Below are 92,588 nucleotides of genomic sequence, written 5' to 3' on the forward strand. Positions count from 1 at the left end.
GTCGGCACCCGCCCTCCCGGTTTCCACTCGATGTCACACGTCTGAGGTAGCGGAAGTCTATGGGCACAGCCTGTGAGGCCCCCGTACAGGGGCCGCTAGGCTTACTTGATCGTGATCAGGGCCATCCTGTCACCTGTTCGGCGGAAGATACGAGGAGGCGTTTCGTGCTGGTTGTCGGGTTTCCGGCAGGCCCCCTCGAAGCGAACTGCTATCTGCTCGCTCCGGCCGACGGTGGGGAGTGCGTGATCGTCGATCCCGGCGAGGACGTTCTCGAACCGCTTGAGGCCGCGCTGGCGGCCCATGGGCTGACGCCGGTCGCGATGCTCGCGACGCACGGACACCCGGATCACGTCGCTTCGGCGGCCGAGGTCGGTGCCCGACACGGAATACCTCTCTATCTGGACGAGGCGGACCGGCCACTGGTGGCCGGGGACGCCGGAGAATGGAAGGACGGGATCGTGCCACTCGTCGATGGCCCGCTCAGGCTGGCCGGACTGGAGATCACGGTGTCCCGCACACCGGGTCACACCGCCGGTTCGGTGGTCTTCGGGCTGACCTCCGCCGAGGGCGGCCGGATCGCGCTCACCGGGGACAGCCTGTTCGCCGGTTCGATCGGCCGGTCTTCCGGTGAAGACGGCGAACTCGTACGGTCCCTCGGTACCAAGGTGATGACGCTGCCCGACGACACCGTCGTCCTGCCGGGCCACGGCCCGGCCACCACGATCGGCCAGGAGCGCGCGGGCAACCCGTTCCTGGCCGGGACGGGCGTGTGATGGCAGAGCCGACCGGGACGCCGGAGACCCCTGAGCGTCTCCCGCTGTTCCACGACGACCCCAAGCTCCGCCGCAGGCGCGGCTGTTCCGGTATCGCCGGTGTCGTCATCTTCGCCGCCGCGTTCGGCGGGATCGCCGGGCTGATCGGTGGTGAGATCGCCGGGCTCGTCGTCGCCGGGGTGATCGCGCTGCCGTTGCTCTACATCATGTTGTACAACCTGCGCCGCCGAGTCTGGCTCGAAGGCGACACGCTCATCGTGCGGACCTGGGGTCTGCGGCGGATCGGCCTGACCGAGGCCGAGCGCATCGACCTCGTGATCAGCGACGTGCGCGGCACCCGGACGGTCAGCCTGCTGGTCAACGCGGGCAAACGCCGCAAGGTGGCGAAGGTCGACCTCGCCGTCTACTCGGGCGCGGGCGGCCGGGAACTCGGCATCCTGCAGCTGCGCAAGCTGGCGAACGCGCTGCTGAACAACACCGAGGCGAACGGCCTGGTGTTCTCGGAACTGCTGGTGGCGCAGCTGAAGTCGGAGGCACGCGGGGACGCGGCGGCGGAGCGGCCGCTGTACCGGCTGGCTTCGGCGGCGCCGTCGGGGAAGTACATCCAGCGGTTCACGATGGAAGCGGTCAGCCGGTTCGTGGCGACGTTGGACGGTTAGGCCGTCGTCCGGGGTGTCGCGAAAGCCACTTTCGCGACGTCTGATGTCCCGAAAGTGGCTTTCGCGACACAGCCACCGGCCTTACCACTCACGAGACCTCGGTGCGGGTCTCCAGCTTCTCCAGCCGCGCCTTGATCTCCTCCAGCTGGTAGACGATCTCCGGCAACTCGCCCGCGGCGAAGGTCGCCAGCCGTTCAGAGTGCTTGAGGGTCGCCCGAACGTCGTCGAGGGCGGCAGCGATCTTGGGGACCGCCTCGACGGCTTCCAGCGTCGAGACGAGCACGCGCCGCGCGACGGCGGTCAGCTGTCTCGGGACGGCGAACACGGCGTCGAACATGGCCCCTCCGATCACGCGGCGAACCTCGGGTGCGGCCTCTTCGTACCCGACTTCGGCCCGTGATCGCGCGGTGGGCTCGTGCTTTGGGGTGCTTGTGACTACAGGGACTCTTGAGGCTCCCGCGAGGCGATCAGCGCGGCCAGGACGGTGGTGACCGGGACCGCCGCGACGATGCCGACGCTTCCGGCCAGTGTCCGCACGATCTCCTGCGCGATCTCTTCCGCGCCGAGGATCGAGCCGAGTCCGACGCCCGAAAGCGACGTGTACAGCAGCACCGGCAACGCCGCGCCCGCGTACGCCATCACGAGTGTGTTGACCGCCGAACCGACGTGGTCACGCCCGATCCGCAGGCCCGCGCCGTACAGCTCACGCCAGCCGAGCGACGGGTTCGCCCGCCGCAGTTCCCAGACCGCGCTCGTCTGCGTCACCGTGACGTCGTCCAGCACGCCGAGCGCGCCGATCACCACGCCTGCCAGCAGCAGCCCCCGCGCGTCGATGCCGTGCCCGAGCGAGCCGATCAGCTGCGAGGTGCTGTCGTCCAGCCCGGTCAGTGACGACGCGGCCGAGAAGATCGCCGACAGGACGCCGATCAGGATCAGACTCACCAAAGTGCCCAGCACCGCAACCGAGGTTCTCGCGGACAGCCCGTGCGTCAGGTACAGCGCGACGAACATGATCGCGCCCGCCCCCGCGATCGCCACCAGGAGCGGACTTTCCCCGGCGAGGATCGACGGCAGCACGAACAGCGCCAGTACCAGGAAGCTCAGTCCGAGCGCGACCAGCGCGGCGAGACCCCGCCAGCGGCCCAGCACGATCACCGCGAGCGCGAACAGCCCGGCCAGCAGCAGCAACGGCGTGCCGCGCTGGAAGTCGACGATCTGGAACGACGCGGGGTTCGTGACGTCGCCACCGTTGTAGGACAGCACCACCTCGTCGCCTGAGGTGAACCGTGGCGTACTCGGCTCGATCGGGAGGGTCAGCTTCAGCGGTTTGCCGACGCCGGGACCGTCGGTCATGGTCAGTTCGCTGGTGAGACACGGTTTCGCGTCCGGTGACGGCTCACCGACCTGGACCTGGCCCTCGGCGAGGCACGGCCCGGTGATCGTCGCCTTGATCGTGGCGCTCACCGGGGTCCCTTGGGGGAAGACGCTTTTCGCCGGGTCCTTGCCCCACGGGTAGAGCAGGACCATGCCGGCGACGGTCGCGACGGCGAGCGGGATCAGCAGCCACATCAGCAGCTGCCGGACGCGGCGCGACGCGGGCGCCGCCGGACCGTGGCCGTGCGAGTGCCCGTGACCGGCCGGCTTGGGCTCGGGTTCGGGCTTAGATTCGGGGGCGCGACGCCTGCCCGGCTCGGCCGGACGCGGCCGTTTGACCGGGGGACGAGTGCCTTCCGACGGGGGCCGGCGCGGCGTACGGGACGTTCCGGGCGAACGATCGGACGGAGTGTCCGTAACCCGGCGAATCGGGCCGGTGTCGTCGTCGGAGATGTCGCGGCGGTTCACCCGCATATCCTCCACAGCCCCGATCGGGGCCCGCATTCGGCCTAGGCTAGATCTCTCAAAGCGCGCTTTCGGCTTTCCGCAGCCGGGCCGCGGCATCGGCTGTTCACTCACCCGGCCGTGTCAGCGGCCCGCCTCCGCAAAGCCGAGGCCTCCGGCCGAAATGAAACGCGCGCGTGTGTCCTCACCCAATCTGCCAAGTTCAGTTTGGGAGGCACCCTCTAGCCGAACGCCTGCCGCAGATGCACCCGGCGATACGCCGACGGCGGTGTGTCGAAGTGGTCGAGGAAGGCCTGGCGCAGTGTCTCGGTCGAGCCGAAACCGCACCGCCTCGCGATCGACGTCAGCGGGAGTTCGGTGCCGCACAGCAGTTTCGCCGCGTTCTCGGTCCTCGCCGCCCGGACGTACCGGCTGGGCGTGGTGCTCAGGTGCGCGTCGAACAGCCTGGTCAGCTGCCGGGTGCTGATCCCCGCGCGCTCGGCGAGCACGGTGGTGCCGAGATCACCGGCGAGGTGCTCGGCGACGTACGCGGTGATATCGCGGACCAGTCGGTTCTCCGGCGGCGGCCCGGACAGGAACATGCTCACCTGCGCCTGGTTCCCCGGCCGTTGCAGGTAGGTCACCAGCATGCGGGCGACCTCCCTGGCGACGCTCGGGCCGAGGTCCTCCTCGACGAACGCGAGAGTGAGGTCGATCCCGCTGGTCACCCCGGCGGCCGTGTAGACGTTGCCGTCGCGCACGTACAGCGGCACCGGGTCCACGTTCACCTGCGGGTAGTTCACCGCGAGCCGGTTCGCGAACCGCCAGTGGGTGGTGGCGCGGCGCCCGTTGAGCAGCCCGCACGCGGCGAGGACGGTCGCGCCGGTGCACACCGAGGCGACGCGGTGGGTGTCCTGCGCGAGCCTGCGGATGTGGGAGACCATCCTCGGATCCGCGGCGGCGGTCTCGTGCCCGGTGCCGCCCGCGACGATCAGTGTGTCCAGTTCACCGGTCACCTGGTCGAGCCGGTGCTGTGCCTGCAACGTCAGCCCGGACTCACAGCGGATGCCGCGGCCGTCGACGCTGGCGAGCATGATCTCGTATCCCGGCTTGCCGCCGAGTTTGGTCGCGGCGTCCAGAACATCCGCCGGACCGGCGATGTCGAGCATCTCCGCATTGCTGTAGCCGACGATCAACACTCGTCTGGGTGAACCCGGCATGATCGAACGCTAGCAGTAACGCCCGGCCGTCGGACGTAGTTCGCAGGAATCCGGACATCCGGCGCACCGCGGTTCCGCCCTTGCGACACGGTTGGCCCATGACTGACGACAGGAAGACCATCGCGTTCGTGGTGTACCCGGGGATGACCCCGCTCGACATGGTCGGACCGCTGACCGTGCTGGACGGTATGGCGAGCACGGTGGAGGAGTACCGGACGGTCGTGGTCGGCGAGACGAAGGACCCGATCGTCACCGACAACCCGTTGAAGCTCGTGGCGACACATACCTACGACGAGGTTCTGTCGCCGTACGCGTTGCTCGTGCCCGGCGGCGGCACACCGACGCTGAAGGCACTCGCCGACGAAAAGCTGATCGGTTACCTGCGGACCGCCGCGGCGAACGCGGAACTCGTGACGTCGGTGTGCACGGGATCGCTGCTGCTGGGGCAGGCCGGTGTGCTGGAGGGCCGCCAGGCCACGACGCACTGGATGTTCCGCGAGCTCCTGCGCGCGTTCGGCGCGGAACCGGTCGCCGAGCGCTGGGTCGAGGACGGGAACCTGATCACCGCCGCCGGGGTGTCGGCGGGGATCGACCTCGCGCTGCACCTGGTCGAGTGGCTCGTCGGCACCGAGATCGCGCGGACGATCCAGTTCGTCATCGAGTACGACCCGGAGCCGCCGCTCGGCGCGCTCGATTGGTCGAAGCGGCCGTACGGGGACCTCAAGCCGTTGCTGGAACACAGCCTGAACGACGCACTCGCGAACGAGCCCGCCCTGCGGGACAAACTGCTCGCGCACACTGGGTGATAAGGGGGCGGCCATCCGGGTGAGAAGCGCTAACTCGGGGACTGCGCCGGGTTAGATTCGGGTCATCCGTCCAGGTGATAGGTGGTTCGTGGAGTTCAAGGTGCTCGGCCCACTCCGGGCCTCGGTTCCGCTTCCGTCGGCGGCCCAGCCCCGTCGGGTACTCGCGGTGCTCTTGACCCGGCCGAACGAGTTCGTCCACCGGGACGTACTCGTGGACGAACTCTGGCCGCAGGAGCCGCCGTCGAGTGCCGCGGCGGTCGTGCAGATGGCGGTTTCCAAGCTGCGCAAGGCGTTGTCGCCTGGATTGCCGGTGGACGACGCCCGGCAGCGGCTGCGATCCGGCACCGGTGGCTACCGGCTGACCGTGTCGGAAGGGGAACTGGACGCCTCCGGTTTCTCCAGCCTGGCAGCGGCGGCCGCGACGGCGACCGGCGGTGAGCGCCGGGCGCTGCTCGCCCGGGCACTGGGGTTGTGGCGCGGTGCGGCGTTCGCCGACGTTCCGGCCGGGCCGCTGGTGGAGGCGCACAAACTGTGGCTCGAGGACCAGCGGTGCGCGGTACTGGGCAAACTCGTGGAGCTGGATCTCGCGGCCGGTGACCACAAGGCGGTCGCCGACCGGTTGGGACCCGAACTGGCCACCCGGCCGGGCGACGAACGTCTCGCCGGATGGCTGGCCGAGGCACTGAACGGGCTCGGGCGGCGCGACGCCGCACTGGCCGTCCTCGACCGCTGCCGTCACGCGCTTTGGGAGCACGCCGGTGTTTCACCGGGGGAGGACCTGCTCGCCGTCCACCGCCGGATCGCCGGAACCGGCTGGTCGGCGGGCGGCCCGCCCAGCCGTCTTCCGCAGGCGACGCCGGATTTCTCCGGCAGGGCGGCGGAGCTGGCGGAAGTGGCGCGGGCGTTGCGGAGTCCCGCGCCGGTCGTGCTGCACGGCACGGCGGGGGCGGGGAAGAGTGCGCTGGCCGTGCAGGCCGCTTGGCGGGTACGCAAGCGGTTCCCGGACGGTCAGCTCGTCGCCGACCTGCGTGAGACCGGCGACGTGCTCGCCGGGTTCCTCCGCGCGCTCGGCTTTGCGGAAGCGGAACTCCCCACCGACCGGGCCGGGCTGGTTTCGTTGTGGCAGAGCCACACCGCGGACCGGCGGCTGCTGGTGATCCTCGAGAACGGCCGGTCCGAGGCCGAGGTGCGGCCGTTGCTGCCGAGCGGCCCCGGCTGCGCGACGATCGTCACGACGAGACGACGGCTGGCCGGGCTCGTCGGAGCCAGACCGGTCGAGGTCGGTGAACTGTCCTACCCGGAATCGCGAGTGCTGCTCGGCGCGATCGTCGGAGAGGCCAGGTTGTCCGCCGAAACCGACGCCGTCCGCCGCGTGCTGGCCTGCTGCGACGGGCTCGCGCTGGCGGTGCGGGTGGCGGGCGTGAAACTACTCCAGCGGCCAAGGCTGAGCATCGCCGACTTCGCGACCCGCCTGGAGAACGAGCGCCTGCGGCTCGACGAACTGGCCGCCGGCGACCTCGCCGTCCGCCCGGCGCTCGCCGAAGTCCTCGCCGAGCTGTCGCCGAGGCAGCGGAATTCCTTGCGGTTGCTCGGTTCCCCCGGTGCCACCGAGATGGCGGACTGGTTCGCGACGGCCCTGCTGGGCTGTTCGTCGCGCGAGGCGGCCGGACTGCTCGACGAACTGGTGGACGATCACCTGCTCCACGCCGAGCCGGATCGGTCCGGTTGCCTCCGGTACCGGCTGCCCGGCCTGATCCGCCTCGCGCTCCGGGAACCGCCGGATCCCGCCGCCGTCAGACGCGCGCTGACGCTCATGGCTGCTTTGGCCGAACACGCCTCCGCCGCACTCGGCCCCGAGTACCCGCCGGCTCGCCGGGCGGCCGCCCCGACGGAGGCCCTGGCCCGGGTCGCGGCCGATCCGATCGGGTGGCGCACCGCGGAAACCGCGAACCTCGCGCTCGCCGTCCGGACCGCGCGCGCCCACGGCTGGGCCGCGCTGACCGAGCGGCTGGCCGACGCCTACAGCGATCTCGTCGGCCCCCGGCATGGCGGTTCGCTGGCCTTGCTCGGGTTCGAGATCGTGCGCGACCGGTTCGACCGCCCGGCGGAGGCGGCGAAATTGCTGAAGCTCGGTCATTCCCACGCCGACTCGGGGGATTTGGCGCGAGCGAGGACGTGTTTCTCGCTGGCCGAGGCACGGTTCCGCTCCGCAGGCGATCAGCGGGGCACCGGGGCCGCGCTCGTCGCGCTCGCCGACGTCGACGCGGACTCCGGCCGGACCCACTCGGCGGTCGACGCGCTGCGGGAGTCTTTGGACCTGTTGCGGGACTGTGGTGACCTCGCCGGGCAGGCGATGGCTTCGGCCCAGTTCGGCTCGCTCTGGGACGACCTCGGCGACTTCCGGCGGGCGAAGGAATGCTTCGACGCGAGCCTGCTGCTTTCGCTCCATTGCGAGGACGGGTGGCAACACGACCGGTCCGCCAAGCGGTATGCCGACGTCCTGCGACGGTACGGCCGCGTCGACGAGGCCGGTGAACTGCTGACGAGCGCGCTGACCGGCACCCGGAGTTCGCATGAACGCCACTGGGAGGCGCACGTCCTCCGCAGTCTCGGCGATCTCCACGCGAAAGCGGGCGACGCGCGGGAGAGCGAACGCTGTCATTCGCGATCACTGCAACTGTTCGAGCACGTCGGGCACCGGCACGCCGCCGCTTACACCCACCGGAGCTTCGGCGAGTCCTTGCGTCTTGCGGGTGAGCACGGCCGGGCCGCGGAGCACCTGGGACTCGCGATGAGCACGTTCCGCGCGCTCGGTGACCGGCGGGGCGGCGGATACGCCTTGCTCAGCTTCGGACGTCTACGGGCGGACCAAGGCGTCGCCACCGAAGCCGCCGACGGGCTCCGCACTGCGGCGGGACTGTTCCGGGAGCTGGGCTTCCCGGTGTGGGAACTGCGTGCGCTCCAGGACCTGTCCGCCGTCGACAGTGGCGGACGACAGCGGGACCGGACTCGTGAAGCCTTGACGAAGATCCGCTCCGGGGCGGCTCAGGGCTAGTCCGGCGGTGGCGCACCGGCCGCGGAGTTTGGCGAAGTTATGGCGACGGCGTGTTGACTCGTCCCTGAGTCAACCGGACTTCGCGCCGTCCCGGAACTGTGCGGGACTGGGGGTGACGGCGCGTGCCCGTGGCCGGGTGACGCCTTCCGAGGGCAGGAGGCGTCACCCGGTTCGCAGTCATCCGCCGACGTGCAGGACCGCCTCGGCGTCGTCGAGGATCACCTGGTCGAGCGGGAAGTAGCCCTGCCGCGGAGTGGGGTCGGTCCGGACCCGGGCGGGCGGGATCTCGGACGCGGGGAGCAAACCCCAGGCCGTGGTGACGTGCTTCTGCAAGAACCCTTCGTAGGTGTCGGCGTCGGGCTCTTGAAGCGCCATGGCCTCGCTGCGCCCGAGGCTGGTCGCGACGAAGGTGTAGCGATCGCCGAGCAGCGGCCCCACCAGCGCGCCGGCGGGGAACATTTGGATCTCCTTCCCAGCCACCCGCATCGTGTCCGCCTGGCGGCGCAGGTGGAGATTGTGGGCGAAGACCAGCGTCGCACCGCGACCGGCTTCGGCGGCGCGGATGTCGAGCAGATTCCGCGCCATGATGGCATCTCTGACGGCGCTCAGCGGCGCGTACCGCTCGTGCGGTTCAAGAGGCTCGGCGCATTGCCGGTGGTAGCGCAGCAGATCGATACCCGCCATGAGCTGGATCTCCGCCCTCGACCATGCGTCCGTGACCGGTTCCGGTTTCCGGGAGCGGAGCGCGGTGAGCAGATCGCTCGCGATCGCGCGCAGCCGGTAGGCGTCGGCCGTGGCGCCGATCGACGATGCCGCGTCCATGACCGCTTCCGTGCGGTTCCAGCGTTCGTCGTCACCCGCCGGGCCCGCGATGTCGACGTCGAGTCCCAGGAAATCGCGGGCGTACTCGAGATAGCGTCGCGGGCTGGGCGCGGAGGCATACTCGGTCTGGGTGTCGAAGCCGTGGAACGAAAGGCGTTCCCCGGGTTGGCGAGCCTCGTTGTACTCGCGCATCCACGCGATCAGCCGCCGGTTCGCGTCCATGGCGCCGAAGGTGTGTGTGAAGCCTTCACTCATGGCCAGGTCGAGGGTGCCGGTGCCGCCTTGGACGAAGTCGTTCGCGACGAGCGCGGCCACGCGATCGGCTTCGAGGGCGATCGAGCGGAAGCCGCGATCGACCAGCTGGGCGAACAGTTCGTTGCGGACCTCCGCGAAGACGGGGGTCGCGTGCGTCGGCTCGCCTAGGGCGAGCAGGTCGCACGAGGGGGTCACGAAGTCTCGAATGTCTTGACTCATGGGGTTCAAGCGTATCGTTGATAGCTCGGTTGAGACTTTGGCCGACTGTGCCTGTGGTGGGCGTGGTAAAGCTTCAAAGCGGTGTCAGCCGTCGGCGCCCCAGTCACAATGAACCGCGTGAAGGCCTCCTTCCCTCGGCTCAGCCGAGGGAAGGAGGCCTTCACGCGGTTCAGCGCTGAGTACCGCAGGTCGTGAAGGTCCCCTTTCCTACGCTCAAGGTAGGGAAGGGGACCTTCACGACCCACCGTCGCAAGGTGCGCGGCGGTGGGCAGTCGCCGATCGGCGTCGGTACATGAAGGACCCCTTCCTTGCGCCTAGGTACAGGAAGGACCCCTTCCTTGCGCCTAGGTACAGGAAGGGGTCCTTCATGTACTCGTCCGATCGGGTGCGCGGCGGCGGGCGGGCGGACGGTCGTCGCGCCCTGCCGTCTCCGCAACAATTCCACTTCCGAATTACTCGACTCCATTCCTTTATTGCGATATAAAGTTAAAGAACCCTTCGCGTGCGAAGGTGCTTCGCTCGCGAAGCAGGCCTTCGCAGGAATGCGCGAGCGCAAGTTATCAGCAGTTGAGGTGAATTCCCGCGTGGCAATCACTGCGCGGCCGGAGTTCGGCCCTACTTTGGCCCGCATGGTTGAGAAGGATTCGACGGCGCGGACCCGGGAACTGGGCCACCGCATGAAGGCGTTCCGGCAGCGCAGGCACTTCAGCGGAGCCGACGTCAGCCGCCGTAACGGCTGGTTGCAGAGCAAGGTCACGCGGTGGGAACAAGGGTTGCGTGAGCTGTCCGTCGTGGACGCGGCGCTGTATCTCGCGACCTGTGGCGAGGCGGAGCCCGAGCGTGACCTGCTGCTGGAACTCACGCAGCCCGGCAGCGACCTGTACTGGGTGCGGCCGTACTTCGACGAACTCGTCGATCCGATGAAATCCCTGGCGATCCAAGAGAATCTCGCGCACACCGTGGTGCGCTACGAGTCGTTGACGCTGCCAGGACTGTTGCAGACCGAACCGTACGCCCGCACCACCTACGAACTGATCGGCAACCGCGGCCAGGCTCAGCTGGACCAGGCCGTCAACGCCCGGATGGACCGGCAGAAGCTGCTGCGACGGGACCGCCCGCCGCGATGCCGGTTCTACGTCCACGAGCGTGCGCTGCGTTCGGTCGTCGGCGGTCCGCGCATCATGCACGAGCAACTGCTCCACCTCGTCCTGTCGGCGAATCTCCCTTATTGCTCCATCCGTATCGTCCCCGAAAGCAACGAAGTGAGCAGGGCGATCGAGAATGCGTTCACCATCATGGAATTCACGGAGCATCCCGCGGTGGTGTACACGGATTCCTATGCGGCCGGAGTGTTCATCGACGATCGAGTGGCGGTCGAGGCGTACTATTCGCTCATCGCGCGACTGGAAAGCGATACCCTGACCGAGGAGAGGTCACGCCAAATGCTCGCCGAATGGGCGGACCGGTACGACCGGATGGGGGAGTGACCCGATCGGGGTTTCCCGGGGCCTCTTCCTGGGGTATCCCTTCCGGGTAGCCGAGGAGAAGGAGTTCGTGGTGACGAAGACGCAGGGCGGTGCCCCGGTCGCCGAGGCGGAGATCGAGCGGAAGTACGACCTGGCGGCCGACAAGCCCATCCCGGCCCTGGTCCCGGCCGGTCCCGTGACGAACCAGGCCGAGCCGAGGGTCGACGTCCTCGACGCCACGTACTTCGACACGCCGGACTTCCGGCTCGCGCAGGCGGGCATCACACTGCGGCGGAGGCTCGGCGGAAGCGACGAGGGCTGGCATCTCAAACTTCCGGTCAGTGAGGACAAGCGTGAGGAACTCCGCCTCCCGCTGTCGGGTAAGCCGGAGAAGGTGCCTGGCGCGCTGGCGAAACTGGTCCGCGCGCGCACCCTCGGCGCCAAACTCGTCCAGGCCGCGCACCTGCGCACCGAGCGCACTTCGTACGCCCTGCTCGACGCGGAGGGTCGCGAGCTCGCGACGCTGACGGACGACGTCGTCACCGGCGAGGCGGGTGGGGAGAAGGCGCACCTCGACCGCTGGCGGGAGATCGAGATCGAACTCTCGCCCGGCACCGATCCCGAAGTGCTCGACAGCCTGGACAGGGCCGTCGTGAACGCGGGGGCGGAGCGGTCGAGGTGGCCGTCGAAGCTCCGGCGGCTGACCGACGAGCTCGTGCCGTCGGCGGGTGGCGCGTCCGGTTCGGTGCTGGCGGACTACTTCGCCGAGCAGCTGGACGCGTTGCGCCGCAACGACATCGGCGTTCGCCGGGACGTCGATGACTCGGTGCACCAGATGCGGGTCGCCAGCAGGCGGCTGCGGAGCGGCTTGAAAACTTTTCGTCGCTCCCTCGACGCCGACGTCGCGAACGGGCTGGCCGCCGAACTTCGCTGGCTGGGTGGCGAACTCGGTCCGGCGAGGGACAACGAGGTGCTGGACGAGCGGCTGCACCACGAGGTCAAGGCGCTTCCCGTCGAACTGGTACTGGGCAACGTCGAGCAGCTGATGACACGGCACTTCGCGCGTGAGGCCGAAGAGGCCAAGGCGCGGGCGATCCAGGCGCTCGACAGCAAGCGGTACACGGATCTGTTGCGGGCACTGGAAAATCTCGTAGGCAAACCCCGGAAGATCAAGGATGACAAGAAGGAGCTCCGCAAGGCGGTCGCGCGGTCGGATCGGAAGCTGCGCAAGGCCGTGGCGGTCGCGAGTGATCTCGAACCCGGTCCGGAACAGGATGCCGCGCTGCACGAAGTGCGCAAGAAGGCCAAGCGTGCCCGATACGCCGCGGACACGGTCCGGCCGGTGACCGGCAAGAAGCTTCGAAAATGGCGAAAGAACGTCAAGGCGGTGCAAACCACGCTCGGCACGCACCACGACGTCGTGGTCACCCGGGAGGTCTTGCGGCTTCTCGGTCTCCGCGCCTACGCCGAAAGCGAAAACGCTTTCACTTACGGCCTCCTGCACGGACGTTCCGTTGCCTCCGCCGAGGCCGCACACCGGCGCTTCGCCGGAGAATGGCAAGAGTTGAGTAAAGGTTCTCGCCCGAAATGGCTCAAATGAGGTAGCCCGGGTTGACCTCTCGCCCTCGCTGAGTACGGTCGAGGGGACTTGGTGGTCTGGAGAGAGGCGCCCCCAATGTTGCCTGGCCAGCGCGTACCCGGCGAACCGCCGCCCCTGGCCGTGACAAGCAGCCGCCGCAAGGACGGCGTCATCGTCCTCACCGCCGTGGGTGAGATCGACGCGGCGACCGTCGGACGGTTTCGCACCGAACTCAGCGGTGCGTGTGTCACGGGAAAACGAGTGATCCTCGACCTCTCCGGCGTTGGTTTCCTCAGTTGCGCCGGATTGCACGCCCTCGAGGAGGCCAATGCCGCGGCGCCCCGGTTCTCGGTGATCGTGAAGACCACGCTGGTGTCACGGATTCTGGACGTCAGCGGTGTCGGAGCCGATCTCGATGTGTGGCGTGACGTCGAGGACGTACTTCTCTAGCCATCCAGTTCGACCTCGTCGACGGTGACGTCCGGCAGCAGGCCGCGCCAGCGCGGGTTGCGCAGGCAGCCCCCGTCGGTCCAGCCGCCGAAGACGACCTCGCCGACGATAGTCGGCCGCGACCAGCGCGCGTCCCGTGCTTGCTTGTCCGGTACGGAGCGGAACGGGGATGTCTTGCGCTCCAAGCGAAACAGCCGCCGGGACAGCTCTTCGAGTTCGTCGCCCGCGAAGCCGACACCGACGTTTCCGATGTACCGCAAGCCGTCCTCGTGCGGGACGCCGAGCAGCAACGAACTGAACGTGCCCGCGCGGCTCCCGCCACCCGGCCGCCAGCCGCCCAGTACCACTTGCTGGACCCTGGTCCCGGTGATGGAAAGCCATTCCCCGGTACGCCTTCCCGGGTGGTACGCGGAGCAGGCACGTTTCGCGACGATCCCGGCGAGCCCGTGTTCACGGGCCGCACGCGCGACCGCGCCGCCGTCCCCGAGGTAGTACCGGGGGACCTGCCAATGCGGTCCGGCTAGGCCGAGACCGTCGAGGAGGTCTCGCCGTTCGACGTAAGGCGTGTCGAGACAGGAACGGCCGTCCAGATGCAGGAGATCGTTCACCAGGTAGAAGGCCGGAAACCGCGAGGTGAGCCGTTTCGCGGAGTTCTTCGTGGCCCGCGCGCGGTGGCCGAGTCCTTCCGCACTCGGCTTCCCGCCGTCGAAGACGACGATTTCCCCGTCGAGAAAGGTTTCCGCGGCACCCAGTTGCTCGCCGAGCCCGCGGAATTCGGGGTACAGCCCGGTCACGTCGTCGCCCGAATCGTCGTAGGCGGTGATCCGGCCGCCGGATACCCGGATCAGGGTGCGGCGCCCCGACCAGTCGAATTCGTAGGCCCATTCCGCGTCTTCGCCGGTCGAGGGGAGACGCCCCGGCTTGAACAGCATCGGGGCGAGGAAGGGGGGAAGTTCCGTTCGGCCGGGATCGGCGGGGTCGAGCCGTTTGAGTAACCAGCCGCGGTCGTTCCCGTCCTTCTTCACATTGAGGAACAGGTATTTCCCGCGTGCCCGCTTCCCGTGGAAGACGATCTCGACCTTGTGATCGTTGAAGTGCAGCGTTTCGTACCGGCCGGTGTCCCAGATCGTCATCGTGCCGCCGCCGTATTCGCCGGCGGGGATCTCACCTTCGAAGGTGAGGTATTCCATCGGATGGTCTTCGGTGTGCACGGCGAGGCGTTCGAGGTCGGGCGACATCGGCAGGCCCTTCGGCACCGCCCAGGAGACCAGCACCCCGTCCCGTTCGAGGCGGATGTCCCAGTGCAGGCTGCTCGCGTGATGTTCCTGGATGACGAAAAGATCGTCGGACCCGGCTGTCCCCTCGCGGTCCGGAATGGGTTCGGGGGTCCGCCCCGGTCTGCGCTTACGGCGGTAGTCGCCGAGTTTCTCCGCCATGGTCGGCCAGCGCACCCCTCTTCGGATCCGGATACGCAAGCCTAGCGCCGTTCACCACCCGTACGCGTGGTGAAGGCCCCTTTTCCCACTGTGAGAGTAGGGAAAGGGGCCTTCACTTCAAGCGGTTCAGTCGGTTTCGGCCAGTGCCTCGGCGAACTGGGCGGCGTAGAGCCGCGAGTACGCACCGCCGGTGAGCAGCAGCGTTTCGTGGTCGCCCTGTTCGACGATCGAGCCGTTTTCCATCACGAGGATGACGTCCGCGTCCCGGATGGTGGAAAGCCGGTGTGCGATGACGAAACTCGTCCGCCCCTCGCGCAGCGAATTCATCGCCCGCTGGATCAGGACCTCGGTCCGGGTGTCGACCGAACTGGTCGCCTCGTCGAGGATCAGGATCGCGGGCTTCGCCAGGAACGCCCTCGCGACGGTGATCAGCTGTTTCTCACCGGTGCTGACCGTGCCACCCTCGTCGTCGATGATCGTGTCGTAGCCCTCCGGCAGGGTGCGGACGAACCGGTCGACGTGGGTGGCCTTGGCCGCCGCGACGATCTCCTCGTGCGTGGCGTCGGCGGAACCATAGGCGATGTTCTCCGCGATCGTGCCGCCGAACAGCCAGGCGTCCTGCAACACCATGCCGGTCTTGGACCGCAGGTCCTCGCGGTCCATCTCGGCGATGTCGACGCCGTCGAGGGTGATCCGGCCGCCGTCGAGTTCGTAGAACCGCATGAGCAGGTTGACCAGCGTGGTCTTCCCCGCCCCGGTCGGGCCGACGATGGCGACGGTGTGCCCCGGCTCGACGATGAGCGACAGGTCCTCGATGAGCGGGGTGTCCTGCGTGTACCGGAACGACACGTGTTCGAATTCGACCTGGCCGCGCACGTTCTCGACCCGCGCGGGCTCGGCGGGCTCGGGCTCCTGCTCGTCCGCGTCGAGCAACGCGAAGACCCGCTCCGCGGACGCGATCCCGGACTGAAGCAGGTTCGCCATGCTGGCGATCTGTGTGACCGGCTGGCTGAACTGCCGCGAGTACTGGATGGACGCCTGGACGTCGCCGAGCGACAGCGTCCCGGAGGCCACCCGCAGCGCGCCGATCACGGCCACCAGCACGTAGCTCAGGTTGCCGATGAACATCATCGCGGGCTGGATGGTGCCCGAGATGAACTGCGCCTTGAAACTCGCGCCGTACAGGGTGTCGTTGTGCTCGCGGAAGACCTCCTCGGCCTCTTCCCGGCGGCCGAACACCTTGACCAGCGAGTGCCCGGTGTACATCTCCTCGATATGCGCGTTGAGCCGCCCGGTGGTGGACCACTGCTTGATGAACTGCGGCTGCGCCTTCTTGCCGATCTTGGCCGCGACGAACACCGAAGCCGGCACCGAAAGCAGCGCGACCAGTGCCAGCAGCGGCGAGATGACGAACATCATCGCGAGCACGCCGACGACCATCAGCAGCGACGACACGATCTGCGCGAGGGTCTGCTGCAAGGACAGCGCGAGGTTGTCGATGTCGTTCGTGGCCCGGCTCAGCACCTCGCCGCGTGGCTGGCGGTCGAAGTAGCTCAGCGGGAGCTTCGCGAACTTCTCCTCGATCTTCTCCCGCAGCTCGAACACCGCCCGCTGGACCAGGTTCGTGGTCAGCCGGGTCTGCAAGAGAGCGAAGAACGACGCGACGATGTAGAGCAGCAGCACCCACATCAGCACCTGGCCGACGGCGTCGAGATCGATCCGCTGACCCGGGACGAAGTCGATCCCCGAGAACATGTCGGCGAGGGTGTTGTCGCCTTCCGCTCGCAGCCCGGCGATGACCTGGTCCTTGCTCACCCCCGGTGGCATGTCCTTCGCGACGACGCCCGCGAAGATCAGGTCTGTCGCCATCCCGAGGATCTTCGGGCCGATGACGCTCAGCGCGACGCTGACGACACCGAACGCCAGGATGCCGTACAGCAGGGCACGCTGCGGTTGCAGCAGACGCAGCAGGCGTTTCAGTGACCCCTTGAAGTCCAAGGCTTTCTCGGCGGGCTGGCCGCCCATGAAGGCGCCGGGACCGCGGCCGAAGCCGCCTCCGCCGGGGCCGGGTCCTCGCGCCGCGCTCGCGCGCTCGCCGACGGGTTTGGCCGGGGCGCTCGATTCGGTGGTGGATTCGGGCGCGCTCATCAGGCGGCCTCCTGCTCGGTCAGCTGGGACAGCACGATCTCCCGGTAGGTTTCGTTGCCGTCCATGAGTTCGGTATGCGTGCCGGTGCCGACGACGCGGCCTTCGTCGAGCACGACGATGCGGTCGGCTTGGCGGATCGTGCTGACCCGTTGCGCGACGATCACCACGGTCGCCTCGGCGGTCTCGGCCGTGAGAGCCCGCCGCAGCGCGGCGTCGGTGGCGTAGTCGAGCGCGGAAAAGGAGTCGTCGAAGAGGTAGATCTCGGGGCGCCGCACCAGCATCCGCGCGATCGCGAGCCGTTGCCGCTGGCCGCCCGAGACGTTGGTCCCGCCCTGGGCGATGGGGGAGTTCAGTCCTTCGGACATCCGCTCGACGAAGTCCTTGCCCTGCGCCACCTCCAGCGCGTGCCACAGTTCCTCGTCGGTGGCGTCGGACTTGCCGTAGCGAAGGTTGCTCGCGACCGTCCCCGCGAACAGGTACGGCTTCTGCGGCACCAGCCCGACGGCGTCGGACAGCACGGTCTGATCCAGTTCGCGGACGTCGACGCCGTCGACGCGCACGGAGCCGTCGGTGGCGTCCATCAGCCGCGGGATCAGGTTGAGCAGTGTGGTCTTCCCGCTGCCCGTGCTGCCGATGATGGCGGTGGTCTCGCCGGGCCTCGCCAGCAGCGAGATCTCTTGCAGTACCGGCTTTTCCGCGCCGGGGTAGCGGAATTCCACATCGGACAGTTCGAGTCGCCCGTGCACTTCACCGGGGCTGATCGGGTTCGACGGCAGGACGACGCTGGTGTGCGTGTCGAGCACCTCGGTGATGCGCTCGGCGCTGACCTCGGCGCGCGGGATCATCATGAACATGAAGGTGGCCATCATGACCGCCATCAGGATCTGCATCAGGTAGGACAGGAACGCGGTCAGCGCGCCGATCTCCATGCTGCCGTCGTCGATGCGCAGCCCGCCGAACCACAGCACGGCGACGCTGGAGGCGTTCATCACCAGCATGACGATGGGGAACATCAGCGCCATCAGCCTGCCGACGATCAGCGAGACGTCCAGAAGTTCGGTGTTGGCCTTGGTGAACCGCCGTCGCTCGTGGGTGTCCTTGACGAAGGCCCGGATCACGCGGATGCCCATGATCTGCTCGCGCAGGATCTGGTTGATCTTGTCGATGCGTACCTGCATCAGCCGGAACGCCGGGCGCATCTTCGCGATGATGATCCCGACCGCGACACCGAGGATGGGCACCACGACCACGAGCAGCCACGAGAGCGTGACGTCCTGGTTCAGCGCCATGATGATGCCGCCGAAGCACATGATCGGCGCGGACACCATCAGGGTGAACGCCATCAACGTCAGCATCTGCACCTGCTGGACGTCGTTGGTGGTGCGGGTGATCAGCGACGGCGTCCCGAACTGGCCGACTTCGCGGGCGGAGAAATCCTGGACCCGGTGGAAGATCGCGCCGCGGACGTCACGGCCGACCGACATCGCGGTGCGGGCACCGTAGTAGACGGCGCCGATCGAGCAGACGATCTGCACCAGCGACACCACCAGCATCACGCCGCCGACGCCGAGGATGTAGTCGATGTCGCCCTTGACCACGCCGTCGTCGATGATGTCGGCGTTCAGCGTCGGCAGGTAGAGCCCGGCGAGGGTCTGGACGAACTGCAGCAGCACGATCAGCCACAGGTCTCGCCGGTACGGGCGCAGGTGAGTGCGCAACAGCTTCGTCAGCACAACGGTTTCTCCCCCAGTGGTGGGTAGGGTGTTACTTCTTCTTCGGTTTCTTCACCGGTTCGGGTCCGGATCCGGTGAGCGAGGGAATGCCCGCGGAGGCTTCGCGCAGGAGAACGGCGAGTGTCTCCAGGAAGGGTCCGGCGCCCTCGTAGATCAGCCAGCTGAAGAACGCGGTCTTCACCGCGGACTCCACGATCGCCGCCATGAGCCGCGCGTTCAACGCGTTTTCCGCGCCCGCGCCCGCACGTTCCAGAATGGCGTCGGCAAGCACCTGCTCGACCTTGGCGTGCGCCTTGAGGAACTCGCCCTGCACCGCCGGGTGCAGGAGCAGTGACCGCGCCAGCGTCACCGAGTCGCGGTTCGGTTCTCCCAAGGCGCTGTAGGCCTCCACCGTCGCGGCGCTGACCGCCTCCCACAGTGTCTCTTCCGCCGGCCGTTCGCGGAGCGCCTCCCGCAGCCGTTCCTGCCGTTCGACGATGAACGAGCAGATCGCCTCCTCCTTGCTGGAGAAGTAGTTGTTGAACGTGCGCGGCGAGACTCCGACGGCGGTGGCGATGTCCTCGACGCGGACCTGTTCGACGCCTTTCTCGACGGCGAGTCTGAGCGCTGCCTCGCTTATCGCGCGCCGGGCCGCGCGCTTCTTGCGTTCACGCAGTCCGAGTGGGGCGGCAGGGTCGAGTGTCACGACGGCAAGAGTAGGCAAAAGTTGCGGGGCACGCAAATTTATGCGCACTCCGCACTTTTCGGGCATCCCCCGTGTCGCGGAACACTCAAGATGAGCCGAATGGCCTAGTGCGCACCGCTCACCAGCCGCAACGCTTTCGTGACCACGTCACTGCCAGCGGTTGAACGGGAACCGACTGTGGACACGGATAGTGACTTCTGCTTGCATGGCCGTCGTTGTGCTGGGGAGTGCGACACGGGTCCGGGTAGGCGAAGAGAAAGAAGTGGAAGCACATGGTGACGCGGGCTCGAGGCTTGCTTGACCGCTCACGGGTTCTTCTGGACCGTTCCAGGGTCGCCGCGGCGCAGTTCCTCGCCGCCCCGCCCCGGCACGCTCCGTCGGCTCCGCCCGCCGAACCGGCGGTGGAACAGCGGCCTGCCGTCGAAGCACCGGACGCCGGTGCGCTCGCCGGTGTCTGTTCCAATGTCGCGCTGCGCGACCTCAATCTGCTCGACCAGTTGCTCGCACAGCTGGAGACGATGGAGGCGGGGGAGGAGAACTCCGACCGTCTTGCCGAGCTCTACCGGCTCGACCACCTCGCGACCCGCTTGCGGCGCAACGCCGAGAACCTGCGCGTTCTCGCCGGCCGCGACGCCGATGACACCGCTGCCGGGATCTCGTCCGTGCTCGACGTGATGCGGGCAGCGATGTCGTCGATCGACCACTACTCGCGGATCACTATCGGCCGGGTCGTTTCGCTCGGCGTCGTCGGGTTCGCCGCCGAGGACGTCAGCCGGATCCTCGCGGAACTGTTCGACAACGCGGCGAACCAGTCGTCGCCGAGTTCTCCGGTCAGTGTCAGCGCGCACCTCACCGAGCAGGGGAGTGTGCTGATCCGCATCGAGGACGAGGGCATCGGCATGCCGCCGGAACGTCTCGCGGTGCTGAACGAGCGACTGGCCGCCGGTCCCGTGCTCGACGACGATTCGGTGCGGCATATGGGACTCGCCGTCGTCGGCAGGCTCGCCGACCGGCACGAGATCACCGTCAAACTCGACCGCCGTACCCCGCACGGCACGGTCGCCACCGTGCTGCTGCCGGTCCCGGTGGTCTCGGAACTGGCCGAGAAACAGTGGTCCGGCAGCCAGACCGTGGTGCTGCCGCAGACGAGGATCACCAACGGAGCGCCCGCGGGCAGCCCCGTGGCGACGCCTTCCGGGCTGCCGAGGCGCCGCCCGGCCACACCGCCAGGACCGGAGCCGGAACGGAAACCCAGCCCGCGTCCGCGCACGGCCGTCCCGCCGCCCGCCGACGGCGGCACCACGGCGAGCGGCCTGCCGCGCCGGGTTTCCCGCAGTATCAGGACTTTGCCCGACGAACCGGCCCCGCCGACCACCTCGCCCGCCGACGCGGCGGACGGGCACGAGGCGCTGCTGGCCGACCTCGATGCCTTCAGCGACGGCGAGCGCGCCGCTCTCGATGACCGGCACGAGCGTGAGACCGGAGGAAACACTCAGTGACCGCCCAGGACGCGACCACGGATTTCACGTGGCTGCTCGACGATTTCGTGCGCAAGGTGCACGGCGCCAGCCACGCGCTGATCATGTCGGTCGACGGTTTCCCTTTGACCGCGTCGGAATCGGTGTCCAGCGACGATGCAGAGCAACTCGCCGCGATCGCGAGCGGCCTGCTCAGCCTCGCGGGCAACAGCGCCGCGCTGTTCGGCAAGGGCAACTGCGAGCAGATCATCATCCGGCTCACCCGCGGGTACTTCCTGTTCATGGGGATCGGCGCCGAGGCCGGGCTCGCCGTGCTGACCGAGCCCGACTGTGACATGAAGGTCGTCGCCTACGAGATGACCCAGTTCATCACGAACGCCGGTCACGCCCTCACCCCCGAGGTGCGAGCGGGACTCCGGCAGGTCCTGACCGCCCGACGGCCGCAGGCCTGAAAATCCGGAGAAGGAAGGGATGACCGTGTCCAGCGACCAAGCTCCGGACCGGCCGGTCAAGATGCGCAGCCGCAGAATCCGGCCGTACGCGCTGACCGGCGGCCGCACCAAGAGCAGCCACCTGTTGCTGGTGGAGACCCTGATCTCGGTTCCGCGCTACGACCCGGCGCTGTCCGAGGCACTGATGCCCGAATCGCGTTCGCTGTACGAGCGCGCCCGTGAGCGTGCGTCGATCGCCGAACTGTCGGTGGGGCTCGACCTGCCGCTGGGCGTGGTCCGCGTGCTCATCGGCGACCTCGCCACCCAGGGCGCCGTCTTCGTGCACCCGACGGCCCACGCCTACAACCACGATACGAACGTGCTCGAGAGGATCCTCGATGGACTCAAGCGCCTCCCGGTCTGACGCCGATCTTCTCGCCATCTCCGCCAAGATCGTGGTCGCCGGTGGATTCGGCGTTGGCAAGACGACGTTCGTCGGCTCCGTCTCCGAGGTCCCGCCACTGAGCAACGAGGCCTGGATGACCGAGGCCGGTGCCGGCGTCGACGAGCTGGTGCCCCCGGGAACCAAGTCCACCACCACGGTCGCGATGGATTTCGGCCGGATCACCCTGCGTGAGGACCTGCTCCTGTACCTGTTCGGCACCCCCGGCCAGGCCCGGTTCTGGTTCCTCTGGGACGACCTGTCGCGTGGGGCGCTCGGCGCCGTCGTCCTGGTCGACACCAGCCGGATCGACCAGTCGTTCGCGGCGATCAACTACTTCGAGAACGACTCCGAGCTGCCGTTCATCGTCGCGGTCAACCAGTTCGAGGGGATGCCGGTGCACGACCTCGACGAGGTCCGCGACGCGCTGGCGCTGTCCCCGGACATCCCGCTGGTCACCTGCGACGCGCGCGACCCGAAGTCGGCGGTCGCGACCCTGCAGGAACTGGTGACGCACACGTTGTCCCTCGCGGTGGTCTCCGGGCCGGGCCGCGAGTTCGCACTCAGCTGACGGTTCTCTGGGAGGAATGTCGAGGATGCGCAAGGTTCTGATCGTCGGTGCCGGGCAGTCGGGGCTCCAGCTGGCCTTGAGCCTGCTGGGCCACGACTACGACGTCACGGTGATGTCGGCGCGGACACCGGACGAGATCCGGTCCGGCAAGGTGATGTCGACCCAGTGCATGTTCCACTCCGCCCTGCAACACGAGCGGGACCACAAGCTGAACCTGTGGGAGGACGAGACGGTCCGGGTCGAGGGGCTCGGGGTTTCGATCGCGGGCCCCGACTCCAGCCGGGTGCTGGACTGGTTCGGGCCGCTGGAGCATTTCGCGCAGTCGGTGGACCAGCGGGTGAAGATGGCGAGCTGGCTCGAACTGGTCGAGGAGCGCGGCGGCAAGGTCGTCATCCACGGGGTGACCACTTCGGACCTCGCGCCGCTGGCGAAGCTCTACGACCTCGTGGTCGTCGCGGCGGGCAAGGGCGAGCTGGTGCAGTTGTTCGACCGCATCCCCGAGCTGTCGCCCTACACCGAGCCGCAGCGGGCGCTCTCGCTGGCCTACGTGCACGGCATGGAGCCCCGTCCGGAGCACCCGGACAAGGCCGCGGTGCGGTTCAACATCATCCCCGGTGTCGGTGAGCTGTTCATGATCCCCGCGTACACACTGAGCGGGAACTGCGACATCCTCTTCTTCGAGGGGGTGCCCGGTGGGCCGCTGGACTGCTGGGGCGACCGGCCGTCGCCGCAGGCGCATCTCGACCGGATCCTCTCGCTGATGAAGCAGTTCCTCCCATGGGAGTACGAGCGCTCGCGCAACGCCGTGCTGACCGACGAGAAGGCCACGCTCGCCGGCGGGTACACCCCGGTCGTGCGGAACGCGGTCGGCAAGCTGGACTCGGGCACCGTGGTGCTGGGCATGGCCGACGTCATCGTCGCCAACGACCCGATCACCGGCCAGGGCTCCAACAACGCGAGCCACTGCGCGGCGTCCTATCTGGACTCCATCCTCGACCGCGGGGACAAGCCGTTCGACGAGGCGTGGATGACGGCGGCGTTCGACAAGTACTGGGAGTACGCCCAGCACGTGACGACCTGGACCAACGCGATGCTGCAACCGCCGCCCCCGCACGTGCTCCAGATCATCGGCGCGGCGGGGGAGAAGCCCGCCGTGGCGAAGCGGTTCGCGAACGGTTTCTCCGATCCGACCGATTTCCAGCACTGGTTCCTCGACCCCGCGAAGGCGGAGAAGTACCTGGCCGAAGCGTGATTCCCGGGCCGTGAGGGTCCCGCGATCGGGTTCGCGGGACTGTCGCGGTGCGCCGTTTCGGGCTACCGTTGTTACCGAGCGTGAGTACGGTCGGTGACGGCGGTGGAGGTGCGACGCGATGCGTTCGATGTGGAAGGGCTCGGTGTCCTTCGGGCTGGTTAGCATCCCGATCCAGCTCTATGCGGCCACCGAGAACAAGAACGTCTCGCTGCGCCAGGTGCACGAGGCCGACGGCGGCCGGATCCAGTACAAGCGGTTCTGCACGATCGACGGCGAGGAAGTGCCCTACGCCGAGATCGCCAAAGGCTACGAACTGCCCGACGGCGAGATGGTCGTGCTCACCGACGAGGACATGTCCGAACTGCCGCTGGCGTCGTCACGGGCGATCGACGTACTCGAGTTCGTGCCGCTGGAGTCCATCGACCCGATCCACTTCGACAAGACCTACTACCTCGAACCGCAGAAGAACGCCGTCAAGCCGTACGTGGTCCTGCGTGACGCGTTGCAGAAGGCGAGCCACGTGGCGATCGCGAAGGTCGCCATCCGGCAGCGGGAGACGCTCGCGATCCTGCGGGTGCACAGCGACGTCCTGATGATGACGACGATGCTGTGGCCCGATGAGGTCCGCGTCCCGGACTTCGGCTTCCTGCACGACGATCCGCCGCAGGTGCGGCCGCAGGAACTGACGATGGCGGGTTCGCTGATCGACTCGCTCTCGGAGCCGGTGTTCGAGCACGAGAAGTACACCGACTCCTATCGCGAAGCGCTGGAAGCGATGATCGAGGCCAAGGCCGCGGGGAACGAGACGGCGAAACCGAAGGCCGTGGGTGCGAAGGCCGACGTCGTCGATCTCATGGAGGCGTTGCAGGCCAGCGTCAGCGAGGCGAAGAAGAGCCGGAAACCGTCGACGGCCAAGAAGGCCACCGCGGCGAAGAAACCCGCTTCCGGCAAGCGAGCCCCGAAGAGCGCTTGACCGTCCCTTGTGGACTTGTGCCCGGCGTCACTCCGCCGGGTCCGGCGACACGCCGTCTGCTTGCCAGGTTCTGTCGTCCCTCGGTGGTAGTAAGGCAATCGAGGAGAACTTTTCCGAAGCGATCTTCGATCTGATCGCGGGAGGCGGCATGAGCATGGAGTGCGCGTTCTGCGCCGGCGGACTCGACCACTGCCACGGAAGCCTGGTGGTCCACCTCGAGGGTGGTTTCACCGAATGCAGCGAGGATGGCTGCGTCGATCTCGACTTCGCCCGGCACACGCTGACGATCGACTGCTTCGACGTCGACGGCGGTTGCTCGTGCGCGGCGGTGGAGGCCCGGGAGCTGCTGCGGGCTTCTTGACCGGCGGCCAATACACCAGTCCGGCTCGATCCGGGTGATCGAAACCGATTGCCACCCGAAGGTGTATGCATTCGTGTACATCGTCGCCGGAAATGTGTTAACTATGACGGGGTCCTCCGGCTCTCCCTCCCCCTCGGAGCCGGGGGGCCCCTTCATGTCACGAAGTTTCCTTCGCGTCCGCACGGATGGTTCGCCTGGCGGACACAGACCGAGCACCCGGCGTGAGGGGAACGCCGGGTGCTCGGTCATTTCATGGCTGGTACCGGGGGCTCAGTACCAGAAGGTCCGGAGTTGCTCAGAACCAGTGGGCGCGACCGCCGATGGCCTTCCCGGTGTTGCCGAGAACGGCCAGGATGATGCCGATGACCGCAAGCGCGATCCCGATCGAGTACAGAACGGGGATGCTGGCGATGACACCGATGACAATCAGGATGACGCCGAGAATGATCACGGGGGCACCTTCTCCTTCGTAGTCGCCCGGCGAAAGGAGCCGCCGGGATGGGGCTACTGAAGGAGTTCCCGGTTCACCCGAAAGAAAACATGGCATCCAGCGGTAGTTTTCACGCATTTGGTCTAGCGGGGAGAGTGAAGGACCACCTACCCCGAGTACATGAAGGCCCCCTTCCTTGCGCTAGGCGCAAGGAAGGGGGCCTTCATGTACTTCAGGCGAGCAAACGTGCTGTCGCGAACGTGCCCAGCCTCAGTACCGGTAGTGGTCCAGTTTGTACGGTCCCTCGACGTCCACGCCGATGTACTCGGCTTGGCGCTTGGTCAGCTTCGTCAGCCGGACGCCCAGCGCGTCGAGGTGCAGGCGCGCCACCCTCTCGTCGAGGTGCTTCGGCAGCACGTGGACGTCGGTGGCGTACTCGCCCTGCTTCGTGAACAGCTCGATCTGCGCGATCGTCTGGTTGGTGAAGGAGTTCGACATCACGAAGCTCGGGTGGCCGGTGGCGTTCCCGAGGTTCATCAGCCTGCCTTCGGACAGCACGATGATCGAGTGCTTCTCACGGCCGTCGGTCGCAGGGAAGACCCACTCGTGCACCTGCGGCTTGATCTCGATCTTCTCGATGCCCGGGATCTTCGCGAGCCCGGCCATGTCGATCTCGTTGTCGAAGTGGCCGACGTTCGCGACGATCGCGTTGTGCTTCATCTTGGCCATCTGGTCGGCCATGATGATGTCGAAGTTGCCGGTGGTGGTGATGAAGATGTCGCCGCGCTCGACGACGTCGTCGAGTTCCACGACGTCGAGGCCTTCCATCGCTGCCTGAAGCGCGCAGATCGGGTCGATCTCGGTGACGACCACACGGGCACCCTGGCCGCGCAGCGATTCCACCGCGCCCTTGCCGACATCGCCGTAGCCGCAGATGACCGCGACCTTGCCCGCGATCATCACGTCGGTACCGCGGTTGAGACCGTCGATGAGCGAGTGACGGATGCCGTACTTGTTGTCGAACTTCGACTTCGTCACCGAGTCGTTCACGTTCATCGCAGGGAAGAGCAGTTCGCCTTCCTTGGCGAGCTTGTAGAGCCGCTTGACGCCGTTGGTGGTCTCCTCGGTGACCCCGCGGACCTCCTTGGCGATACGGGTGAACCGGCTGGTGTCGCGCGCGAGGCTCTCGCTCAGCGTGCGCAGCACGGAGTGGTATTCCTCGGGGTCTTCGTCGGTCGCCGGCGGAACGGCACCGGCGGCCTCGAACTCGACGCCCTTGTGGATCAGCATGGTCGCGTCGCCACCGTCGTCGAGGATCATGTTCGGGACACGGCCGTCGCCGAAGTCGAAGAGCTGGTCGGTGCACCACCAGTACTCGGCGAGCGTCTCGCCCTTCCACGCGAACACCGCGGAGCCCGAAGGCGCGTCGACGGTGCCGTTCGGGCCGACGACGACGGCCGCGGCCGCCTCGTCCTGCGTCGAGAAGATGTTGCAGGACACCCAGCGCACCTCGGCGCCGAGCGCGACGAGCGTCTCGATCAGCACAGCGGTCTGGACGGTCATGTGCAGCGACCCCGCGACCCGCGCGCCCTTCAGCGGCTGGGAGGCGGCGTATTCACGGCGCAGCGCCATCAAGCCGGGCATCTCGACCTCGGCGAGGCGCAGCTGCTTGCGGCCGGCCTCGGCGAGGGAAAGGTCGGCGACGGCGAATTCGATCCCGTTGACCTTGGACAGGGTGGGGCTCACAGGTTCTCCAATCGAGAGGAAGGCAAGGTGAAGCGGTCCTTCTCGCCGGTGGCGGGAAGGACAGGGGTCAAGTGCGGGGGTTCAGCGCTCGGCCTCGACCAAGAAGGCCGGAAAAGGGTTCTGACGCAAGAAAGGCACCTCCGCGGTGGGAGGCGCCCTTACGTCTGTCCGATGGGCCGAGCGTGGCGGAAGAATTCCGTCGCAGCGCCTCTCGGCCCGCGACCAGGATGGCAAAGCGCCGCGAGGGCTGTCAAGGCGACGCGGATCCCGCCGCCGTCGAGGAGAATTCGGCGCGGACACCCAGCAGGCGGACCGGTCTGCCGAGGTCGAACATGTCGAGCACGGCCAGCGCCGCCTGCTCGATCTCGGCCGGGTCCGCGGTCGGTGCGGGCAGGGTCACGCTGTGGGTGTGGGTCAGGAACGGCGCGAACCGGACCTTGACCGCGACCCGCGCGGCGGGCCTGCCTTCCTCGTCGACGTCCTGGGAAACGCGCTTCGCCAGCGCGACGACCTCGGCGGCCATGGCATCGGGGTCGGTCAGGTTCCGCTGGAACGTCGTCTCCCGGCTGCGGGATCGCGCGACGTACGGTGTCGCGGTGACCTCGGCGTCGCCGATTCCCCCGGCGAGGATCCGGTACCACGGGCCGAGTTTCGGGCCGAACCGCGCGGCGAGATCCGCCGGGTCGGCGCCCGCCAGGTCCAGCACGGTGCGATAGCCGGCTTCGGTGAGCTTCTTGGTGGTCTTGGCGCCGATGCCCCAAAGCGCGTCCGTCGGCTTCTCGGCCATGACGTCCCACCAGTTCTCCTGGACGAGACGGAAGATCCCGGCCGGTTTGGCGAATCCGGTGGCGAGTTTGGCGCGCAGCTTGTTGTCCCCGATCCCGACCGAGCAGGACAGCCCGGTCTCCTCGGCCACCACTCGCCGGATGTCGGCGGCGAGAGCTTCGGGATCGTCGGTGGTGACGCCGAGGAATGCCTCGTCCCAGCCGAGCACCTCGACGACGACGGGTAACTCCCGCAGCGTCGCCATCACCCGATCGGACACTTCTTGGTACGCGGGCGCGTCCGTGGCTAGGAATATCGCTTCGGGGCACCGTTTCGCGGCGGTTCGCAACGGCATCCCGGACCGGATGCCGAACTCCCTCGCCTCGTACGACGCCGTCGCCACCACGGCCCGTTCGGCCGGATCGCCCGTGCCACCGACGACCACGGGCTTGCCGCGCAGCTCAGGCCGCCGGGCGACCTCGACCGCCGCGATGAACTGGTCGAGGTCGACGTGGAGCACCCACTCCCGGACGGCCATCAGGTGACCTTAGGCCCGTTCCGCGACCTCGTCGCGCATCCGCTGCTCGTTCTCCTGAAGCTCCGGCGTGAAGTTCTCGCCGAAGTCTTCGGCTTCGAGGATCTTGCGGACCTCGAGGATGGTGTCGCCATGCGGGGGAGTGGGACAACGCTTTGCCCACTCGATCGCCTCGGCGCGCGACGGGACGTCGACGATCCAGAAGCCGCCCACGAGTTCCTTGGCTTCGGTGAAGGGGCCGTCGGTGACCGTGGACCCGGCGGCGTTGACCGTGATCCGCGCGCCCTTCGAGCTTTCTTGCAGACCTTCGCCGCCGACCAGCACCCCGGCGTCGAGCATGTCCTGGTTGAACTTCGCCATGGCGGTCAAGGCTTCCATCGGCGGCATCTTCCCGGCTTCGGAATCCTCGTCCGCCTTGATGATGATCATGAACCGCATGGGTCTTCCTCCCAGTGAACCGGACGTTTCGCCCGGACTCTACCGGCGGGAAGACGATCAGCCGCGACCGAACCGGGACAGGTGCACGATCACGGCCGACGTCACGGTGATCAACCCGACCAGCAGCAGGGCCGGGCTGTTCGTCACCATGCCCAAGAGCATCAACAGACCCGCGGTGAGGTCGAGACTCAGGATGATCGCCAGCCGGAGCAGGGGAGGCCGTGTGGGCCTGCCGGAGCGGAGCTGCGCGGCCAGCGCCGGCTCGGTCAGCTCGAACCAGCGCTCGATCTTCTCCAGCTCCTGCCGATCATGATGGCTCAGCATCGGTTTCTCCTTCGGCGCGCCCCGCCCGTCGATATCGGGGGAATACCCAGGACCAGGGCCGGATAAGCATCGAATTTCGCCGAGTGTTGTATAACGACCTATACGGATTGGCGAACGGATCATCCTATTTGGACCGAATGGTTGCGCCATTAGTGGTTTCGGCACGATGAAAGATCGTCAAAGAGGTGCGGAGGTCGGTAGTTTCTCCGATTGTGGCCAGGGTGGCCACGGTTGCTCCACCTGGGAGGATACGAGCGATGACCATACCCACCGAACCGATCGGCAGCATTCCTCGTCCGGGCTATCTCGTCGAAGCGCTCGGTGAGCACGCTTCCGGGCGGCTCGACGCCGACGGTCTCGGCGAGTTGCAGGAGAAGGCCCTCGTAGACACCATCAAACGCCTTGAGGAGACCGGTTCCCCGGTCATCACCGATGGCGAACAAGGCAAGCCGAGCTTCGCCACGTACCCCTTGGCGGGCCTCACTTCGCTGGCGCCGGACGGCGTGGTCATCCCCTTCGCCGACGGGCACACCCGGCAGCTTCCGAGGCTCACCGCCGGCCCGTTCCGCTATCAGACCTACGCCGACTCCTATCTGCGTGAGGCCAAGAAGCATGCCACCAAACCGGTGAAGCAGGCGGTGATCGCGGCTTCGGCGATCGGGCTCATCTATCCGGGTGAAGAATTGGCCGGGTATGACAAAGAGCAGTTCATCGCCGACCTGGTGAACGAAGCCGAGGCGGATATCCGCCGCAGTCTCGACGCGGGCGCCGACAGTGTTCAGATCGACTTCACCGAAGGCCGGTTGTCGCTGAAGCTCGACCCGTCCGGCGGCCTCTTGCAGTCCTTTGTGGACTTGAACAACGCGGTGCTGGATCGGTTCTCCGAGGAGGAACGCAAGAAGATCGGGGTGCACACCTGCCCTGGCGGCGACCAGGACTCGCCGCACAGCCTCGACGTCGACTACGCCGGACTGCTGCCGACGTTGTTCCAGCTGAAGGTGGGCAACGTCTACGTCCAACTGGCCAGTGAGACCGAGCCCGAGCGGGCGCTCCAGGTGATCGCCGAGCACTCCCGGCCGGAGCAGCGGATCTTCGTCGGCGTGATCGACCCGATCGACCCGCGCGTCGAGACCGCCGAAGAGGTCAGGGACAGGGTGCTTCAGGCGGCGCGGTTCATCTCGCCGGACCGGCTGGGCACCTGCGACGACTGCGGATTCTCGCCGTTTGCCGACGATACCTCGACGTCGCGGGACACCGCGTTCGCCAAGATCGCCGCCCGCGTCGAGGGCACGCGCCTCGCCGCCGAAGCACTCCACTGACGTCGCGTGATGGGCACCTTCGGTCAGTTCTGGATGGCGACGCGGATGCCGAGCCCGACCAGAAAGGTGCCCATCACCGCGTCCAGCGCGCGCCGGACACGGCCGGTGCTGAAGAACCTCCGCAGCGAACCGACCAGCGTCGACAGGACGAAAGTCCACGCGACGGCGACCGTGGTGGCGAGCGCCGCCAGTTGCAGGGTTTCCGCGGTCGTGGCGGAATGCGGGAGGAACTGGGGGATCAGCGCGAGGAAGAACATCGCGACCTTCGGGTTGAGCAGGTTGGTGAGCAGCCCGTGCCGGAACGCCGCCCGGGGCGCGACCACGGGCGCCGCCTTGTCCACGAGTTCGCTGTAGTCGCCGCGGCGCACCGCCAGCCACGCCTTGACGCCGAGGAAGATCAGGTACGCGGCGCCGATCAGCTTCACCACGGTGAAGGCGATCGCCGACGCGGTGAGGATCGCGGCGACGCCGAGCGCGATCGAGACCACCCAGACGAAGACGCCGAGCGCGATACCGAGTCCGGCGGCGATCCCGGCCTTGCGCCCGCCGAGGATCGCGCAGCGGGTCACCACCAGGAAGTCCGGGCCGGGTGCTATCGCGCCGAGCAGGCAGACCAAGACGAACGAGAGTGCGGTGGCCCCGGAGATCATCTTTCGATGCTATCGGGCCGGTCGGTGCCCCGGGTCATGACAGCGCCCGGGACGTCCACTCCGTCGGGTGTCGTCATCGTCACCCGCTCGACTTCAGCGAAGCCGAACGACCGGTACAGCGGGACACCGGGCAGGGTCGCGGTCAACGTCAGCGAGGTGAATCCTTCGGCTTTCGCCGCGAGACGACACGACTCGAGGATCGCGCGCCCGAGCCCTCGCCGAGTCCAGTCACCGCGCACGAACATGGCGCGCACCCGTGCGGGTTCGGTGGCCGGGTCGAGTGGACGGTCGTCGTCCGCCGCCTCGCCGGAGCCGGCGTGCATCTTGTGGCGCCTGCTCCAGCCCCCGCAGGCGACGATCTCGCCGTCCGCCTCGTGCACGAAGTAGGTGCCGTCTTCGATCAGCCGCAGATCGAGGTGCGCGATGTGCTCCGCCGCGCTCGCGGTCTGCCGCTCGTCATAGAAGCGGGGGAACAACTCCAGCACCGAAGCCCGCATCAACGCCGCGATCGCGGGCGCGTCGGCGAGGGTGGCCGTCCGCTGCGGCGGCAGAGGCGTCGTCATACTGTGGAAGATAGCCAACGACGGCGATCGGGCTACCGGATAATCGAGTGATGATCACCGACGACGGCTGTGAACTGTGGACCTCGGCAGCCGGAGCGGGCGAACCGATCCTGTGCTGCCACGGTGGCCCTGGCCTGTGGGACATGTTCGGCACGCTCGATCTCGGTCCGGGTTTCCGGCTGATCCGATGGGACCAGCGCGGTGCCGGGCGATCGGAACCACGCGGCCCGTACACCCTCGAACGGATGGTGGCCGACGTCGACGCCGTCCGTGAGTGGCACGGGCTCGACCGCGTCGCCGTGCTCGGGCATTCGTGGGGCGCGCATCTCGGACTCCTTTACGCGCTCGCGCGTCCGGAGCGGGTGAGCGCGCTCGTCTACGTGTCGGGCGTCGGCCTCGGCCATGGCTGGCACGCGGAGTTCAAGCGGAACTTCGAGCGAGCGCTGGGGGAGAGGCACGCCCGGTGGGCCGAGCTGAGCGCGGCTGACCACGATGAAGGCCGCGAACTCGCGGTGCTGCAATGGACGGCGGACTTCGCGGCGGACGGCGAGCGCCATGCCGAGGCGATGGCGACACCCTGGTTCCCGGTCAACTACGAGGCGAACGCCGCGTTGAGCGAGGAAATGCGGACGGTGCCGGAGGAGACGCTGATCGAGGCCTGCCGGGCGCTCACCGTGCCGACGCTGATCGTCGACGGGATGGCGGACAACCGGCCGCGGTGGGCGGTCGACTCGCTGGAACAGGCCTTGCCGTCGGTGACCCGGGTGCGGCTGCCCGGCGTCGGTCACGTGCCGTGGCTGGAGGCGCCGGACGCGTTCCGCGCCGCCGTGGCCGACTTCTTGGGCGATTCGGCCGAAGCGTGACTCAGGCATTGAGCGCGGCCGCTACTCCAGGGTGTGTCGCGAAAGCCACTTTCGGGACGCCTGATGTCCCGAAAGTGGCTTTCGCGACATGGCCACGCGCCGGTACCGAGAGCGTCAGGCCTTGGTGATCGGCTGCTGCAACTCGGTGGCCCACTTGTCCTCGTCGGCCGGGCAATCGACGTAGTACTCCCGCGCCGGGCCGCTCGCGCGGTAGCCGTGCGCGTCGACCCACTTCGCCAGCGCCTGGTAGCTGGAGAGCACCGTCTTCATCGAGCCGCGGTGCAGGATCGTCGCCGCTGCCGGGACTTCGGCGAGGCTCACCGTCGAGAATCCTTCGGTGCCGTTGGTTTCGGCCGTGATCGGGACGGCGGCGTGGATCAGCACTCGCTCCCCGTCGGGTTCGTCTTCGTAGTAGGCGATCAGGGGTCCCGACGGGGTGATCCCGCCGAGCGCCGGGAACAGTTCCTCGTACAGCCGCTGCACGACCGGCCCGATCTCCTCGTTGACGTATCCGCTCGCCGTCCCGGTCAGTTCGGCGACACGCACCGCGGGCAGGCTTTTGACGACGACGTCTTCGGAAGGCATGCGTCCCTCGCTTTCGATCGACAGGAGCCTCGCCTCGACGGCCTTGAGCCGGGTCTCGTCGGCCGCGATGGCCGCTTCGAGTTCGGCCCGCCGCAGCCGCAGCATCCCGCGTAACTCGTCCACGCCGATCTCCGCGTCGAGGATCTCCTGCACCTGGGTGAGGGTGAAGCCGAGATCCTTGAGCGCGATCACCCGGTTGAGCCTGGCCAACTGCTCACCGGCATAGGACCGGTAGCCGCTGAACGGGTCGACGTGGGCGGGCCGCAGCAGGCCGATGCCGTCGTAGTGACGCAGCATGCGGACCGACACCCGGCCGTGCTTGGCGAAATCTCCGATACTGAACATGATGTCTCCCAGCGGACAGCCTGACACGGTGTCACAGTCAAGCGGTCATCGCACGATCCGGAAGAACGACCGCACCTCCTCAGTGAAGACGCCGGGCTGTTCGAAGGCCGCGAAATGCCCGCCCCGCTCCAGTTCGTTCCAGTACCGGATGTCGGTGAATCGGCGCTCGGCCCAGCGGCGGGACGGGCGCGGGGTCTCGCGCGGGAAGATCGAACAGCCCGTTGGCACGGCGATCGTGTCCACAGTGGACTCGGAGAACCAGCTCGACACCTCGGCGAAACTCTCCCAGTACAACCGGGCGGACGAGGCGCCGGTGCCGGTCAGCCAGTAGAGCGTGATGTCGTCGAGCATCGCGTCCCGGCTCAGCGCGTTCTCCGGATGGCCACCACAATCCGTCCAAGCCTGGAACTTCTCGACGATCCACGCGCACAGCGCCACCGGCGAGTCGGCCAGCGCGTAGCCGATCGTTTGCGGCCTCGTCGCCTGTTGGATCGCGTAGCCGGACCCGTCCTCTTTCGCGCGTTCGAGGTCGTCGAGTGACCTTCGTTCGGATTCGGTGAGGTCGTCGAACGTCGCCGGGTCCGGCGCCGCCAGCGGAGGGTTGAGGTGGATTCCGGCCAGGCGCTCGGGAGCCGTCCGCCCCATGAGCGTGGTGATGCTGGTACCCCAATCACCGCCTTGAGCGCCGTAACGCTCGTAGCCCAGGCCGTCCATGAGGCGGATCCACGCGTCGGCGACGCGCTGGATCGACCAGCCTGTTCGCGTGGGTTTGTCACTGAAGCCGTAGCCGGGCAGGGACGGGACGACGACGTGGAACGCGTCCGCCGCGTCGCCTCCGTACGCGACCGGATCGGTGAGCGGGCCGAGCACGTCGAGGAACTCGAAGACCGAACCCGGCCAGCCGTGCGTGAGGATCAGCGGCAGCGCGCCGGGATGCGGGGAGCGGGCGTGCAGGTAGTGGATGCCGAGCCCGTCGATCTCGGTCCGGAACTGGGGAATCGCGTTGAGCCGGGACTCCGCGGCACGCCAGTCGTAGGTCTCCGCCCAGTGCGAACACAGTTCTCGCAGGTAGGCGGCGGGCACCCCTTGCGACCAGTCGTCGACGGTCTCGTCCTCGGGCCAGCGGGTGCGGCGGAGCCGGGCGCGGAGGTCTTCGAGATCGGCCTCCGGGACCTGGACTCGGAAGGGTGTCGTGTCCATGGCGGCCGACGGTAACGAGGGGGCCCGACAATTCGTGGACTTCCGGCCGGGCCGGTGCTATAACCAAACTACATACTGTATACAATCTGCCGTGAGCGGGGTGGACCCATGCCCGATCCTCGAATCCTGCGAGATCACTACGGACGCCGGTATCGCGTCGGTGAAAGCGATGTGGAGCTGCTCGGCAAGCCCCGGTCGTGGATGGCGTGGCTCAGCTGGGCCGCGATGTTCGCCGCCGGGATCCAGCAGTACGGCTTCGGCGCCGTGGCGCCGGTCCTGATGACCACCTACGGCTGGACGTTCCCCGAAGTGGTCGTGTCCTTCGCGCTTTGGACGGTGTGCCAGGCGTGCGCGGTGTACCCCACCGCATGGCTGCGCGAGCGCGGGATGTTCCCGCCCGCGGTGACGGTGATCGCCGGTGGGGTGCTCTGTTCCACCGGGATGTTCACCTTGGGACACGCGAACAATCTGGTCGCGATGTTCATCGGGTACTCCGTGCTCGGCGGGATCGGGACCGGCGTCGTCTACGCGACCTGCGTCGGCACGGTGATGAACTGGTTCCCCGACCGTGTCCCGGCGCGGGTGGGCGCCGTCAGCGGCGCGTTCGCCTACGGCAGCGTGCTTTTCGTGCTGGCGGCCGGGTTCTGGCTGTCGGAGGGCAATCGCGGGCCGCTTCTGGACGTCGTCGCGGTCGCCGTGCTGATGATGATCGCGGGCACCGCGGCCCTGCTGCGTGATCCGCCGCGCCGCTGGTGGCCGGAACGGCCGGACCCGCGCGAGTGGGCGGCCGACAAGGTGCGCAACCGCGGGGTCGCGGTGAACCGGCCCGCCCTTCGCGAGTACCGGCCTGGTGAGGTGCTCCGCTGTCCCGCGGCGCTGGCGATGTACCTCATTGTCGTGCTCGCCGCCGCGGTCCTGCTCTTCGACGTCGCCTATCTCGCGACTTTCGTTGCGGCGCAAGGAGGTGGGCCGGTGCTCGCCGCCGTCGCGCTCGCGGTGCTCGCCGGGGTGACCGGCGCCGGGCGGGTCCTGCTCGGCAGGCTCTCGGACCGGCTCGGCCGCCGTCGCATCCTGCGGTTGGCACTGGCGACGGGCGGGATCGCCCAGTTCGTCCTGCTCTACTCGGGTGATCACGCGGTGGGGCTCATCGCAGGCGCCGCGCTGGCGGGGCTCGGGAACGGAAGCTGCTACTCGCTGCTGGTGTCACTGGTCCGCGACTACTTCGGCGAGGAATCGGCCCTGCAGAACTTCGGGGTCTTGTACAGCGCCAAGGCCGTCGGGGCGCTGTTCGGCGTCGGCCTCGCCGCGTTCGTCGTCTCCACGCACGGCTATCTCGGCGCGTTCGCGGTGGCGGGGGCGCTCAGTGTTCTCGGTGCACTGTTGGGCGGACGGCTTTCCCAGCCTGGACGGCCGAAATCGCTGCTGCCGGTGGTCCGCTGATGGGTCGCGTGACGAGCAGCGGCGGGTGTTCCGCGTCGGCGAAGGGGTTTCCAGGTCCGCGAAGGACATTCACTCGATCCGCTACTGCGCCGGTGCGACCGCCGACGGCTTCAACACCTACAACGTGCTGGACGTCGTCCTCGCCGACGGCGTCGACCCGCCCGACGCCTCGCTGGAGCGCAATTTCTACACGACGTCCTCGTGCGGGCTGTGCGGGAAAGCGAGCCTCGATGCCGTGCGGACCACCGCGACCTGGCCGGTGGACGGCGACGACTTGGCGATCACACCGTCCACAGTGGCCGAACTCCCGGACCGGCTCCGCACGGCACAGCTGGTCTTCGACCGCACTGGCGGGCTCCACGCGGCAGGGCTGTTCAGCGCGGCGGGGGAGCTGTTGTGCCTGCGGGAGGACGTCGGCAGGCACAACGCCGTCGACAAGGTGGTCGGCTGGGCGGCGCGCGACGGAAGGCTGCCGCTGTCCGGGACGGTGCTGATGGTCAGCGGGCGGGCGTCGTTCGAACTGGTGCAGAAGGCGGTCATGGCCGGGATCCCGCTGCTGGCGGCGGTCTCCGCGCCGTCTTCGCTGGCGGTGGACCTCGCCGCGGAGATGGGACTGACGCTGGTGGGGTTCCTGCGGGGCACGTCGATGAACGTCTACAGCCGTCCGGACCGCCTCGGACTGTCCTGACTTCCCACCTCCTTACGGCCCTGGACACCGGAGTCTTCAAAGAGTAATTGTATGTCTACCTCATACGGTATGCAATCTACAGTCTGCCGCGACCAGGAGTTTGGCGCAGGGGACGCGGCGGGCGGAGCAGATCGGAAACGAGCGCACGGATCAGAGAGGTCCGGCGTGCGACCAGAGGAGTTGAACGATGACGCCAACGACCGGCACCGCCGCGGGGGACACCACGGCGAGGGCCACCACCAACGGTTCCGAACCCGCCCCGGACCTGATCTCCGGCGGCCACCTGGTGGCCAAGGCGCTCAAAGCCGAGGGCGTCGACACGATCTTCACCTTGTGCGGCGGTCACATCATCGACATCTACGACGGCTGCGTCGACGAGGGCATCGAGGTCATCGACGTCCGGCACGAACAGGTGGCGGCCCACGCGGCCGACGGCTACGCGCGGATCACCGGCCGTCCCGGCTGCGCGGTCGTCACCGCCGGACCGGGGACGACGGACGCCGTGACCGGGGTCGCGAACGCCTTGCGCGCGGAGAGCCCGATGCTGCTCATCGGCGGGCAAGGCGCGCTGACCCAGCACAAGATGGGCTCATTGCAGGATCTCCCGCACGTCGACATGATGGCGCCGATCACCAAGTTCTCCGCGACCGTCACGGACACCTCGCGCGTGGCGGACCTGGTCTCCATGGCCTTCCGCGAGTGCTATCACGGTGCGCCCGGACCGTCCTTTTTGGAGATTCCCCGCGACGTCCTCGACGCGAAGGTCCCGGTGGACAAGGCACGGGTCCCGTCTGCGGGCCGCTACCGGGCATCCACCCGGAACGCGGGCGACCCGGCCGACATCGAGAAGCTCGCGGACCTCCTCGTCCACGCGAAGAAGCCGGCCATCCTGCTGGGCAGCCAAGTGTGGACGACGCGTGCCACCGCGCCGGCGACCGACCTGGTGCGCAGGCTGAACATTCCCGCGTACATGAACGGCGCCGGCCGCGGCACGCTGCCACCCGGCGACCCGCACCACTTCCAGCTCTCCCGCCGGTACGCCTTCGACAACGCCGACGTGATCGTCATCGTCGGCACCCCGTTCGACTTCCGCATGGGCTACGGCAAACGGCTTTCCCCGGATGCGACCGTAGTGCAGATCGACCTCGACTACCGCACCGTCGGGAAGAACCGGGACGTCGACCTCGGCATCGTCGGCGACGCGGGCCAGGTGCTCGCCGCGGTCGCGGACGCGGCCACCGGCAAGGTCGACAACGGCGCCGTCGCACGGAAGGTCTGGCTGGAGGAACTGCAGGGCGTCGAAGACAAGGCGAAGCAGAAACGCCTGCCGCTGCAACATTCCGACGCCAGCCCGATCCATCCATACCGGCTGGTGCACGAGATCAACGAGTTCCTCACCGAGGATTCGCTGTACATCGGCGACGGCGGCGACATCGTCACCTTCTCCGGGCAGGTCGTCCAGCCGAAGGCGCCGGGGCATTGGATGGACCCGGGCCCGCTCGGGACGCTCGGCGTCGGGATCCCGTTCGTCCTCGCCGCGAAGCACGCACGTCCGGAGAAGGAGGTCGTCGCTCTCTTCGGTGATGGCGCGTTCAGCCTGACCGGCTGGGACTTCGAAACCCTGGTGCGCTTCGATCTCCCGTTCGTCGGGATCGTCGGGAACAACTCGTCGATGAACCAGATCCGTTACGGGCAGGCCGCGAAGTACGGCCTCGGCAGGGAACGGGTCGGCAACACGCTCGGCGACGTCCCGTACGACGAGTTCGCCAGGATGCTCGGCGGGCACGGCGAGGCTGTGCGCGACCCCGCGGACATCGGACCGGCGCTGCTGCGCGCCCGCGAGTCCGGAAAGCCTTCGCTCATCAACGTTTGGATCGACCCGGACGTGTACGCGCCCGGAACCATGAACCAGACCATGTACAAGTAGCCGGGAGGGATCATCGATGGGAAAGGCACTCGACGGCGTCCGTGTCCTCGACATGACACACGTCCAATCAGGACCTTCGTCCACGCAGATCCTGGCCTGGCTCGGCGCGGACGTGATCAAGCTGGAGACACCCGGCCGCGGCGACATCACCCGCGGCCAGCTCCGGGATCTGCCGGGGGTGGACAGCCTCTATTTCACGATGCTCAACGCCAACAAACGCAGCATCACCCTGAACATGAAGAGCGAGCAGGGAAAGAAGGTCTTCGAACAGCTCGTGTCCAGTGTGGACGTCCTGGTGGAGAACTTCGGGCCCGGGGTGGTCGACCGGTTCGGCTACCCCTGGGAACGGCTCGCGGAACTGAACCCGCGGCTGATCTACGCCTCCATCAAGGGGTTCGGCCCAGGACGGTACGCGGATTTCAAGGCCTACGAGGTGATCGCGCAGGCGATGGGCGGCGCGATGAGCACCACCGGATTCGAGGACGGCCCGCCGACCGCGACCGGGGCGCAGATCGGCGACTCGGGGACCGGGATCCATCTGGTCGCCGCGATCCTGGCGGCGTTGTACCAGCGGACCAACTCCGGCCGTGGGCAGCGGGTCCAGGTCGCGATGCAGGACGCGGTGCTCAACCTCTGCCGTGTCAAACTCCGTGACCAGCAGCGCCTCGCGCACGGCCCGCTCAACGAGTACCCGAACGACGTCTTCGGCGACGAGGTCCCGCGTTCAGGCAACGCGTCCGGCGGCGGGCAGCCGGGCTGGGCGGTGAAATGCGCGCCGGGCGGGCCGAACGACTACATCTACGTGATCATCCAGCCGGTCGGCTGGGTGCCCATCACCGCACTGATCGGAAAACCCGAACTGGCCGAAGATCCGGACTGGTCGACCCCGGAAGCACGTCTGTCCAAACTGGACAAGGCGTTCGGGATGATCGAAGAGTGGACCGAGAAGCACAGCAAATGGGAGGTGATGGAGGCGCTCAACGCCCACAACATCCCCTGCGGCCCGATCCTGTCCACCCGTGAGCTCGCCGAAGACGCCACGCTGGCCGAACTGGGCACGGTCGTCGAAGTCGAGCACCCCGAACGCGGCGCCTTCAAGACCGTCGGCTGCCCGCTGAAGCTGTCGGATTCACCGGTCGAGGTCGAACGTTCGCCCCTGCTCGGCGAGCACAACGCCGAGGTGTTCGGCGAACTCGGTTACGGCGCGGACGACCTGGACCGGCTGCGCGCGGCCGGCGTGATCTGAGGGAGAGACCGCATGGCAGGCAAAGAGATCGTCGAGAAGATCCTCGAAAAGGTCGCCGCCGAGGGCAGGGCGTCACTGACCGCGCCGGAAGGCCATGAGGTATGCGAGGCCTACGGGATCCCGACTCCACAGGAACGGCTCGCGACGACCGCCGAGGAAGCCGTCGCTCAAGCAGGCGAGATCGGTCTTCCGGTCGTGTTGAAGATCGTTTCCCCGGACATCCTCCACAAAACGGAGGCGGGCGGGGTGCTCGTCGGTTTGGAGACGGCGGACGCGGTGGCGGAAGGGTTCCGGACCATCGTCGCCAACGCCAAGGCGTACGACTCCGGCGCGGCGATCGCCGGTGTCCAGGTGCAGCAGATGCTCACCGGCGGGCAAGAGGTGATCGTCGGCGCCACCACAGATCCCACGTTCGGCAAGATCGTCGCGTTCGGGCTCGGCGGGGTGCTGGTCGAGGTGCTCAAGGACGTCACGTTCCGGCTGGCGCCACTGGACCGTGACCAGGCGTTCTCGATGATCGACGGGATCGCGGCCGCCGAGATCCTGCGCGGTGTGCGCGGTGCGGAACCGGTGAGCAGGGACGCGCTGGCCGACGTACTCACGCGAGTCGGCGCCCTGGTCACCGATTTCCCGCAACTGGCCGAAGTCGACCTCAACCCCGTGCTGGCCACGCCCGGCGGCGCCACCGCGGTCGACGTCCGGATCCTGGTCGACCCCGAGGCCGCGCGCGAGCCGGTGCGGTTCAGCCAGGAGGAGATCCTGGCGTCGATGACCCGGATCATGAAACCGGCTTCGATCGCCGTCATCGGCGCTTCCGCCGAAGCGGGCAAGATCGGCAACTCGGTGATGAAGAACCTCGTCAACGGCGGGTTCGCGGGCGAGATCCACCCGATCAACCCCAAAGCGGCCGAAATCCTCGACCGCAAGGCGTATCCGAGCATCTGCGACGTCCCGGGTGACGTCGACGTCGCGGTGTTCGCCATCCCCGCCAAGTTTGTCCCCGCCGTACTGGAAGAGGCAGGCCGGAAAGGGGTGGCCGGGGCGATCCTGATCCCGTCCGGTTTCGGCGAGACCGGGAACATCGAACTCCAGGACCAGGTCGTCGCCATCGCGAGGGAACACGGCGTCCGAATCCTCGGGCCGAACATCTACGGCTATTACTACACGCCTGAGAATCTCTCCGCGACCTTCTGCACGCCGTACAACGTCAAGGGCGGGGTCGCGCTTTCCTCGCAGAGCGGCGGTATCGGGATGGCGATCCTGGGGTTCAGCCGGTCGGCGAAAATGGGCGTGTCCGCGATCGTCGGAGTGGGCAACAAGGCCGATATCGACGAGGACGATCTGCTCACCTTCTTCGAACAAGATGAAAACACCGACCTCATCGCCATGCACCTGGAAGATCTGAAAGACGGGCGATCCTTCGCGGAAACGGCGAAACGGGTGTCGGCGCGGAAACCGGTCGTCGTGCTCAAAGCGGGCCGGACCTCACAAGGCGCGAAAGCGGCGAGTTCGCATACCGGAGCACTTGCCGGGGACGACAAGGTCTACGACGACATCCTGCGCCAGAGCGGGGTCATCCGGGCACCCGGCCTCAACGACCTGCTCGAGTACGCGCGTGGCATTCCGCTGCTGCCGACGCCGAAGGGCGAGAACGTCGTCATCATCACCGGCGCGGGCGGATCCGGTGTCCTGCTTTCCGACGCGTGTGTGGACAACGGGCTGAACCTGATGGAGATCCCGCCCGATCTCGACACGTCTTTCCGGAAATTCATCCCGCCGTTCGGCGCGGCCGGAAATCCGGTGGACATCACCGGCGGCGAGCCGCCTCCCACCTACCGGAACACGATCGCACTCGGTTTGGCGGACGAGCGAATCCATGCCTTGATCCTCGGCTATTGGCATACTATCGTCACCCCGCCGATGATCTTCGCGGAACTAGTTTCGGAAGTCGTAGCCGAATATCGCGCGAAGGGGATCCATAAGCCCGTCGTCGCCTCGCTGGCAGGCGACGTCGAGGTCGAAGAGGCCAGCGACTTTCTGTACGAGCACGGCGTCGTGGCTTATCCGTACACGACGGAGAAACCGGTGGCCGTGCTCGGCGCGAAGTACCGCTGGGCACGTTCGGCGGGACTGCTCGGCTGAATTCCGGCGCCGCGGGGAGGGTCGTCCGGGCCTTTCCCGCGGCATTCCGGCCCCAACAGACCCAAGGAGAATGACAATGACGTCATCGACCGCGGCTCGACCACCCGGAACGTATCAAGAAGTCATCGATTCGAACGGCCGGATCTACCGGGTCGGCGAGACCGACCGCGACATCATGGGCCGTCCACGATGGACGATGGTGATCCTGCCCTGGATCGCCATGATGGCCATCAGTTCCTCGGAATACGCGTTCACGTCGGCGGAGGAAACGCTGGCGGCGGCGCACGGCTGGCACGGCGCGACCATCTTCTGGCTGCTCGGGGTCTGGGTGTTCTTCCAGGCGATCGTGGCCTTCCCGGCGGGGAAGATGCGGGAGAACGGCAAACTGCCCGCCAAAGCGGCGATGCTGCTGGGTGCGGTGGGCACCCTGCTCGCCTACCTTTCCCTCGCCTACGCGCCCAGCGAGATCTGGGCATATCTCGGGTTCGGCTTCTTCGGCGGTGGCGGGGCGGGCCTGGTCTACGCGACCTGCGTCAACATGGTGGGAAAGTGGTACCCGGAGCGGAGGGGCGGCAAGACCGGGTTCGTCAATGGCGGCTTCGCCTACGGTTCGGTGCCCTTCATCTTCCTTTTCACCTCCTATATGGACCTTTCCAACTTTTCGGGCGTCCTGCTCGTGGTCGGCGTCTTCCTGGCGGCGGTGGTCGCGGTGAGCGGTTTCTACTTCCAGGACCCGCCGAAGAACTGGTGGCCGTCGCACGTCGACCCGCTGAAGGTGTCCGACGATCCGCGGATCCGCCGGTCACTGCTGAAGAATCCGCCCGCGGTGAAGCAGTACACGCCCCGGGAAGCGCTCCGCACCAGGATGTTGCCGCTGATGTGGTTCTGCCTGCTGTGCACGGCCGGGGTCAACATCTTCGGTATCGCGATGCAGGTCCCGTTCGGCAACGAGATGGGTTTCGCGGGCGGGATCGTCGCGCTGGCGATGAGCCTGAAGGCGATCATCAACGGCACCGGCCGCGGCGTGATCGGCTGGATCTCCGACCGGTACGGACGGCGGCAGACGTTGTTCATGGTCTGCGTGGTGCTCGGCCTCGCGCAGGTCGCGGTGTACCTGTCCGGCTCGATCGGCAGCATGCCGCTGTTCCTGCTCGCCTCGATGATCTCCGGTTTCGGCGGCGGCGCGATCTTCCCGCTGTTCGCGGCGATGACGGCGGACTTCTACGGCGAGAACAACAACGCCAGCAACTACGGCCTGGTCTACAGCTCGAAACTGATCTCGGGCCTGGTCGGCTCCGGTGTCGGCGCGATGGTCGTGGTGGCGTGGGGCTATGGCGGCGCGTTCGTCCTCGCGGGCGGAACGAGCCTGTTCGCGGCCGCGCTCAGTCTGTTCCTGCGCCAGCCTGGGCGTTCGCGTACTCGGACTCCGCGGCGTGAGCAGGAGTTGAAGCCGGTTTAGTGTCGCGTGATCAGACGGCGATCACGCGTGACTGGACGGAGATCTCGCGTGATCAGACGGAGATCACGCGTGATTGGACGGATAACACACCCGCAGCCGGATTCCGCCGAGTGTCCTCCGCCCGATCACGCGAGATCTCCGCCCGATCACGCGAGATCGCCGTCCGTGGAACGAAACCCAACGTCAAGCAAGCACGATCACGCGACACTAGGCTTCCTTCGGGCGTTCGTGGAAGGCCTGCCGGGTGCGCTCGGTGTGCTGGTTCATGATCCGCTCGGCGGTGGTGGCGTCGCCGTCGGCGATGGCCTTGATCAGTTCCTCGTGTTCCTGCCAGGAATCGTGGCTACGGGGACGGGCGATCGGCGTGTAGTACCAGCGGACCCGGCGATCGACCATGCCGATCATCTCGGCGAGGACGGTGTTCCCGGACAGTTCGGTGATGAACGTGTGGAGCGCGGCGTTGGCCGAGACGAGACCTTCGGTGTCGTCGGCGGCCAACGCCTCCAACCCGGTCTTCTGCAGTTCCCACAACCGTTCGATGTCTTCATCGCCGGCTTTGTCGGCGGCCAGCCGGGCGGAGTGGGCCTCCAGCACCGTGCGCACGCTGAGCAGCTGATCGGCCTCTTCGTCGGTGGGCATGTGCACGAAGGCGCCCTGTGCGGGGCGGAGGTCGACCCAGCCTTCGCTTTGCAGTCGCTGCAAGGCTTCGCGGACAGGCTGCCTGCTCACACCCAGGTACTCGGCGAGGTCCGCCTCGACCAGGTGCTGGCCGGGTTCCAGGGTCCGGTTGATGATCAGTTCGGCGAGCGCTTCGTAGACGACCTGGCGCAACGGCGCCGGCCGCTCGACCCGTTTGGCCGTGGCCGAGCTGAGCGTGCCCTTGGTGCGGCGGCCGGTGGGGCCGCGGTCGGGCAGGGGCGAAACGGGCTGGCTCACAGGACCTCCGGATGTCTCGACCGGTTCAGGATACAGGTTTTGGTATGCAAAATCCCGACAATCCCCGCTTCGCTCCGCAATTCGTCCTCTGGTTGCGATGGTTGCGCGTGCAGTGGCAGAACACCTTCGCCATCACCATGGCGGGACGGGGTTTCGACGCGCGGATCTCGACGGAGTTCGCGAACTCGCTGCCGGACAGCGTGTGTCTACTGTGGAAACTGCATCGAGGTCTGCCCGACCGGGGCGCTCGGCTTCAAACGCGAGTACGACAAACGTGAGGACGGCACCTGGGACGAATCCCGGCAGGCCGCCACGACCACCGTCTGCACTTTCTGCGGGGTCGGCTGCAACCTCACCCTGCACGTCCAGGACAACGAGATCGTCAAGGTCACTTCTCCGCACGAGTGCCCGGTGGCCCACGGGAACCTCTGCATCAAGGGCCGCTTCGGCTGGCAGCACGTCCAGAACCGCTGACCGTCCCGGTGGGGCTGAAGGGGACTTTCCCCGCATGCGATGCGAGGAAAGCGCCCTTCGCCGCTCACGCTGGCCCGCCATCGATCGCCCCGCCGGTATACCGCCCGTTGACCGATGGCAGGTCAGCGGGCTATTCTCGATATACGAAAGAAAGTTTCCGCATAGCGAAATTGCTGAGGTTTCGATGGTTGATCTTGCCGGTTCGCGTCATGCGCTGCCGTATGTGCTGAACCTGTCGATGGTCTTCACCGAGTTGCCGCTGCTCGACCGGGCGGAGGCGGCGCGGGCGGCGGGCTTCACCGCGGTCGAGTACTGGTGGCCGTTCGAGACGGCGGTACCGGACGCCGCCGAGGCGGACGCGTTCGTCGCGTCGGTCGAGAAGGCGGGCGTCGCGGTGACCGGGCTGAACTTCTTCCCCGGCGACATGGCGGGCGGTGATCGCGGTCTGGTCACCTGGCCTGGGCGCGAGGACGAGTTCGCCGCCGGTATCGCCTCCGCGATCGAGCTCGGCGAGCGCCTCGGCTGCCGCCGGTTCAACGCGCTCTACGGCAACCGGATCGACGGTGCCGACCCGGCCGGGCAGGACAAGCTCGGGCTGGCGAACCTGGCGCTCGCCTCGGACGCGGCCGCGCGGATCGACGCGGAGATCGTCCTGGAACCGTTGTCGGGGGCGGAGAAGTATCCGCTCAAGACGGCGGGTGACGTACTGAAGGTGCTCGACGAACTCGGGCGGGACAACGTGAAGCTGCTGGCCGACCTGTATCACCTGGCGGTCAACGGTGACGACCTCGACACGGTCACGACCGTCCACACCGGACGGATCGGCCATGTGCAGATCGCCGATGCCCCAGGGCGGCACCAGCCGGGGACCGGAACGCTGGACATCGAGGGATACCTGGACAAGCTGCAGACGGCGGGCTACCGCGGGCAGGTCGGCGTGGAGTACAAACCCGACGGGCCGAGCGCGGATTCGCTGTCGTGGCTGCCTTTCGAACGAAGGGGACTGGCATGACCAAGCTGGGATTCATCGGCCTGGGGATCATGGGCGGGCCGATGGCGGGACATCTCGCCGCCGCCGGCCACGAGGTGAGCGGATTCGACACGAACGCGGACGCGCTCGCGAGGCTGGAAGCCGCGGGCGGCCGGGCGGCGAACGGGGTGACGGACGCCGTCGCCGGCGCGGAAGTCGTCATCACGATGCTGCCGAACCACCCGCAGGTCGAGGCCGTCGTGCTGGCGGCGGGCGGGGTGCTGGAGGTGGCGAAACCGGGCACCCTGCTGATCGACATGAGCACGATCCGGCCGGAGACCTCCATCGAGGTGGCCGAGCGGGCCGGTGAGCGGGAGATCCGCGTGCTGGATGCGCCGGTTTCGGGTGGTCAGGCGGGCGCGGAGCAGGCTTCACTGTCCATTATGGCCGGTGGGGACGCCGAGGATTTCGCGACCGCGCTCCCGATACTGGAGGCCGTCGGCAAGACGATCGTCCACGTCGGGCCGCACGGCGCCGGTCAGGTCGTCAAGGCCGCGAACCAGCTGGTGGTCGGCGGGACCTACGGACTGATCGCCGAGGCGATCGTGCTGCTCGAAGCGTCCGGCGTGGACGCCGGGGTCGGGCTGGACGTCCTCGCGGGCGGGCTGGCGGGCAGCCGGATCCTCGAACTCAAGCGGAAGTCCATGGTGGCGCGGGAATTCGCGCCGGGCTTCCGGATCGAGCTGCACCACAAGGACATGGGCATCGCGCTGGCCGCCGCCAGGCAGGCCGACGTCGCGCTGCCGATCACCGGGCTGGTCGCCCAGCTCGTCGCCGCCGGACGGGCGATGGGTCACGGCTCGCTCGATCACTCCGCCCTGCTGAAGGTCGTCGAAGCGCTGTCCGGCGCGGAAAGCAAGGAGTGAGGAATGCCCAGAATCCCCGCCATGCAGGCCGTCGTCGACGTCCTGGTCAGTGAAGGCGTCGACACCGCGTTCGGCTGTCCCGGCGCTGCGATCCTGCCGCTCTACCACGCGATGCAGGACAGCGGCATCGAGCATCTGATCGTGCGCCACGAAGAGGGTGCGACCCATATGGCCGACGGCTGGGCGCGGACCACCGGCAATGTCGGCGTCGCGATCGGAACTTCGGGGCCTGCCGGGACCAACATGATCACCGGGCTCTACACCGCGCAGGCCGATTCGATCCCGATCATCTGCATCACCGGGCAGGCCGACTCCCGGAAGCTGCACACCGAGGCGTTCCAGGCCGTCGACATCGTCGAGATCGCCAAGCCGGTCACGAAGTGGGCGGTGCAGGTCAAGGAAGCGGCGCAGCTGCCTTGGGTGTTCCGCGAGGCGTTCCGGATCGCGCGGTCCGGTCGCCCCGGCCCGGTGCTGATCGACCTGCCCATCGACGTCCAGCGGCAGGAGATCGAATGGGACTCCAGCATCGATTCGCCGCTGCCGGTCATCGTCGCGACGCCGTCGCCCGCCAGGGTCGAGCGGGCGCTCGATCTGCTGCTGGCCGCCGAACGACCGCTGATCCTCGCGGGCGGCGGAGTGGTGCTCGGTGACGCGAGCGACCGGCTGCGGACCGCGGCCGAACTGCTCGGCGTGCCGGTCGGCGTGACGCTGATGGGCAAGGGGACCTTCCCCGAGGACCACGAGCTTTTCGCCGGGATGGCGGGCATCCAGACGTCGCAGCGATGGGCGAACGCGGCCTTTCTCGAAGCGGATCTGGTGCTGGCGCTCGGCGCGCGGTTCGGTGACCGGCACACCGGCGACCTCGACGTCTACCGCGGCGACCGGAAGTTCATCCACGTCGACATCGAGCCGACGCAGCTGGGCAAGGTGTTCGGGCCGGACCTCGGGATCGTGTCGGACACGGGTGCGTTCCTCGATGCGCTGATCGAGGCGGCATCGAAGCGATCAGTGAAGCCGGACCTCGGGTGGGCTCACCGGATCGGTGCGTTGAAGGAGAGCCTGCCGCGGCGGGAGGACTTCGAGGACACGCCGATCAAGGCGCCGCGGGTGTTCAAGGAGATCAACGAGTTCTACGGCGAGGACGCCTACTTCGTCACCGCGATCGGGCTGTACCAGATCTGGTCCGGGCAGTTCCAGCGCGCGCATAAGCCACGCCACTACCAGGTGTGCGGCCAGGCTGGCCCGCTCGGCTGGGAGATCCCGGCGGCGATCGGTGTCAAGAAGGCCAAGCCGGAGGCCGAAGTCGTCGGCGTCGTCGGTGACTACTCGTTCCAGTTCCTGGTGGAGGAACTGGCGGTGGCCGCGCAATACGACGTCGGGTTCGTGCTGATCATGCTCAACAACGAGTACCTCGGGCTCATCCGGCAGGCCGAGACCGGCTACGAGATGAACTTCGAGGTCGACATCCACTACGACAAGAACGGCACGGACAACGTCAAGGTCATGGAGGCCTACGGCTGCGCCGGGACCCGCGTCACCGAGCCGGGCGAGATCCGGGCGTCGCTGGAGTGGGCGCGCAAGGAGGCCGAGCGGACCTCGCGGCCGGTGCTGGTGGAGATCATGATCGAACGCGAAGGGAACGCTGCGATGGGCAAGGCACTCGACAGCGTCGTCGAGTTCGAGCCGATCGCGGGCTGAGGAAGTGAGATGAACGGGGCTTTCATCGCGAAAAATGAGATGAAAGCCCCGTTCATCTCATCCGGTGCAGGACACTAGGCCTTAAACTGGTCGTTGCTCAGCCACTTCTCCGGCCGGACCCGGACCAGCACGGAGTTGTCGCTGAGCGCGCCGTCGACGTACTTCGTGCCCTCGTCCGCGGGCAGGTAGCGGTGCGCGATCTTCAGCGCCTGCTCACGAGTCGGCGGCTGGTCGTTGGCGATGACCGGACCCTCGGCCGTCACGTACTTGTACGGGACGGTCTCCGCCTGCGCGACCAGGCTGAGCCTGCCCGCCTTCTTGATCGCCTTGTCCTTGACCGAACCGCCGTCCATCCAGATCAGGAGTTCCCCGCCGGGCTCGTAGTCGTACCAGACCGGTACGGCCAGCGGGGCCCGTCCTTCCCGCTCCACGGCCAGGACCCCGATGTGGACCTCGCTCAGGAAGGCTTCCCGTTCCTCGGCGGTCATGACGAAAGACGACATCCGTGTCTCGCTTCTCTTCGGTTGGTGATCTACGAGAAGCGGTAACGCGGGCCAGGTTCAGGACATTCCGGGCGGGATCAGGGTGCCGGGGAGGCGGAGCTGGTCGGGGTCGCCTCACCGGTGTTCCCCGCCGGGGTGGAAGAAGGCGGCGGAGTGGTCGTGGTGCTGGACGGCGGAGGCGTCGACGACGGCGGAGTGCTCGAAGGAGGCGTCGACGAGGGCGGCGTCGAAGAAGGCGGCGTGCTGGTCGGCTTCGAGGGCGACGTGCTGCTCGGCGGCTTGCTGCTGCTCGGCGGGAACGACGTGCCGGGCAACGGGTTCGGCGGCGGCGTGGTCGTGCCGGGCGGGGGAGTGCCGGGCAGGGTCGGCACCGGGACCTGGCCACCGGGCACGCCGGCGGTGACGTCCGGCGAGTCGGGGGCGCCGACCGGGACCTGGCTGTCCGGGAACGTCGCGACACCGCCGCGGTAGGCGACCGCCCACCGGATCACGGTGTCCACATAGGACAACGAGTGGTTGTAGCGGTACACGGCCACGCGCTGGGTCTGCTCGGAGGTCAGGTCGACGCCGCCGGAGCAGAGGTAGCGGCCCGAACCCAGCGTCGCGTCGTAGATGTTGTTCGGGTTGGACTCGCCGTCGCCGTTGCCGTCGGAGGCGTAGCCCTTCCAGGTCGACGGGATGAACTGGGTCGGGCCGACGGCGCGATCCCAGACCGTGTCGCCGTCGTACTTCCCGCCGTCGGTGTCCGGGATGGCCGCGAACGGACCGGCGCCGTTGAGCTGCGGGCCGCGGATCGGTTCGAGGGTGTCGCCCTTGGCGTCGACGTAACCGCCGCGTGCGTGATTCGATTCGATCCGGCCGATACTCGCGATCAACTCCCAGTCGATGTGACAGCCGGGCAGTTCCTTCGCGAGGATGTCCGCCGCGTTGCGGTAGGCCTTCATCATGCTGGCGGGGATGCCGAGCGCGCCCGAAGGCGCGAACGAGCCGCCGACGTTGCCCGTGCCGCCGGGGACGGTCAGCGGGTCCGGGTTGGGTGGTTCGGGGAGGCTTCCGTCGACGGCGATCTCCGGGACGCTGCCGGCTGGCGGTTGCCAAGGCGCGGCCTGATTCTGCGGCGCGGCGGTGTCCTTCGCCGCGGCGATCGGAGTATCGGGACCCGCCGAAGCGGTGACCGCGGGCAGGACGGCGAGCGCGCCACCGGCGAGCGCGAAGGCCGTCCGGTGCCGGGCGGACAACCTGTCCGTCTGTCGAGGGCGGTGCTTCGGCATGTTTCTCTCCCGCAAGGTCGACTCCGCGCAAAACTATCCGATACAACCGAATTTCGGGGAAGACGCAACGAAAAACCTGCGAAGCCGCCTGGATTTCGTCCTCCTGGCACAAGACCTTCGTAGTGAAGTTGTCAATTTCACGCTGAGTTCACCGAAACGCCAGCAGAATCCTCTGCCACTCTGCGGGACTGGTCTGAACCGCGTGCAAAGAAATCTTTGCACAATCTCCTTTGCACGCGGTACCTTGGTGTCATGACCGGTCCGCCGCCACCCGAGGAGATCACCGACGCCGCCGTGCTGAAGGCGGTGATGCATCCGTTGCGCAGGCGGATCATGGAGTCGCTGGGCCGGGGGCCCGCGACGGCGACGAAGCTGGCCAAGGAACTGGGGGAGAGTTCGGGCGCGACCAGCTATCACCTGCGAGAACTGGCGAAGTACGACTTCATCGACGAGGCACCGGAACTCGCGCACGGCAAGGAACGCTGGTGGCGGGCCCGGGCACGCGACATCCGCTGGCCCAGGCACAGCGAGCAGAACGACGAGATGCGCGCGGTGTTCGACGAAGCGCACCGTGCCGCGTTCACCGAAGACCTCGAGCAGATGGCGAGGTTCCTCGAAAAGCGCGGCGAACTGGGCGACTGGGGTGACGCGTTCGTGTTCTCGCGCGGCGCGGTGCACGTGGACCTCGCGGAACTGAAGCAGTTCTGGGAGGAGTACCTGGACCTGCTGCGCCGCTACTGGCGGCCGGAACCCGCTCCCGGCGCACGGAAAGTGGTCGTGCGCTGGGTGGCGTTCCCGGATCCGGAAGGGGATGAGGAAAAGGGGGACTGAGCACTGCCAGGTGGGAGAGCGGCCACTCGACCACCCGGGATCGCGTCAGCACGCCGGACGGCGTGTCTTCACGGACAACTCCACACAAAGGGGGAGCAGCATGCTGCTCTGGAAGAGAATCGCGGCCATCGGCGCCGCGATGAGCCTGCTCGCGGCGGGGACCGCGACGGCCGCGCAACCGCCGGATGGAGCATCCCGAGCGGATGCCACCATTCGCTACACCGAGTACGGCATCCCGCACATCGTCGCGAACGACTACGTGAACCTGGGCTTCGGACAGGGGTACGCCGCGGCCAAGGACAACGTCTGCGCCATCGCCGACGTCGCGGTCACCACGCGGGCCGAGCGTTCGCGCTGGCTCGGACCGGACGCCCCGCCGACGAGCGGGGTGAGTCAGGCGAGTACGAACCTCGCCAGCGACCTGTACTTCCAAGGGATCAACGACAGCGGCCTCATCGAGCGGCTGGCCGCGGAACCGGCGCCACGCGGGCCGTACCGCGAGGTCCGCGAACTGATCCGCGGTTACGTCGAAGGCGTCAACAAGTACCTGCGCACCGGTGAGATCACCGACCCGGCCTGCCGCGGCGCCGGCTGGCTGAAGCCGATCACCGAACTCGACGTCTACCGGCACAGCCACGCGGTCGGGATGATCTTCGGCCAGGGCGGGGTGGCGGACTCGATCGCCGCGTCGCTGCCAGGCGCCCCACCGGCGGGTTCCGGCCGGGAGCAGATGCTCGGGGAGACCGGGGTCGGCAGCAACGCGATCGCGATCGGCTCGGCCGCTTCGGCGACCGGGCGCGGTATCTCGCTGGCCAACCCGCATCTGCCGTGGCAGCTGAGCGGAACCAGGCTGTGGCAGTCGCAGGTGAGCCTGCCGGGCAAGCTGAACGTCAGCGGCGCGGGTATCCCCGGCATCCCGCTGATGTGGCTGGGGCACAACGAAACCGCCGCTTGGAGCGGTACGGCGACGGACACGACGAGGACGTACACGCTGTTCGAGCTGAAGCTCGTGCCCGGTTCGCCGACGACCTACCTCGTCGACGGGAAGCCCGAGCGCATGCGGCGGCACGACGTGGCCGTGACGTCCCGCAAGGCGGACGGTTCGACGGAACGCGTCGTTCGTCCACAGTGGACTACCCGGTACGGGCCGGTGACGACCCGGCTCGGTGAACGGGAGTTGCCGTGGACGGCGTCGAGCGCCTTCGCGATCGCGGACGCCAACGCCGGGAACCTGTCGATGGTGAACTCGATGTTCGAGATCGCGCGCGGCCGCACGGCGGGGGAGATGATCGATTCGGTTCGCAGGACCCAGGGCCTGCCGTGGATGAACATCATCGCCACCGACGACCGAGGCCGGGTGGAGTACAGCCAGATCCACGGTGTCCCGCATGTCACCGACGAGAAGGCGGCGCGGTGCAACACTCCGCTTGGCAAGGAATTGTTCGCCGCGAACGGGGTCGCCGTACTCGACGGTTCCAGGACGGCCTGCGCGTGGGGTCGCGACCGTGACGCGCTGCGGTCCGGCGTCTTCGGCCCGTCCAGTCTGCCGAGCCTGAAACGGGACGACTACCTCGCGAACTCGAACGACAGCCATTGGCTTTTCAACCCCGCCGAGCCGCTGACCGGATTCCCCCGGATCGTCGGGCCGGTGCGCACCGAGCAGAACATGCGGACAAGGGCCGGTTTCGTCGAGATCGCCGACCAGTTGGCGAAGGGCGGGTTCACCGGGCAGGCCATGCGGGACCTCATGTTCTCGCACCGCGATCACGCCGCCGAACTGGCGCTGCCCGACGTCGTCGCGATGTGCCGGACGATTCCGGGACAGGACGCCGCCTGCGCCGCGTTGGCGGGCTGGGACGGGCGTTCGGACGCCGAAAGCCGGGGCGCGCTGCTCTTCGACCGGTTCTGGTCCAGAGTGGACCGAAGGGAATCCGGTGTGTGGAAGGTTCCGTTCGACGTCAAGGATCCCGTCCACACGCCGAACACCCTCGACACCGGGAACGCGGGTATCCGGAAGGCGCTCACCGACGCGGTCGCGGAGTTGACCGCGGCGAAGATCCCGCTCGACGCGCCCTACGGCAACAACCACTATGTCGTGCGCAACGGCGAGAAGATCCCGCTCGGCGGCGGGACCGCCGGACGCGGTGTCTACAACTCCCTTGGCGGGCCTTGGGATCCGGCGCACGGTTACACCGAGATCGTGCACGGCGGGACGTACCTGCACGTCGTGGCGTTCAACGGTACGGGCTGCCCGGACACGACGACATTGGTCACCTATTCGCAGTCCGCGAACCCGAAGTCCGCGCACCACAGCGACCAGACCGAGTTGTACTCGCGTAAGCAGTGGGTCACCGAACGGTACTGCGAGAAGGACATCCTCGCATCGCCGTCGCTCGAGGTGGTCCGGGTGAGCAGGCGATGATCGCGGCACTGTTCGCGGCCACGGTGCTGGCGGTGTCGTCACCGGTGCCCACCGCCGCTCCGGACGGCGACGTGTCGTTCACCAGCCACGGAGCGACCTTGCACGGAACGGTGGTCGCGCCGGAAGGCGGCGGGGCCGCACCGGGGATCGTGATGGTGCACGGCTCGGGCACGCAAGTCCGGGACGAGTACCGTGCTGAGGCCGAGGCTTTCGCCAAAGCGGGGATCGCGACGCTGATCTACGACAAGCGGACCGAAGGCTATTCGAAGTTCGAACGGGACTACTCGGTTCTGGCCGACGACGCCCTCGCCGCGGTCCAGGCGCTGCGTTCGCGTCCGGGCGTGGATCCGGCCCGGGTCGGGGTCTGGGGTTTGAGTGAAGGGGGCTGGGTCGCGCCGTTGGCGGCGTCGAAGTCGAAAGACGTCGCTTTCGCGGTCACGGTCGGGGCCAACGGCGTCTCTCCCGACCGTCAGCAGTCGTGGGCCTTCGAGACCTACCTGCGGCACGGCGGGGTCACCGGTTCGATGGTGGACATGGTGGCGTCGACGAACATGCGGACCCTCGCGGGCGCCGGCGTGTTCCCCGAGGCAGGGTACGACCCGGTGCCGGTGCTGGAGAAGGTGCGGCAGCCGGTGCTCGGGCTGTGGGGTGAACTGGACCGGCTGACCCCACCCGGCGAGGCCGTCCGGATCTTCCGGGAAACGCTGGAACGCACCGGGAACCGGCAGTACACGTTGAAGGTGTTCCCGCAGGCCCAGCACGGACTCCGGCGGACCACGGACGGCTTCGACAAGCTCGACGGTTACGCTCCCGGCTATCTCGACCTGGTCGGGACCTGGGTGAACGGCTTAAAGGACGGGCCTGTCCAGCCATCCGCGGATCCGCCGCCGCGGCAGGAGAGCGAGAGCGTCGCGCTGGCTCCGCTGGCCTGGTACGAGGCGCCGTGGTTGCAGATCGGCGTATGGGCATTGGCGTTGCTGGCGTTCGCGGCCTATCCGGTGACGGCGTTGTTCCGCCGCCGCAAGAGCGTGCCGCTCGCCCGGCCCGCACGCTGGCTGGCGTCGACCGGTTTGGCTGCCACAGCCGGATTCCTCGCCTATTATGTCGCGCTGACGATGGGCGCGGCGATGGCGCCGGGGCCTGTCCTTTTCGGACGGACGTTGCCGTGGCTCGCGTTGCAGCTGCTCGCCGTCGGCGTCGTCGTCTTCGGTGTGGTGACCGCGGTTTCGTGGTGGCGGCGCGAGGGCGGCGGGGGCGTCCGGGTCGGGCTACTGCTGGCCGGAGCCGTCCTGTTCGTTCCGTGGGCCATCCACTGGGGACTGCTCGTGCCGTGACGTGAGAGCCTGGGTGCCGGGCGGCCACCCGGCACCCAGGCGAACGGAAGCCGCGTCACCACGCCCGAGGGCGTGTCTTCACGAACGGACCTCCGGGTCAGAAGATACTCAGGACTTCGGGGCGACGGCGAACCGGCGCAGTTCCAGTGCCGGGTTCTTGGCGCGCACCTCGGAGAGACGCTCGGCCGAAAGTTCGGCGGCGGCGGTCCCTGTGCGTTCGCCGACCGACGCGAGCACGACGCCCATCGGGTCGACGATCATGCTGTGCCCCGACCCAGTCGGGGCCGCCTGTCCGGCCGCGACGAGATAGATCGTGTTCTCGATCGCCCGCGCCCGGACCAGTGTGGTCCAATGATCCTCCTTGAGCGGGCCGGGCATCCATTCGGCCGGCAGCAGCACCGCGTCCGCGCCCGCGTCGACCAGGCGGCGAGTGACCTCCGGGAACCGCAGGTCGTAACAGGTCTGGAGGCCGAAGACGATCCCGTCGACCTCGAACGTCTCCGGGGCTTCGATGTCACCGGGCCGGACCAGCTCCGACTCGCGGAAACCGAAGGCGTCGTACAGGTGCAGCTTGCGGTAGAGCGCGGCGATCGCCCCGTCGGGACCGGCCGCGACGAGGGTGTTGGAGATCCGCTCGCCGCCGGGGAGCGCCTCGTTGATGCCCGCGACGACGGTGAGCTGCCGTTCCTTGGCGAGTCCGCGCAGTTCGGTGACGAACGGGCCGTCGAGTTCTTCCGCCGAGGTCACGAATTCCCGGCTCATCGTGGGTACGGTGAACAGCGAGTACTCGGGCAGCACGACCACCCGTGCCCCGCGGTCGGCCGCTTCGCCGACGAGGGCGGCGACGCGGGCGAGGTTGGCCTGTTTGTCGTTGCCGGGCGCGAACTGCGCCACCGCGACGTGCACCATGGGACCCCTTCCAATAAGTGGAACTCTTGTATACATGATGGATACTTGACTGGTCCAGGTGTAGGCTCAGTCGCGGAAAGTAACGGCATAGAGGGGGAGCGAGATGACTGTGACCGCCGAAGGGGGCGGCCCGGCGCGCGAACGGGTCTACACGTGGCTGCGCGACGGAATCATCTCGGGTGAGCTGGAAGGCGGCCGCTTCCTCGACGAAATGTGGGTTTCCGGCGTCGTCGGCGTGTCGAGGACGCCGGTGCGGGAGGCGTTCCACCGCCTCGCCGCCGAACGGTTCATCAGTCTGTTGCCACGCAAGGGCGCCCAGGTACGCACGGTCACCTCCCGGGAGCTGGAAGAGGTCTACCAGAGCAGGCGGCTGATCGAAGGCCACGCCATCGCGACGCTGTGCGCGAACCGGGCCGGTGCTCCCGCCGAACTGTCGGAACTCATCGAAGGGATGGTGCGCTCGGGTGCCGAACGCGACTGGTTCGCCGTTTCGGGGTTCGACCGCCGGTTCCATCGCGCCATCGTGAACGCGGCGGGCAACACCGTCCTGACCGAGTTGTACGACACGCTCCGTTCCCGGCAGCAACGCGTCACGGTCCGCGCGCTGGAGGCACGGCCCGAGCGGCTGACGGTGATCAACGACGAACACCGGGAACTGGTCGCCGCCTTGAACGACCACGACGCGAAAGAGGCGTCACGGTTGCTGGAGCAGCATTTGCGCCCGGTGTCCGAAGTGATGTCGTTGCTGCCTCAGGAAGGCTGACCCGGCTGGTCGTGGGTCGAACAGTGGATCCCGCCGCCGCCCGAAGCGATGGTCGAGATCTTCACCGGCACGATCTCGCGGCCGGGGAACTGCTCGCGCAGGATCCGCTGTGCACGTTCGTCTGCCGTGGCGTCGCCGAACTTCGGCACGAAGACCGACTGGTTCGCGACGTAGAAGTTGGCGTACGAGATCACGCTGTCCTCGCCGTAGCCCTCGACCTTGTCCGGGTCCGGCTGGAGGAGGTCGATCACCTGGATGGCCTTGCCGCGGGCGTCGGTGGCTCCGGCGAGCACTTGCCTGGCCTGATCCGCCGCCCGTGACCACGAGTCGGGCGGGGTGCCGGGCGCGGCCTTGTCCAGCAGCACCACTCCGGGAGCGGTGAAGCGGGCAAGGCAGTCGACGTGGGCGTCGGTGATGTCCTCGCCGCGGACGCCGGCGAACCAGAGGACCTTCTGGACGCCGAGCACCTTCTTCAGTTCGGCTTCGATCTCCTGGCGGCTCTTGCCCTTGTTGCGGTTGTCGTTGACCAGCGAGCTTTCGGTGACCATCAGCGTTCCGGCGCCGTCGGTCTCGAACGAACCACCCTCGGCGGTGATCCAGGTTTCGGTGCGGGCCAGCCCGTACTTGCCGAGTACCGACCGCGCGACGGCGTTGTCCTTGTCGTGCGGCTTTTGCTTGCCACCCCAGCCGTTGAAGTTGAAGTCGACGCCCGCGACCCTGCCCGCCTCCTCGATGAACACCGGGACGGTGTCGCGGGCCCACAGGTCGTCGACCGGGATCGGGACGACCTCGACGGTGTCGCCGCACGCCCGCTGAGCCGCGTCGGCGTGCTCGGGCCTGGCGAGGAGCACCACCGGTTCGTAGCCGGCGATTGCCCGGGCCAGTCCGGCGATCTCTTCGCGGACGGCGGGCAGGTCCTCTTCCCAGATCGACGTCGAGGCGGGCCAGGACATATAGGTGCGCGCGTGGCTTTCCCATTCGGCGCCCAGCCTGCGTGCCCCGGCTACCGCGGGCTCCAATGAACCGGTCTCCGTCGCGGCCGGACTCCCCGAACACGCCGAGCTTCCGACGGAGGCGGCGCCGATCGCCGTCAGGGCACGCAGAACCGTGCGGCGGGGAAGGAACGAATGGAACACAGAGCACTCCTCGGCTGAGCTGGTGCCGACACGTTACCATCCTGACTGAAAATTCAGTCAGGATGCGACCGCTAGGGTGAACAGCTGTGTTCGAGCGTCAGCAGATGATCTTGGAAGCGGCCGTGCGGGTGATCGCGCGCAGCGGCGTGCGGGGCCTGCGGGTCGAGAAGATCGCGGCCGAGGCCGGGATCTCCACGTCGCTGATCTACTACCACTTCACCAACCGCGCCGGGCTGCTCCGGAAGACGCTGGAGTTCGTCAGCGATCGCGCCGCGGCGTACACCGAAGAGGCCGCGGCCGGGGCCAGCGAACCCCGCGCCGAGCTGGAACTCCTGCTGTTCGGGGAATTCCAGGACACCCAGGTGGTGCGGGAGAACAGCACCGCCTGGGGCGAACTACGTGCCAGCGCAGTCTTCACCCCCGAGCTGCGCGAACCGCTGGCGGAGTCGACCCGGACGTGGGTGAGCGAGGTCGCCGAGGTGATCCGGCGCGTCCACGGCGCCGGGGTCGAGGCCGAGGACGCCGCGGAACGGCTCACGAGCCTGGTCGAAGGACTCAGTGAGCGGTGGCTTTCTGGTTCGATGGACCTGGACAGGGCGCGGACGCTCCTGCGCGGCGCGATCACGCTGGAACTGGACAGGGTGGGGACCTGAATGGGACTCGAAAAGATCGTCGGCGTCATGCGGGACAACCTCACCGTCCGGCGCGTCTACGGCGAGCCTGTCGAGAAGGACGGTGTCGTGGTGATCCCGGCCGCGAGCGTCATCGGCGGCGGGGGCGGCGGGCACGGCACCGAACAGGGCAAGGAGGGCGAGGGCGGCGGCTTCATGCTCGCCGCGCGTCCGGTCGGCGCGTACGTGCTCAAGGGCGGCGACGTGCGCTGGGTACCGGCGGTGGACGTGACCTTCCTCGGGGCGGTGTTCGCCATCATGGTCGCGACGATCCACAAGGCCCGGCGTCGGAGGGGCTGACGCTCAGCACGGTGCCTGTGCGGTGATGCCGGTGAGGATGAGATCGACCCCGGTGAGGAACTGCTCCCGGTCGTCGTGCTCGCGTACCTGGCCGGCGATGGACTTCATGAACGGGAACTCGCCGGAATCGAGTTCTTCCCACGCGTTCGCCGCGGCGTGGAGGAACTCGGCGCGGTTCACCCCGCCGTCGAGGACACGGGCGTTCGCGGCGTTCTGGCCGGCGGCGCCGAAGATGTAGTGCGTCAGCGCCGAGGTCGCCGTGAACCAGGTGGTTTCCGGCACGCCCAGCGCGCTGACCCGGCGGCCGATGCTCTCGAAGATCCGCGGTGTGGCCGAGCCCCAAGGGCTGCGGGAAAGCTGAACGGCCAGTTGCGTGGAAAGCCACGGATGCCGGTCGATCGCCTCGAACAGGCCGAGCGCGATGGCGCGGATCTCGTCCCGGGGTGAGCCCGTGTCCTCGACGGTCAGCGCCCCGGCGATGACGGACGAGGTCGCGGCGGCGAGCAGTGCGCCCTTGTTCGGCACATGCCAGTAGATCGCCCCGGAGCCGGTGGCGAGGCGTTCGGTCAGCGTCTTGAAGGTCAGCCCGCTTTCGCCGTCCGCGTCGAGCAGCTCGATGGCGGCCTCGACGATGCGTTCGCGGGACAGTGCCTCCGCGCGGGTCCGTGATGCCATGCCGCCATCCTGGCAGGTTCGGGTTAGTTTCCTCGCATGGCGAAAAGCTCGGCGGTGGAGATCGAGGTCGGCGACCGGACGGTGCGCGTCTCGAACCCGGATCGTGTCTACTTCCCGGCGCGGGGTGAGACGAAGCTCGATCTCGTCCGGTACTACCTGGCGGTCGGCGACGGTATCGTGCGGGCGCTGCGGGAGCGGCCGTGCATGCTGCACCGGTTCCCATCCGGTGTCTCGGGGGAGAAGGTCCACCAGAAGCGCGTCCCGAACGGTGCCCCGGACTGGTTGCAGACCGTCCGCGTCGACTTCCCGTCCGGCAGGCACGCCTACGAACTGTGCGTCACGCATCCGGCGGACGTGATCTGGGCGGTGCAGATGTCGACCGTCGAGTTCCACCCCTGGAACTCCCGCCGCGCCGACACCGAACGCCCCGACGAGTGGCGGATCGATCTCGACCCGATGCCCGACTGCCCGTTCGCCACCGTGCGGAAGGTCGCCCACACTGTCCGCGAGATCCTCGACGAACTCGGCATCACCGGCTGGCCGAAGACGTCCGGCGGCCACGGCCTGCACGTCTACGTCCGGATCGAACCCCGGTGGGGTTTCCAGGAGGTACGCCGGGCGGCGCTCGCCTTCGCGCGCGAGGTCGAACGCCGGATGCCCGACGAGGTCACCACCACCTGGTGGCGCAAGGACCGCGATCCCTCGAAACTGTTCGTCGACTACAACCAGAACGCCCGTGATCACACCATCGCGAGCGCCTACTCGGTTCGCGGCGTTCCCGAAGCCGTCGTCTCGACCCCGATCACCTGGGACGAGATCGACGACGTCGAGCCGCGTGATCACACCATCGCCACCGTGCCCGCGCGCTTCGCCGAACTCGGCGACCTGCACGCGGGCATCGACGACACGGCGTACTCGCTCGACACCCTGCTCGACTGGGCGGACCGCGACGGCCTCGAAACCGAGGGTTAGCCCTATTCGCAACTAGAGGACTAATTGCGAACCGTCACTTGCCGATGTAGGCCTTCAGGTGCTCGCCGGTGAGCGTCGAAGCGGTCGCGACGAGGTCTGACGGCGTGCCCTCGAAGACGATCTTGCCGCCGTCGTGGCCGGCGCCGGGGCCGAGGTCGATGATCCAGTCGGCGTGCGCCATGACGGCTTGGTGGTGCTCGATCACGATCACGGACTTGCCGGCGTCGACGAGCCGGTCCAGCAGGCCGAGCAGGTTTTCGACGTCGGCGAGGTGCAGACCGGTGGTCGGCTCGTCGAGGACGTAGACGCCGCCCTTGTCGCCCATGTGCGTCGCGAGCTTCAGCCGCTGCCGTTCACCGCCGGAAAGTGTGGTGAGCGGCTGGCCGAGGCTGAGGTAGCCGAGCCCGACGTCCTTGAGCCTGCCGAGGATCGCGGCCGCCGCGGGGATGCGTCCCTCGCCTTCGGAGAAGAACACCTCGGCCTCGGACACCGGCATCGCGAGGGCCTCGCTGATGTTCTTGCCGCCGAAGGTGTACTCCAGCACCGAAGCCTGGAACCGCCTGCCCTCGCACTCCTCGCAGGTGGTCGCGGTCCCCGCCATGATGCCGAGGTCGGTGTAGATGACACCCGCGCCGTTGCAGTTCGGGCAGGCACCCTCGGAGTTGGCGCTGAACAGTGCCGGCTTCACGCCGTTGGCCTTGGCGAACGCCTTGCGGATCGGTTCGAGCAGGCCGGTGTAGGTGGCCGGGTTGCTCCGCCGCGAGCCTCGGATGGGGGTCTGATCGACCGAAACCACGCCCTCGGCGGCGGGGATCGATCCGTGGATCAGCGAACTCTTGCCGGAACCCGCGACACCGGTGACGACACAGAGGACGCCGAGCGGGACGTCGACATCGACCTTCCGGAGGTTGTGCCGGTCCGCGCCGCGGATCTCCAGTTTGCCGGTGGGCTTGCGGACGCTGTCCTTGAGCGACGCCCGGTCGTCGAGGTGCCTGCCGGTGCTGGTGTCGCTGGCGCGCAGACCTTCGACGGTGCCCTCGAAGCAGATCGTCCCGCCCTCCGTGCCCGCGCCGGGGCCGAGGTCGACGACGTGGTCGGCGATGGCGATCGCCTCCGGCTTGTGCTCGACGACCAGCACCGTGTTGCCCTTGTCGCGCAGCTGCTGGAGCAGGTTGTTCATCCGCTGGATGTCGTGCGGGTGCAGGCCGATGGTGGGCTCGTCGAAGACGTACGTGACGTCGGTGAGCGAAGAGCCGAGGTGCCGGATCATCTTCGTCCGCTGCGCCTCACCACCCGAGAGCGTGCCGGACGGCCGGTCGAGCGAGAGGTAGCCGAGACCGATGTCCACGAAGGAGTCGAGCGTGTGCTGGAGCTTCTCCAGCAGCGGCGCCACCGACGGCTCCTTGAGCCCGCGGACCCAGTCGGCGAGGTCGCTGATCTGCATCGAGCACGCGTCGGCGATGTTGATCCGCTTGATCTTCGAAGACCGCGCGAGCTCGCTGAGCCGGGTGCCGTCGCATTCGGGGCAGGTGGTGAAGGTGACCGCCCGGTCCACGAACGCGCGGATATGCGGCTGCATCGCCTCGCGGTCCTTGGACAGGAACGACTTCTGGATCGTGGGGATCAGCCCCGAGTAGGTCAGGTTGATGCCGTCGATCTTGAGCTTGACCGGCTCCTTGTAGAGCAGGTCGTCCATCTGCCGCTTGGTGTACTTCTTGATCGGCTTGTCCGGGTCGAAGAAGCCACAGCCGCGGAGGATGCGGCCGAACCAGCCCTCCATGGAGAACCCGGGGACCGACAGCGCGCCCTCGTTGAGGGACTTCGTGTCGTCGTACAGGGCGGTGAGGTCGATGTCGTTGACCTTGCCCCGGCCTTCGCAGCGGGCGCACATCCCGCCGGTGATGCTGAACTCGCGGCGTTCCTTCGTGGTCCGCCCGCCCTTGTCGACGGTGACGGCGCCCGCGCCGGAGATCGAGGCGACGTTGAAGGAGAAGGCCTGCGGCGAGCCGATGTGCGGCTTCCCGATCCGGCTGAAGAGGATGCGCAGCATCGCGCTGGCGTCGGTGGCGGTGCCGACGGTGGACCGCGGGTCGGCGCCCATCCGCTGCTGGTCGACGATGATCGCGGTGGTCAGGCCGTCGAGCACGTCGACCTCGGGCCGCGCCAGCGTCGGCATGAAGCCCTGCACGAAGGTGCTGTAGGTCTCGTTGATCAGCCGCTGCGACTCGGCCGCGATCGTGTCGAAGACCAGGGAGCTCTTGCCCGAGCCGGAGACGCCGGTGAACACCGTCAGCCGTCGCTTCGGCAGCTCGACGGCCACGTCCTTGAGGTTGTTCTCGCGGGCGCCCAGCACGCGGATCAGGTCGTGGCTGTCGGCGGGGTGTTCCTCGGGCGGCTGCGGCCTGGTGGTCTTGCGCATCGTTTCTCCATCCTGATGTGGGCCGCGTGTACGGTCCGTCAGCCACTCCGGGCTCGATCTAACCAGTTTCGAACCGTTCGCCCTCTTCGAACGTGCGGTGATCACGCTAGGTGAGCCGCGCCCGCCGGCGCTTCTCGATTCCTGACCCGCTTCACATGCTCCAGCCCTCGCTCTTGGTCGCCTTCAGGTAGTCCTCGACCGGCGGGCCGACCGGCCTGCCCTCGAACTGGGTCGACAGCACCACCGACGACCTGATCTCGCCGTGTTTGCCCAGCCGTTCGAAGAGGCCCTCGAGATGTTCGAGCGACACGGCCCGCACCTTCAGCATCGTGCAGCGGTCGCCGCTGAGCCGGTGCAGCTCGACGACCTCGGGGTAGTCCTCCGACTTGCTGGTGCGCAGCAGGCAGCTGCCCAGAGAGCACCGCATTTCGACGAACGCCTGAAGGTCGTACCCGGCGCGGCGCGCGTCGACCTGTGCGCGGTAGCCGGTGATGACACCCGCCTCCTCCAGCCGCCGGACCCGTTCGGCGACCGCCGGGGCGGAGAGGTTGACGCGGCGGCCCAGTTCCTTGAACGAGAGCCGTCCGTCGCCCTGGAGTGTCTCGACGAGCCGCCAGTCGAGGTCGTCCAGCGGTCTTTCCGATCGTAAGGTCATCGCGCCCGGATTCCTTTCATGATGTGCCTCGCACCCCCACGAGGCCTTCGCAAGACTATTCGCCGGGACGTCCGGAATCCCTAGATTTGAATCATGAAACCGATGATCGCGCTCTTCACGGGCGTCGCCAGTGTCAGTACCGCTGTCGTCGGCCTGTCCACCACGGCGGCGCTGATCGTGGTCGAGCACGCCGGTGCCGCGTGGAGCGGACTGCCGAACGCCGTGCTGGTACTCGGCTCCGCCGCAGGCTCGCTGTCGGCGGGGGTGCTGGCCGCGCGGCTCGGCAGGCGGCTCGTGCTGGTGCTGATGTACGGCGCCGCGGTGGCGGGCGCGCTGATCTCGTTCGCGGGCGTGCTCGGCGGGTCCGTGCTCGCGCTGGTGGCGGGGATGCCCTTGATCGGTTTCGGCAACAGCGGGGCACAGCTCTCGCGGTACACGGCGGCCGACCTGGCACCCGAGCACCGCAAAGGATTCGCACTGTCCACAATGGTCTGGGCGGGCACCGTGGGCGCGATCGCGGGCCCCGCCCTCATCGCGCCCGCCGCGGCGCGGGCGGAAGCCGCCGAGCTGCCCGCGCTGTCCGGTCCGATCGCGGCGGGGGCGATCGTCGTCGCCATCGCGGTGGTCGCTGTCGCCACCCTTCCGCGCGGCCTCGCCGCCCCGGCGGAGGGAGTGCCGAGGCGGGAACGGATGTCCGTGCGGAACCCGCTGATCCTGGGGCCGCTCGTGGCGATGGTCGGCGCGCAGCTGGCCATGGTCGCGGTGATGACGATGACCCCGGTCCAGCTGCACCAGCACGGTCAGGGACTCGACGTCGTCGGCTGGGTACTGAGCGCGCATCTGATCGGGATGTTCGCGCTGGCACCGTTGTCCGGCTGGATCGCCGACCGCTGGGGCGGCCGCGCGGCGATCTTCGGCGGGATCGGCACGCTCACCGTCGCCGCCGTCACCACGATCGGCGCGCCCGATTCGCATCAAGTGGGAATCCCGGTCGCGATGTTCCTGCTGGGCTACGGCTGGAATCTGGTGTTCGTCGGCGGCAGCAGCATGCTCAGCCGTGACCTCCCGGCGGAGCAACGAGGGAGGGCGCAGGGCACGGTCGACGCCTTCGTATGGGGGACCTCCGCGGCGGCGAGCCTGCTCGCCGGGCAGTTGTTCGGCCTGGGTGGATACGTTCTGGTCGCCATCGCGGGCGGCCTGTGCGCCCTCGTCCCGCTCGCGGTGATCGGCCGCCGGATCGGCGTGGCGGCCCCCGGTGAAAAAGCCGGGCTCCGCTGATCTGCGAAACCCCGGCGATGCCGTCATAATGCTTCACTTCGACCAAGGACGAGCCCGTGATGACACAGATCACGTCGGTCACCGAATCGGAGGGTCCTAGGGTGAAAGCAGACAAGGTGCGGGAGATCGGGGGTGCACGATGAGCGAGTTCGCGGTGAATCTGCGGGACCGGGTACGGCAAGCGAGGGAAGACGTCCGGATCGCCAGGCGGGACTCGGACGAGGATCGCGCCTCGGCCGTCGGCGCCGATCTGGCCAACCTGGAGCGACTGGCCGCCGAACACGGGGTGGAGCTGCCTGAGCAGACCTCGGGCGACGCCCGGGCGTGACCCGGGTTCCGCGCCGGTGATCGGCCTTTGACACCCTGGGGCGCGTGACCGAAAGCCTGAACCGGATCCGCGCCTTCCTGGCGGATCGCGAGCCGCCGACACCGTGCCTGGTCGTGGACACCGACCTGGTCGCGGAGCGTGCGGCCGCGGTCTCGGCGGCGTTCCCGGACGCGCTGATCCGGTACGCGGTCAAGGCGAATCCCGCTCCCGGGGTGCTCGACGCGGTGCTGTCGGCGGGGGCGGGATTCGATGTCGCTAGCACGGGCGAGATCGAACTGTGCCTGTCGCGTGGCGCGCGAGCGGCGGAGCTGGCCTACGGCAACACGATCAAGAAGCCGGCGGACATCGCGTTCGCGTATGCGCGCGGAGTCCGTGAATTCACTACGGATTCCGCCGGGGATCTGGCGAATCTGGCCGAGCACGCGCCCGGTTCGCTGGTCTCCGTCCGGTTGCTGACCGGCGGCCCGGACTCGGTCACGCCGTTCGGCCACAAGTTCGGCTGTGCACCGGCGGTGGCCGCCACCCTGCTCCGCCAGGCCGCGGATGCCGGGCTGCGGCCGGGAATCGCGTTCCACGTCGGCTCACAGCAACCGGACCCGGCGGCGTGGGAGATCGGGATCGCGACCGCGGCCAAGGTCGCCGCCGAAGCCGGTGTCGGCTTGGCGCGGCTCAACATCGGCGGCGGGTTCGCCACCGAGCACCGGGAAGCCGTGCCCTCCCTGGCCGCCTATGCGGCGGTGATCCACGCCGCCCTCGAACGGCACCTGCCGGGACCCGGCCCGGAGCTGATGCTCGAGCCGGGCCGTGTGATCGTCGCCGACGCCGGGCTCATCCGGACGGAAGTCGTCCTGGTGACCACCCGTGCCGCCGCCGACGAACGCCGCTGGGTCTATCTCGACGTCGGCAGGTACAACGGAATGGCGGAGTGCGAGAACGAGGCCGTCGCGTATCGGCTCGAGCCCGTCGGCGTTAAGGGTCCGGAAGGACCGGTGGTCCTCGCGGGGCCGACCTGCGATGGTGACGACGTGCTCTACCAGCGGACGCCGTGCGCGTTGCCGATGTCGTTGACAGCGGGCGACCGGCTGGACATTCCGGGCACCGGTGCCTACACCGCCAGCTATTCGTCCATCGCTTTCAACGGAATCGAACCGTTGCGTACCTATTGTGTGGGGAGGTTCGCCGATGACGGCTGAAGAACCACTCGTAGGCCGGTTCGCCGGCCGTCACGTACTCGCGGAGTTCGAGGGGATCGAGCCGTCGCTGCTCGACGACGCCGAATTCCTGAAGAAGACCCTCGCGAACGCGGTGACCGAGGCGGGGGCGACGGTCTGCGAGGTCGTGTCGCATTCCTTCGCCCCGCAAGGTGTCACCGTGCTCGCGCTGCTGGCCGAATCGCACGCGTCCGTGCACACCTATCCGGAGATCGGCTCGGTGTTCGTGGACGTGTTCACCTGCGGGGACCGGGCGGATCCGGAGCGCGCGGTCGAACTGCTGGCGAAGTTGCTGGGCGCCGGCACCGTCCGGATGTCCACTGTGGAACGAGGAGAAGGCTGATGACGCGACGAGTGATCGTCGAGCCGATGGGCGCGGGGCTCACCAGGAACTGGGACGTCGAGGAGGTCCTGTTCGAGGGCCGCACCGCGTACCAGAACGTGCTCATCGGACGGACGGCGCAGGGGATCTCCCTGTTCTGCGACGACGAACGGCAGAGCACCGAGCTGAGCCAGCTCGTTTACCACGAGGCGCTGATGATCCCCTCGCTGCTGCTCGCCGAACGCGTCGAGCGGGTGCTGATCATCGGCTCCAGTGAAGGGGTCGCGTCCGAACTCGCGGTCGCCGCGGGGGCCGAGGTGGTCGACCACGTCGACATCGACGCTGAAGCGGTGCAAGCCTGCGCCGAACACCTTCCGTACGGCTACACGCTCGACGATCTGGCCCGTGCCGAGCGCGGGGAAGGAAAGGTCCGCGTCCACTATCGCGATGGCTGGGAGTTCCTCGCCGAAGCGCGGGAGCGCGGGGACTCCTACGACGTAATCGTGATTGACCTGCCGGACGAGAACGACGATCCGGAGGCGCAGCACAACCGTTTGTACGGCAACGATTTCCTGGCCCGGTGCGCGGCACTGCTCACCGCGGGGGGAGTGGTCGGCTGTCAGGGTGGCTGCCCGACACTGTGGCGCAACCAGACCCTGATCTCGTCGTGGCACCGGTTCACCGAATCGTTCGGAACCGCTCTCTACTACGGTTCGGACGAGCACGAATGGGCTTTCCTGAGCGGCCGGATCGATGTACTCGACGATCCGGGCACCTTCGTCGCGGAGAAGATCGGCAAGGCGGGATTCGGGGAGTCCACTATGGACGAGGACGCGCTGCGGGCGAACACCGTGCCGCCGATTTCCCTACGGCGGTGATAATCCTCCATCTGGACGTTGCCGGGTGTCGCGGGGGCGGGCCAGAATCGCATGGGTGAATATCTGGCGCGCGGCGATCACGACCGGGCTGAACAGGGAATCCGCGGTCTGTGCGGCGTTCGCGAGTCTGACCGCGAGTGTCACGGAGGATCTCGGGCCGGATCGGGTCGTGGACACGCTGTCCAGCGAATGCGTACGGCTGCTGCCGATCGATTCCCTGGAGGTCTTTCTGCCGGGACCGAACCTCGAGCGATATCCGACGGCGGCCGAGGAAGGTCCCGCGCTCGAGTCGTTCGAAACCGGGAGCGAGGTCGTCGTCGACGATCTTCCCGCCGAAGCGGCCCGCTGGCCAGGCTACGCCGCCAGGATGGCAGGACTGGGCTATGTCGCGGTTTCCGCGCTTCCGTTGCGCGCGATGGAGGAAACCATCGGTGCGATCACGTTCCTGAGTGCCGAAACCACTGTTTTGAGCGGCGAAGACCGAAGGCTGGGGCAGGCGCTGGCCGACGTCGCGGCCCATTGCCTCGTCCAGAATCGGGACTTGCGCCACTACCGGACGCTTTCGGGGCAGTTGCAGACCGCGCTCGACAGCCGGATCATCATCGAACAGGCGAAAGGCGTGCTCGCCGAGCGGGCCGGAGTCGGTGTCAGCACGGCCTTTCAGCGCCTGCGAGCCTTCGCGCGCAGCTCGAACCGGAAGTTGGCGGACGTCGCGCACGGCGTCGTCGACGGCTCGCTGGACAGCGAGAAACTCCTTCGGCCGCGTATCCACTGACGATCGCCGTTAGGGCCGTTGGTCACCTGAACCGGGGACTTGTCCCGGTGAACGCGCGACCGTGCGGCCCTAGGGCGCGACCGCGTAATCGGCAAGGCTTCACGCAGAAGAAGGGATGCGTGAGGTCATGGCGCTGCTGGGAAGCCTGTTGGGGAGGAACCGCTCGGTACGCCCGAGTCTGCTTCCGTTGCTGGAGTTGAGGTCGGCGGCTTTGACGCTGCGGTCCGGTTACGGGCTCGCGCCGACCGGAGCGGGGACGGTCTGCTTCGTCGCCGTCGGCCGTCCGGGAGAGGGGACGGAGGCGGAGATCATCGCCGGTATCGCCGGGGACTCCGTCCGCCGCAACGTGGTCACCCACGACTCGCACGGGCGGACGATCGTGCGCTGCTGGCGGGAGAACGGGGATCTGGGCTGGCTGCTCGACGACCTCGTCGACGTCAACGACCGGCTGGCGCAGGCGGGCTTCGCGTCTTGGCTGCTGCACACGACGGTCGACTTCGCCGAGTCGCGGGACATGCGTCATCCGAGGCTGACCATGGTCTACCGCCGGGACCGTGGCACCTTCTACCCCTATGTCCCGCGCGGGACCCGCGGCCGGGACCGGGCGACGGAACTGAAGATCCGCTCGTCGCTGACGCGGATTGTGCCGATGGAAGCCGACATCGGCCGGTGGCGCCCGGTGTGACAGGCGAAGGCCCGGTCAGCCGGGCGCGCCGCTGAGCCAGCCGCGCAGCCGCTGGACGCGCCGGTCCCGCGAGTTCCATCGCGGGAAGTGGTACCGGCGCCGGGGCCGCGCGGCGCCGTTCGTGGCGCGATCCTCGCCGTCGAGCCGCCGGATAGCGGTCAAGACGTCGTCGAGCAGAGAGGCGTGCGTCTCGGGTTTCGCCGCGACTCTCGGCAACCTCTCGAGTTCGGCGGAGACCAGAGTCCGGAAGGAGCCGGCGTGTGTGCCGGGACGGCGGCGGGTCTCGCAGATCCTCGTGGTCACGTCCCGGTCACCTTTCCCGTGCGACGGTCCGGCGGTTCGCCACCTTCGACGATGAGCTATCGCGGGCCGTCCCGGTCACCGCCGAAGGTAGTGCCATCGAGGGCACAAAGACCCCACTAAGTCGCCGGACGGGTACGCCGTGTCACGGGTTGGCGTCGAAGCGGCGTGACGGCCGGAGACGGTGGGATAATGCCCCGACCGGCACGAGGGTGAATACGTCCGTGGGCAGGATTGACTTCCGGGATTCTGCCGGACAATGGGTCCCGGCGAGACCACGATCGACGGAGAAGGTGCATGCCGAACCCGACGTCCCCGCAGCCCATGCCCCCGGCCGCGACCCCGATCCGAGTGCTGCTCGTCGAAGACCACAAGATGGTGGCCGAGGCGCTCGGCGCGGCCTTCGAAGAATTCCCGGAGATCCGTCTGGTGGCGTCGGTGGAATCCCTCACGCACGGGATGATCGCGGCGGAAGAGCACCTGCCCGACATCGTCCTGCTCGACCGGCGGCTGCCGGACGGCGACGGGATCGAGGCGATCGCGAGATTCCGCGCGATCTCGCCGTCGATCCGCGTGCTCGTGCTGACCGGCGACGCGAACAGCGCCATCGCCGCCAGGATCCTCGAAGTCGGGGGAGCGGGGCTGCTGCTGAAATCGGGTCTCCTCGACGAGCTGGTCACGGCGATCCGCACGGTCGCGGCGGGTGACGTGATCATCGACCCGGAACTGCTCAGCGGCGCGCTGGCCATGCTGTCCGGGAGCGCCGGTGCGCTCGGGCCGATGCTGACCCTGCGGGAGCGGCAGGTGCTCGGCTTGATCGCCGAGGGTGCGGGAACGGACCGGATCGCCGACGAGTTGCGGCTCGCGCGGAACACCGTCCGGAATCACGTGCAGCGGATACTGGTGAAGACCGGAACCCATTCCAAACTCGAAGCCGTGGCGCACGCGCGCAAGAATGGCCTCCTCGAACGGCCGTAGCGCCGGGACGTATCCGAGTGCCAAGCTGCACTATGGCCAAGCTGCCATCGGAACAGGCGCCCGATCATCGCAGTGCTGTGCTCTTCGAGTTGTTCGTGCACAGCGTCGTCGACTACGCCATTTACATGTTGGACGTCGACGGCAGAGTGATCAGCTGGAATCCGGGAGCGGAACGGATCAAGGGGTATTCCGAGGAGGAGATCCTCGGCCGTCATTTCTCCGTTTTCTACACCGAGCACGACGTCGCCGACGGGAAACCCACCGCGGAACTGCTGACCGCCGCGGAGGTCGGGAGCCACGAGGACGAGGGCTGGCGGGTCCGGAATGGCGGTGAACGGTTCTGGGCCAACACCGTGCTCACCGCCTTGCGGGACGATCAGGGCGGGCTCGTCGGTTTCGGCAAGGTCACCCGTGATCTCACCGAGCGCAGGAAAACACAGGAAGAAAGAAGCGGGCACCGGCAGGCGTTCGCACATTTGGTCCGGGCACAGGAAACCGAACGTCGCCGTATCGCGTGGGATGTTCACGACGATTCCATTCAGTCCATGATCGCGGTGAGCATGCGTTTGCAGATGCTCGCCGCCCAGCGGCGTGATTCCGCGTTGATGCAACTCGACGAAGCGATCCAAGGGGCGATCCGGCGGCTGCGGATCCTGGTCGCTCAATTACGCCCACCCGCGCTGAACGACGAAGATCTGATCGCGTCCGTGCGCGACTACCTCGACGAGGTCGTCGGTGGTTGGGGGCTGGAGTGCACGCTGCGGCACGATTTCGCCGCCAAACCACCACCCGAGCTCGTCGTCACCGTCTTCCGGATCCTCCAGGAGGCGTTGGTGAACGTGCGGAAGCACGCGAACGCCACCGCCGTCGTGGTCTCCCTGAGGGGCCAGGACGGCGGGCTGCTGGCGAAGGTCGCCGACAACGGCGACGGGATGAAGACGCGCGGCGAGGCTTCTCACGAGGCGTCGCCGGGCGAGCACGTCGGAATGGCATCGATGCGTGAGCGCGCGGAAGCCGCTCAGGGATGGTTCCAGGTGTCCAGCGGGCCGGGTGAAGGCACGACGGTGGTCTTCTGGATTCCGCTCGCCGCTCCCGGGACTTCGTGGAGATAGGAGGCGCTTCGATGCCTGAACCGGGAAACCTCCAGCGGCTGCTGGAGGGGCTGAAAGCCGTTCGTGACGGTGATTTCAGCACGCGGCTGCCCCAGGTGGACGACGTCCTGATGGACGAGATGGCGGTCGTCTTCAACGGCATGGTCGACCAGCTGGCGCTGTTCACCTCCGAGGTCACCCGGGTCGCGCGTGAGGTGGGGACCGACGGCAAACTCGGCGGCCAGGCGGCGGTCCCCTCGGTTTCGGGGACCTGGAAGGACCTCACCGATTCGGTGAACGCGATGGCGGGCAACCTCACCGGCCAGGTCCGCGACATCGCCGAGGTCGCGACCGCGGTGGCGAAGGGTGATCTGTCCCAGAAGATCACCGTCGACGTCAAAGGCGAGATGCTGGAGCTGAAGAACACGATCAACACGATGGTTGATCAGTTGTCGTCGTTCGCGGACGAGGTCACGCGGGTGGCGCGTGAGGTGGGCAGCGAAGGACGACTGGGCGGGCAGGCGGAAGTACCCGGGGTGGCGGGGACTTGGCGGGACCTGACGACGTCGGTGAACTTCATGGCGGGCAACCTCACCGATCAGGTGCGTTCCATCGCCGAAGTCACCACCGCGGTGGCGAAAGGTGACTTGTCTCAGAAGATCACTGTGGACGCTCGGGGCGAGATTCTTGAGTTGAAGAACACGATCAATACGATGGTGGATCAGCTTTCGTCGTTCGCGGACGAGGTCACGCGAGTCGCGCGTGAGGTCGGGACCGAGGGCGCGCTCGGCGGGCAGGCCCAGGTTCCCGGGGTGGCCGGGACCTGGCGGGACCTGACGACGTCGGTGAACTTCATGGCGGGCAACCTCACGGCGCAGGTGCGGTCGATCGCCCAGGTCGCCACCGCGGTAGCGAAGGGCGATTTGTCTCAGAAGATCACTGTGGACGCGCGCGGCGAGATCCTGGAACTCAAGAACACGATCAACACGATGGTGGATCAGCTCTCGTCCTTCGCGGACGAGGTCACGCGGGTGGCGCGTGAGGTGGGCACCGAGGGTCGGTTGGGTGGTCAGGCGGACGTCAAGGGTGTGTCGGGGACGTGGAAGGGTCTGACGGAGTCGGTGAACGTCATGGCCGACAACTTGACCGACCAGGTCCGTTCCATCGCCGAAGTCACCACCGCGGTGGCGAAGGGCGACCTGTCGCAGAAGATCCGCGTCGACGCGCGCGGCGAGATCCTGGAACTCAAGGACACCATCAACACGATGGTCGGCCAGTTGTCGTCGTTCGCCGATGAGGTCACGCGTGTGGCGCGTGAGGTGGGCACTGAGGGTCGGTTGGGTGGTCAGGCGGACGTCAAGGGTGTGTCGGGGACGTGGAAGGGCTTGACCGAGTCGGTGAACGTCATGGCCGACAACTTGACCGACCAGGTCCGCTCCATCGCCCAGGTCGCGACCGCGGTCGCCCGCGGGGATCTGTCCCAGAAGATCACCGTCGAGGCGAAGGGCGAGGTCGCCGCCCTCGCGCAGACGATCAACACGATGGTCGACACGCTGTCGGCCTTCGCGGACGAGGTCACCCGGGTGGCGCGCGAGGTCGGGACCGAGGGCATCCTCGGCGGGCAGGCCAGGGTGCCGAACGTCGCCGGCACCTGGAAGGACCTCACCGACAACGTCAACTCGATGGCGAACAACCTCACCGGGCAGGTCCGCAACATCGCACAGGTGACCACCGCGGTGGCGCAGGGCGACCTGTCCCGCAAGATCGACGTCGACGCGCGTGGCGAGATCCTGGAACTCAAGACCACCATCAACACGATGGTCGACCAGCTGTCCGCGTTCGCCGCGGAGGTCACCCGCGTCGCGCGCGAGGTCGGCAGTGAGGGACGGCTCGGTGGGCAGGCGGAGGTCGAAGGCGTTTCGGGCACCTGGAAACGGCTGACGGAGAACGTCAACGAACTGGCCGGGAACCTCACCCGGCAGGTCCGGGCGATCGCCGAGGTCACCAGCGCGGTGGCCACCGGCGACCTCACCCGGTCGATCTCCGTCGAGGCACAGGGCGAGGTCGCGGAACTGAAGGACAACATCAACGCGATGGTCCAGTCGCTGCGCGAGACGACGCGGGCGAACGAGGAGCAGGACTGGCTCAACACCAACCTGGCGCGGATCTCGGGTCTGATGCAGGGCCACCGGGACCTGCGGATGGTGGCCACGCTCATCATGAACGAGCTGACCCCGCTGGTCGGCGCGCAGCACGGGACGTTCTTCCTCACCGAGTCCGGCGAGAACGGCACGCGGCTGCGGCTGATCACCAGCTACGGGCACAGCGAGGACCCGGAAGCGCCCTCGGGGTTCGCGATGGGGCAGTCACTGATCGGGCAGGCCGCGCACACCAAGAAACCGATCGTGGTCGACCGGACGCCGCCGGGCTTCGTGAAGATCTCGTCGAGCCTCGGTTCGGCCCCGCCGGTCTCCCTGATCGTGCTGCCGATCGTCTTCGAGGACCAGGTGCTCGGCGTCATCGAACTGGCGTCGTTCGGCGAATTCACCGCCGTCCGCAAGGATTTCCTCGAACAGCTGATGGAGACCATCGGGGTCAACGTCAACACGATCATCGCCAACGCGCGGACCGACTCCCTGCTGGAGGAATCCCAGCGGCTGGCCGAGGAACTACAGGCGCGTTCGGAAGAACTCCAAGCGCAGCAGGCGAAACTCCAGGTGTCCAACGCGGAACTGGAGGAGAAGGCCGAACTGCTCGCGCAGCAGAACCGCGACATCGAGGTGAAGAACTTCGAAATCGAGCAGGCCCGCCAGGAGATCGAGGAACGCGCGCAGCAGCTGGCGCTGGCGTCGAAGTACAAGTCCGAGTTCCTGGCCAACATGTCGCACGAACTCCGGACCCCGTTGACCAGCCTGCTGATCCTCGCCGGGGTGCTGTCGCAGAACTCGACCCAGAACCTGACGCCCAAACAGGTCGAGTTCGCCAAGGTGATCCAGTCCGCGGGCACCGACCTGCTGCAACTGATCAACGACATCCTCGACCTGTCGAAGGTCGAGGCGGGCAAGATGGACATCCATCACGAGCCGTTCCCGCTGCGCCAGCTGCTGGACTACGTCGGCACGACGTTCCGCCCGCTGACCGCGGAGAAGGGGCTCGACTTCCAGGTCACGGTGGAGCCCAACGTACCGGAACTGTTGTTCACCGACGAGCAGCGGCTGCGGCAAGTACTGCGGAACCTGCTGTCGAACGCGGTCAAGTTCACCGAAGACGGCAGTGTCGAGCTGCGGGTGAAACTGGTCGACACCATCGTTTCGCCGTCCTCGATCGGGCACGAGTCGCTGGTGGCGTTCAGTGTGATCGACACCGGGATCGGGATCGCCGAGGAGAACCTCGATTCGATCTTCGGCGCTTTCCAGCAGGCCGACGGAACCACCAGTCGCAAGTACGGCGGCACCGGGCTCGGCCTGTCGATCAGCCGCGAGGTCGCCTACCTGCTCGGTGGTGAGATCCGGGCGGACAGCGTGCTGGGGACGGGCAGTACGTTCACCCTCTACCTGCCGGTGGCCCGGTTCACCGCGTTCGCGAGCCCGGACGAGTCCACTGTGGACAACACCGGGGCGGAGCAGCGGGTCCTGGTCGTGGAGAGCGAGCAGAACAGTCTGCTGACCCTGCTCGCCCGCGGTGTCGCGGCCGATATCGCGGACAGTCACGGCTCGGTCCAGGTGCGGGCGGTGGCCAGTCCGGCCGAGGCGTTCGAGGAACTGAAGCGCGACAGCTACCGCTGCGTCGTGCTCGACACCAGTATCCCCGGAACGAGCGCGCTGTCGTTCCTCAAACGCCTCGTCGAAGGCCCGGACCCCGTCGAGGTCCCGGTGCTCGCGCACGCGAGCCGCAAGCTCAGCGCCGCGCAGGACCGGTTGCTGCAAGGGCACGCGCGGGTGCATCCCGTCGAACTGCTGCCGTCGCTGGACATGCTGCGGGAACGGATCATGCTGCACATCTCGGCCAGCGAACTCGAAGGCATCCTGCCGTTGATGCACCAACCCGAAGGGCCTCCGGTGATCCCGGAGGAGACGGCGAAGGTCGCCGATCCGCCTGCCGCACCACGGCGCCTGGAAGGGCGCAAGGTCCTCCTGGTCGACGACGACGCCCGCAACGTGTTCGCGATCTCCGGGATGCTCGAACTGCACGGGCTGTCGGTCGTGCACGCGCCCAACGGCCGCAAGGGTATCGAGGAACTGCTGTCCGACGACGGTATCGACCTGATCCTGATGGACGTGATGATGCCGGAGATGGACGGCCACGCGACGACGGCGGCGATCCGCGAGATGCCGAAGTTCGCTGGCCTGCCGATCATCACGGTGACCGCGAAGGCGATGGAAGGGGACCGCGAGAAGAGCCTCGCCGCCGGGGCGAGCGACTACGTCACCAAACCCGTGGACGCGGCGGAACTGCTGGCCTGTATGGAACGCTGGCTCACGGACTGACGCCGTGCTACTCGGTCCCGTTGGCGCTGTTCGGGCAGAGGCGGCGGATGGCCGCGACGATCTCGGTGTTGGGACTGCCTTTGACGAGGTACTCGGTGACACCGGCGGACGCCATCTGGGCGATGGACTGGGTATCGCTGTGCGCGGAGAAGGCCATCAGCCGCGTCCGCGGCACCCGACGCCGGATCTCCCTCGCCATCCACGCGCCGCCCCCGCCGGGAATCCGGACGTCCAGGACGGCGACCTCCGGGGACAGCAGTTCGGCGAGCGCGACCGCTTCGCCCGCGTTCATCGCGACGGCGACCACCTCGATGTCCGGTTCGGCTTCCAGGAGGGCGCGCAGGGCGTCGCCGATGACCGGGTTGTCGTCCGCGACGAGCACCCGAAGTCTGGAGTGCGGCGTTCGGTTCATGACCCAGTCCGTGCCCGCGGTCTCTGCGGCGCCGGTGGTGGTCGCGGGCCCTCCGCCGAACTTGACGTGACTCAGCAAGAGACTCGTCGCTCGCCCTCGCTCGGCTGTTCGACCAGAGTCCGGGCGACGTCGTGGATCTTCATGTTGTTGTTGCGGCAGAACGAGCGGAGCAGTTCGAACGCCGAGTCGATGTCGATCTGGTAACGCTCGGCGAGAACGCCCTTCGCCTGCTCGATGGGCAGCCGGTGGTCCAGCGCGTATTGGAGTTGTTCGGCGCGGGCGCGGTAGAACCGGAGGCGGTCGCGCATGGCCACGAGGTCGTCTGCCGGGTCTGGGGCGCCGGACGAGGGTGTCGGCGAAAGCGTGGTCTCGGACATGGGGTGATCGTCGCAGCGCGCGCGGATGCCGGAAAGGAGAGAACGTCCTGAGTCGAATGATGCAAATGAACCTGGTCCGGTTGGCGGCAGCCACTCGAACGGGTGCCGAACAGGGTCCTTTGGCCGGTCGCAGTGACCGGCCGTGCGCCGTACGCTCTGACCGGAGGAGGGGAAACCGTGGAGGTCGGAATGCTCCGGGTGTTTCTGGTCGACGACCACGAGGTGGTCCGTCGAGGAGTCGCGGACATGCTGGAGGAGGACCCGGCGATAGGCGTCGTCGGTCAAGCGGCCACCTTTTCCCAGGCGTTGGCTAGGGTCCCCGCGCTGCGGCCGGACGTCGCGGTGCTCGACGTGCGGCTCCCGGACGGAAACGGCGTCGAACTCGCGCGGGAACTGCGGTCCAAGATCCCCGAGCTGAAATGCCTCATGCTCACCTCCTACACCGACGAGCAGGCGATGCTGGACGCGATCATGGCCGGTGCCAGCGGGTACGTCATCAAGGACATCCGGGGGATGGACCTGGTGGCAGCGGTCAAGGAGGTCGGCCTCGGCCGGTCACTGCTGGACGCCCGTGCCGCCGCGACCCTGATGGCGAAGTTCCGCGACGACGCGGCGAAGAAGGGCCCGCTCGCCGGGCTTTCCGAGCAGGAGCGCACGCTGCTGGAACTGATCGGCGAAGGGCTGACCAACCGGCAGATCGCCGAACGGATGTTCCTCGCCGAGAAGACGGTCAAGAACTACGTGTCGCGATTGCTGACGAAACTCGGGATGCAGCGGCGTACCCAGGCGGCCGTGCTGGCCACCGAACTACGGCGGCCCTGAGCGCTCAAGCCGAAACCAGCTTTTCGAGCAGGACGTCTTCCAGCGCACGGCGTGGTGTCCACGGCAGCGGCGAACCGTAGCCGAACCGGAGCAGAACCTGCGGCCAGACACCGCAGCCGAGAAGACGGCGGAGTTCCGCGCGTGCCGAAGGGACCAGGATCGGCGGCGAGATGAACGACGCGTGAAGTCCGGCCGCGGTCGCGGTGAGCAGAACCCGTTGCAGCGCTTGGCCCGCCTGTAGCCGGTCGAGCCGGCCGTCGGTCAGCGACGCGATCAGCACCACCAGCGGATTCGGCCGCGTTCCCGCGCCGGCGGCGCCGAATTCGTCGAGGAGCCAGCTTTCATCGGCGGGCGAACCCGCTGTCGCGTAGGACGGCACCCCCTCGCGAGTGCCGGCGCGCAATTCGGTCCAGCGGCCCAGTTCCGCGAGGAAAGCGGGATCGGCGAGCTGATCGAGATGCGCCCGGTCGGTGATGTCGCGGAGCAGACCGCACTGTTCGGTGTCGAGGCTCGACATCCACGTGTGTTCGAGTTCGGCGGCGTGGCGCAGAAGGGGAAGTATGGACCGCGGGACGGCGGTGGGTTGGAACGGCCGCCGGTTGGTACGGCGGCGGGGGATCGCGCGGGCCAGCCCGACCACTCTCGGATCGGGGGTGCGTTCGGCGAGCGGGCGGACGATGGCCAGGAGATCGGGATCGGCGCGGCTCGGCATCAATGTCGTCGCCGGATGGAAGCCCAGTGCGTGAATCGCCGTCCGGAGGGTGAAGAGCGCGGCGCCGCACGAGAGGACGAGTTCGCGCCGGTCCGGATCCGTGACCGGTAGGATACGGCGCGGATCGGCGTGGAGTTCGATCCCGGTGCCGGTGCACCGGAACAGCCATGGCTGGGTGTTGTGCGTCGACGGGGCCAGCGTGGCCGACCGGAGCACGGAATTCACCTGATCGGAGTTCAAACGCCCGACCCTGGTGACTTGTAAGGCCATGGTTCCCCCCGCTGCCGCGCCACGGGCGATACTGGCGTCTCGGTGAGACGGTCCCCGTCCGCGGTGCGGGGCCGAAAGAGGACAAAGTCACCACGGCCGCGAGTCGTCCCGATCTTCGGAGGCGGAGCACGATGTCGGCACAGCAGCTGCGGGTCCGTGAAGTGCTGCGCGATCTCCAAGACCGCATCGAACGGCTCATCGGCACCCGCGACAAGATGGACGGCCTGCTCGAAGCGGTGCTCGCCGTCGCGTCGGGACTCGAGCTGGACACCACGCTGCGCCGGATCGTGCAGGCGGCGATCGATCTCGCGGAAGCCACCTACGGCGCGGTCGGGGTGATCGCGGACGACGGCTCGCTCGCCGAATTCGTCTACCTCGGGATCGACGGCGAGACCAGGCAGCAGATCGGTCATCTGCCGAAAGGCCACGGGCTCCTGGGTTTCGTCATCGACGAGGCGAAACCGGTGCGGCTGGCCGACATCTCGCGGCATCCCGCGTCGGTCGGCTTCCCGCCGCGCCATCCGCCGATGCGGTCGTTCCTCGGCGTGCCGATCCGGGTCCGCGACGAGGTGTTCGGGAACCTCTACCTCACCGAGAAACGCGGCGGCGGCTTCACCGACGACGACGAGGTGGTCGTCCAGGCGCTCGCCGCCGCGGCCGGGATCGCGATCGAGAACGCCCACCTCTACGAACAGGCCCGGCTCCGCCAGCAGTGGCAGGCGGCCACCAGCGAGGTGACCACGGAACTGCTCGGCGGCACCGACCCGGTCGACGCGCTCAACCTGATCGCCAGCCGGGCGCTGGAACTGACCGGCTCCGACCTCACTTTGCTGGCGCTGCCCGGTCCTGGCAGGCTCGACGTCGGCCGGGCCGGTGAGGAAGAGGTCGGCGATCTGACCATCGCCGTCTGCGCCGGCGCGCGGGCGGGGGAGCTGACCGGGGCGCGGATCAGCGTCGCCGCTTCGTTGCCAGGGGCGGTCTACCGTGACCGGACTCCGCGCAGCGTGCCGGAACTCGTCCTGGGCGACGACGGGGAATTTCGTTTCGGCCCGACACTCGTGGTGCCGCTCCGGGCACGGGAACGCACGTCCGGGGTGCTGATGGCGGTGCGGAATCCGGGCTCGGTCCCGTTCGAGCTCACCCAGCTGCCGGTGGTGGCCTCGTTCGCGGACCAGGCCGCGCTCGCGCTCCAGCTCGCCACGCAGCAGCGCACGGCGAGGGAGATCGACGTGCTCGCCGACCGGGACCGGATCGCCAGGGATCTGCACGACCACGTGATCCAGCGGTTGTTCGCGGTCGGCCTCGCCATGCAGAGCACGCACCGCCGGGCACGCTCGCCGGAACTGCAACGGCGGATCGGCGACAGCATCGACCAGATGCACGAGATCGTGCACGAGATCCGCACGGCGATCTTCGATCTCCACGGCGGCGAGGCAGGCCAGCAAGGGGTGCGGCTGCGGCACCGCCTCTACGACTCGATAGCCGAACTCACCGACGACACCGCGATCCATCCGACGGTCAGCCTGTCCGGACCGCTCGATTCGATTCCCGTCCCGTTCGCCGGACACGCCGAGGCGGTGGTGCGGGAGACGGTCGGCAACGTCGTCCGGCACGCGCGGGCGAGCGGGGTTTCGGTGAGCGTCGCGGTGAAGGACGACGTCCTGCGGATCGTGGTCACGGACGACGGCGCCGGGATGGACGGTGAGCCGGGCGGCTTCGGCGGGCTTCGGAATCTGCGTGATCGCGCGGAACGGGCGGGCGGGACGTTCCGGGTGGAGACCCGTGAAGGAGGCGGCACCCTCGCCGAGTGGTCCGCCCCCTTGCGTTGACCGCTTTCGGGGCGAAAGTCCCCGGGATTCGTGACCGGCGGCCGCCAGGGTGCTCCGGCTCGCCGACCCGGACGCCAGGGAGGCGCGGCTCTCGTGTGGAGCGGCGGTGTTCGACCTGATCGTTCCCCGCGGTCGAACGGGAAGACACTCTCCCTGCGGATACTCCCGTCAGCCGAGGAGCCCGATGAACCGGATCTTCGGCCCTCCGGTGCCGATGACGGCGCGCCGCCCGATCGAGGAGGTGCTGCTCCGGCGGTCCGGGGCGATGCTCTGACCGGGTCATCTCGTTGACATCAGGGTTTCCGATCGCCGCCACGTGCCGGTCATCCTGGACGGATTCAGTCTCGGTATGAAGATCATGCGGAAATCCTTGGTGGCGCTGGCCATCGTGAGCCTCTCGGTGGCGGCGTCCGCGCCGGCGGTGGCGGACGCGGGCGCGCGCGACCGCGGTTCGATCGTCATCACCGAACAGGCGTCCAAGCGGATCCTGGTCCTGCCCGCCGATCGGGCTTCCTGGCAGGACCGGAAGCTGAGCTGGTCCTGGGCACCGAACGCCGCGAACGGGCTGGCGGACCTGGCAGGTTCGTGGAGCAACCCGAGCGACGCGAAGCTCGCCGAACGAGCAGGCCAGAAGTACCTGCTCACGTCGGCGTCGGGCGGCTTCGCGGCCGTCGTGCCGTATCCGGCGGGCGACCGGGCGTACTGGGCGGCCAACGTCGGCGGGCCGGCCAACCCGCACAGCATCGAACTGCTGCCGGACGGAAACGTCGCGGTGGCGGCCAGCACCGGTGGCTGGGTGCGGATCTACACCGCTTCGCAGGGCCAGCGCTCGACGACGTACGCCGAGTACCCGCTGCTGGGGGCGCACGGCGTGGTGTGGGACGCGGGCCGGAACGTGTTGTGGGCACTGGGCACCGACGCACTCGTCGCGTTGCGCGTCGGCGGGACACCCGCCGCGCCGGTGATCACCGAACAGCGGTCCGTACCGGTGCCGAGCAAGGGCGGTCACGACCTCCAGCCGGTTCCGCACCGGCCGGACCTGCTGTGGGTGACCACGGAAGCGGGCGTCTACCAGTTCGTGAAGGCGAGCGGCGTGTTCACCCAGCGGTACGCGGGGGCGCGGGAGATCGACCGGCCGCATGTGAAGAGTGTGTCGACGAACCCGCGGACCGGACAGGTCCTGACGGCTTCGATCCAGGAGGGGCATCTGTGCACGTGGTGCACGGACACCGTCCGGCTGGCCTTTCCACGCGCCGAGCTGGCGCTGCACGGCGCGTGGATCTACAAGGCCCGCTGGTGGATCGGTTGAGCTTGTACTTCCGTGTCGGTACCGGCCGTTCGGGGGGCTACCCGGCCGGTACCGACACACCAGAGAAGAGGGGATGCCGTCGCAACAATGACGGCTGGCGGCGGCTTTCACCTGACCGAGTGAATTAGGCGGTACGGCGGGCGCCCTTGACCCGTTCGGGGTATACGCCCTACCCGAGGAAGGCAACGACCAGTACTGCATCGCCTCGCTCTCACGCCTACCCGACGCAAGTAGTCCTCTACTTGCGTCGGGTAGCGAAGGACGCTACTGGTCGATCGGCCAGGTTTCGTCCTTCAGCAACCGTTTGAGCACTTTCCCCGTCGCGTTCCGCGGCAGTTCCTCGACGAAGTACACGTCCCGCGGCACCGCGAAACGCGCCAGCCGGCGGTGGATGTAGGCGCGGACGTCATCCGCGCTCATCCGCGCGCCGCGCTTCGGGACGATGTACGCCGCGAACCGTTGCCCGAACTCGCGATCCGGCACGCCGATCACGGCCGCTTCGTGGACGCCGGGCAACGCGACGATGGCCTCCTCGACCGGGCGAGGGGACACGTTCTCGCCACCGGACACGATCATCTCGTCCGCCCGGCCGGTGACGAACAGGCGTCCGGACGCGTCCTGGTAACCGACGTCGCCGGTCGCCATCAACTCTTCCGCGCGCGGCACGCTGGCACCGTCGGTGTAGCCCTCGAACAGCATGTCGTTGCCGACGAAGATCTGTCCCTCCCAACCCGGCGGGACACGGTTGTGGTCCTCGTCGAGGATGGCGACGCGGGTGCCGGGCGGGCAGCGGCCCGCGGTGGTCGGCGCGGCGCGGAGGTCTTCGGGCGTGGCGATGGAGGCCCACGAAACCTCGGTGGAGCCGTAGAAGTTGTAGAGCACGTCCCCGAAGGTGTCCATGAACTCGGTGACGATCGTCCCAGGCAGCGCGGATCCGCTGCTGGCGACGATGCGCAGCGACGACAGGTCGTACCGGGCGCGGACCCGTTCGGGCAGGTCGAGGATGCGCTGCAACATGATCGGCACGGCGAAAAGCACACCGCAGCGATGGTCGGCGATGGTCCTCAGTATTTCTTCCGCGTCGAACCGGCGGATCAGCGACAAGGACGCGCGCACGGCCATCCCGATCTGCAACCCGGCGAGACCCCAGCTGTGGAACAGCGGGGCGGCCACCACGAAGCGATCGCCGGTGCGGAGCGGGATGCGGTCCAGCATGGCGGCCGAAGTCGCGAGCCCCTTCGGCGTCGGACGGCGTGCGCCCTTGGGGGTTCCGGTGGTGCCCGAGGTGAGGACGACGAGCCTGCCGATCCGGTCCACCGGTTTGAGTTTGGTGGCAGGCACTCCCGCGATCAGCTGGTCGATCGTCGGGTAGCCGTTCTCGGTCTCCGGCCAGGTGGACAGCCGCAGGAAATCGCCGGGGATGTCGGCGATGACCCGGGAGAACTCGTCGTCGGCGAGCACCGCGACCGGTTTGTGCAGGCCGATGACGTCCGCGACCGAGCCGGCGGAAAGCCCGGTGTTGAGCAGGATCGCGTCCACCCCGAGTTTGCTGCACGCGATCAGTGCTTCGACCATCGTGGCGTGGTTGCGGCACAACAAGGCGACCCGGTCACGGGAGTGGACTCCGCGCAGTGCCAGCGCGTTCGCGAGCTGGTTGCTGCGATCCGCAGCCTGCTTGAACGTCCGGACGTTGCGTTCGTCGTGCAGTGCGACGTCTTCGGGCACGCGGGCCGCGTTGGCCGTGTAGCCGCCGGCGACGGTGGCGCCCCACTGCGACAGCGAAGTGAGCTGCCGGGCGATCTTGTCCGGCCGCGCGACCGCGAGCACCCCGGCCTTGATCAGCGTGCTCGCCGTGTGGAACGTGGTCGCCTTGGTGTGCGCGGGTTCTTCGTGCGGCGGCGCCGCCCGGCCCGAAAGGTGCAGATCGATTCGCCGGGCCACCGCGCGGACGGTGCGTTTGAACGACGCGGCGGACACCAGTTGCGCGTGCCGCGCCGGAAGCATCAACTGCGCGACGAGTTCCGTGCCGTTGTCGGGAGCTTGTCTCAGCTCGATCGAGACCCAGTTGCCGTCGTCCTCGACACCGCACCAGACGACGTGCTCGCCGGGCCGCCAGACCCGGGCTTCGACGTCACCGACGACGAGTGTGCCCGCCCGCGGCTCCAGCCGGACGAAGCATTTCGGACCGCGGCCGCGTTCGGCGGGCTGCCGGACCTCGCACCAGCTGATCTCCGCGAAGAACCTCGAGTAGGACTCGGGATCGCCGATGACTTCCCAAACCTGGCCAGGAGAATGCCCGATGATCGAGCTCGCCTGGACCACATCGTCTCGCATGCGATTCGCCTCACCACGCGCGTTCGGGTGTTGACCGGGCAGCTGCCGGCGCCTCCTTCGTCGTTCAAGTCCGGCGAACCTACCAGCAATCGGCCGAACGCAGTACTCCGAAGAGTAGGCGTTCCAACGGTGGGAAGCCGGTTGATCGCGACGTCCGATTCACGCCAGCCTCCGTCGCGAGACGCGGCGAAGCTGACGAACGTGACAGTTACTACGTCAGCGGCCGAGACCGCGCACACCCGTATTGAGCCCGGAATCCTCTACTTCGGCACCCCGGTGGTGCTCCTTTCGACGGTAGACCAGGCAGGTTCGGTGAACTTGGCTCCGATGTCGTCCGCGTTCTGGCTCGGCTGGCGGGGCATGCTCGGACTCGGCGCGAAATCCAAGACGGCGCAGAACCTTATGCGTAACCGTGAATGTGTTCTGAATCTCCCTTCCGACGATCTGGCGGCCGCCGTCGACAGGCTGGCACTGACCACCGGATCGGATCCCGTCCCGGCGCGCAAGTACGAGCGCGGATACCGGTACGAAGCCGACAAATTCGCCCGCGCCGGGCTCACCCCGGTCGCTTCCGAGACGGTGCGGCCGCCACGCGTGGCGGAATGCCCGGTGACGATGGAGGCCGTCGTCGAGGCCGTCCACCCGCTCGCCGAGGACGACGCGGCACAACGTGGCGGTGTCCTCGTGTTCGAGGTCCGTGTGCAGCGCGTCCATGTCCACGACGACGTGCGGATGCCGGGTACCGACGACCGGATCGACCCGGACCGGTGGCGGCCGCTGATCATGAGTTTCCAGAAGCTCTACGGCCTCGGCCCGCAGGTCCATCCGTCGACACTGGCGCGGATTCCCGAGCGGCTCTACCGAGGGCCCGACATCGCGCGGTCGCGGGATCAGCCGTCGCGGGTGAACGAGAACCGGTTCACCAGCGGCAACCAGCGTTGATAGGACGCGGCCAGTTCCGGCCGCAGTTCGTGGTCGTTCAGTGACTCCACGATCTCGAGGGCGCTGTCGCCGGGATCCGTTCCGTCGAGGGTGGCGAACCAGCACCGCGCGAAACGGTGCCTCGCGGTTGCCATCGGACAGGAACTCGGCCAGCTCCTCTCCGGCGAAGCGCGCCCGCAGCAAGCGGTACAGGTTCAGGAGTCTCTTCGCGGCTCGCGGGGAACGGACGAGCGAAGACAGCGTGGGCAGGAAGTCCAGCTCCGCCTGTGAGATCACCAGTCGAGGAGGTCGAAGGTCTATTGTGGACTGTGCGGACGACCGTTCCGGTGCTTCCTCCCGAAGAGGAACAGACTCGGCCACGGCCGGAGAGCGGGCGTCGGTGGCTTGATCCGCTTCGGCGGCGGAAGGCGCCGGTGTGGCGTCCTGACCTTCGGTGTCGGCGAGCCCGCGCACGAGCCCCGTGAACCCTGGATCGTCGACGCCCACTACGACGACGAACACCGGCAGCGCCAGCAGGAGGTGGATGGCTTCGAGATCCTTGCGCAGCAAGGAGACCACGCCCAGATGTTCGACGTAGTCCGAAACCCGGGACTCGGCGAACGACACGAGATCCAGTCCTGGCGCGAGTTCGGTGACCGCCCTTTCGAGACCGGGTCCTGCCGCAGCCGTCGCCAGAATTCGGCGACGTCCGACCGCAGCCCGCCGGTCTCCTGCGCCAGGCGTTCGAGATCTTCGGCGGTCGGCCGGGTCGGCAGCACCAGCCTGTTCATCGTCGCGGGCGGCAACTGTGTCGGCGCGCTGCTCGGGGGAGCGGTGGCGTCCGAGTTCGGGTTGACGACGCGTACTGGGCGGGTTTCGCGATCGTCGTCACAGCGCTCACCTGGCGAGTGTTCGACCGTGCCGTTCGTTTCCGCGGCCTACGCGGAAAAACGTTCGGTCAGCCGTTGATGCCGGTGAGGGCGAAGAACTCCTGGCGCGAGCGCGCGTCTTCGCGCAGCGTGCCGAGCAAGGTGGAGGTGACGGTGCTCGAACCGGCGGCCTGGACGCCGCGCAGGGTCATGCACGAATGCTCGGCCTCGATGACCACGCCGACGCCACGCGGCTCGAGTTGCTCGTCGAGCCAGTCGGCGACCTGTTTCGTCAGCCGCTCCTGAACCTGCGGGCGGCAGGCGAAGTGCTCGACGATCCTGGCCAGCTTGGACAGTCCGAGGATCCGCTCGCCGGGCAGGTAACCGACGTGCGCGACCCCGACGAACGGCAGCAGGTGGTGTTCGCAGACCGACCGGACCGGGATACCCCTGGCGAGGACGAGTTCGTCGTAGCCCTCGTCGTTGGGAAAGGTCGTGAGGTCGAACGATCGCGGGGTGAACAGTTCGGCGTACGCGCGCGCCATCCGGCCCGGGGTGCCGCGGAGACTCTCGGAGTCCAGCGAAATGCCCAACGCGGTGAGGAGATCGGCGGCCGCGGCCTCGGCGGCCTCCAGGTCCGGTCCCGGCCCGGGTTCGTGCACGACGCGCAAAGCGGGAGTGGACATGAGGCCTCCTAGGCTGACCGCGTTCCCCAGAGCTGTTCGACAGTTGTTATTCGACTAAGAATTTTGGGCGTTTTACCGCCTGCCGGTTCAGCCTACATGGTAGATCCGCAGTTCAGGACGTTCCGCCGGTGGAGATGGGCGATATCGTGGTGTACGTGACAGTGTCCGATCCGGACGGCCTCGACGTCCCTTCCATCGCCGCGGTGGCGGCACTCGACGACGACCTGCGCCGCGGCATGTACGCCTACGCCCGGCGCGCGCGGCGTCCGGTGACGCGCGACGAGGCCGCGGCCGCGGTCGGGATCTCCCGCAAACTCGCCGCGTTCCACCTCGACAAGCTCGTGACGGCGGGGCTGCTCAAGTTCGGCTTCACGGCGGGTCCGGTGGTGAAGGTGGGGCGTAAACCCAAGGTCTATGAACCCGTCGACGAAGCCATCCAGGTGCAGCTTCCGGCGCGGCGGCACGAGATCCTGGCTGGCATCCTCGCCGAGGCCGTGCTCGCCGAAGGGAGCGGTGAAACGGCGCGTGACGCGGTGCTGCGGGTCGCGGGGGAGCGCGGCCTCGCCGTGGGTGCGGAGGAACGCGCCCGGACCCGGCCGGGCAGGCTCGGCGTGGAACGCGCGCTCACCATGGCCGAAGGGGTGCTTCGCCGCTACGGTTTCGAGCCGAGCCGCGACACCAGGACCTGCGTCCGGCTGCGCAACTGCCCGTTCCATCCGCTGGCCGCCGAGGCACCGGAGCTGATCTGCGGGATCAACCAGGCCTTCCTCGCCGGGTTCCTGACCGGCGTGCGCGCCGGGAACGTGGAAGCGATCCTCGCTCCCGGCACGGCCGAGTGCTGTGTGGAGCTACGGCAGGCCAGGTAAGCCGGTCAAGCGGCGCCGGCGATCTGCCGGGTGGCGACGTTGAGCCGGTTCCAGGTGTTGATGGCGGCGATGGAGAGGACCAGGCTCGAGAGCTGCTTTTCGTCATAGTGGCGAGCCGCCTCGTTCCAGACCTCGTCGTCGACCGGGTCGGCCCGGTCCGCGATCCGGGTGAGGGCCTCGGCCAGTGCGAGCGCCGCGCGTTCGGCGTCGGTGAAGTAGGCCGTGTCACGCCACGCCGCCACGGTGAAGATCCGCTCGTCGGACTCGCCTGCCTTGCGCAGTTCCTTGGTGTGCATCTCCAGGCAGCCGCTGCATCCGTTGATCTGGCTGGCGCGGACATGCATGAGGTAGTGCGTGGTGTCGGGGACACCGGTGTCCCCGGTCGACTCCGCCAGCGCGATCAGGGCCTTGAGGGTGGCCGGGTTCGCCAGGGCGGGGTTCGGGATCCGTGCTTCCATGATGTTCTCCTCCAGGGTTTCCGTCTTGCTTTCACCGCACTGACGGATGCCGGAGGGGAAATGTGACCGGGTACTACCAAGGCACGACCTCGCCGTGGAGATCCAGGAATTGCAGGCCTCGCGCGCCGGCCTGTGCTTCGAGCACGTCGACGACGGCCGGCATGCTTTCTTCGGGGGAGAGCGGAGCGCCAGGCCCGCCGAGTGGCGTCTGATTGTGGCCGGGGTCGCGCTCATCGCCGAGTCGCAGCACAATCCCGATACGGCCAAGAGTCTTCACGGCCGCTATCTCGGTCCGCGCCGTGAACTGGAGCGTGACCTTCTCGCGCGCGGCGTCGAGGCAGGCGAGGTGTCGCCCAGGCTCGACGAGCTGCTCAAGCCTCGCGACGGCTAGACGGCCACCGTCGCGCGGTCGCGGAGCGAGACTTCGAGCTTGAAGCCCTCCGGTTTCAGCGTCAGCAGTTCCTGCACCTTCAGCCGGTACGTCGAGTCGCCGCGCAGGTCGTATCGGCTCAGCAGCATGCCGAGGACCAGCGTCGCCTCGTGCAGGGCGAACTGCCGTCCGATACAGGCCCGCTCGCCGGTGCCGAACGGCTTGTAGACGTGCGCCGGGCGGGCACGGTTACGATCCGGGGCGAAGCGGTCGGGGTCGAACGATTCGGGATCGTCGCCCCAGACGGGATCACGGTGCAGCGCCGGGATGAGGACGAGGGCCCACTGTCCCTTCCGCATCGGGTACTTCCCGCCGACGACGGTGTCCACCTGTGCCTGGCGCGCGAACGCGGGCGCGGTCGGCCAGAGCCGCAGTGCCTCGTCGAGCACTCGCCGGACGTAGCGGAGCTTGGCGACCTCCTCGTAGGACGGGTCCGGGTTCTCGCCCCAGACTTTGTCCACTTCGGACTGTGCGCGGGCGAGGACTTCCGGATTCCTTGCGAGGTAGTACAAGGCGAACGACAGCGCGCCTGACGTGGTCTCGTGCCCGGCCACGAGGAAGGTGATGATCTGGTTCCGGATGTTGACTTCGTCCAGCGCCTCGTCGGTGCTCGGCTGCGTGGTGTTGAGCATGAGCCCGAGCAGGTCGCCGGTGCTCGTGTCGCCCCGGCGCGCTTCGACGACCTCGTCGACGACGGAGTGGAGGAACGCGAGGTCGGCTTCGTTGCGCCGGTTCGCCTTCCGGTTGAGGAACGGGCCGATGACCGGCGGCTGGAGCACCATCCGCTGCGCGTGCCGCAGCGTCCGGACCATCGCGGCGACGAACGGATGCGGTTCGGCGCGTTCGAACGACGAGAAGCTGTAGCCGAAGCCCGTCCGCCCGATGGTCTCCAGCGTCAGCTTGGTCATGTCGTCCGCGACGTCGACCTCGCCACCCCGGTCCCACGCGTCCAGTAGCTCGCGGGTGATCGCCAGCATCGTCGGGTGGTAGGCCTGCATCGCGTTGCGGCTGAAGGCGGGCGCGAGGATCTCGTGCGCGCGCCGCCAGTTCGGCTCTTCGTTGTGCGCGGTGAACAACCCGTCGCCGCCGAGCGGACGCAGGTTCGCGATCGCGGGCGTGATGTGCTTGGCGAACCGCTTCTCGTCGGAGAGATCGGCGACCATCTCGGCACCGTGGACGAACACGATTTCACGGCCGAACACCTTGCGCTCGAAGACGGGGCCCAGTTCGGCGGCGTGCCGCATCGAGTCCTGGACGGGGGTCTTCGGCGAAACGCCGAGCACGTCGCCGATCAGCGGGATCCGGCGCGGGGGATGGGGGAGTGCGGTGGCCATCGAGCCCCTCCAGGTGAGCACTGTTGAACTGGCATCCAATAGCGAGCGTGGCGTGTTACTGAACCCGTGTCAAGTAAGTAGGATGCTCGAATGGCGCCCTCCGGAAGGCCCCGCAGCAGGCTGAGCACCGCCGAGCGGCGGGAACAACTGCTGCGGATCGGTGCCCGCTTGTTCGCGGAGCGGCCGTACGACGACGTGTGGATCGAGCAGGTCGCCGACATCGCCGAGGTGTCCCGAGGGCTGCTCTACCACTATTTTCCGACGAAACGGGACTTCGTCACCGAGGTCATCAGGGCCGAGGGTGAACGCCTGCTCGAGATGACCCAGTCCGATCGCACGCTGCCGGTCGCGGAACAGCTGATGGAGGGGCTCGACGCGTATCTCCGCTACGTCGAAGCCAACGAGGACGGCTACCGGGCACTGCACGCGGGCACGGCCATCGCGGTCGACGACGTCCGGGAGATCCTGGACCACAACTTCGCCGAACAGGGCCGCCGGATCCTGGTGGTGCTGTGCCCGGACGGCGAGCCGCCGGAGACGCTGCGGGTGATCGTCCGCGGCTGGCTGGCCTTCGTCGTCGCGGTCTGCCTCGACTGGCTCAAGTACCGCGGGCTGACCCGGGACCAGATCCGCGATCTGTGCGCGAAGGCGCTTCTCGACCTCGTCGACGTGCCAGCATGATCTCGGCGCGTTCCTCGATCAGCCTCATCCGCGCGAGCCGCTCGGCGTCGTCGTTGTGCGCGGCGGACGCGGTGACCTGCCCCGGCCATTTCCGGTAGAACATGCCGCACGTGGCGACGAAGTAGCCGTCGGAGGAGGTGTTCGCGGCGAGGATCAGCCCGGTGTCCTCGGACGCGGGCAGCGCCATCCAGCCGCCGAGGTCCAGCAGCAGTTCGCGGCGGATGCACAGCGTCCCGGCCACCACCGAGGACACGTAACCGTTGCGCTGCCAGTACCGGAGGATCGCGCCGCGTTCGATCGGCCCTTCCTCGGGGTCGCTGTCGACGCCGGCCGTGGTCCCGTCCGGGAAGAGGTCGAGGACCCGGCAGGTGGTCCAGCCGATCGCGGGATCCTCGAGCGCCGCGATATCCCGCGCGAGCGCGCCGGGCGCGAGGACGTCGTCCGCGTCGAGCGCCTTGATCAGCTCCCCGGAAGCCCGGGCCAGCGCCATCATCCGCGTGACCCCGGGGCCACCTCGGCGACCCGAACCGGGCAACACGCGCTCGTCGGCGGGGAGGACGTCCTCGAGTAGATCGGTCTCGCCGTCCTCCTGCACCAGCCATTCCCAGGCCCAGCCCGGCGGGAGTTCCTGTGCGGCGAGGGATTCGTACGCCTCGGCCAAGTACGGCAAACTCGGCGGATGGACCGGGGTGATCACGCTGATGACCGGCATGTCAGCCCGGGCGGCGAGCGGTGATCAGGAGGTGTTCCTCCGGCGGTGTCCCAGGCTCGTCCGCGGTGAAGATCTCGGAATGCGTCCCGGTGACTTCGAGTCCGGCCGCTCCGACCCGCCCGACGAGGTCGTCCGGCGCGAAACTGGTCTGGTGGAAGGTGCGGCCGAAGAACTCCACCGGCAGGTTCTCGACGTCCCTCGGAACGGTGACCAGCGCGAGAAGACCGCCAGGAACCAGCCAACGCGCGATGTCGGCGAGTACGGCCTCGGTGTCCTCGCGCGGCATCTGCAAGAACGGGAAGAACGCGCAGACCGCCTCCCAGGACTCCGGCGGCGAGGTCCACGTACGCACATCGACGTGGACGAAGGTCGCGGCGGGGACCTGCTCACGCGCGAGGTCGATCATCACCGGCGACACGTCGAGCCCGGTCACCCGATGCCCCGCGGCCGACAGGTCCTCGGCGACCGGCCTGCCGGTTCCGCTGCCGATGTCGAGCACCCTCGACGACGGCGGCAGCGTGTCCAGCAGGTGCCGCAGCGCCCTGTCGACCACCGGTGCCCGGCCGAAGACGTCCTCGTAGGCGGAACCGATGGCGTCGAACAACTCCGCCGCCGTGGCCGGTCGGTCCATTTCGCAGCTCCCCAAGGTCGAGCGGACTCACCGAAAATCTACCGCCCCGGCCTTTCGTCTACTCAGGACAGGCTTGTCGGACGGTTCGCTTACACTGTGGCCGCCGAGTTTGGGGGTTTCAGGTGAGTGTGCGGAGTGACGAGTTCCACCGGATGCTGGGGGCGCTCGCGGACGTCGAGCGTTCCGACGCGAAAGAGTGGGAGTCGTACAGCGTCCGTGGCAAGCGGTTCGGGTACTACTGGCCGCGGACCCAGACCGTCGGCCTGAAGCAGACGCTGTCCGAACAGGAGGCGCTCGTGGCCGAACGGCCCGACGTCTTCGAAGTGCAGTTCACCGCCGGGGGCTTCGGCTGGGTGGTCGTTCATCTCGACGGCATCGAGTCCGACGAGCTGACCGAACTGGTCTACGAGGCATGGCGACTGTCCGCACCGGAGGAATTGGTCGCACAGGTTCCGCCGCCCTGCTGAGCGTTACTGCGATCGTGTGTTGACGTGCGTCACTGGATGTCCGGGAACATGTGGCGGATGTATGCGTTGTAGAGAGTGTCGGTACGGATGGTGCCCCCGGGCCTCAACCTCCGCCTTCATGGAATACCGGTTCGGCCGGAGCCATGATGTGCCACTCGCCGAGAGGCGGCCCACCGTATCGGCTTTAGCTCCCGCTTCCGCTCGCAGGTAACCCCCAGGCCTTCGCTGAGCGGGAGCGGGTCTTTTTGTTGTCGATTGTTAATCGTAATAGGGCGATGTAGGTCACGCGGCTGTCCGTTCGATGTTCGGGAACGTTTGGCGGGCGTGTGCGTTGTAGAGAGTGTCGGTACGGATGGTGCCCCCGGGCCTCAACCTCCGCCTTCATGGAATACCGGTTCGGCCGGAGCCATGTCGTGCCACTCGCCGAGAGGCGGCCCACCGTACCGGCCACAGAACTCCCGCTTCTGCTCGCAGGAACCCCCAGCCTTCGCTGAGCGGAAGCGGGACCTTTTCTTGAGTTCCGTTTCGGGTCCTTCACACGCCGTCGTTGTGGCTGAGACCAGAGGTGGCGTTCCGGGCACTGGGTTTCTCAAGGACGCCTTCATGGCGCAGCGGGTAAACCATCCCGACCCGGCTGACGCCGAACAAGCACAGGATGAAAAGGCTCTCCACTAGTAAAAGACGCTGCGGGCATGCCGAGGGGCCCGTCGCCGGTGTGGCTGGCGGGCTCCTCGGGGTCAGAGTCAGGCAGGGAGGGTGTTGCGCCGGGTTCTTCGTAACGGATCCAGATACTGGGGTGGGATGAACTCCGGCAACCCGTCGGCCGCCATCCGGACTTCCCAGTCCCCGTGGTGGATCAGCCGGTGGTGAGTCGGCGGCGGGAGCTTCCCCCGCCGCCGCTCTCAGAACCGTGCGTGACACTCTCGCGTCACACGGCTCCCGTTGTCGAACCTGCCGGGAGTGCCCCGTGTCG

89 protein-coding genes (1 of these 89 only partly in view) are annotated in these 92,588 nt (G+C 67.9%); 52 read left to right on the forward strand and 37 right to left on the reverse strand.

Annotated features, from left to right (window positions below; genetic code table 11):
- A protein-coding gene (locus ACLARN_RS19765) for a peptidylprolyl isomerase (protein ID WP_409492897.1) crosses the window boundary here: on the reverse strand, positions 1 to 8 show its 5' portion. It extends 850 nt beyond the left edge of the window; only the first 8 of its 858 coding nucleotides appear in the window; its start codon is at positions 6 to 8; its stop codon lies off the left edge, out of view.
- A 156-nt stretch (positions 9 to 164) separates the two neighbouring features.
- Between ACLARN_RS19765 and ACLARN_RS19770 the strand changes: the two genes are divergently transcribed.
- The gene (locus ACLARN_RS19770) at positions 165 to 773 is read left to right on the forward strand and encodes an MBL fold metallo-hydrolase (protein WP_409492898.1); all 609 of its coding nucleotides are present in this window, start codon (positions 165 to 167) and stop codon (positions 771 to 773) included.
- Positions 773 to 1,432, forward strand: coding sequence for a hypothetical protein (locus ACLARN_RS19775; protein WP_409492899.1), 660 nt, complete (start codon positions 773 to 775; stop codon positions 1,430 to 1,432). Before ACLARN_RS19770 ends, ACLARN_RS19775 begins: the two co-directional genes overlap by 1 nt.
- A gap of 88 nt (positions 1,433 to 1,520) precedes the next feature.
- On the opposite strand, the gene ACLARN_RS19780 is transcribed toward ACLARN_RS19775, so the two are convergent.
- The 3 genes from ACLARN_RS19780 to ACLARN_RS19790 form a co-directional block, all read right to left on the reverse strand.
- Entirely contained in the window at positions 1,521 to 1,784 is a 264-nt protein-coding gene (locus tag ACLARN_RS19780; RefSeq protein WP_409492900.1) for a hypothetical protein, read from the reverse strand.
- An 83-nt stretch (positions 1,785 to 1,867) separates the two neighbouring features.
- Entirely contained in the window at positions 1,868 to 3,274 is a 1,407-nt protein-coding gene (locus ACLARN_RS19785; protein ID WP_409492985.1) for a YibE/F family protein, read from the reverse strand.
- A 218-nt stretch (positions 3,275 to 3,492) separates the two neighbouring features.
- Positions 3,493 to 4,470 (reverse strand): GlxA family transcriptional regulator, encoded by a 978-nt coding sequence (locus tag ACLARN_RS19790; protein ID WP_409492901.1) that lies wholly within the window; start codon positions 4,468 to 4,470, stop codon positions 3,493 to 3,495.
- 98 nt (positions 4,471 to 4,568) lie between these two features.
- Here ACLARN_RS19790 and ACLARN_RS19795 point away from each other — a divergent pair, with 98 nt between their 5' ends.
- Both ACLARN_RS19795 and ACLARN_RS19800 read left to right on the forward strand, forming a co-directional pair.
- A complete protein-coding gene (locus ACLARN_RS19795) occupies positions 4,569 to 5,276 on the forward strand; it encodes a DJ-1/PfpI family protein (protein WP_409492902.1) in 708 nt (235 codons plus the stop codon).
- Between the two features lie 88 nt (positions 5,277 to 5,364).
- Positions 5,365 to 8,331 carry a BTAD domain-containing putative transcriptional regulator gene (locus ACLARN_RS19800; RefSeq protein WP_409492903.1) on the forward strand — a complete coding sequence of 989 codons (2,967 nt, stop codon included), beginning with the start codon at positions 5,365 to 5,367 and terminating at the stop codon, positions 8,329 to 8,331.
- Between the two features lie 177 nt (positions 8,332 to 8,508).
- Here the strand turns inward: ACLARN_RS19800 and ACLARN_RS19805 are convergent, their stop codons facing one another.
- Entirely contained in the window at positions 8,509 to 9,627 is a 1,119-nt protein-coding gene (locus ACLARN_RS19805) for an erythromycin esterase family protein (protein WP_409492904.1), read from the reverse strand.
- Positions 9,628 to 10,256: 629 nt separating this feature from the next.
- On the opposite strand from ACLARN_RS19805, the gene ACLARN_RS19810 reads away from it, so the two are divergent.
- The 3 genes from ACLARN_RS19810 (at position 10,257) to ACLARN_RS19820 (ending at position 13,122) form a co-directional block, all read left to right on the forward strand.
- Positions 10,257 to 11,114, forward strand: coding sequence for a helix-turn-helix domain-containing protein (locus tag ACLARN_RS19810; RefSeq protein ID WP_409492905.1), 858 nt, complete (start codon positions 10,257 to 10,259; stop codon positions 11,112 to 11,114).
- A gap of 67 nt (positions 11,115 to 11,181) precedes the next feature.
- Positions 11,182 to 12,693: a CHAD domain-containing protein gene (locus ACLARN_RS19815; RefSeq protein ID WP_409492906.1), complete on the forward strand. Its 1,512-nt coding sequence runs from the start codon at positions 11,182 to 11,184 to the stop codon at positions 12,691 to 12,693.
- 75 nt (positions 12,694 to 12,768) lie between these two features.
- Positions 12,769 to 13,122, forward strand: a complete 354-nt coding sequence (locus ACLARN_RS19820) for an STAS domain-containing protein (RefSeq protein WP_409492907.1) — start codon at positions 12,769 to 12,771, stop codon at positions 13,120 to 13,122.
- Here ACLARN_RS19820 and ACLARN_RS19825 read toward each other — a convergent pair.
- The 4 genes from ACLARN_RS19825 to ACLARN_RS19840 form a co-directional block, all read right to left on the reverse strand.
- On the reverse strand, positions 13,119 to 14,573 hold the full coding sequence (locus ACLARN_RS19825) for a DNA polymerase ligase N-terminal domain-containing protein (protein WP_409492908.1): 1,455 nt from the start codon (positions 14,571 to 14,573) through the stop codon (positions 13,119 to 13,121). The genes ACLARN_RS19820 and ACLARN_RS19825 overlap by 4 nt on opposite strands.
- 111 nt (positions 14,574 to 14,684) lie before the next feature.
- Entirely contained in the window at positions 14,685 to 16,706 is a 2,022-nt protein-coding gene (locus ACLARN_RS19830; RefSeq protein ID WP_409492909.1) for an ABC transporter ATP-binding protein, read from the reverse strand.
- Positions 16,706 to 18,439, reverse strand: a complete 1,734-nt coding sequence (locus tag ACLARN_RS19835) for an ABC transporter ATP-binding protein (RefSeq protein ID WP_409492910.1) — start codon at positions 18,437 to 18,439, stop codon at positions 16,706 to 16,708. The genes ACLARN_RS19830 and ACLARN_RS19835 overlap by 1 nt, the downstream gene beginning before the upstream one ends.
- Before the next feature lie 31 nt (positions 18,440 to 18,470).
- Complete coding sequence (locus ACLARN_RS19840; RefSeq protein WP_409492911.1) at positions 18,471 to 19,124, reverse strand: TetR/AcrR family transcriptional regulator; 654 nt, start codon at positions 19,122 to 19,124, stop codon at positions 18,471 to 18,473.
- Between the two features lie 272 nt (positions 19,125 to 19,396).
- Here ACLARN_RS19840 and ACLARN_RS19845 point away from each other — a divergent pair, with 272 nt between their 5' ends.
- The 7 genes from ACLARN_RS19845 (at position 19,397) to ACLARN_RS19875 (ending at position 24,632) form a co-directional block, all read left to right on the forward strand.
- On the forward strand, positions 19,397 to 20,623 hold the full coding sequence (locus tag ACLARN_RS19845) for an ATP-binding protein (RefSeq protein ID WP_409492912.1): 1,227 nt from the start codon (positions 19,397 to 19,399) through the stop codon (positions 20,621 to 20,623).
- On the forward strand, positions 20,620 to 21,054 hold the full coding sequence (locus ACLARN_RS19850) for a roadblock/LC7 domain-containing protein (RefSeq protein ID WP_005159022.1): 435 nt from the start codon (positions 20,620 to 20,622) through the stop codon (positions 21,052 to 21,054). Before ACLARN_RS19845 ends, ACLARN_RS19850 begins: the two co-directional genes overlap by 4 nt.
- A 19-nt stretch (positions 21,055 to 21,073) precedes the next feature.
- On the forward strand, positions 21,074 to 21,457 hold the full coding sequence (locus ACLARN_RS19855) for a DUF742 domain-containing protein (RefSeq protein ID WP_409492913.1): 384 nt from the start codon (positions 21,074 to 21,076) through the stop codon (positions 21,455 to 21,457).
- The gene (locus ACLARN_RS19860) at positions 21,432 to 22,046 is read left to right on the forward strand and encodes a GTP-binding protein (protein WP_409492914.1); all 615 of its coding nucleotides are present in this window, start codon (positions 21,432 to 21,434) and stop codon (positions 22,044 to 22,046) included. The genes ACLARN_RS19855 and ACLARN_RS19860 overlap by 26 nt, the downstream gene beginning before the upstream one ends.
- Before the next feature lie 25 nt (positions 22,047 to 22,071).
- Positions 22,072 to 23,298 (forward strand): styrene monooxygenase/indole monooxygenase family protein, encoded by a 1,227-nt coding sequence (locus ACLARN_RS19865; protein ID WP_409492915.1) that lies wholly within the window; start codon positions 22,072 to 22,074, stop codon positions 23,296 to 23,298.
- A 118-nt stretch (positions 23,299 to 23,416) separates the two neighbouring features.
- Positions 23,417 to 24,271 (forward strand): Ku protein, encoded by an 855-nt coding sequence (locus ACLARN_RS19870; protein WP_409492916.1) that lies wholly within the window; start codon positions 23,417 to 23,419, stop codon positions 24,269 to 24,271.
- Between the two features lie 148 nt (positions 24,272 to 24,419).
- Positions 24,420 to 24,632, forward strand: coding sequence for a hypothetical protein (locus tag ACLARN_RS19875; protein ID WP_409492917.1), 213 nt, complete (start codon positions 24,420 to 24,422; stop codon positions 24,630 to 24,632).
- A 295-nt stretch (positions 24,633 to 24,927) separates the two neighbouring features.
- Here ACLARN_RS19875 and ACLARN_RS19880 read toward each other — a convergent pair whose 3' ends face one another.
- From ACLARN_RS19880 to ACLARN_RS19900, 5 genes are all read right to left on the reverse strand, one after another.
- The gene (locus ACLARN_RS19880) at positions 24,928 to 25,200 is read right to left on the reverse strand and encodes a hypothetical protein (protein ID WP_409492918.1); all 273 of its coding nucleotides are present in this window, start codon (positions 25,198 to 25,200) and stop codon (positions 24,928 to 24,930) included.
- Between the two features lie 132 nt (positions 25,201 to 25,332).
- Entirely contained in the window at positions 25,333 to 26,808 is a 1,476-nt protein-coding gene (gene ahcY, locus ACLARN_RS19885) for an adenosylhomocysteinase (protein WP_409492919.1), read from the reverse strand.
- 250 nt (positions 26,809 to 27,058) lie between these two features.
- A complete protein-coding gene (locus tag ACLARN_RS19890; protein WP_409492920.1) occupies positions 27,059 to 28,111 on the reverse strand; it encodes a DNA polymerase IV in 1,053 nt (350 codons plus the stop codon).
- Positions 28,112 to 28,120: 9 nt separating this feature from the next.
- Complete coding sequence (locus ACLARN_RS19895; RefSeq protein WP_409492921.1) at positions 28,121 to 28,546, reverse strand: YciI family protein; 426 nt, start codon at positions 28,544 to 28,546, stop codon at positions 28,121 to 28,123.
- A 57-nt stretch (positions 28,547 to 28,603) separates the two neighbouring features.
- Positions 28,604 to 28,870, reverse strand: a complete 267-nt coding sequence (locus ACLARN_RS19900; RefSeq protein WP_409492922.1) for a DUF3040 domain-containing protein — start codon at positions 28,868 to 28,870, stop codon at positions 28,604 to 28,606.
- A 257-nt stretch (positions 28,871 to 29,127) separates the two neighbouring features.
- Here ACLARN_RS19900 and ACLARN_RS19905 point away from each other — a divergent pair, with 257 nt between their 5' ends.
- Positions 29,128 to 30,189 carry a cobalamin-independent methionine synthase II family protein gene (locus ACLARN_RS19905; protein WP_409492923.1) on the forward strand — a complete coding sequence of 354 codons (1,062 nt, stop codon included), beginning with the start codon at positions 29,128 to 29,130 and terminating at the stop codon, positions 30,187 to 30,189.
- Between the two features lie 23 nt (positions 30,190 to 30,212).
- On the opposite strand, the gene ACLARN_RS19910 is transcribed toward ACLARN_RS19905, so the two are convergent.
- Together ACLARN_RS19910 and ACLARN_RS19915 are read right to left on the reverse strand one after the other, a co-directional pair.
- Positions 30,213 to 30,839 carry a LysE family translocator gene (locus tag ACLARN_RS19910; RefSeq protein WP_409492924.1) on the reverse strand — a complete coding sequence of 209 codons (627 nt, stop codon included), beginning with the start codon at positions 30,837 to 30,839 and terminating at the stop codon, positions 30,213 to 30,215.
- On the reverse strand, positions 30,836 to 31,402 hold the full coding sequence (locus ACLARN_RS19915; protein WP_409492925.1) for a GNAT family N-acetyltransferase: 567 nt from the start codon (positions 31,400 to 31,402) through the stop codon (positions 30,836 to 30,838). Before ACLARN_RS19915 ends, ACLARN_RS19910 begins: the two co-directional genes overlap by 4 nt.
- Before the next feature lie 50 nt (positions 31,403 to 31,452).
- Between ACLARN_RS19915 and ACLARN_RS19920 the strand changes: the two genes are divergently transcribed.
- Positions 31,453 to 32,265 carry an alpha/beta fold hydrolase gene (locus tag ACLARN_RS19920; RefSeq protein ID WP_409492926.1) on the forward strand — a complete coding sequence of 271 codons (813 nt, stop codon included), beginning with the start codon at positions 31,453 to 31,455 and terminating at the stop codon, positions 32,263 to 32,265.
- Between the two features lie 114 nt (positions 32,266 to 32,379).
- Here the strand turns inward: ACLARN_RS19920 and ACLARN_RS19925 are convergent, their stop codons facing one another.
- Complete coding sequence (locus ACLARN_RS19925; protein ID WP_409492927.1) at positions 32,380 to 33,195, reverse strand: MerR family transcriptional regulator; 816 nt, start codon at positions 33,193 to 33,195, stop codon at positions 32,380 to 32,382.
- Positions 33,196 to 33,240: 45 nt separating this feature from the next.
- Positions 33,241 to 34,395, reverse strand: coding sequence for an epoxide hydrolase family protein (locus ACLARN_RS19930; protein WP_409492928.1), 1,155 nt, complete (start codon positions 34,393 to 34,395; stop codon positions 33,241 to 33,243).
- Positions 34,396 to 34,503: 108 nt separating this feature from the next.
- Here ACLARN_RS19930 and ACLARN_RS19935 point away from each other — a divergent pair, with 108 nt between their 5' ends.
- From ACLARN_RS19935 to ACLARN_RS19960, 6 genes are all read left to right on the forward strand, one after another.
- On the forward strand, positions 34,504 to 35,835 hold the full coding sequence (locus ACLARN_RS19935) for an OFA family MFS transporter (protein ID WP_409492929.1): 1,332 nt from the start codon (positions 34,504 to 34,506) through the stop codon (positions 35,833 to 35,835).
- Entirely contained in the window at positions 35,768 to 36,523 is a 756-nt protein-coding gene (fdhD, locus tag ACLARN_RS19940) for a formate dehydrogenase accessory sulfurtransferase FdhD (protein ID WP_409492930.1), read from the forward strand. Before ACLARN_RS19935 ends, fdhD begins: the two co-directional genes overlap by 68 nt.
- A gap of 187 nt (positions 36,524 to 36,710) precedes the next feature.
- Positions 36,711 to 38,450, forward strand: a complete 1,740-nt coding sequence (locus tag ACLARN_RS19945; protein ID WP_409492931.1) for a thiamine pyrophosphate-binding protein — start codon at positions 36,711 to 36,713, stop codon at positions 38,448 to 38,450.
- Between the two features lie 16 nt (positions 38,451 to 38,466).
- A complete protein-coding gene (gene frc, locus ACLARN_RS19950) occupies positions 38,467 to 39,696 on the forward strand; it encodes a formyl-CoA transferase (protein WP_409492932.1) in 1,230 nt (409 codons plus the stop codon).
- Between the two features lie 12 nt (positions 39,697 to 39,708).
- On the forward strand, positions 39,709 to 41,838 hold the full coding sequence (locus tag ACLARN_RS19955; RefSeq protein WP_409492933.1) for an acetate--CoA ligase family protein: 2,130 nt from the start codon (positions 39,709 to 39,711) through the stop codon (positions 41,836 to 41,838).
- A 76-nt stretch (positions 41,839 to 41,914) separates the two neighbouring features.
- Positions 41,915 to 43,297, forward strand: a complete 1,383-nt coding sequence (locus tag ACLARN_RS19960; RefSeq protein WP_409492934.1) for an OFA family MFS transporter — start codon at positions 41,915 to 41,917, stop codon at positions 43,295 to 43,297.
- 207 nt (positions 43,298 to 43,504) lie between these two features.
- Here ACLARN_RS19960 and ACLARN_RS19965 read toward each other — a convergent pair whose 3' ends face one another.
- Positions 43,505 to 44,233: a GntR family transcriptional regulator gene (locus ACLARN_RS19965; RefSeq protein WP_409492935.1), complete on the reverse strand. Its 729-nt coding sequence runs from the start codon at positions 44,231 to 44,233 to the stop codon at positions 43,505 to 43,507.
- A gap of 39 nt (positions 44,234 to 44,272) precedes the next feature.
- Between ACLARN_RS19965 and ACLARN_RS19970 the strand changes: the two genes are divergently transcribed.
- From ACLARN_RS19970 to gcl, 4 genes are all read left to right on the forward strand, one after another.
- Entirely contained in the window at positions 44,273 to 44,707 is a 435-nt protein-coding gene (locus tag ACLARN_RS19970) for a 4Fe-4S binding protein (protein WP_409492936.1), read from the forward strand.
- 184 nt (positions 44,708 to 44,891) lie between these two features.
- Positions 44,892 to 45,719: a hydroxypyruvate isomerase family protein gene (locus tag ACLARN_RS19975; protein ID WP_409492937.1), complete on the forward strand. Its 828-nt coding sequence runs from the start codon at positions 44,892 to 44,894 to the stop codon at positions 45,717 to 45,719.
- Complete coding sequence (locus ACLARN_RS19980) at positions 45,716 to 46,603, forward strand: NAD(P)-dependent oxidoreductase (protein WP_409492938.1); 888 nt, start codon at positions 45,716 to 45,718, stop codon at positions 46,601 to 46,603. Before ACLARN_RS19975 ends, ACLARN_RS19980 begins: the two co-directional genes overlap by 4 nt.
- Positions 46,604 to 46,606: 3 nt before the next feature.
- Complete coding sequence (gene gcl / locus ACLARN_RS19985; RefSeq protein ID WP_409492939.1) at positions 46,607 to 48,301, forward strand: glyoxylate carboligase; 1,695 nt, start codon at positions 46,607 to 46,609, stop codon at positions 48,299 to 48,301.
- Between the two features lie 74 nt (positions 48,302 to 48,375).
- Here gcl and ACLARN_RS19990 read toward each other — a convergent pair whose 3' ends face one another.
- Together ACLARN_RS19990 and ACLARN_RS19995 are read right to left on the reverse strand one after the other, a co-directional pair.
- Entirely contained in the window at positions 48,376 to 48,804 is a 429-nt protein-coding gene (locus ACLARN_RS19990) for a pyridoxamine 5'-phosphate oxidase (RefSeq protein ID WP_409492940.1), read from the reverse strand.
- A gap of 77 nt (positions 48,805 to 48,881) precedes the next feature.
- A complete protein-coding gene (locus ACLARN_RS19995) occupies positions 48,882 to 50,075 on the reverse strand; it encodes a lytic transglycosylase domain-containing protein (RefSeq protein WP_409492941.1) in 1,194 nt (397 codons plus the stop codon).
- 252 nt (positions 50,076 to 50,327) lie between these two features.
- Here ACLARN_RS19995 and ACLARN_RS20000 point away from each other — a divergent pair, with 252 nt between their 5' ends.
- The 3 genes from ACLARN_RS20000 (at position 50,328) to ACLARN_RS20010 (ending at position 54,662) form a co-directional block, all read left to right on the forward strand.
- Positions 50,328 to 50,906, forward strand: a complete 579-nt coding sequence (locus ACLARN_RS20000) for an ArsR/SmtB family transcription factor (protein ID WP_409492942.1) — start codon at positions 50,328 to 50,330, stop codon at positions 50,904 to 50,906.
- A gap of 100 nt (positions 50,907 to 51,006) precedes the next feature.
- Positions 51,007 to 53,328, forward strand: a complete 2,322-nt coding sequence (locus tag ACLARN_RS20005) for a penicillin acylase family protein (RefSeq protein WP_409492943.1) — start codon at positions 51,007 to 51,009, stop codon at positions 53,326 to 53,328.
- A complete protein-coding gene (locus ACLARN_RS20010; RefSeq protein ID WP_409492944.1) occupies positions 53,325 to 54,662 on the forward strand; it encodes an alpha/beta hydrolase family protein in 1,338 nt (445 codons plus the stop codon). The genes ACLARN_RS20005 and ACLARN_RS20010 overlap by 4 nt, the downstream gene beginning before the upstream one ends.
- A 108-nt stretch (positions 54,663 to 54,770) precedes the next feature.
- On the opposite strand, the gene ACLARN_RS20015 is transcribed toward ACLARN_RS20010, so the two are convergent.
- Positions 54,771 to 55,571 carry a carbon-nitrogen hydrolase family protein gene (locus ACLARN_RS20015; RefSeq protein WP_409492945.1) on the reverse strand — a complete coding sequence of 267 codons (801 nt, stop codon included), beginning with the start codon at positions 55,569 to 55,571 and terminating at the stop codon, positions 54,771 to 54,773.
- A gap of 103 nt (positions 55,572 to 55,674) precedes the next feature.
- Here ACLARN_RS20015 and ACLARN_RS20020 point away from each other — a divergent pair, with 103 nt between their 5' ends.
- Complete coding sequence (locus ACLARN_RS20020) at positions 55,675 to 56,334, forward strand: GntR family transcriptional regulator (RefSeq protein WP_409492946.1); 660 nt, start codon at positions 55,675 to 55,677, stop codon at positions 56,332 to 56,334.
- Here the strand turns inward: ACLARN_RS20020 and ACLARN_RS20025 are convergent.
- On the reverse strand, positions 56,322 to 57,470 hold the full coding sequence (locus ACLARN_RS20025) for an agmatine/peptidylarginine deiminase (protein ID WP_409492947.1): 1,149 nt from the start codon (positions 57,468 to 57,470) through the stop codon (positions 56,322 to 56,324). The genes ACLARN_RS20020 and ACLARN_RS20025 overlap by 13 nt on opposite strands.
- Positions 57,471 to 57,574: 104 nt before the next feature.
- Between ACLARN_RS20025 and ACLARN_RS20030 the strand changes: the two genes are divergently transcribed.
- Positions 57,575 to 58,123, forward strand: a complete 549-nt coding sequence (locus ACLARN_RS20030) for a TetR/AcrR family transcriptional regulator (protein ID WP_409492948.1) — start codon at positions 57,575 to 57,577, stop codon at positions 58,121 to 58,123.
- Positions 58,124 to 58,441, forward strand: coding sequence for a sporulation protein (locus ACLARN_RS20035; RefSeq protein ID WP_409492949.1), 318 nt, complete (start codon positions 58,124 to 58,126; stop codon positions 58,439 to 58,441).
- 3 nt (positions 58,442 to 58,444) lie between these two features.
- Here ACLARN_RS20035 and ACLARN_RS20040 read toward each other — a convergent pair whose 3' ends face one another.
- On the reverse strand, positions 58,445 to 59,116 hold the full coding sequence (locus ACLARN_RS20040; protein WP_409492950.1) for a TetR/AcrR family transcriptional regulator: 672 nt from the start codon (positions 59,114 to 59,116) through the stop codon (positions 58,445 to 58,447).
- 36 nt (positions 59,117 to 59,152) lie between these two features.
- Between ACLARN_RS20040 and ligD the strand changes: the two genes are divergently transcribed.
- Positions 59,153 to 60,088, forward strand: coding sequence for a non-homologous end-joining DNA ligase (ligD, locus tag ACLARN_RS20045; protein ID WP_409492951.1), 936 nt, complete (start codon positions 59,153 to 59,155; stop codon positions 60,086 to 60,088).
- 34 nt (positions 60,089 to 60,122) lie between these two features.
- Here the strand turns inward: ligD and ACLARN_RS20050 are convergent, their stop codons facing one another.
- Complete coding sequence (locus ACLARN_RS20050) at positions 60,123 to 62,507, reverse strand: ATP-binding cassette domain-containing protein (protein ID WP_409492952.1); 2,385 nt, start codon at positions 62,505 to 62,507, stop codon at positions 60,123 to 60,125.
- A gap of 151 nt (positions 62,508 to 62,658) precedes the next feature.
- Positions 62,659 to 63,162, reverse strand: coding sequence for an Lrp/AsnC family transcriptional regulator (locus ACLARN_RS20055; protein WP_076161627.1), 504 nt, complete (start codon positions 63,160 to 63,162; stop codon positions 62,659 to 62,661).
- Positions 63,163 to 63,255: 93 nt separating this feature from the next.
- Here ACLARN_RS20055 and ACLARN_RS20060 point away from each other — a divergent pair, with 93 nt between their 5' ends.
- The 7 genes from ACLARN_RS20060 to pspAB all read left to right on the forward strand — a co-directional run bounded on the left by ACLARN_RS20060 (position 63,256) and on the right by pspAB (position 68,639).
- A complete protein-coding gene (locus tag ACLARN_RS20060) occupies positions 63,256 to 64,440 on the forward strand; it encodes an MFS transporter (RefSeq protein ID WP_409492953.1) in 1,185 nt (394 codons plus the stop codon).
- A 139-nt stretch (positions 64,441 to 64,579) separates the two neighbouring features.
- The gene (locus ACLARN_RS20065) at positions 64,580 to 64,768 is read left to right on the forward strand and encodes a hypothetical protein (protein ID WP_409492954.1); all 189 of its coding nucleotides are present in this window, start codon (positions 64,580 to 64,582) and stop codon (positions 64,766 to 64,768) included.
- A gap of 44 nt (positions 64,769 to 64,812) precedes the next feature.
- A complete protein-coding gene (locus ACLARN_RS20070; RefSeq protein ID WP_409492955.1) occupies positions 64,813 to 65,961 on the forward strand; it encodes a type III PLP-dependent enzyme in 1,149 nt (382 codons plus the stop codon).
- Positions 65,951 to 66,322, forward strand: coding sequence for an adenosylmethionine decarboxylase (speD, locus tag ACLARN_RS20075; protein WP_409492956.1), 372 nt, complete (start codon positions 65,951 to 65,953; stop codon positions 66,320 to 66,322). Before ACLARN_RS20070 ends, speD begins: the two co-directional genes overlap by 11 nt.
- Positions 66,322 to 67,179, forward strand: a complete 858-nt coding sequence (locus ACLARN_RS20080; protein ID WP_409492957.1) for a spermidine synthase — start codon at positions 66,322 to 66,324, stop codon at positions 67,177 to 67,179. Before speD ends, ACLARN_RS20080 begins: the two co-directional genes overlap by 1 nt.
- A 55-nt stretch (positions 67,180 to 67,234) precedes the next feature.
- Positions 67,235 to 67,954, forward strand: coding sequence for a GAF and ANTAR domain-containing protein (locus ACLARN_RS20085; protein ID WP_409492958.1), 720 nt, complete (start codon positions 67,235 to 67,237; stop codon positions 67,952 to 67,954).
- 115 nt (positions 67,955 to 68,069) lie between these two features.
- Positions 68,070 to 68,639 carry a PspA-associated protein PspAB gene (gene pspAB, locus ACLARN_RS20090; protein WP_409492959.1) on the forward strand — a complete coding sequence of 190 codons (570 nt, stop codon included), beginning with the start codon at positions 68,070 to 68,072 and terminating at the stop codon, positions 68,637 to 68,639.
- A gap of 15 nt (positions 68,640 to 68,654) precedes the next feature.
- Here pspAB and ACLARN_RS20095 read toward each other — a convergent pair whose 3' ends face one another.
- Complete coding sequence (locus tag ACLARN_RS20095; protein ID WP_409492960.1) at positions 68,655 to 68,942, reverse strand: hypothetical protein; 288 nt, start codon at positions 68,940 to 68,942, stop codon at positions 68,655 to 68,657.
- Positions 68,943 to 69,236: 294 nt separating this feature from the next.
- On the opposite strand from ACLARN_RS20095, the gene ACLARN_RS20100 reads away from it, so the two are divergent.
- Genes ACLARN_RS20100 through ACLARN_RS20110 form a run of 3 tightly spaced genes read left to right on the forward strand, consistent with a single transcriptional unit; the run spans position 69,237 to position 75,495 of the window.
- Positions 69,237 to 69,917 (forward strand): response regulator, encoded by a 681-nt coding sequence (locus ACLARN_RS20100; RefSeq protein ID WP_409492961.1) that lies wholly within the window; start codon positions 69,237 to 69,239, stop codon positions 69,915 to 69,917.
- Between the two features lie 32 nt (positions 69,918 to 69,949).
- Positions 69,950 to 71,029, forward strand: coding sequence for a PAS domain S-box protein (locus ACLARN_RS20105; RefSeq protein WP_409492962.1), 1,080 nt, complete (start codon positions 69,950 to 69,952; stop codon positions 71,027 to 71,029).
- Positions 71,030 to 71,040: 11 nt separating this feature from the next.
- Complete coding sequence (locus ACLARN_RS20110) at positions 71,041 to 75,495, forward strand: HAMP domain-containing protein (protein ID WP_409492963.1); 4,455 nt, start codon at positions 71,041 to 71,043, stop codon at positions 75,493 to 75,495.
- Positions 75,496 to 75,502: 7 nt separating this feature from the next.
- Here the strand turns inward: ACLARN_RS20110 and ACLARN_RS20115 are convergent, their stop codons facing one another.
- Both ACLARN_RS20115 and ACLARN_RS20120 read right to left on the reverse strand, forming a co-directional pair.
- Positions 75,503 to 75,907, reverse strand: coding sequence for a response regulator transcription factor (locus tag ACLARN_RS20115; protein ID WP_409492964.1), 405 nt, complete (start codon positions 75,905 to 75,907; stop codon positions 75,503 to 75,505).
- A 71-nt stretch (positions 75,908 to 75,978) separates the two neighbouring features.
- Positions 75,979 to 76,284 (reverse strand): ANTAR domain-containing protein, encoded by a 306-nt coding sequence (locus tag ACLARN_RS20120; protein ID WP_409492965.1) that lies wholly within the window; start codon positions 76,282 to 76,284, stop codon positions 75,979 to 75,981.
- A gap of 189 nt (positions 76,285 to 76,473) precedes the next feature.
- Between ACLARN_RS20120 and ACLARN_RS20125 the strand changes: the two genes are divergently transcribed.
- Entirely contained in the window at positions 76,474 to 77,106 is a 633-nt protein-coding gene (locus ACLARN_RS20125; RefSeq protein WP_409492966.1) for a response regulator, read from the forward strand.
- A 4-nt stretch (positions 77,107 to 77,110) separates the two neighbouring features.
- Here ACLARN_RS20125 and ACLARN_RS20130 read toward each other — a convergent pair whose 3' ends face one another.
- Positions 77,111 to 78,088 (reverse strand): Acg family FMN-binding oxidoreductase, encoded by a 978-nt coding sequence (locus tag ACLARN_RS20130; RefSeq protein WP_409492967.1) that lies wholly within the window; start codon positions 78,086 to 78,088, stop codon positions 77,111 to 77,113.
- A gap of 131 nt (positions 78,089 to 78,219) precedes the next feature.
- On the opposite strand from ACLARN_RS20130, the gene ACLARN_RS20135 reads away from it, so the two are divergent.
- Positions 78,220 to 79,917, forward strand: a complete 1,698-nt coding sequence (locus ACLARN_RS20135) for a GAF domain-containing protein (protein ID WP_409492968.1) — start codon at positions 78,220 to 78,222, stop codon at positions 79,915 to 79,917.
- 349 nt (positions 79,918 to 80,266) lie between these two features.
- Positions 80,267 to 81,226 carry a DUF6528 family protein gene (locus ACLARN_RS20140; RefSeq protein ID WP_409492969.1) on the forward strand — a complete coding sequence of 320 codons (960 nt, stop codon included), beginning with the start codon at positions 80,267 to 80,269 and terminating at the stop codon, positions 81,224 to 81,226.
- Positions 81,227 to 81,490: 264 nt separating this feature from the next.
- Here ACLARN_RS20140 and ACLARN_RS20145 read toward each other — a convergent pair whose 3' ends face one another.
- On the reverse strand, positions 81,491 to 83,560 hold the full coding sequence (locus ACLARN_RS20145) for an AMP-binding protein (protein WP_409492970.1): 2,070 nt from the start codon (positions 83,558 to 83,560) through the stop codon (positions 81,491 to 81,493).
- A gap of 201 nt (positions 83,561 to 83,761) precedes the next feature.
- On the opposite strand from ACLARN_RS20145, the gene ACLARN_RS20150 reads away from it, so the two are divergent.
- On the forward strand, positions 83,762 to 84,502 hold the full coding sequence (locus tag ACLARN_RS20150; protein ID WP_409492971.1) for a flavin reductase family protein: 741 nt from the start codon (positions 83,762 to 83,764) through the stop codon (positions 84,500 to 84,502).
- Here ACLARN_RS20150 and ACLARN_RS20155 read toward each other — a convergent pair.
- On the reverse strand, positions 84,451 to 84,636 hold the full coding sequence (locus ACLARN_RS20155; protein ID WP_409492972.1) for a hypothetical protein: 186 nt from the start codon (positions 84,634 to 84,636) through the stop codon (positions 84,451 to 84,453). The genes ACLARN_RS20150 and ACLARN_RS20155 overlap by 52 nt on opposite strands.
- Before the next feature lie 250 nt (positions 84,637 to 84,886).
- On the opposite strand from ACLARN_RS20155, the gene ACLARN_RS20160 reads away from it, so the two are divergent.
- Positions 84,887 to 85,450 (forward strand): hypothetical protein, encoded by a 564-nt coding sequence (locus ACLARN_RS20160; protein ID WP_409492973.1) that lies wholly within the window; start codon positions 84,887 to 84,889, stop codon positions 85,448 to 85,450.
- On the opposite strand, the gene folE is transcribed toward ACLARN_RS20160, so the two are convergent.
- On the reverse strand, positions 85,440 to 86,036 hold the full coding sequence (gene folE / locus ACLARN_RS20165) for a GTP cyclohydrolase I FolE (RefSeq protein WP_076161597.1): 597 nt from the start codon (positions 86,034 to 86,036) through the stop codon (positions 85,440 to 85,442). The two genes, ACLARN_RS20160 and folE, sit on opposite strands and share 11 nt — an antisense overlap.
- A gap of 134 nt (positions 86,037 to 86,170) precedes the next feature.
- On the opposite strand from folE, the gene ACLARN_RS20170 reads away from it, so the two are divergent.
- Positions 86,171 to 86,902 (forward strand): helix-turn-helix transcriptional regulator, encoded by a 732-nt coding sequence (locus tag ACLARN_RS20170; protein ID WP_409492986.1) that lies wholly within the window; start codon positions 86,171 to 86,173, stop codon positions 86,900 to 86,902.
- Positions 86,903 to 86,907: 5 nt separating this feature from the next.
- On the opposite strand, the gene ACLARN_RS20175 is transcribed toward ACLARN_RS20170, so the two are convergent.
- On the reverse strand, positions 86,908 to 87,360 hold the full coding sequence (locus tag ACLARN_RS20175) for a carboxymuconolactone decarboxylase family protein (RefSeq protein WP_409492974.1): 453 nt from the start codon (positions 87,358 to 87,360) through the stop codon (positions 86,908 to 86,910).
- Positions 87,361 to 87,454: 94 nt separating this feature from the next.
- On the opposite strand from ACLARN_RS20175, the gene ACLARN_RS20180 reads away from it, so the two are divergent.
- Positions 87,455 to 87,751 (forward strand): TetR-like C-terminal domain-containing protein, encoded by a 297-nt coding sequence (locus ACLARN_RS20180; RefSeq protein WP_409492975.1) that lies wholly within the window; start codon positions 87,455 to 87,457, stop codon positions 87,749 to 87,751.
- Here ACLARN_RS20180 and ACLARN_RS20185 read toward each other — a convergent pair.
- A complete protein-coding gene (locus ACLARN_RS20185; protein WP_409492976.1) occupies positions 87,748 to 89,124 on the reverse strand; it encodes a cytochrome P450 in 1,377 nt (458 codons plus the stop codon). The two genes, ACLARN_RS20180 and ACLARN_RS20185, sit on opposite strands and share 4 nt — an antisense overlap.
- 90 nt (positions 89,125 to 89,214) lie before the next feature.
- Between ACLARN_RS20185 and ACLARN_RS20190 the strand changes: the two genes are divergently transcribed.
- Positions 89,215 to 89,805: a TetR/AcrR family transcriptional regulator gene (locus ACLARN_RS20190; protein ID WP_409492977.1), complete on the forward strand. Its 591-nt coding sequence runs from the start codon at positions 89,215 to 89,217 to the stop codon at positions 89,803 to 89,805.
- On the opposite strand, the gene ACLARN_RS20195 is transcribed toward ACLARN_RS20190, so the two are convergent.
- Complete coding sequence (locus ACLARN_RS20195; RefSeq protein ID WP_409492978.1) at positions 89,723 to 90,517, reverse strand: glycosyltransferase family 2 protein; 795 nt, start codon at positions 90,515 to 90,517, stop codon at positions 89,723 to 89,725. The two genes, ACLARN_RS20190 and ACLARN_RS20195, sit on opposite strands and share 83 nt — an antisense overlap.
- A gap of 1 nt (position 90,518) precedes the next feature.
- Positions 90,519 to 91,148 (reverse strand): class I SAM-dependent DNA methyltransferase, encoded by a 630-nt coding sequence (locus tag ACLARN_RS20200; RefSeq protein ID WP_409492979.1) that lies wholly within the window; start codon positions 91,146 to 91,148, stop codon positions 90,519 to 90,521.
- Between the two features lie 122 nt (positions 91,149 to 91,270).
- On the opposite strand from ACLARN_RS20200, the gene ACLARN_RS20205 reads away from it, so the two are divergent.
- Complete coding sequence (locus ACLARN_RS20205; protein WP_409492980.1) at positions 91,271 to 91,615, forward strand: MmcQ/YjbR family DNA-binding protein; 345 nt, start codon at positions 91,271 to 91,273, stop codon at positions 91,613 to 91,615.
- The last annotated feature ends 973 nt before the right edge of the window (positions 91,616 to 92,588 follow it).

This window comes from Amycolatopsis sp. cmx-11-12, from assembly GCF_046269425.1.
GTDB lineage: Bacteria > Actinomycetota > Actinomycetes > Mycobacteriales > Pseudonocardiaceae > Amycolatopsis.

Coding starts and splice junctions, on each gene's coding strand:
- ACLARN_RS19775 (WP_409492899.1), top strand. CDS start 773: ATGGCAGAGCCGACCGGGACGCCGGAGACCCCTGAGCGTCTCCCGCTG.
- ACLARN_RS19790 (WP_409492901.1), bottom strand. CDS start 4,470: ATGCCGGGTTCACCCAGACGAGTGTTGATCGTCGGCTACAGCAATGCG.
- ACLARN_RS19795 (WP_409492902.1), top strand. CDS start 4,569: ATGACTGACGACAGGAAGACCATCGCGTTCGTGGTGTACCCGGGGATG.
- ACLARN_RS19805 (WP_409492904.1), bottom strand. CDS start 9,627: ATGAGTCAAGACATTCGAGACTTCGTGACCCCCTCGTGCGACCTGCTC.
- ACLARN_RS19810 (WP_409492905.1), top strand. CDS start 10,257: ATGGTTGAGAAGGATTCGACGGCGCGGACCCGGGAACTGGGCCACCGC.
- ACLARN_RS19820 (WP_409492907.1), top strand. CDS start 12,769: ATGTTGCCTGGCCAGCGCGTACCCGGCGAACCGCCGCCCCTGGCCGTG.
- ACLARN_RS19830 (WP_409492909.1), bottom strand. CDS start 16,706: ATGAGCGCGCCCGAATCCACCACCGAATCGAGCGCCCCGGCCAAACCC.
- ACLARN_RS19845 (WP_409492912.1), top strand. CDS start 19,397: ATGGTGACGCGGGCTCGAGGCTTGCTTGACCGCTCACGGGTTCTTCTG.
- ACLARN_RS19855 (WP_409492913.1), top strand. CDS start 21,074: ATGACCGTGTCCAGCGACCAAGCTCCGGACCGGCCGGTCAAGATGCGC.
- ACLARN_RS19860 (WP_409492914.1), top strand. CDS start 21,432: ATGGACTCAAGCGCCTCCCGGTCTGACGCCGATCTTCTCGCCATCTCC.
- ACLARN_RS19865 (WP_409492915.1), top strand. CDS start 22,072: ATGCGCAAGGTTCTGATCGTCGGTGCCGGGCAGTCGGGGCTCCAGCTG.
- ACLARN_RS19870 (WP_409492916.1), top strand. CDS start 23,417: ATGCGTTCGATGTGGAAGGGCTCGGTGTCCTTCGGGCTGGTTAGCATC.
- ACLARN_RS19875 (WP_409492917.1), top strand. CDS start 24,420: ATGAGCATGGAGTGCGCGTTCTGCGCCGGCGGACTCGACCACTGCCAC.
- ACLARN_RS19880 (WP_409492918.1), bottom strand. CDS start 25,200: ATGCGTGAAAACTACCGCTGGATGCCATGTTTTCTTTCGGGTGAACCG.
- ACLARN_RS19890 (WP_409492920.1), bottom strand. CDS start 28,111: ATGGCCGTCCGGGAGTGGGTGCTCCACGTCGACCTCGACCAGTTCATC.
- ACLARN_RS19895 (WP_409492921.1), bottom strand. CDS start 28,546: ATGCGGTTCATGATCATCATCAAGGCGGACGAGGATTCCGAAGCCGGG.
- ACLARN_RS19900 (WP_409492922.1), bottom strand. CDS start 28,870: ATGCTGAGCCATCATGATCGGCAGGAGCTGGAGAAGATCGAGCGCTGG.
- ACLARN_RS19905 (WP_409492923.1), top strand. CDS start 29,128: ATGACCATACCCACCGAACCGATCGGCAGCATTCCTCGTCCGGGCTAT.
- ACLARN_RS19910 (WP_409492924.1), bottom strand. CDS start 30,839: ATGATCTCCGGGGCCACCGCACTCTCGTTCGTCTTGGTCTGCCTGCTC.
- ACLARN_RS19915 (WP_409492925.1), bottom strand. CDS start 31,402: ATGACGACGCCTCTGCCGCCGCAGCGGACGGCCACCCTCGCCGACGCG.
- ACLARN_RS19920 (WP_409492926.1), top strand. CDS start 31,453: ATGATCACCGACGACGGCTGTGAACTGTGGACCTCGGCAGCCGGAGCG.
- ACLARN_RS19925 (WP_409492927.1), bottom strand. CDS start 33,195: ATGTTCAGTATCGGAGATTTCGCCAAGCACGGCCGGGTGTCGGTCCGC.
- ACLARN_RS19930 (WP_409492928.1), bottom strand. CDS start 34,395: ATGGACACGACACCCTTCCGAGTCCAGGTCCCGGAGGCCGATCTCGAA.
- ACLARN_RS19935 (WP_409492929.1), top strand. CDS start 34,504: ATGCCCGATCCTCGAATCCTGCGAGATCACTACGGACGCCGGTATCGC.
- ACLARN_RS19945 (WP_409492931.1), top strand. CDS start 36,711: ATGACGCCAACGACCGGCACCGCCGCGGGGGACACCACGGCGAGGGCC.
- frc (WP_409492932.1), top strand. CDS start 38,467: ATGGGAAAGGCACTCGACGGCGTCCGTGTCCTCGACATGACACACGTC.
- ACLARN_RS19955 (WP_409492933.1), top strand. CDS start 39,709: ATGGCAGGCAAAGAGATCGTCGAGAAGATCCTCGAAAAGGTCGCCGCC.
- ACLARN_RS19960 (WP_409492934.1), top strand. CDS start 41,915: ATGACGTCATCGACCGCGGCTCGACCACCCGGAACGTATCAAGAAGTC.
- ACLARN_RS19975 (WP_409492937.1), top strand. CDS start 44,892: ATGGTTGATCTTGCCGGTTCGCGTCATGCGCTGCCGTATGTGCTGAAC.
- ACLARN_RS19980 (WP_409492938.1), top strand. CDS start 45,716: ATGACCAAGCTGGGATTCATCGGCCTGGGGATCATGGGCGGGCCGATG.
- gcl (WP_409492939.1), top strand. CDS start 46,607: ATGCCCAGAATCCCCGCCATGCAGGCCGTCGTCGACGTCCTGGTCAGT.
- ACLARN_RS19990 (WP_409492940.1), bottom strand. CDS start 48,804: ATGTCGTCTTTCGTCATGACCGCCGAGGAACGGGAAGCCTTCCTGAGC.
- ACLARN_RS19995 (WP_409492941.1), bottom strand. CDS start 50,075: ATGCCGAAGCACCGCCCTCGACAGACGGACAGGTTGTCCGCCCGGCAC.
- ACLARN_RS20000 (WP_409492942.1), top strand. CDS start 50,328: ATGACCGGTCCGCCGCCACCCGAGGAGATCACCGACGCCGCCGTGCTG.
- ACLARN_RS20005 (WP_409492943.1), top strand. CDS start 51,007: ATGCTGCTCTGGAAGAGAATCGCGGCCATCGGCGCCGCGATGAGCCTG.
- ACLARN_RS20010 (WP_409492944.1), top strand. CDS start 53,325: ATGATCGCGGCACTGTTCGCGGCCACGGTGCTGGCGGTGTCGTCACCG.
- ACLARN_RS20015 (WP_409492945.1), bottom strand. CDS start 55,571: ATGGTGCACGTCGCGGTGGCGCAGTTCGCGCCCGGCAACGACAAACAG.
- ACLARN_RS20020 (WP_409492946.1), top strand. CDS start 55,675: ATGACTGTGACCGCCGAAGGGGGCGGCCCGGCGCGCGAACGGGTCTAC.
- ACLARN_RS20030 (WP_409492948.1), top strand. CDS start 57,575: ATGATCTTGGAAGCGGCCGTGCGGGTGATCGCGCGCAGCGGCGTGCGG.
- ACLARN_RS20035 (WP_409492949.1), top strand. CDS start 58,124: ATGGGACTCGAAAAGATCGTCGGCGTCATGCGGGACAACCTCACCGTC.
- ACLARN_RS20040 (WP_409492950.1), bottom strand. CDS start 59,116: ATGGCATCACGGACCCGCGCGGAGGCACTGTCCCGCGAACGCATCGTC.
- ligD (WP_409492951.1), top strand. CDS start 59,153: ATGGCGAAAAGCTCGGCGGTGGAGATCGAGGTCGGCGACCGGACGGTG.
- ACLARN_RS20050 (WP_409492952.1), bottom strand. CDS start 62,507: ATGCGCAAGACCACCAGGCCGCAGCCGCCCGAGGAACACCCCGCCGAC.
- ACLARN_RS20055 (WP_076161627.1), bottom strand. CDS start 63,162: ATGACCTTACGATCGGAAAGACCGCTGGACGACCTCGACTGGCGGCTC.
- ACLARN_RS20060 (WP_409492953.1), top strand. CDS start 63,256: ATGAAACCGATGATCGCGCTCTTCACGGGCGTCGCCAGTGTCAGTACC.
- ACLARN_RS20065 (WP_409492954.1), top strand. CDS start 64,580: ATGAGCGAGTTCGCGGTGAATCTGCGGGACCGGGTACGGCAAGCGAGG.
- speD (WP_409492956.1), top strand. CDS start 65,951: ATGACGGCTGAAGAACCACTCGTAGGCCGGTTCGCCGGCCGTCACGTA.
- ACLARN_RS20080 (WP_409492957.1), top strand. CDS start 66,322: ATGACGCGACGAGTGATCGTCGAGCCGATGGGCGCGGGGCTCACCAGG.
- pspAB (WP_409492959.1), top strand. CDS start 68,070: ATGCGTGAGGTCATGGCGCTGCTGGGAAGCCTGTTGGGGAGGAACCGC.
- ACLARN_RS20100 (WP_409492961.1), top strand. CDS start 69,237: ATGCCGAACCCGACGTCCCCGCAGCCCATGCCCCCGGCCGCGACCCCG.
- ACLARN_RS20105 (WP_409492962.1), top strand. CDS start 69,950: ATGGCCAAGCTGCCATCGGAACAGGCGCCCGATCATCGCAGTGCTGTG.
- ACLARN_RS20110 (WP_409492963.1), top strand. CDS start 71,041: ATGCCTGAACCGGGAAACCTCCAGCGGCTGCTGGAGGGGCTGAAAGCC.
- ACLARN_RS20115 (WP_409492964.1), bottom strand. CDS start 75,907: ATGAACCGAACGCCGCACTCCAGACTTCGGGTGCTCGTCGCGGACGAC.
- ACLARN_RS20120 (WP_409492965.1), bottom strand. CDS start 76,284: ATGTCCGAGACCACGCTTTCGCCGACACCCTCGTCCGGCGCCCCAGAC.
- ACLARN_RS20125 (WP_409492966.1), top strand. CDS start 76,474: ATGCTCCGGGTGTTTCTGGTCGACGACCACGAGGTGGTCCGTCGAGGA.
- ACLARN_RS20130 (WP_409492967.1), bottom strand. CDS start 78,088: ATGGCCTTACAAGTCACCAGGGTCGGGCGTTTGAACTCCGATCAGGTG.
- ACLARN_RS20135 (WP_409492968.1), top strand. CDS start 78,220: ATGTCGGCACAGCAGCTGCGGGTCCGTGAAGTGCTGCGCGATCTCCAA.
- ACLARN_RS20140 (WP_409492969.1), top strand. CDS start 80,267: ATGAAGATCATGCGGAAATCCTTGGTGGCGCTGGCCATCGTGAGCCTC.
- ACLARN_RS20145 (WP_409492970.1), bottom strand. CDS start 83,560: ATGCGAGACGATGTGGTCCAGGCGAGCTCGATCATCGGGCATTCTCCT.
- ACLARN_RS20155 (WP_409492972.1), bottom strand. CDS start 84,636: ATGGCAACCGCGAGGCACCGTTTCGCGCGGTGCTGGTTCGCCACCCTC.
- folE (WP_076161597.1), bottom strand. CDS start 86,036: ATGTCCACTCCCGCTTTGCGCGTCGTGCACGAACCCGGGCCGGGACCG.
- ACLARN_RS20170 (WP_409492986.1), top strand. CDS start 86,171: ATGGGCGATATCGTGGTGTACGTGACAGTGTCCGATCCGGACGGCCTC.
- ACLARN_RS20175 (WP_409492974.1), bottom strand. CDS start 87,360: ATGGAAGCACGGATCCCGAACCCCGCCCTGGCGAACCCGGCCACCCTC.
- ACLARN_RS20185 (WP_409492976.1), bottom strand. CDS start 89,124: ATGGCCACCGCACTCCCCCATCCCCCGCGCCGGATCCCGCTGATCGGC.
- ACLARN_RS20190 (WP_409492977.1), top strand. CDS start 89,215: ATGGCGCCCTCCGGAAGGCCCCGCAGCAGGCTGAGCACCGCCGAGCGG.
- ACLARN_RS20195 (WP_409492978.1), bottom strand. CDS start 90,517: ATGCCGGTCATCAGCGTGATCACCCCGGTCCATCCGCCGAGTTTGCCG.
- ACLARN_RS20200 (WP_409492979.1), bottom strand. CDS start 91,148: ATGGACCGACCGGCCACGGCGGCGGAGTTGTTCGACGCCATCGGTTCC.